Consider the following 111,575-nt stretch of genomic DNA (forward strand, 5'->3'; position numbering starts at 1 on the left):
CCACCAGCGAAGTCCAGTGCCAGACATCCATCACAATGACGGTGATCCAGGCGTCCAAGGGATCGTTGGTGTAGTTGTAGTCGATGCCCAAGGCGGCGAGGGTATGGCCCAGAAGGCCAATGTCGACGCGGCCAAAGATCTGCCAGATGGTGCCCACGACGTTGAAGGGGATCAGCAAGGGCAGGGCCATCAGGACCAAGCAAAGCGAGGACCAAAAGCCGCGCTTGGGCATGTTCAGCGCGATGAAAATGCCCAAGGGCACCTCGATCGCCAAGATGATGGCCGAGAAAATGGCCTGCCGGAACAGGCTGTCGTGCATCCGTTCGGAATGGATGGTGTCGTCGAACCAATCCAACCCCGCCCAGAAGAATTCGTTGTTTCCGAACGTGTCCTGCACGGAATAGTTCACCACGGTCATTAAGGGAATGACGGCGGAAAAGGCCACCACGATCAGGACAGGCAGCACCATGAACCAGGCGCGGTTGTTCTGGGTCTTGTCCATCAGACGGCCCCCCCTTGCGGTGCGATGCGCCAGTCATCGGCATAGACGTTGATTTTATTGGGCTGAAAGCTGGCCTTCGGATCGGCGGGGATCGTGGCGCCTTCGTCCAGAATGGCGTTCACCGGCTTGCCCGCGATGGAACCGCGCACGATGCGGTGACGGCCTACGTCCTCGACGCGGGTGACGGCATAGGGCAGGCCTTCCGCACCCAAGGTCACAAACTCAGGCCGGATGCCAATCTGGGTGCGGCCTTGGAGGACGGGGTAGGCCGCACCCAGAGGCACCGTGCCATCCGGCAGCACGGCGTGGGATCCGTCGATCTGGGCGTCCAGCAGGTTCATGCCGGGTGAGCCGATGAAATAGCCGACAAAGGTATGGGCCGGGGTTTCAAACAACTCCTCTGGCGTGCCCATCTGCACGACGCGGCCTTCGTGCATCACGACGACCTTATCGGCAAAGGTCAGCGCCTCGGTCTGATCATGGGTCACATAGATCATCGTATGGCCAAACTCGCGGTGCAGGGATTTAAGCTGCGTGCGGAGTTCCCATTTCATCTGCGGGTCGATGACGGTCAGCGGTTCGTCAAACAGGATGGCGTTCACATCCTGCCGGACCATGCCGCGGCCAAGGCTGATCTTTTGCTTGGCATCGGCAGTCAGGCCGCGCGCCTTGCGGTCCAGCACATCGGTCATGCCGATCATCTGGGCGATGGATTGGACGCGCTGGGAGATCACGCCCGCCTCCATCCCGCGATTGCGCAGGGGGAAGGCGAGGTTGTCGCGGACGGTCATCGTGTCATAGACGACGGGAAACTGGAAAACCTGCGCAATGTTGCGTTCGGCAGTGGGGGCATCGGTCACGTCGCGGTCGCCGAACAGAACGCGGCCATGGCTGGGGCGGACAAGGCCCGAGATGATGTTCAGAAGGGTGGTCTTGCCACAGCCCGAAGCGCCCAGCAGGGCATAGGCCCCGCCGTCCTGCCAGACGTGATCCATTTCCTTAAGGGCATAGTCACCCGGCCCCTTGGGCTGGGGCAGGTAGGAATGGGCGAGTTTGGAAAGCGTGATCTGCGCCATTCATGCGGCCCTTGCATAGGGGGCGGGGGCGGCCAGACGCCCCTCGGTGTCGAAAAGGTAGATATAGGCGGGGTCCAGATGGACGGTGACATCCATGCCGGGGGGCATGTCTTGCACACCATGAACAAGGCCGACCCAAGGCTCGCCCTGATGATCGAGATGCAGGAAGGACTCGGAACCCGTGATTTCGGTGACCTTGACCTTGCAGGCAAAGGGCAGGCCGGGGCCGTGCAGCGACAGGTGATTGGCGCGGAAGCCCGCCTGATAGCGGCCATTGGGCAGGCCTTCGGGGGCTTTGGTGCGGGTGCTGCCAAAGTCGATTTCGCCGCCGGACACTTGGCAGGGCAGGAAATTCATCGGCGGGTCGCTGAACACGCGGGCGGTCAGGGCATCCTGCGGCTGGCGGTAAACCTGCGGGGTGGGGCCGAATTGGGTGATGCGGCCCTGATGCAGGGTGGCGGTGTTGCCGCCCAGAAGCAGGGCCTCTTCGGGTTCGGTGGTGGCATAGACAAAGATCGCGCCCGAGGCCTCAAAGATTTTCGGGATTTCGACGCGGAGTTCCTCGCGCAGTTTGTAGTCGAGGTTGGCGAGGGGTTCATCCAGCAGAACCAGTTCTGCGCCCTTAACCAAGGCGCGGGCGAGGGCGCAACGCTGTTGCTGGCCGCCCGACAGTTCCAGCGGCTTTCGCGTCAGCATCGGCGTCAGTTTCAGCATTTCGGCCACGGCTTTGACGCGGCGGTCGATTTCGGCCTTTGATGCGCCTGCAATCCGCAGGGGGGAGGCGATGTTGTCGTAAACGCTCATCGCCGGGTAATTGATGAATTGCTGGTAGACCATCGCCACCTGACGGTCCTGCACGCGCTGGCCGGTGACATCCTGCCCGTTCCACAGCACACGGCCCGCGCTGGGCTTGTCCAATCCCGCCATCAGCCGCATCAGGCTGGTCTTGCCGGAAAGCGTTGGCCCCAGCAGGACGTTCATCGTGCCGCCTTGCAGCACAAGGTCGGTCGGGTGGATATGCACCCGCCCTTCGACCACGCGACCCACCCCTTGCAGTTCCAGCGTCATGCCTGCTCCCTCATGAACACTTCAATCGCGGCCACCTGATCCGCCGTCAGACGCAGCCCCAGCTTTGACCGGCGCCAGACCACATCGCCCGCCTTGCGCGCCCATTCCCGGCCCATCAGCCAGCGCAGTTCGCGTTCGGTCAGCGTTGCGCCAAAGTTGCGGCCCAGATCGCTGGCCGCTTTCGCGTCACCCAGAACCGCCCAAGCCTCGGTCCCATAGGCGCGGATCATACGCCCGGCCCAGTAATCTGTCAGGAAGGAATAATCAGCCTTCAGTTGCGCGATCTTGGCCTGCACCTGATCATGGCCAAAGTCACCGCCGGGCAGGGCGACCCGTGCTGTCCAAGCGGCTTTGGCCTGCGGAAAGAAGGGGGCCAGTTTCAGCAGGGCGTTTTCGGCCAGACGGCGATAGGTGGTGATCTTGCCGCCAAAGACGTTCAGAAGCGGCGCACCGTTCTGATCAAGGCTAAGGACATAATCCCGCGTCGCCGCCGTCGCCGATTTCGCGCCGTCGTTATACAGCGGGCGGACGCCGGAATAGGTCCAGACGATATCGGCCCGCGTGACGGGCTTGCGGAAATACTGGCTGGCAAAGTTGCAGAGGTATTCCTGTTCCTCGACCGTGCAGATCGCCTCGCCCGGTTGACCCTGATGGTCTTTGTCGGTGGTGCCGATCAGGGTGAAGTCTTGTTCATAGGGAATGGCAAAGATGATGCGGCCATCGGTGCCTTGGAAGAAATAGCATTTGTCGTGGTCATAAAGGCGTTTCGTCACGATATGGCTGCCGCGCACCAGGCGGATGCCTTCGGTCGAATTGATCTTGAGCGTGCCACGGATCACATCCTGCACCCAAGGGCCGCCCGCATTGACCAAGGCGCGGGCCTTGTGCGTGGCGGGGCCGTCCGGGCCTTGGACGGTCACTTCCCAATGGTCGGCATGGCGCTGGGCAGAGGTGACCTTGGTGCCGACCATCACCTTTGCGCCGCGCGCTCGGGCGTCACGGGCGTTCAAAACGACAAGGCGGCTGTCTTCGACCCAGCAGTCGGAATATTCAAAGGCCTTGTGGAATTTCGGGTTCAGAACAGCCCCCGCCGGATCGCGCGTCAGATCCAAAGTGCGCGTGGCGGGCAGGATCTGGCGGCCGCCGAGGCGGTCATACATAAACAGCCCCAGCCGGATCAGCCAGGCGGGACGGCGACCCTTCATCCAAGGCATAAAGCGCGACAACAGGCGGCTGGTGGGCGTGTCGCCTTCAAACCGCATGTCGGGGTGATAGGGCAGCACGAAACGCATGGGCCATGAAATATGCGGCATGGCGACCAAAAGCGTTTCGCGTTCTTTCAGCGCCTCGCCCACCAGACGGAATTCGAAATATTCCAGATAGCGGAGGCCGCCGTGGAACAGCTTGGTCGAGGCCGAGGAGGTCGCCTGCGCCAGATCACCCTGTTCGGCCAGAACGACCGAAAGACCCCGTCCCGCCGCATCGCGTGCGATGCCACAGCCGTTGATCCCCCCGCCGATCACAAACAGATCGACCATATCCTTGTCGGACTGGCTCACGTTTCTCTCCTCGCTCCCGGCCCCAGTTGCGCCAGCTTGGCCGCTTCTGTCAAAGACTATTTTCGTTTATGCGCGCTTTTTGTTGATAGCGAACATTCGCGCGCGCTGCGAGGGGCAATTATCCCTTTTGTTCAGAAAGGGATAATTGCCGAAAAGTAAGATCGTCGATCCGCAGCAAAGCGCGCTTTCGGAATAACCGCATGACCAAAGCCACGGCTTGTGGCATTTCTGAAGCGGCAGAGTGGGGGAATCACGTGGCGCTTAGTTTCCGGCAGACCGAAATTCTGGACATCGCCCGCACCGAGGGGCGTGTGGTGGTCGAGGCTTTGGCCGAACGTTTCGCGGTGACGGTGCAGACCATCCGGCGCGATCTGTCCGACCTTTCGGATGCGGGGCTTTTGGACCGGGTGCATGGCGGGGCGGTGATGCGGACGGGGGTCAGCAACATCGGCTATGAGGAACGCCGCCGGATGAACGATGGGGCCAAGGCCGCCATCGGGCGGCTGTGCGCGCAGGCGATCCCGGACAATTCCAGCATGATCCTGAACCTTGGGACAACGACCGAGGCTGTGGCGCGGGAATTGCTGAACCATCGAAACATCACGGTGATCACCAACAACATGAATGTGGCGAACATTCTGGTGGCGAATGAAAGCTGCGAGATTGTCGTGGCGGGGGGGGCTTTGCGGCGGTCGGATGGGGGGTTGGTGGGGGAATTGACCACCGAATTCATCGGGCAGTTCAAGGCGGATTATGCGGTGATCGGGACGTCGGCCTTGGATGCCGATGGGGATTTGCTGGATTACGATCTGGCCGAGGTGCGGGTGTCGCGGGCGATCATCCGGCAATCGCGGCAGTCTTTTTTGGTGAGCGATGCGTCAAAGCTGACGCGGTCTGCCCCAGCGCGGCTAGCCTCGCTGGGCGATCTGGACGCGATGTTCACCGACCAGCCCCTGCCGGAAGGGCTGGCGCAGAAATGCGCCGAATGGGGGACGGCCGTGCATGTGGCGGGGTAGGTGAGGGTTGATCGGAAGGGCCATAGGTTTGCGACTGTGCTACACGGCGACCAGCCGGGCCACGCCCTCCGCCCCCCGGGCGCGCGTGGCCCTCGGTGCCTTGCTTTCGTAAAGCGCAAGCGGGTCAAAGCACCCCCGCCACCACCTTTGCCAGAACCGTAACCGTCTGGGCATTCAGCCCGGCGATGTTCAAGCGGCTGTCACCGACCATATAAATGCCGTGGTCTTTGCGCAGGCGTTCGACCTGATCGGGCGTCAGGCCCAAGCGGCTGAACATGCCGCGATGGGCGGCGACAAAGCCAAAGCGGTCACTGCGGGTTTCGGTCTGTAAGGCCTGCGCCAGCGCCTGCCGCAGCGCCAGCATCCCGTGGCGAACCTGTTCCAGCTCTGCCTGCCAGTCGGCGCGCAGGGTGGCATCCTTCAGGATCATGGTGACCAGCCGCGCGCCGTGATCGGGCGGGAAGGAATAGTTCATGCGGTTCAGCCAAGCGAGGTTTTCCTGCACCCTTGCGCGATCGCCGCCCAAGGCCAGCAGAACGCCGGTCCTTTCGCGGTAAATGCCGAAATTCTTGGAGCAGGAGGCCGCGATCAGCAGTTCGGGCAGTTTGTCCGCCAGCAGGCGGGTGGCTGCGGCATCCTCGGCCAGCCCATCGCCAAAGCCCTGATAGGCCAGATCGACCAAGGCGACGGCGCGGCGCTGGGCCAGCACATCGGCGATGGCCTGCCATTCAACGGGGTTGGGGTTGGCCCCGGTGGGGTTGTGGCAGCAGCCATGCAGCAACACAACATCGCCCGCCGCCACGCGGCCCAGATCTTCCAGCAGGCCGCCCATATCCAGCCCGCCAGAATCCTCATCGAAATAGCGGTATTCGGCCATATCCATCCCCAGATAGCGCAGAATGGCGGTGTGGTTCGGCCAGGTGGGGGCGGGCAGCCAGACCTTGGCCCCCGGTGCCGCATGGCGGATCAGTTCGAACGCTTGCCGCAAGGCCCCGGTGCCGCCCGGTGTTGCGGCCCCCGCCGCCTGTGCGCCCGGCCCAAGGATCAGTTCGGCCATGGCCTGCACAAAGCCCGGATCGCCCGCCAAACCAGTATAGGTCTTGGTGGTTTCGGCCTGCCACAACTGCTGTTCGGCGGTTTTGACGGCGCGCATCACCGGGGTCAGGCCCTGCGCGTCCTTGTAGACGCCGACGCCAAGGTCGATCTTGTCCTTTCGCGGATCGTCGCGGAATTGCTGCATCAGGATCAGGATCTTGTCCTGCGGCTGGGCCTTTAAAGCGTCGAACATCGTCTATCCCTTTTCCACCGGAAGATCGTCATACATCCCCCATTCGGCCCATGAGCCGTCATAAAGCGCATTGTCCTTGTGCCCCAGCCGCGCCAAGGCCAGCGATAGCACCGCCGCCGTAACGCCCGACCCGCAGCTTGTGATCAGGGGCTTTTCCAGATCGACACCCGCGACGCTAAAGGCGGCGCGCAGCCCGCGTTCATCCAGCATTGTGCCATCCGGCCGCAGCACGCCGTTGAAGGGCAGGCTTTTCGCCCCCGGCATATGGCCCGAGCGCAGGCCCGCGCGGGGTTCGGGCACTTCCCCCCGGAAACGCGGGGCGGGGCGGGCATCGACGACCTGCGCCTGATCCAGTTTCAAAGCTTGGGCCACCTGCGTCACGTCCCGCACGAGGGCGGGCTGCGGCGCGGCATGGAAATGTCTTTCGCGGATCACGGGCGGCGCATCGGTCAAATCCCGCCCCTCGGCCCGCCATTTCGGCAGGCCGCCGTCCAGAACGGCCACATTGTCATGCCCCATCAGGCGAAAGGTCCACCAGACACGTGCCGCCGAAAACAGGCCAGCGCCGTCATAGACCACCACCTGCTGCCCATCGCCGATGCCCATCGCCCGCATCCGCGCGGCAAATTTTTCGGGCGGCGGGGCCATATGTGGCAGGGATGAGGTGGTGTCGGAAATTTCGTCGATGTCAAAGAACCGCGCGCCGGGGATATGGGCTGTGGCATATTCAGCACGGGCATCCCGGTTCATCGCGGGCAGATACCAACTTGCATCCAAAATCCGCAGATCGGGATCATCCAGCCGGGTGGCCAGCCAATCGGTGGACACCAGCACCTGCGGATCGTCATGAAACGTTTCGGCCATCGCTTCCCCCGGAGTTTGCCCCCTCGGGATAAGCCTGCCTTGGCCGCAGGGCAAGGGGCGCGCGGTGGGCCCGCGCGCCCGGATGGCTTCAGGCTTTCGCCATGGCTTTTTTCACCATGCCGGCCAACAGGGTCAGCACCAGACCACCGACGCCGCCCGCACCGGCCTGACCCAGCAGCGCGCCCATGTCCATGCCGCCGACCGCCTCGGCCGCACCGGCCACGGCATCCGCGCCGCCCAGCATTTCAATCAACTGGCCACCGCCCAAGCCCCCAATCGCGCCGATAACCGAATTGATGATCGGACCCATGCTCAGGTTCTTGGCTGCCACACCACCGACATTCCCCCCGACCAGACCGGCGATCAGGCTGATGATCATTTCCATATCTTCGTCCCTTCTGTTGGTTTTTGTCGTTGCTTTCTATCGGCCTGATAAAAGCCGATAAGGGGATTCTGCCCGAGAATTCCCCTTGCGCCAACAAAAATGACCGAAGCGGACCTTTTAGGCGGCCCTAGCCTTTTTCGCGCAACAGGCGAGCCTTCTGGCGATCCCAGTCGCGTTTGGCGCTGGTTTCGCGTTTGTCGGCCATTTTCTTGCCTTTGGCGACGCCGATCTTGACCTTTACGATGCCGCGATCGTTGAAATACATCTTCATCGGCACAAGGGTCATGCCTTCGCGCCCGACAGCGTTCCACAACCGGCTCATTTCCTTTTTGGAAACCAGCAGCTTGCGGCGGCGGCGTTCTTCATGGCCAAAGGTTTTCGCCTGAAGATAGGGCGCGATATAGCCGTTGATCAGCCAAAGCTCGCCGCCCTCCACGCTCGCATAGCTTTCGCCGATGTTCGACCCGCCCTGGCGCAGAGATTTCACCTCGGACCCATAAAGCATGATGCCAGCCTCCAGATCGCTTTCGATGAAATAATCGAAACGCGCCCGGCGGTTTTCGGCGATCAGTTTGGAATTGGGGTCGGAAAGTTTGGCCATGATCAGGGTCAGATAGGGGACGAAGCGCCCCAAGTCCAGTGTCACCGCCGGATTGTCAGGGCAAAGATGCCCGCGCCCACCACGATCACGCTCCCCAGAAGGGTCAGAAGGTCGGGCCTTTCGCCAAAGACCGCTGCGCCCAGAACCATCGCAAAGACCAGCCGCGTATAGCGGAAGGGCGTGACGGCCGATACATCGCCGGTGCGCATGGCGACGGTCAGGAAATTATAGGCCGCGACACCCACGCCGACAGCAGCGGCCAAATAGGCCAAGGCCGTGGCATCGGGCCAGATCGCGCCGCCCTTCCAGATCAGCATGCCGAATCCGGCGGGGACCATCATGGCAAAGCCGTAGATGCCGAGTTGGAAGTTCGACAGGATCTTGGGCGCGGCGCGGGTGGCCAGATCGCGGCCTGCAAAGCCGATCATGCCCAGAACGGCAAGGATCGACAGGGGGGTGAACCCTTCCAGACCGGGGCGCAGGATGATCAACACACCGATAAAGCCCAGAAGAACCGCAAGCCAGCGAGCGGGGGAAACCCTTTCGCCAAAGATCACCGCCGCCCCCGCGATCACCATCAGGGGGGCCGCTTGCAGAATGGCCGAGGTAGCGGAAAGCGAGGTGAGGGCGAGGGAGAGGGTAAAGAACAGCCGCCCCATCACCTCAAACACCGCCCTGACCAACAGGGGCCGGGTCAGGATGGCCGGGTGCAGGACGCGGTCGCCTTGGGCGCGGGCCAGCGCCGCAAAGACCAGCATCCCGGTGCCGCCGAACATCACCAGCACCTGCCCCACCGGAACGCCCCGCGCGGTGGCCCCTTTCAGGAGGCTGTCCTCGATGGCGAAACCGGCCATCGCCAAAACCATGAACAGCGCCCCGCGCAGGTTGGGGGTCATCGGTTGGCCAGGCGGCGGAGGGTGTTTCGAAGTTTGAGCTTGATCCGCGCCAGCAGCTTCGGCGGTTCATAGTGGTGGGGGACACCGGTTTCAATCAAGGCCGCGACAACGCTGGGCCGCGTTTCAGCACCATTCTGCCCCGGCTTGACCGGGGACCAGACATAGGTGTTCTGCACGTAAGGCCTGCGCCAGCGAGGCGTCGCGGTGCGAATGGTGATTGCCCCCTCTGCGAGGATCGGAGTTTTGGGAAACTGGCCTTCAACGGCGATCTGTTTGAGAATCCATTGCTTGGACACATGCGCGGGAAAGGCTTGGGTGGAGATAGGGCCAATCACCTGTGATCCGATCTTCAATTCCAGCGCGGTTCGCGCTGTGCCGGTGACCACGATCAAGCCCAGAAGTTTGCCTTTGCAGGTCAGACCGGGTGATTGCTGGATGGGGTGACCGATCAAATTAACAATCGAATTCTTGAAAGTCAGAGTTTCGCCAGCCGCAAAATCTGTTGCAAGCGTCAGCGTCGCCCCAGGCTGCGGGATCGAGGCTTGCAGCGCCTTTGGCCCGAGCGGTTCAAGACCCGACAGGGCTGCGACAATGTCCCGCGCGAAGGCGGCCATCAGTTTCGGGCCATTTCGCAGGTGGACCGGGTCGGCAAAGATCTTGTCAATCGATTGCCCGCCCCTGATCCGAGCGCGGATGATGGGTTCGTCGCTGACCGCTTTAATGCCCGCCGCCTGAAACAGGTTTTCCAAGGCGCGATAGTAAGGGCATGTCGGCGGGGTGGAATTGTGCCAGCTGCGCTGATGCAGGACCAATGGTAGAAAGAGCAGCCCGTGGTCGTGGCAAAGGCGGATCATCCATTTGACGTAGCGAACCAAGACCTGCCAGCTTTGGCCTGAACTGCAATGGTTCTGATCATTAAGCGCATATTCCCAGATCACGACGTCGCCGGGCCGGCACTGATCGATCTGACCCAAAAAGCGGAACAGGCCCATGAGGGTCGAGGCGGCACCGCAGGAAAGGTTGGTGATCGGCTGGTCAGGCCCCAAAGCATCGGCAAGGGCGTAAGTCCAGCCATTGCGGAGGATCGAATTCGACCCTCCGACAATGAAGATGCGACGGTTGAGGCCCGTCGGATGGGCATCCATGTCAGATCAGCCCAGCAAACTTCATTGCAGCCTTGATCTTGGCCTTGGTGCCTTCGGTCAATGTGACCAGCGGCAGGCGGACCTCTTCGGCGCAATGGCCCAGCAGCGAAAGACCGTATTTCGCGCCGACCAGACCCGGTTCGATAAAGATCGCCTCATGCAGGGGCATCAGCCGGTCCTGATATTCCAGCGCCTTGGCGTAATCGCCGGCCAGCGTGGCCGCCTGGAATTCGGCGCAAAGGCGCGGGGCGACGTTGGCTGTCACCGAAATGCATCCGACCCCACCATGGGCGTTGAAACCCAGCGCCGTCGCATCCTCACCCGACAGTTGGATGAAATCGGGTCCACAAGAGGCGCGCTGCATCGAGACGCGCTCGATCTTGCCCGTGGCATCCTTGACGCCGACGATCCGCGGCAGTTTCGCCAGTTGGCCCATGGTTTCGGGCGACATGTCGATCACTGAACGGCCGGGGATGTTGTAGATGATGATCGGCAGATTCGACGCCTCATGCAGGGCAGTGAAATGCGCGATCAGCCCGGCTTGCGTCGGCTTGTTGTAGTAGGGTGTCACGACCAGCGCCGCATCGGCCCCGACTTTTTCGGCATGGCGGATCAGGTCAATGCCTTCGGCGGTGTTGTTGGAACCCGCCCCGGCGATGACCGGCACGCGGCCGGCGGCGGCTTTCACCACTTCCTCGATGACCTGCCCATGTTCGGCATGCGACAGCGTCGGGCTTTCGCCAGTGGTGCCGACGGGGACGATCCCCGAGGAGCCTTCGGCGATATGCCAATCGACCAGCTTCTTCAGCGCGTCCAGATCCAGTGCGCCGTTCTTGAACGGCGTCACGAGGGCGGGAATGGACCCGGTAAACCCTTTGGTCATGACACGTCTCCTGTAAGCTGGGGCGAAAGCGCCCGATGAACAGGGCCTTCCTAATCAAGCGGCCCGGTTTTGCCAAGCGGGACAAGGGGGGATTCTGCTTGGCGGACAAGGGCTGTGGCCGTCTGTCCCGCAAGGGCAAAAACATTGGCGTCGCGCGTCATCAGGGCGCTGGCAAAGGCCCCTTCCATCAGCAAGGCGATGCCCTTGGCCAAACGGGCGGCGTCGGGCGTGCCCGCAAAGCATTCTGCCAGCCAATCCTCCACCCGCTTTTTATGGGCGCGGGCGGCTGTCATGGCTGGATGGCCGGGCATATTGGCCAGTTCGGCCACGGCCCGCTGAAAGCCGCAACCCTTCCAATCCTTGCGCCGTGCCGCGCGTTCCAGCTCGGCGAACAGACCCGCCACGCCGCCTTGGGTAAACCAGCGCTGGAACAGCGCCAGATTGGGGTTGTCGCGTTCGGCCAGATAGGCGGCGATCAGGTCATCCTTGCTGGCAAAATGGTAATAGAGCGTCCGCTTGGTCAGCCCCGCCCTTTCGGCGACGGCGTCCATGCTGACAGCGCGCAGCCCTTCGCCATAAAATAGCGTGGCGGCGGATTGGATGATCAGACTGCGGGTTTCGGTCATGGCATAATGTATACTGACCAGTGAGTATATTCAATCCCGCCTTTCAGGCAGATTTCCTATATGGAACCGAAAGGAAATGCGATGAAAGAACTGGTGTGCATCGACCGCGAAGAGGGACTGGCGATGCTGACGCTGAACCGACCCGAAAAGCTGAATGCGCTGGATTATGCGCTGATTGATCGGCTTTTGGCCTTGCTGGACCTGCTGGAAACCGATGCGGCAGTGCGGGCGATCATCCTGACCGGCGCGGGCGAGCGGGCCTTTTCGGCAGGGGGTGATATCTGGGAGTTTTCCGCCAGCGTGGGGCAGGGCCCTGAAGCGGCCTTGCGGGATTTTGTGGCGCGGGGGCAGCGGCTGACGGCGCGGATCGAATCCTATCGCAAGCCGATCATCGTGGCGGTGAACGGTCTGGCCTATGGCGGCGGCTGCGAGATCACCGAGGCGGCCCCACTGGCCGTGGCCAGCCGGACAGCGCGTTTTGCAAAACCGGAAATCCGGTTGGGAATGCCGCCGACCTTTGGCGGCACGCAGCGCCTGCCGCGTTTGGCGGGGCGCAAGCGGGCGATGGAACTGCTGCTGACGGGCGAAAGCTTTTCGGCGGAACGGGCCTTGGCGCTGGGGCTGGTGAACCATGTGGTGGAGCCCGTGCAGTTGCTGCCCGCCGCACGGCATCTGGCGCGGCAGATTCTGGCACATTCGCCGCTGGCGGTGGGGGCAGTCTTGGGGGCCGTGACGCGGGGGATCAACCTGAGCATCGCCGAGGGGTTGGCGGTTGAGGCTGGGGAATTCGCGCGGATGGTGCCGACGGATGATCTGCGCGAAGGGCTGGCCGCTTGGCGGGAACGGCGGGGGGCGCAGTATTCCGGGCTTTGGCCGGGGCAAGTTGCCCCGCTGAGCGAAGGCATATAGAAGCGGGCTGACAGCAAGATGAAAGGTCCGAACCATGGTGAAACCCGTTGTCCTGTGCATCCTTGATGGCTGGGGCTACCGTGAGGAAACATTCGCCAATGCGCCGGTTCTGGCCGATACGCCGAACTTTGACGGAATCTGGTCGACCTGCCCCCACGCCTTACTGACGACGCATGGCCCCGATGTGGGCCTGCCCAGCGGGCAGATGGGCAATTCCGAGGTGGGTCATACCAACATCGGCGCGGGGCGGGTGGTGGCGATGGATCTGGGGGCGATTGATCTGTCGATCGAAAACGGATCTTTCGCGCAGAACGAGGCTTTGCTGGATTTCATTGCCAAGTTGAAGGTGTCGGGCGGAACGGCGCATCTGATGGGCGTGGTGTCGGATGGGGGCGTTCATGGCCATATCACCCATGTTCTGGCCGCTTGCCGGGCAATCACGGCGGCGGGCGTGCCGGTGGCTTTGCACGCCATCACCGATGGGCGCGATGTGGCGCCTTCCTCGGCTGCGGGGTTCATGGCGCTGTTGCAGGCGGGGCTGGCGGATGGGGCGACCATCGCGACGGTGATCGGGCGCTATTGGGCGATGGACCGTGACAACCGTTGGGAACGGGTCTCCCGCGCCTATCAGGCGATGGTGGCGGGCCTTGGTGAAACCGCGCCGGATGCGGCGACCGCCGTGGCGCAGTCTTATGCCAAGGGCGAGACGGATGAATTCATCGCCCCTACGGTGATCGCGGGCTATACAGGGATCAAGGATGGCGACGGGCTGTTCTGCCTGAACTTCCGCGCCGACCGGGCGCGGGAAATTCTGTCGGCCTTGGCGCAGCCGGGGTTTGAGGAATTCCCGGCGGGGCAGCGCCCTGATTGGGCAGCGCTGTTGGGGATGGTGGAATATTCGACGGCGCATAGCACCTTTATGGCGACGGCCTTTCCCAAGCGGAACATCGTCAACTCTTTGGGTTCTTGGGTGGCGCAAAAGGGGCTGCGGCAATTCCGGCTGGCGGAGACCGAGAAATATCCGCATGTCACCTTTTTCCTGAACGGCGGCAAAGAAGCGCCCGAAGCGGGCGAAGACCGCTATATGGCCCCGTCGCCCAAAGTGGCGACCTATGATCTGCAACCGGAAATGTCGGCAGGCGAGGTGGCGGATCAATTGGTCAAAGCGATCCATGCGCGTTACGATCTGATCGTGGTGAACTTTGCCAATCCCGATATGGTGGGCCATACCGGCGATCTGGCGGCGGCGATGCAGGCCTGTGAGGCGGTGGATCAGGGACTGGGCCGCGCCTTGGCGGCGCTGCGGGCCGAAGGTGGGGCGATGATCGTGACGGCTGATCACGGCAATTGCGAGGTGATGGTCGATCCGGTGACGGGCGGGCCGCATACGGCGCATACGACGAATCCGGTTCCGGTCATTCTGGTGGGCGGGCCGGAGGGTGCGCGCTTGCGCGACGGGGGTCGTCTGGCTGATTTGGCGCCCAGCCTGCTGGCGCTGATGGGGTTGGACCAGCCCGCCGAAATGACCGGCGAAAGCCTGATCCTGTCGTGAAGCGCGCCTTCGCCCTTTTCCTCAGCCTTGTTTTGGCGGGCCAAGCCCCCGCGCAAGAGGCTGGGCTGGGCGCGGAACAGGCGGCGCAGGATTTGCAGGTGGCGATTGTGGCGCTTGAGGCCGCAGAAAGCGCGGGCGACCGCGTGGGGGCGCTGACCGCCACGATCCGCGCCTATGAGGAAGGGCTTTCCGCCCTGCGCGAAAGCCTGCGGCAGGTGCGCATCCGCGAAACGGCGCTGGCCGACCAATTGGCGCTGAAACGCACCCGCGTTTCGCAATTGATCGGCGTGCTGACCCAGATGGAGAATGACCCGACGCCGCTTTTGCTGCTGCATCCTTCCGGGCCCTTGGGCACGGTGCGGTCGGGGATGCTGGTGGCCGATGTGGCCCCAGCCGTGCAGGCCGAGGTGGAAACGCTGCGGTCGGAATTGGGCGAATTGCGCGATCTGCGGGCCTTGCAGGCGGCGGCGGGGGAAACCCTGATGCGCGGGTTGCAATCGGCACAGGCGGCGCGGACGGCTTTGTCGCAGGCGGTGTCGGACCGCACCGATCTGCCCCGCCGCTTTACCGACGATCCGGATGTGTTGCGCAATCTGCTGGAAAGCGCCGATACGCTGGATGCCTTTGCGGCGGGGCTGGCCCCGGCGGCGGATGATGGTGGGGCTGTGGCCAGCTTTGCCTCCGCCAAGGGCACGCTGCCGCTGCCCGCGCTGGGCCAGATCCTGCTGCGCGCCGAAGAGGCCGATGCCGCCGGTGTCCGCCGTCCCGGCCTGACGCTGGGGACGCGGCCCAAGGCGATTCTGACGCTGCCTTGGCCTGCGACAGTCCGCTATATCGGGCCGCTTCTGGACTACGGAAACGTGATCGTTCTTGAGCCGGGGGATGGCTATCTTCTGGTTCTGGCCGGAATGGAAACCGTCTACGGTGCCTTGGGTGAAGTCTTGCCTGCGGGCTCGCCTTTGGGCTTGATGGGCGGAGGAGAGCCGGCGGCGGCCGATCTGATGGCCGGTGTCAACGAAGGCAGTGGCGTTCAGCCGCTGGAACGGCTTTATATCGAATTGCGCCAAGGGGCCAAGCCGGTGGACCCCGCAGATTGGTTTGAACTGACGGCACCCCCATTGCGGCCCCGCCTGCGGAGCCAGACAGAGGATGAGTGAGGAATGAAGAAATTCGTGATGGCCGGTTTGGCCGGAACGGTCGCCGGTGTGCTGGCCACGACGCAAGTGGCCGGGCCGCTTTTGGCGCAAGAGACGGTGACGGCACGGAACACCACCGTCTATGAACAGCTGGATCTGTTTGGCGACATCTTTGAACGCATCCGCGCGCAATATGTCGAGGAAGTGGAGACCAAGGACTTGGTCGAGGCGGCGATCAACGGCATGCTGACCTCGCTGGACCCGCATTCCAGCTATCTGCCGCCCGAAGATTTTGAGGATATGCAGGTTGAGACGAAGGGCGAATTCGGTGGCCTTGGCATCGAGGTGACGCAGGAAGAGGGCTTTGTGAAAGTCGTCTCGCCGATGGATGAAACCCCGGCGGCCAAGGCGGGGATTCTGGCGGGCGATTACATCACCCATGTTGATGGTGAATCGGTGCTGGGCCTGCAACTGGATGAAGTTGTCGAAAAGATGCGGGGCGAGATTGGTTCCGAAATCATCGTGACCATCGTGCGCGAGGGCACGCCGGACCCGTTCGATGTGTCGATCATTCGCGACACGATCAAACTGACCGCCGTGCGCGGACGGACGGTGGGCAGCGCGGTGGTGTTGCGGATCACGACCTTCAACGACCAGACCTATTCGGGCGTCGAAGAGCAGTTCAAGAAGCGTGTCGAGGAAATTGGGGGCATGGACAAGGTCAGCGGCATCGTGCTTGACCTGCGCAACAACCCCGGTGGTCTTTTGACCCAAGCGATCATGGTGTCGGACGGTTTCCTGGACAAGGGTGAGATCGTTTCGACCCGGGGCCGCAACCCGCGGGACGGCGAACGCTATAACGCCACGCCGGGCGATCTGGCGGAAGGCAAGCCGGTGGTGGTGTTGATCAACGGCGGCTCGGCCTCGGCCTCGGAAATCGTGGCAGGGGCTTTGCAGGACCACGGTCGGGCCATCGTGGTGGGGACGCGGTCATTCGGCAAAGGCTCGGTTCAGACCGTCATTCCGCTGCGCGATGCGGGGGCGATGCGGCTGACAACAGCGCGCTATTATACGCCGTCGGGGCGTTCGATTCAGGCTTTGGGTGTGGCGCCGGATATTGTGGTGAAACAGCCAATTCCCGAACCCAAGGTGGAAGGCGAGGAGGCCAAGCCAGAATCGGCGGCGACGCGGGAACAGTTCGAAGGCGATCTGCGGGATGCCCTGTCGAACGATTCGATGACGGACGAGGAAAAGCGCCTTTTGGAAGAAGAACGCGCCAAGGCCGAACAATCGGCCGCGCTGCGGGAAGAGGATTATCAGCTGGCCTATGCGGTGGATATTCTGAAGGGTCTGTCGGCCATCAATGTGAATGAAGTGCCCGCCCCCTGATCGGGGCAGGCGGGGTGACCGGGCGGCCCGATGGGGCCGCCCTTTTTCGATGGAATGACGATGACCGATAAAGCCGCGAACTTGCCCTATCGCCCCTGCGTGGGGGTGATGTTGATCAACGCCGAGGGCCTGATCTTTGCCGGAAGGCGGATCGACGGCGCGCCCGAGGCTTGGCAAATGCCGCAGGGCGGGATTGATGAGGGCGAAAAGCCGGGTCAGGCGGCGCTGCGGGAATTGTGGGAAGAAACGGGCGTGACCGCCGATCTGGTCGAAAAGCTGGGCAAGGTGCATGGCTGGGTGAAATACGACCTGCCGCCGGAACTGCTGGGCAAGGTCTGGGGCGGCAAATATCGCGGGCAAAAGCAGAAATGGTTTCTGTATCGGTTCAACGGGCAGGATGATCAGATTCAGATTGCGACGGAACATCCTGAATTTGCCGAATGGAAATGGATCAGCGCCGACGAGATGCTGGCCGCCATCGTGCCGTTCAAGCGGGCGGTCTATGAGGAAGTGATCCGGTCGTTCAGGGCGTGGTTGGCGTAAATTGGGTCCGCTTCGATTCCTTTTGACAGGTTTCCAGTTTGTGGCATCCTTTTCGACATTCATTTGTAGAAAGGATTGTCATCATGGCCTTTGTCGAACTTGTGGGAACGGCGTTTTTTAACCCCGGCGAAGAAGACGGGGCGGAAGATGACGTTGTGTATGTGCCCTATCAGAACACGGTCTACAATTTTGCCATCTTCACCTATGCGGGGAATGATTGGATCGATTTGCGCGATGCCAACCCTAACGCTGTGAACACGCAGGTCTATTCCGGTCTCGGCAATGACACGGTCTATGGCTCGGCGACGATGGACCTTGTTTACGACAGCAAGGGGCGGGACCGCGTCTATCTGGGGGACAGCGATGACAGTCTGGACGCGGGGTTCGGCAACGACTTTTACGACGGTGGTGCGGGGCGTGATTTCATTTCCTTCTATATCTTGCACGACTCTGACCTTCCCAGCGGGACCAATATCACGGGTGTCAAATTCGACCTGCAAATCCGGACTGCCCAGAATCTTGGCCCGTTCGGAACCGATGTGATTGTCGGTTTCGAAGGTGCTGGCGGCGGCAACGGGCATGACACGCTTTCTGGGACCAGGGGCGACAATGTTCTTTCGGGCAACGAAGGCAACGATTTTTTGGTGGGACGTGGCGGGGACGACCAGCTCTTGGCGGGGGCCGGGCGCGATACACTGATCGGCGGGGTAGGCGGGGATGCGTTGAGCCTGACCGAAAGCATTCAATCCAGCGATATTGTTCGTTTTCTGTCGATGGGCGACAGCGGGGTCGGAATGCGCAATGGTGTGGTGGATCGAATCTACGGGTTTGCTGCGGGCGGTACGCCCTTGCATGACAAGATCGACTTGCGGGCGCTGGATGCGATTGCGGCGACCGCCAAGAACGATGCCTTTCTGTTCCGTGACACGGGGCCTTTCACCTCGGCCAAGGGCGAAATCCGCTATGAAGTTTCCAGTGCCGGGAACATCCTTGTTCACGTTGACACCGATGGCGATGCCGCCGCCGAGATGAATTTCTGGGTGATGGGTGTGACGGTGCTGACTTCGGCAGATTTTATGCTTTAGCCGTTCTCGCGCAGCACTGATCCCGCCAGATAGAGTGAGCCGCATATCAGCACGCGGGCGCCAGGGTTGCGGGCGGCGATGGCCTGCAAGGCATCCGCTACGCTGTCTGCCGTATCCGCCACAATCCCCGCCGCCAGCGCCGCTTCGCGGGTTGCTTCGGCGGGTAGGGTGTTCTTTTCGCCGGGGATCGACACCGCCGTCAGCCCCGCCAGATGGGGTGCCAAGGGCCGCATATAGCCGGTCACGTCCTTGGTGTTCAGCATCCCGCAAATCGCAAACGTCTCGCGTTTCGGCATCCGTGCCAAGGTTGCCGCAATCGCCTCGCCCCCGGCCGGATTGTGCCCGCCATCCAGCCACAGCTCGACCTGCGGCGCGGCATCCACCAAAGGCCCCTGCCGCAAACGCTGCATCCGTGCGGGCCAGAAGGCGCGGGTCACGGCCGCCTCGCAGGCCGTTTCGTCAAAGCCCAGATGCCGCAAAGCCATGATCGCGGCCCCGGCGTTCTGCACCTGATGCGGCCCCGGCAGGTTCGGCAAGGGCAGGTCCAGAAGCCCGTTTTCATCCTGAAACACCAGCCGCCCGCGATCCTCGGCCACTTGCCAGTGCTGCCCGTAAACCAGCAAGGGTGCCCCCAACCGTTCCGCCCGCGATTCAATCGCGGCCAAGCCTTCATCGCTTTGCGGCCCCACCACGCAGGGCACGCCCCGCTTGAGAATCCCCGCCTTTTCGCCAGCGATTTCCCGAACCGTCTCGCCCAGATACTGCTGATGGTCCAGACTGACGGGCGTGATGATCGTCAGCGCGGGCCGATCCACCACATTCGTCGCATCCAGCCGCCCGCCAAGGCCCACCTCCAGCAGCGTATAATCCGCCGGAACCCGCGAAAAGGCCAGAAAGGCCGCCGCTGTCGTGATTTCGAAAAAGGTGATCTCGTCCGGCCCATTCGCCGTCACGCATTCATCCAGCAGCGCTGTCAGCGCCGGTTCGCTGATCAGTTCCCCGGCCAGCCGGATCCGTTCATGGAACCGCGCCAGATGGGGTGAGGTATAGGCGTGAACCGATTTCCCCGCCGCCTCCATTCCCGCGCGGATCATCGCTTGGGTTGAACCTTTGCCATTCGTCCCCGCCACATGCACCACCGGCGGCAAGGCGCGTTCTGGATGGCCCAAAGCCGCCAGAATGCGGTGCATTCGGTCCAGCGTCAGGTCGATGATTTTCGGATGCAGGGTCATCATCCGTTCCAGAACGGCATCTGACCCTTGCTTTATGGCGTCGCTCATGGCGCGGGGGCAGCCTCCACCGGCGCGGGCAGGTCGCCCTTCACCGCAGGCGGCTGGCCCGTCAGCATCCGCACCAGCGTTGCCAATTCATCCTTCAGCGCCTTCCTATGCGTCACCCGGTCCAGCATCCCATGATCCAGCAGATATTCCGCCCGCTGGAACCCTTCGGGCAGCTTTTCGCGGATCGTCTGTTCAATCACCCGCGCCCCGGCAAAGCCGATCTGCGCGTTGGGTTCGGCAATCTGCACATCGCCCAGCATCGCATAGGACGCCGTAACCCCCCCCGTCGTCGGATGGGTCAAGACCACGATATAGGGCAGCCCCGCCTCACGCAGCATCTGGATGGCGACGGTTGTCCGCGGCATCTGCATCAGGCTTAGAATACCCTCTTGCATCCGCGCCCCACCGCTGGCGGTGAAAATCACAAAAGGACGTTTTGCCTTTAGCGCCCGTTCGGCCCCCGCCACAAAGGCGTTGCCGACATATTGGCCCATTGACCCTGCCATAAAGCTGAAATCCTGACAGGCGGCGACAATCGGCGTGCGCCAGATTTCCCCCTCGGCCACCAGCATCGCGTCTTTTTCGCCGCTGGATTTTTGCGCGGCTTTCAGACGGTCGGTGTATTTCTTCTGATCGCGGAAATGCAGCGGGTCGAGCGGTGGTTCCGGCACCTTGATCTCGGCGAAAATGCCCCCGTCGAACATCGCGGCAAAGCGGTCACGTGGGCTGATCGTCATATGGTGGTCGCAATGGGTGCAGACGTTCTGATTGTCGGCCAGTTCGCGGTGGAACAGCATGGTCCCGCATTCGGGGCATTTGGTCCAAAGGTTTTCCGGCACTTCCCGGCGCGAGAAGAGCGAGTTGATCTTGGGCCGGACGTAGTTGGAAATCCAGTTCATGCGGGCAGGGCCTTTGGTCTGTTACGCCACAGGGAAATAAGCCGGGACGGGCCGAATTGCAATCACGCAGGCGGGAAGAGCAGGGCGCCGATCGCCTCGACCACCAAGGCATGATCATCGTGCTGCGGCAAGCCGGATACGGTGACGGCCCCGATCATGCCGGTGCCTTGCACGCGGATGGGGAAACTGCCGCCCGATTCCGAATAGGTTTCACTGTCGCAACCATGCACGGCCAGATTGCCGCCCTTTTCGCGCATCCGGCTGCCGACAAGATAAGAGGCCTCATGAAACAGCAGGGTCGTGTTGCTTTTGCGCAAGGCCCATTTGTCGTTCAAGGGCTTTGCCCCCGGCAGGGCCGCATGAAACAGGGTGCGGTCAGGGGTGCGGATGGTGATGACGATGGGATGTGCGCGGGAAAGCCCCAGTTCCACCAGCTTTTGCCCCAGACGCAGGGCCACGGCCTCATCAAAGCCCGCGAAAACCAGCCGTTCCTCCTGTGCTTCCAGCGTCGCGATGTCCATGGTCTTTCCCCTGCGGTTTTCCCTGTCCTGCCCTTTGGCATGTTTCATGGCAACCGGAAACTTTCGGGCCGCGCCGTCCGTATCATCGGCATCACAAGTTCCGAGGATGCCATGCCCAAAGGCCCGCTTGTCCGCCGCCATAGCCTTGCGACACGGCTGACCCATTGGGGTTGGGCCATCAGCCTGTTCTTTCTGCTGCTGTCGGGCCTGCAAATCTTTAACGCCTTTCCCAGCCTGCACATCGGGCAGGAATCGGGTTTTGACTATGACAATGCCGTGTTCAGCATCGGGGCCGAACAGGTCCAGGGCGAATGGCGGGGTATCACGCGGGTCTTTGGCCAAAGCTTTGACACCACCGGCTATCTGGGCCTTTCGGGTGAAAGCATCCCCGGTCTGAAGCCCGGCGAATTTCGGGCCTTTCCGGCGGCTTTGACGGTCCCTTCCTATCAAAGCCTTGCCTTGGGCCGTTCGGTCCACTTCCTGTTCGCTTGGGGTCTGGTGATCAGTCTGGCGGCTTGGTTGATCTTCAGTGCCTTGAACGGCCATCTGCGCCATCTGTGGCCCAGCCTTAGCGACTTGCGCCGTCTGCCTGCCGATCTGTGGGACCACCTGCGCTTTCGCTTTCACCACAGCGTCAAATACGGCCCACTGCAAAAGCTGACCTATGCCTTGGTGCTGTTTGTGGCCTTGCCCGGCATGATCCTGACTGGCCTATGCCTCAGCCCCGGTTTCAACGCTGCGGCCCCTTGGCTTTTGGACCTGTTCGGTGGGCGGCAGACGGCGCGGACGCTGCATTTTCTGATCATGCTGGGCTTGGTCGTATTTTTCATCATCCATATCGCGATGATTCTGCTGGCGGGGCCGATCAATGAACTGCGGTCGATTGTGACGGGTTGGTATCGCACTGACGCCAAAGGGGAACATCATGAATGATCGCCGCAAATTCCTGCTGGGGGCGACGGCTTTTGCCCTTTCTGGCTGCGAAATTCTGGATGGGGCAGGCAAGCCCGACAGCTTGTTTCGCCCGGTCTTTGGGGCGTCCGAAGGGCTGACCCATCTGGCGCAACGCGGGCTGATCGGGGATGCTTTGGCCCCGGAATATACCGAGGCGGACATCCGGCAGGGGCAGCGCCCGAACGGTTCGACCAACCCCGAAACGGCGGAATATCTGGCGCTGCGGGACGGGGGTTTTCGCGACTATCGGCTGCGGGTGACGGGGCTGGTGGATCGCCCCCTGTCGCTGTCGCTGGCCGATCTGCGGCAGATGCCCGACCGGACGCAGATCACCCGGCATGACTGTGTCGAGGGCTGGTCCTGTATTGCGAAATGGCGCGGCACGCCCTTGGGGCTGGTGCTGGAACAGGCCATGCCGCGACTGGCGGCGCGCTATGCGGTGTTTCACTGCTTTGACGTGGCCGAGCGCAGCCTGTCGGGCGAAGTGGCCTATTACGAATCCATCGACCTGATGGACGCCTGGCATCCGCAAACCCTGCTGGCCTGGGAGATGAACAACAAGGCCTTGCCCATCGCCAACGGCGCGCCCCTGCGGCTGCGGCTGGAACGGCAGTTGGGTTACAAGATGGCGAAATACATCCACAGTATCGAATTGACCGACACGCTGGGGCTGCTGGGGCAGGGTCAGGGCAGCTATTGGGCCGACCGAGGCTATCAATGGTATGCGGGAATTTAGGCGCGGGCCTATACAAGCCGTGGGTTTTCCGTTATGCGGCGCAAATGGCCCCACAGATTCCGGGGGCGGGGCAGGGAGGCCCTGCCTGAGCGAAGCGATGGTGCCCGCCGATACTGGCATCATCCGGCGGAATGATCCGCCCTAGGGAAATCGCGAATGAGCTTCGACGCAATCGCCGCGCCGCTGGCTGCGGCTTTGGCCGCCAAAGGCTATGAGAAACTGACATCGGTGCAGACCGCCGTTCTGGAAGAAGGGCTGGTGGGGCGTGACCTGCTGGTTTCGGCCCAGACGGGTTCGGGCAAGACCGTGGCCTTCGGGCTGGCGATTGCGCCGGAAATTCTGGCGGGGCAGGACAAACTGCTGTTCGCGGATGTGCCCTTGGCGCTGATCATCGCGCCGACGCGGGAACTGGCGCAGCAGGTGGCGGCGGAATTGTCGTGGCTGTATGGCCCCGCCGGGGCGCAGATTGCGACCTGTGTGGGCGGGATGGACTATCGCACCGAAAAGCGGGCGCTGGAGCGGGGGGCGCATATCGTCGTGGGGACGCCGGGGCGTCTGCGGGACCATATCGAGCGGCGGTCGCTGGACTTGTCGGCCTTGCGGGCGGTGGCCTTGGACGAGGCGGATGAGATGCTGGACATGGGGTTCCAGGAAGATCTGGAATTCATCCTGTCGCAAGCGCCGGAAGAGCGGCGGACGCTGATGTTTTCGGCAACGGTGCCAAAGGATATCGAGGCTTTGGCGAAAACCTATCAGCGCAATGCGGTGCGGGTGCAGGCGCAGGGCGAGGCGCGGCAGCATGGGGATATCGAATACCGGGGCCTGTCGGTCGCGGTGCGCGACAAGGAACATGCGATTTTCAACACCTTGCGCTATTACGAGGCGCGGACCGCGATCGTGTTCGCAAAGACGCGGGCGGCGGTGAACCATCTGTTCGCGCGGATGACGAACCGGGGTTTCAAGGTTGTGGCGCTGTCGGGGGAATTGACGCAGGGCGAGCGGATGCACGCCTTGCAAGCGCTGCGCGACGGGCGGGCGCGGGTTTGTATTGCAACAGACGTGGCGGCGCGGGGGATCGATTTGCCGGGGCTGGATCTGGTGATCCATGCGGACCTGCCCTCGAACAGCGAAACCCTGCTGCACCGGTCGGGTCGGACGGGACGGGCGGGGCAAAAGGGTGTTTCGGCGCTGATCGTGACGCCCGCCGAATTCCGCAAGGCGCATCGGCTGTTGCAAGGGGCAAAGGTCGTCGCCGAATGGGGCAATCCGCCGAATGCGGATGATATCAGCGCTTTGGACGATGAACGGCTGTTGGCCGACCCGTCCTTTGCGGCGGATGTGAGCGAGCATCTGGCGATGGGCGCGCGGTTGATCGAACGCTTTGGTGCGGAACAGGTGGCCGGCGCCTTGGTCAAGATCTGGCGCGATGGGCGTTCAGCGCCCGAAGTGATCGACGAGATTGCGGCACCGGCCGCACCCAGCGCGCCGCGCGAACGGGCGGCCTTTGGGCCTTCGGTTTGGTTCCGCCTGTCGGTGGGCCATACGGGGCGGGCCGAGGCGCGGTGGCTGCTGCCGAAAATCTGCGATGCGGGTGGGATTACGAAGAACGAGATCGGTGCGATCCGCGTGCAGCAAGACGAAAGTTTTGTGCAGATCGCGGCGGCGGTCGCCGACAAGATCATCGACGGCACCGTGCTGGAAAATGGCGTGACATTGTCCCGCATGGCGGGCGAACCCTCGCTGGACCGGCCAGAGCGCAGCCCGCGGGCCGAACGTCCGGCCCCGCGTGCCCCGCGCAGCACCGCGCCGCGCGCGCCGCGCAGCGAAGCGCCGGATCATGCGCCGCGTGGTTCCGAATGGGCGGATCGCGCGCCGCGTCCCGATACGCGCCCGGAACGTGCGGAACGTCCGAAACCCGCCTATCAGCCGAAACCCTCGCGCTATGTCGAGGATGATGTCGCTCCGGCGCCGCGCGCTGAACGGCCCTCGGCCCCGCGTGGGGACAAACCGGCCTATGCCGAGCGGGCCGCCAAACCCTATGCCGAACGCGGCGAGCGTCCGGCGAAACCCTATACGCCGCGTGGCGACAAGCCCGCCTATGGCGACCGTGCCGAACGGCCGGCCAAGGCCCCCTACAAATCCACCGGTTTCCGTTCGCATGGCGGCCCGGCGGGCGAAGGGCGGGCGACCGGGTTCAAGTCGCACAAGGCCGAAGGCGGGTCGGCGCCTCGGGCCAGCTTTGGCGGTGATCGCGCCGAACGTTCGGAACGCCCGGCCAAGCCGCGCACCGAAGGGTTCAAATCGCATGGGGCCAAGGCTGACGGGGCCAAACCCTATGCTGGCAAACCGCGCGCCGGGGCCTCGACCTCGGAGGCCAAGCCTTTCCGCGCCAAATCGGCCGGCGCGGCTCCCGGCAAACCCGCCCGCGCCCCGCGCCCAGCGGCCAATGCCAGCGACACCTCGCGCCGCTTTACGCCGCCGAAAAAACCGAAGGGCTAGACCCTTTTGCGCGCCCTGCCAAGGGGCGCGCCACTTCCCACTGACGCCACGACAGGGGCCAAACGGCCCAAGGTCACAAATTCCTGCCTTTTCCCGCACCGCCTTCGTTGCTACCTAGGGCCAGCCGCCGGGAATCCGTTGACCGCGCCCGGCAATCATCCGATGCTGGGGCATCATATTAAAGCAGGAAGGTTTCGTTATGCAGAAATGGACATTGGCCGGTTCGACGGCTGTTCTGGCCCTGACGATGGGTCAAGCAGCCTTTGCGATTACCCCCGAAGAAGTCTGGCAGAAATGGGCGGATCAGGCGGAAAAGACCGGCCAGACCGTCACGGTCGGTTCTCAGGCGACCGAAGGCGATGCGTTGGTTGTCACGGGCGCTGTGTTTACCAGCACCCAGGAGGGTGCCGAAGCCACCATCACCATGCCCAAGGTCGTTCTGACGGATCTTGGTGATGAAACCGTCGAAGTGACCCTTCCCGAACCGGTCACGATCGAAATCAGCGGCGATGAGGCCGTCGTTGTCGAATTCGCTGCCCCCGCGATGACCTCGGTCGCCAGCGGCACGGTTGAAGAGACCAGCTTTGCCCTGAACATGCCCGAGGGCAAGATCACTGTCGTCAGCGTGGCCGGTGAAACCGCCGCCGATACCGGCAATGACATCACCTTTACCGTGACCAACGCAACGGGCAGCTATGTCGTGGCGGGTGACACCACCACCTCGGACATCAACGCCGAAAAGATGGCAATGAACGTCAAAGTCGCCGAACCGGGCGGCAGCGGCATGTTCAATATGACCGCCAACATGGCGGGTCTGGCGGGCAAGGGCACGATGACCATGGCTGCCGATGGCACCAGCATGGAAGACCTTCCGGCCGCACTGGCCGCCGGGATGGCGATGGACTTTGGCTATACCATCGGGGCCACCGATTTCGCCTTTGATTTTGCCGATGGTGCAGACACCGGCTCGGGCAAGGGCGTCATTGGCAGCGGCGATTTCGCGATCAAGATGGATGCCACCCAGATGGCCTATTCGGCAGGCTATAAGGGCGTCGATCTGTCGATGTCGGCCAGCACCATTCCCGTGCCCGAGGTCAAGCTGGGTCTGGCGGAACTCGCCTTTGGCGTCGTGATTCCGGTCGCCCCGGCCGAGGCTCCGCAAGATGCCTCGATGCTGGTGAAACTGGTCGATCTGACCATCTCGGACGATATCTGGGGCATGATCGACCCGGCGGCCAATCTGCCGCGCGACCCGATCACCGCCATTCTTGACTTGAAAGGCACGCTGACCGTCATGGCAAGCCTGCTGGATGAGGAAGCGATGGCCAGCGGCGCACCGCCCGCCCTGCCGAACTCGGTCGATCTGACCCAGTTGCAGCTGAAACTGCTGGGGGCCGAGCTGAATGGTTCGGGCAGCACCACCGTGGACATGATGCAGATGGGCCCGTCGGGCATGCCTGCGATGGAAGGTAAATTCAGCTTCAACGCGACGGGCGTGAACGCGCTGTTGGACAAAGTGGCGGCGATGGGCCTGATCCCCGAGGATCAGCTGATGGCCGCACGGATGATGATGGGCATGTTCGCCCAGCCGGGTGAAGGCGAGGATACCTTGGTGTCCGAAGTCGAATTCAAGGACGGCGGGCTGTTCGTGAACGGGATGCAGTTGCAATAATTCGCACTGCGGTTGATGAAGGGGCCGTCCGGGCGACCGGGCGGCCTTTGTTTTGAGAATTGGAGCGTAGGATGCGGCTGGCCCTTCTGACAATCACCACATGCCTTTCTGCGATGCCCGCCGTGGCCCAGATAACGGCGGCGGAATACTGGGCGCATTTGCAGGCGACGACCGGGGCGACCGGCCGGGCCGAGCCGCAGGCCAAGGGTCTGCGGGTTCAGGATGTGGTGGTTCAGGGTGGCGGAGTCCGGATCGAAGCGCCGGTTCTGCTGCTGACCGAAACCGCCAAGGGCCTTGAACTGCGCGGACCAGACGGGGCACTTGTCGAATTGGACGAATGGATGTTCGATGGCGCGTCCTATACCCGCGCCGCCTTTCGCGTGGACATGCCGGATCAGGTTTCCACCATCACGGGCGACGATGTGACGGCGCTGCGCTATGATTTCAGCACACCCAAAATGGTGATGGCCCTGACCGAACTGGCGGGCGCGCCGGTCGCGGGTGATAGTTTTGTGCTGTCCATCTCCAATGCGACAGGCCATTTCGCGCCTCAGGCGGGCACCGACGAATTTGCCGCCAATCTGGACCAGGTGGAGGTTGCCCAATCCGCCACGACCGGGCCTTCGACGCATAATTTCCGGCTGATGCTGTCCGATCTGGCCTTGGAAGCGCAATATAACATTCCTCAGGCAGCAATGCCCTCCGGGCAGACCGCCGCCGAGGCGATTGCGGCGGGTCTGGTGATGGATATGTCCTTCAGCGCGGCAGGGGGGCAGGCGAGTTTTGCCGAGGAAACACCCGTCGAAACGACCATCGCGACGGTGGGTCTGGGGGCTGTGGGTTTTGAACTGGGCATGGGCCCCAAGGGCTTTTCGCTGGACCAATCGGCCAAGGGTCTTTCCCTAGCCCTCGACCATCAGACCGAAGATCCCGAACAGGATCCAGTGATGATCGCGGTCGGTGGTGCGGATTATCAGGTGCAGATGGCTGCGCCCTTGGAGGCGCTGGATGAATTGGAACGGCAGGACGGTTCCTTCCCTCCCGGCGTGTCGATGGGCGTTGATCTGGCGCTGCGCGACCTGCTGCTGTCGGTCGGGCCGAAAGAAACACCGCTGGCCGATTTTGAAATCAAGACAAGCGGCGCGAAACTAGCCATCGACGATACGGCCTTGGATATGTCGGCCCAACTTGCAGGGGCCGCCTTCCAGGGGAATATGGGTGATCTGGGTGAGACAGTTGCCTTGCAAGCAGCCGAAGCCGGGTTTTCGCTGCTGTTTCCGGTCAATACGGTCGATGAACCGGCCCCTTTCCAAATCGGCTATAAAACCGTTGGCCTGACGCTTTCTGATCCGATCTGGGATCTTCTGGATGCGGCGAAACTCTTCCCCCGGGATCCGATCAACATCGACTTTGCGATGGACAACATCATCACCCTGCGTGCGCCTTTGGCCGAGCTGGACCGATATGACGTCGACAAGGGCGACATGCCCGTGGAGCTGAACGCCGTCAAACTGACGACGCTGCTGTTGTCGGGCCTTGGGGTCAAGGTCACCGGAACGGGGGCGGCCGACCTCGACTATTCCGAAGTGATGACTACCAGCGATATCCCCAAGGGCGATGGCAAGTTCAGCTTTGACCTTTTGGGCATCAACGGGCTGTTCGACAAGCTGGAACAGGGCGGCTTCCTTTCCAGTGACGAACTGATGGGCGCGCGGATGGGCCTGATGATGTTCGCCAAATCGGCGGGCGAGGGGGACCATATGACTTCAGAAGTCGAACTGCGCGAGGGGCGGGTCTATCTCAACGGGATGTTGATGCGCTAGGGGATGGCGATGGAAGGTATTTTCCGGGCCTTGCGGGCCGATATGGGCGGGCGGGTTGTGTCTGTGCTGCGCTTTGACCGGGCAGGGGGCCAAGTGCATCTGGTCTGGTCTTCGGATGAAAGCCTGCTGCCCTTTCCGGCGGTGATGCCGATGCCGGAAAACCGCTGGAGCCTGCAAGTGATGATCGAAGGCGATGCCTTCATGGCAAATGCGCCATGGGAATTTGATGGGCTGGTGCCCTTTGTCTCGATGGCCGCGGGGTCGGTCTTGAACCTGCCCTTGGGTGTCGATGGCGATATTGCCGGGGCGGTGACGGTCGAGGGGGACGAGGGGCATTTTGACGAGGTCCGCGTTTTCGCGCTTCAATCCTTGCTGGATGTTCACCGCGATGGGATGCTCGCGGCGCTGGGCTGACCTTGCCAGCCGGGGTCTTGGGGCTTAGGTCAGGGACAACAAAAAGGGGCCGATGATGACCGACCGTTTGCAAGACCTGACCCATGCTTTGCTCGATGCCGCGAAAATGGCGGGGGCCGATTCCGCCGATGCTTTGGCGGTGTCGGCCACGGCGCTGTCGATTGACATCCGGCGCGGCGCTTTGGAACAGGCGGAACGGTCCGAGGCGACAGATCTGGGCCTGCGGGTGATCATCGGCGGGCGTTCGGCCATTGTGTCGGCCTCGGACACCTCGGGTCGGACCATCGCCGAAATGGCGGAACGCGCGGTCGCAATGGCACAAGAAGCGCCGGTCGATCCCTATACCGGGCTGGCCGATGCGGGGCAGTTGGCCAAAGACTGGGATATTGCAACGCTGGATCTGTGCGACAACAGCGCCGAACCCGATGCGGCGGCATTGGAAGCGGATGCGCGGGCGGCTGAGGCGGCGGCGATGACCGGGGGCGCGGTGCAGGTCGAAGCCTCGGGGCATTATGCGCGGCAGGCGCTGCATATGGCGGCGACGAATGGCTTTGACGGCGGCTATGCCCGGACGTCGCGTTCTATCTCGGCGGTGGCTTTCGTGGGCACCGGCACGGGGATGGAGCGGGATTGGTCGGGCGAGACGCGGGTTTGTCAGGGCGATCTGCCGGGGGCCGACAGCATTGGGGCGCTGGCTATCGAACGGGCCAAGGCGCGGCTGGGCGCGCGGAAACCGGCGACGGGGGCTTATCCGGTGTTGTTCGATGAACGGGTGGCCAGCACGCTGATCGGGCATCTGCTGTCCGCCGCCAATGGCAGCGCCATTGCACGCGGTTCCAGCTGGCTGCTGGGCGCGCTGGGCCAGCAAGTTCTGCCCAAGGGGATGTCGGTGATCGAAGATCCGCGCCGAGTGCGGGTTGGGGCCAGCCGCCCCTTTGACGGTGAGGGGTTGGCCACGGCGCGGCGGGTGATCGTCGAGGATGGCATCCTGCAAGGCTGGACCTTGGACCTTGCGACGGGGCGCAAGCTGGGCATGGCCAGCACCGCCAATGCGGTGCGCGGCACCTCTTCGCCCCCCGCCCCCGCCACATCGAATATTGATCTTTCGCCGGGCAGCGCCACCCGCGCCGACTTGATCCGCGACATGGGCACGGGGTTGCTGATCACGTCGCTGATTGGCTCGACGGTCAACCCCAACACGGGCGACTATTCGCGTGGGGCCAGTGGTTTTTGGGTCGAGAACGGCGAGATTGCCTATCCGGTGAACGAATGCACCGTGGCGGGCAATCTAAAGGATTTCCTGTTGCGCCTCACCGCCGCCAATGATGCCCGTGCGCATCTGTCCACCCGCGTGCCCAGCCTGTTGGTTGAAGGGATGACCCTTGCCGGAAGCTGATCTTGCCCTGCTGCTGGAGGCCGCCGAACAGGCGGGGCGCATCGCCATGCGCTTTTGGCGGGCGGAACCGAAGTTCTGGGAAAAGCCGGGGCTGGGGCCCGTGTCTGAGGCCGATCTGGCGGTGAACGCCGCCCTGCGCGAAACCCTGCGCCGCGCGCGGCCCGACTATGGCTGGCTGTCCGAGGAAGATGCGGATGATCCGGCGCGGCTGGCCACCCGGCGGCAATTCGTGCTGGACCCGATTGACGGCACACGCGCCTTTCTGGCGGGAGAAGAGAACTTTGCCCATGCCTTGGCGGTGGTCGATGGCGGTCGGGTGATGGCCGGGGTCGTGCATATGCCCGCCAAAGCGCGGACCTATGCGGCGGATGCCCAGTCGGCGGCGACGGTGAATGGGCAGCCGATGCAACCCAGCGCGCAGGTTCAGGCTGACGGCGCGCGGTTGCTGACGACCGGGGCCGGTATGGCGCTGGAACACTGGCCGGGGGGGGTGCCAGATTTCAAGCGCAGCTTTCGTGCCAGTCTTGCCTATCGACTGTGCCTGATTGGGGAAGGGCGCTATGACGCGATGCTGACGTTTCGCCCGGCCTGGGAGTGGGACATTGCAGCGGCCAGCCTGATTGCCGAAAGGGCGGGGGCCAGTGTGAGCGATGCGAAAGGGGGCGCGCTGGTTTTTAACCGGCCCGATCCGCGCGCCGATGGTGTTGTTGTCAGCGCGACGCGGGCTTTGCAGTCCGAGATTGTTGCAAGGCATCTGGGTCGCGCCATGTGATCCCGGGGGCCAGGCACCCCCCGCCTGTGTTGGCTGGCAGCGGTTGATAAATATTTTATGGCGATGAACCGGATAGGTGGTGCGTGTTCCGGATCAGTTTTTTGTGCGGCGAGGTCTGGTTCTGGTCAAATCGGGCGGCTGTCGGATTGACGATGGAAATGGCACGGCGGCAGGGATCGGCCTGCGCCCGGCCTGATGAACCCGGTCTGGACTGCTGTCGGTTTCGTCGAGGCAGGGCCAGCCAGCGTCGCTTCGCCTGACGGTCTGGTTTTCAAGCCTTGATGCTGGGGGTTTCCTGCCGTGATGCTTCCCTTTAACCTTTCCAAATGACCGTCACGCTGCCCCTCTGGCTCTTCCTTCCTCTCGCCGCCTTCGCGGCCCTATCCCTTCTTCGCCTCGCCCTTGTCCCCTCTGTCCGCTGGTTCTTTCGCGCCCGCGCGGAACGCTTTCTGGCCAACCTCAACGCCCGCCTGAAACGCCCGATCCAGCCCCTGCGTCTGCTGGATCGCAACGACATGATCGTTCGCCTTGTCCATGACCCAAAGGTCATGCAGGTCGTCACCGACCATGCCGCCGAAAAGGGCATTCCCCTGCTGGTCGCGGTGGAAGAGGCCCGCGCTTACGCCCGCGAAATCGTCCCCGGCTTTTCCGCGCTGGTCTATTTCGGTTTCGCTGTCGGCCTTGCCCGCCGCCTCAGCCGCCTCTTCTATGACATCCACGCCGAACGCGTCGATCAGGCGCTGGAAGGCGTCGATCCCAAGGCCACCGTCGTTTTCGTGATGAACCACCGTTCCAATATGGACTATGTCCTTGTCACTTGGCTGGTCGCGGGCCAGTCCAGCCTGTCCTATGCCGTCGGCGAATGGGCACGGGTTTGGCCCTTGTCTTGGCTGTTCCGCGCGATGGGTGGCTATTTCATCCGGCGCGGCGGGCGCAACGCGCTTTATCGTCGGGTTCTCGCCCGCTATGTCCAGATCAGCGCGGCGGAAGGAGCCACGCAGGCGATGTTCCCCGAAGGCGGGCTTTCGCTGGATGGTCGAGTGGGCCGCGCCAAGCTGGGCCTGTTGAACTATCTGCTGGCGGGGCAGGCCGAAAACGGCGGCGATGTGGTCTTTATCCCCGTCGGCATCGCCTATGACCGCGTGCTGGAGGATCGGGTTCTGACCGGGGCCGCCGCAAAAGGGCAGGGCGACCGGCCCGCCGGGGATCGGCATTTCCGTATCCGCCCCTTGGCGATGCTGGGCTTTGCTCTGCGCAGCCTGTGGCAGGTGATCTGGCGCCGCTTTCCCGGCTTTGGTCGGGCCGGGGTGGCCTTTGGCCCCGCGCTGTCCTTGGCCGAATTCCGCATGCGGGTGGGCGATGATCCGCAGGCGCTGGCCGAGGCGCTGATGGAACGGATCGGCGCGGTGGTGCCGCTGTTGCCGGTGCCCTTGGTCGCTGCCGCCTTGGTGCAGGGCGCACAAACGCGACCGCAAATTTTGCAGGCTGTGCAAGACATTATGGCCGCGTTGCAAGCCCCGGATCCCGCGACCGAGGCTCTGGCGAACAAGGCCCTCCGCCGCCTGATCCTGCGCAAGATCGTGGTCGAAAAGGGTGACCGCCTGTCGGTGCCCGACACGAAAAAACCCCTGCTGCATTTCTATGCGGCAGGGGTCAGGCAGAGGCAGGAAACCTTGGGAAAGGTCAGGGGGTCAGAAAACGTCGACCAGATAAAGCAGGATGATGATGGGAATCGGAATGCCGATCAGCCAAGCGGCGATGCCTTTCATGGGAACCTCGTTCAAACTGTGAATGGCCCGCTGGGGCCGGTTGCAGAGTGAACGCGATAGGGCGAGGGTTGGTTCCCACGGGGTGGCCACGTTATGAGTTGATTATTGTCGTTCCAGAACCGTGCCATCTTCTACGGAGATCCGAAACCCAGAACCATTCCAAACCAAAGTCAAACTTTGAAGTGCGCGTCCTCGGGATCTTGCACCCCTCTCCGGCGCGCTGGTTTGCCAAGCGACAATCGTCTCGACGCGACAAGTCAGTTCATCGCAATTAATTGCTGTTGATCCGGGTTCGATCAAATACTCGCGCAACGGCCAACGTTCTGCAAAAGCGCGCTTATCTTCGATAACCGCAAAATTGGTCAATGACTTGCCGTAGTAATTCACCGTTAGAGCGTATTTTTCGGCGAGCGTATCAACTGCTTGTGCGTTCGGTAAAGACCAAAGGCGATTGAAATCTTGAACAAAAGCGGCTGCCAGATCTTTTTTACTCATGTCGGCGGTGGGCGTAGTAGGCTTTGCAACCCGCGATGATGAAGTGCCAATGATCCCCAATGTAGCAAGCTGCTCTGGAGTGTAGATGTGCATTTCTTCCGGCGGCGTACGAAGCATATCGACAATAACATCATCCGGAACGTTATAGTCCGAAAGAACATCCATCATGTCCGAGAGGGCCAGTTGACCGCTTTCCAAGTCGCCGCTGTCGCTGCTGATCTGATGAACACCCAACTCGCCGGATGACGCCCGCTCATTCCCCGCGAAAAACAGGAAGGCGCAAGCCGAGTAGCATCCAGTATCCGGGAGTATGGTAGTGTTCAGCTTGAGCCGGTCAATCTCGCGCGCGATGGTCAAGGCCGGTAAGACTGATCCACCGTCGCTAGCAAGAATGACCTCGGTTGCTCGTGGCATTTCCTCAAGCGCACGACTGAAATTGAGCGGCGTGCGGGCATCAATCGTCCCGACTATTGCGACGATCTCTGGTACTTCGGGATCGTAGATCACGGGGTCGTATTTGGTCACAAGTTCTGCCTGCACGGTCTGGGGCAACAGTATTGCCAGAAGCAATGCCAAGTTCCTGAACAAGAGCACCATGTCACCTCAAGCCAACTCCTTTCGTATGTTTGCCTACGCGGCCAGAGTTGTCAAAGCGTGAGCGTTTTAGAATAGTTCCAAATCTTGACTTCCCCCCGGCCAAGGCGCATATCCGAAGTCCCGAACCCGGAGCGCGCCCATGTTCATCCAGACCGAATCCACGCCGAACCCTGCGACCCTGAAATTCCTGCCGGGGCAGACCGTGCTGGAACTGGGCACGGCCGATTTTCCGAATTCGGAATCGGCGACGAAATCGCCCTTGGCGCAGCGCATCTTTAACACGGGTGCCGTCGCAGGCGTCTTCTTTGGCAATGATTTCGTGACCGTGACCAAGCACGACACGCTGGCTTGGGATCATATCAAGCCCGCGATCCTTGGCGCGATCATGGAACATTTCCAATCGGGCCAGCCGGTGATTTCGGGCGAAGGCCCGGCCCCCAGCGGCCACAAGGAATTCACGGGCGAGGATGCCGAGATCGTCACCCAGATTAAGGAATTGCTGGACACGCGGGTTCGCCCCGCCGTGGCGCAAGATGGCGGCGACATCACCTTTCATGGCTTTGACCGGGGCGTTGTTTACCTGCACATGCAGGGCGCTTGCGCGGGTTGCCCGTCCAGCACGCTGACGCTGAAGATGGGCATCGAAAACCTGCTGCGGCACTATATTCCCGAAGTGTTGGAAGTGCGGCCCGTCGCCGCCTGATCCTTGGTGATCCTCGCCTTTGACACTTCTGGCCCTTATTGCGCGGTGGCCCTGTTCTGGCCAGACATGGGCCGGATCGAAACCACAATAGAGCCGATGGAAAAGGGGCAGGCTGAACGGCTGATGCCGCTGATCCAAGACCTTTTGGCGCGCCACGATGTCACACTGCAAGACCTCACCGCCTTGGGCGTGGCCATCGGACCCGGCAATTTCACCGGTATCCGCATCGGCGTGGCTGCGGCGCGGGGCATGGCCCTTGGCCTGAACATTCCCGCCATTGGCGTCAGCGGTTTTGATGTTCTTCGCCATGATCAACCGCAGGCCACAGCCCTGATCACCGCCCCCCGGAACATGGCCTATGTCCAGAATTCCGACGCGGGCCCGGAACTGGTCGCCACTGATCCCGCTTTGACTGGCCTTTGGCTGCATGACTTGCCCCTTGCCGAACAGATCACCCGCATTGCCCAGATCGCGGCTATGCGTGGCCACCACCCGCAACCGCGCCCCGCGCCGCTGTATATCCGCCCCGCCGATGCCGCGCCGCCCGCCGATCCGCCGCCCGTGATCCTGCCGTGACGCCCGAAGCCTTGGCCCTGATCCACGCGCAATGTTTCACCCGCCCCCCGCCGTGGACGGCCAAGACCTTTGCCAGTTTTCTGACCGACCCCACCACCTTTCTGCTGACCGACGCCGATGCCTTTATTCTGGGCCGCGTCATTCTGGACGAAGCCGAGTTGCTGACCCTCGCCGTCGCCCCTCTGGCCCAAGGTCAAGGCAAGGGCCAGCGTCTTGTCGGCCAATTCCTGCAAACCGCCCGCCAAAAGGGGGCTGTCACCGCTTTTCTTGAGGTGGCCGAGGGTAATGCCCCCGCGAGGCAACTTTACGCCAAGGCCGGTTTCACCCAAACCGGGTGCCGCAAACGCTATTACGCCGGTGTCGAAGACGCGCTTTTGCTGTCGCGCCCGCTGTAAAAAGCAGCAGCATCAGCGAAAATCTGACCATCCAGTCCAATTTTGCGGCATGTGCCCCCGTCAAGCCCCTTGACCGGCCCAATGGTTCCCGCCCAAGGTCAGATCAATCCGGGGGGATGAGTCTGATCCAACCGGCCAAAATCAACAATCCGACCGGGAGAGTCCGATGACCCTGATGAAAACCCTGTTCTGCGCCAGCGCCGTGACCGCCCTGACCGCAGGCCTTGCCAGCGCCGAGCCTGCGATCATCTTCGATCTGGGCGGCAAGTTCGACAAATCCTTCAACGAAGCGGCCTTTAACGGCGCGTCGAAATGGGCCTCGGAAACCGGCGGCACGTTCAAGGAACTGGAAATGCAGTCCGAAGCGCAGCGCGAACAGGCCCTGCGTCGTCTGGCGGAATCGGGGGCCAACCCCGTTGTCATGACCGGCTTTGCCTTTGGCGACGTGCTGAACCAGGTTGCCCCCGACTTTCCGGACACCAAATTTGCGATCATCGACATGGTCGTCGATCAGCCGAACGTGAAATCGGTGGTCTTCAACGAACATGAAGGGTCGTATCTGGTCGGCATGATGGCGGGCCTTGCCTCGAAAACCGGCACGGTCGGCTTCATTGGCGGGATGGACATTCCGCTGATCCGCAAATTCGGCTGCGGCTATGCGCAAGGCGTGAAAGCGGTGAACCCGGATGCAACCATTGTGCTGAACATGACCGGCACGACGCCTGCGGCTTGGAATGACCCGGTGAAGGGTGCGGAACTGACCAAGGGCCAGAAAGCCCAAGGCGCAGACGTGATTTATGCGGCAGCCGGTGGCACGGGCGTTGGCGTCCTGCAAGCGGCGGCAGACGAAGGCATCCTGTCGATCGGCGTGGACAGCAACCAGAACTACATGCATCCGGGCAAGGTTCTGACCTCGATGCTGAAACGCGTGGACAATGCGGTCTATGAGGCCTTCAAGGAAGGCACCGATCTGAAGCCGGGCATCAATGTGATGGGTCTGGCGAACGACGGCGTGGGCTATGCGCTGGACGAAAACAACGCGCCGCTGGTGACCGATGAGATGAAAGCCACGGTCGATGCCGCCGCCGAGAAAATCAAGTCGGGCGAAATCGCGGTGCATGACTATATGGCCGACAACACCTGCCCTGCCGCGACCTTCTGATGGCGCAAGGCGTGGAAATGACGGGGCGGCCGGCAACGGCCGCCCCCTTTGCGATTGAACTGAAAGGCATTTCCAAGGCCTTTGGTCCGGTTCAGGCGAACAAGGACATCAACATCGCGGTGCCCAAGGGCACGATCCATGGGATCATCGGCGAAAACGGGGCCGGAAAATCGACGCTGATGTCGATCCTCTATGGTTTCTACAGGGCTGACGCGGGCGAGATTTTTATTGGGGGGCGTTTGACGCCCATCCCCGACAGCCAAAGCGCGATCCGGGCCGGGATCGGCATGGTTTTCCAGCATTTCAAGCTGGTGCAGAACTTTACCGTTCTGGAAAACGTCGTGCTGGGCGCGGAAGAGGGGGCTTTGCTGAACACCTCGCTGGCCAAGGCGCGGGCGGAACTGCAACGGCTTAGCCGTGACTATGAACTCGACGTGAATCCGGATGCCTTGATCGAAGATCTGTCGGTCGGCCACCAGCAACGGGTGGAAATCCTCAAAGCCCTGTATCGGCAGGCGGATATTCTGATTCTGGACGAACCCACCGGGGTTCTGACCCCGGACGAGGCCGACCACCTGTTCCGCATCCTGAAAGGCCTGCGCGATCAGGGGAAAACGGTGATCCTGATCACGCACAAACTGCGCGAGATCATGGAGGCGACGGACAACGTGTCGGTCATGCGGCGCGGCACGATGGTGGGCACGGTGAAGACGGCAGAGACAAGCCCCGAGGCCTTGGCCGAACTGATGGTGGGCCGCAAGGTTCTGTTGGAAGTCGAAAAGAAACCGGCGACGCCGGGCGCTGTCGTGCTGGATGTGCAGAACCTGCGGGTGGTCGATGAACATAAGGTAGAACGCCTGAAGGGCGTTTCCCTGCAAATCCGCGCCGGGGAAATTCTGGGCATCGCGGGCGTGGCGGGCAATGGCCAGTCGGAATTGCTGGCCGCGTTGGGCGGCATCACCAAGGCGACGGGTGCCGTTACTCTGAAAGGTGAGGCCCTGCCCCTGACCGGCAAAGGCGCGAATGGCCGCGCGCGGCGCGAGGCCGGGATCGGCCATATCCCCGAAGACCGGCAGGCGCTGGGCCTGATCATGGATTTCGCCGCTTGGGAAAACATGGCCTTTGGCTATCACCACCGCCCGCAATATGGCGCGGGCGCAGTGTTGATGGACAATGCCGCCGTGCGGGCCGAAACTGACAAGCAAATGGCGGCCTATGACGTGCGCCCGCCGATTGCCAGCTTGGCCGCGAAAAGTTTCAGCGGCGGCAACCAGCAAAAGATCGTCGTGGCGCGGGAAATCGAAAGCGGGCCGGACCTGCTGCTGATCGGCCAGCCGACGCGCGGTGTAGACATCGGGGCGATTGAATTCATCCACAAGCAGATCGTGGCACTGCGCGATGCGGGCAAGGCGATCCTGCTGGTCTCGGTGGAACTGGACGAAATCATGAGCCTGTCCGACCGCATTCTGGTGATGTTCGACGGCCAAGTGATGGGCGAACGCGACCCTGAGATCACCAACGAACGGGAACTGGGGTTGCTCATGGCGGGGATGACGGGATGATCGGCGTCGCAACCCCCACCCCCATCCCCTCCCCACGGGGAGGGGGCGCATCTTATCGGCCAACCTCATCGCTTGAAACATCGGTTCATCGCGCCCCCCTCCTCCCCGTGGGGAGGGATGGGGTGGGGGGCCTTTTGCAATTTTTCGGAAGGGCCGTCTGATGGACAAGCTTCCCCGCTGGGCCGATGTCGCCCTTGTGCCCTTTGTCAGCCTGCTGCTGGCCGCCATCGTCGCCGCCATCGTTCTGCTGGTCATCGGCCAAAGCCCGACCGAGGCGTTCAAAGTCATGGTCGAGGGGGCTTTGCTGTCCTCTTATGGCTGGGGCTATACGCTTTATTACACCACCAGCTTTATCTTTACCGGGCTGGCCGTGACCGTTGCCTTCCACGCCAGCATGTTCAACATTGGCGGCGAGGGGCAGGCGCAACTGGGCGGCTTGGGAGTCGCCTTGGTCTGTCTGGCCCTGCCTTGGCCGCATTGGTCGGTCGCCCTGCTGGCGGCTGCCTTGGGCGGGGCGGCTTTTGGCGCGGCTTGGGCCGCCATCCCGGCCTATCTGCAAGCGAAACGCGGCAGCCATATCGTGATTACCACAATCATGTTCAACTACATCGCCGCCTCGTTGCTGGTTTACATGCTGGTCGATGTGCTGCGTCCGGCAGGCCAGATGGATCCGGCCACGGCGCGTTTCCCCGAAGGCACCAACCTACCGACGCTGAACCATATCCCCGGCCTGAACCTGCTGTTCCCCAAGGATGTGCCCGCCAACGTCACCCTTTTCGTCGCCCTCGCCGCGGCTTGGGCCGTCTGGATGCTGCTGTGGCGCACTCGGCTGGGTTATGAAATCCGCGCCTTTGGCAAATCGGAACCGGCGGCGCGCTATGCCGGGATCAACCCGACCAAGATCATCATGGTCTCGATGCTGATCTCTGGCGGACTGGCGGGGATGATGGCGATCAACAACGTGATGGGCGAAAGCGAACGTCTGGTGCAGAACGCCGCCGAAGGGGCCGGTTTCATTGGCATCGCGGTGGCGCTGATGGGCCGCAACCATCCGGTCGGTGTGCTGCTGGCGGCGCTGTTGTTTGGCTTTCTGTATCAAGGCGGGGCGGAGCTTGGTCTGTGGACCTCGATTCCCATTGAAATGCGGATCGTCGTGCAGGGTCTGGTGATCCTTTTCACCGGCGCTTTGGATATGATGGTGCGGATGATCCTGACTCGTGTCTTCGCCCTGTTCCGGGGCCGACCGGCAGCACAGGGGGCGGTGTGATGGATTATGCAACCCTGATCCAGATCCTCGATTCCACCCTGCGGCTGGCCACACCTTTGCTTCTGGCCTGCCTTGCCGGGCTTTATTCCGAACGCGCCGGGATTTTCGACATCGGTCTGGAAGGCAAGATGCTGATGGCCGCCATGGCGTCGGGTGCCGTCGCCGCCGTCACGGGTTCGGCGTGGGCGGGGCTTGGCGCGGGAATCCTTGCGTCCTTGCTGCTGGGTGCCGTGCATGGTCTGGCCTCGATCACCTTTCGCGGCAATCAGTTGATTTCCGGTGTGGCGCTGAACTTTGTGGCCTCGGGCGTCACGGTTCTGGTCGCGCAAAGTCTGTTCGGACAGGGCGGGCGCACCCCTCCGCTGTCGGGCGATGCTCGTTTCAACCCCATCACCCTACCTTTCGCCGAGGCGGTCAAGGACGTGCCCCTGATCGGACCGTTCTATTTTGAGGTTTTGTCGGGCCATTCGATCCTTGTTTATGCGGCTTTGGCCTTGGTGCCGCTGACATGGTGGGTTCTGTTCCGCACAAGGTTCGGCCTTCGCCTGCGGGCGGTGGGGGAAAACCCGGCGGCGGTCGATACGGCGGGCGTTTCCGTCAAAGGCCTGCGTTGGGCCGCTGTGGCGATCACCGGGGTTCTGTGCGGCATCGCCGGGGCCTATATGGCGACGGCGCTGCAAGCAGGCTTTGGCAAGGAAATGACGGCCGGACGGGGTTATATCGCCTTGGCCGCGCTGATCTTTGCCAAATGGCGGCCGGTGGCGGCGCTTTGGGCCTGTCTGTTGTTTGGCTTTTTTCAGGCCTTGGCGACGCGCACCGATGTTGTCGAAGGTCTGGTCGGCATGAAGGTGCCCGTGCCCTTCCTTGATGCTTTGCCCTATATCCTGACGGTCGTCGTACTGGCCGGATTCATCGGCAAGGCCATCCCGCCAAGGGCGGGCGGCGAACCCTACGTCAAGGAGCGCTAGAGCCTAGCCAATTCCAACAGGGGCCGTCGCCGCAAGCGACGGCCCCTGTTGCATTTTGTTCATCCGATTTTGCGGCGCCCGTCACCCTGGCTTTACATGCCCTCCCTACCGCTGCCCCATCGGCGGGGCAGGCCCCGCCTTCGCATGTTTTGAAGGAGTCCCCCATGTCCCTGCCCATCCTCGGCGCTGCCCTGACGCTGGCTGATCTGCCCGCCCATGCCGACTGGCTGCGCGAAGCACCCCGCGATCTGGAGCTGCAAGATTTTGTCGAGGCCGATGTGCTGGACAACGACTGGCACCCCTTGGTGCAGCGCGCCAAACAGGCGCTGGATGGGCACAAGGGGCGCTTGGGCATCCATGGTCCTTTCTGGGGTTGGACCATTGCCAGCTATGACCCCGCCGTGCGCGCTGTGGTGCGGCGGCGGCTGGATCAGGGTTTGGATGTCTGTCAGGCCTTGGGCGGCACCCATATGGTGATCCATTCGCCGTTTTCGACCTGGGGCTATAATCACAAGGGCCTTTACCCAGCCGACACCGACCGTTTTCTTTCGGCTGTGCGTGACACACTCTCGGCGGCGCAGGATCGCGCCGATGCGATGGGGGTGACCTTGGTCATGGAAAACATTGAAGACCGCGACCCGATGGACCGTTTTCATTTGTGCGAAGCGCTGGGTTGGAAGGCTCTGGCCCTCTCGGTCGATACCGGTCATGCCCATTATGCTCACGGCTTTACCGGCGCGCCGCCCGTCGATTTCTACATCCGCGCGGCGGGCGAACGGCTTGGCCATGTCCATCTGCAAGACGCCGATGGCTATGCCGACCGCCACTGGCAGATTGGCCATGGCACGATCCTGTGGCCTTCGGTGTTTGCCGCGCTGGCCAAGATTGAAGCCCAGCCCAGGTTGATTTTGGAATTGAAGGATAAAGCTGGGGTCATTCCTTCCGCCCGCTACCTGCAAGCTTTGGGGTTGGCAGAATGAAATTCATCGTCCTCTCGGATCTGCACCTTTCCGCCCCCGGCGTTCCGGTGAACGGTCTGGATACCGGCGAACGCTTGGCGGCGGCAGTGGCCTGTATAAACCGTGATCACGCCAATGCCGATTTCGTGCTGATCGCGGGTGATCTGGCCGACCGGGCCGAACCCGCCGCTTATCACGCCCTGCGCGATTTGTTGGAACCCCTGACGATGCCGGTGCATCTGACCTTGGGCAACCACGACCACCGCGACAACTTTCTGTCGGTCTGGGGCATGGCTCTGGATCACCCCCAAGGTCGGATTTCGCAGGCCATCGATCACGACGGCTATCGTATCCTCCTGCTGGACAGCTCGGAACCCGGTCTGGTTGGTGGCAGGCTTTGCGAGGGCCGTTGGCAATGGTTGGAGGATCGGCTGGGCGAGGCGGGTGACAGGCCGGTGATCGTCGTGCTGCATCACCATGCGGCACCGCTGTCTTTGCCCGTCGATGACATTGTGCTGGAAGACGGCACTCGCTTTGCCGAGACGCTGAACCGACATCCCGATGTGCGGCTGGTGCTGTCGGGCCATGTCCATTTGCCCAGCGCCGGAACCTGGCGTGGCCTGCCGGTCGTCACCATGGCGGGTAGCCATTATTCGGTCAGCCCCCATGTTCCTGGTGTGCCCGGTGACCAGCGCCAGTTGGAGGGGCCGGCCCAGATGGCGGTGGTTCTGGCTGATGCGGATGGCGTCATGGTCCATTTTCACGACTATCTGGACCGCCATCTGATCTTGGCCCCCGGTCTTTTTGCCCACGGCTGACCGGGCGCAACGAAATGAAGATCTGCCGCGCAGGGTCCACCTTGCGCGGATAGTGTATATTTATCAGTAATTTGAGAAATATTGCGTCACAAAATCTTGCCCTTTCCGTCGCCAAAATGAAACGGCTTTCCCCCATTCCCCTGCCCAAGCCGCCCCTGCCGCGCGGCTGAACCCAAGGGAGATCGGGACAATGATGAACAAGCTTGCAACGGCGGCCTGCGCGCTGATGGCGCTGACGGGTGCCGCCCATGCCGACAAGATCAAGTTCGAATACTGGTATGGCCTGACCGGCGATCTGGGCAATGTCGTGCTGGAAACCTGCAACCGTTTCAACGCCTCGCAAGACCAGTATGAGGCGGTCTGTGTGGGGCACGACGGCTATGAAAAGGCCGTGCAGAACACCATCGCCGCCTTCCGTGCAGGCAAGCACCCGGTTCTGCTGCAATCCTTTGACGCAGGCACCGCCGATCTGATGCTGTCGGGCCAATTCTACCCGGTGCACCAGATGATGAAAGATTTCGACATCACCATCGACTGGGCCAATTACTTCCCCGGCATCGCGAACTATTATTCGTCCTCGACCGGCGATTTCATTTCGATGCCGTTCAATTCGTCCACCCCGGTTTTCTATTACAACAAAGCCCATTTCGCCAAAGCGGGGATCACCGATGCACCGCAGACTTGGGAGCAGATGGAAGCCGCCTTCAAGGCGCTGAAGGCCAGCGGTCAGGAATGCAGCTGGGCCTATTCGCCCGATTCCTGGATCGACATGGAACAATTCTCCATGGCGCATAACATCCCCGTCGCCTCGAACAACAACGGCTATGACGGGCTGGACACGGAACTGCTGTTCAACACCACGCAGCACCTGAAGCATATGGAAAACATCCAGAAATGGATGGACGACGGCTATGTCCAGCTGCGCACCCAAGCCTCGGGCAAGATCGCCCGCGACAGCTTTGTGGAAGGCGAATGCTCGGTCTTCTTCTCGTCCATCGCCGACCACAACACGGTGCATAAGGTCGCGCCGGAAGGTCTGGAATGGGATGTGTCGATGATCCCGGTGTATGAGGGTTTTGAACGTCACAACACCGTGGTCGGCGGCGCATCGCTGTGGGTCTTGGCGGGCAAGTCCGACGACGAATATAAGGCTGCGGCTGCCTATCTGGCTTTTCTCGCCACGCCTGAATCGGAAGAGTTCTTTGTGTCGAACACGGGCTATATCCCGGTGACGAAGGGCGGCTATCAGGCGCTGCTGGACAAGGGTTTTTACGAAGCCGAACCCTATAAGAACCGCGACATCGCGTTGAAATCGCTGACCTTCACCGAGCCGGGCCCCTTGACCCGTGGCATCCGTCTGGGTGGCTTCATCCAGATTCGCGCCGAATGGAAGGCCGAGGTTGAAGCCGCCCTCGCGGGGCAGAAGACCATGAAAGAGGCGCTGGATACGGCCGCGGCCCGCGGCAACGAACAACTGTCGCGTTTTGCCCAGACCTACGCTGGCAAGTCCTTCCCGTAAGGCGAAGCCTCGGGCGCGGCAGACCGCTGCCGCGCCCAACCCCTGCCAAAGGAACGCCCATGCGCCGCGCCCATTTCAAATTCAGCTGGATCGCCGCCGTGCTGCTGGCTCCGCAGCTGCTGATCATCTTTGTCTTCTTCTACTGGCCCTCTGCGCAGGCGATGTATTGGGCCTTTACGCTGGAACAGCCTTGGGGCGGCGGCAACACCTGGGTTGGCTTTGACAATTTCCGCAAAGTGCTGACCGATCCCTACTATTGGGCCTCGGTCAAGGTTTCGATGATCTACGCCTTTGCCACCACCGCGCTGTCGATGGCGATGGCCCTGACGCTGGCGATGTTCGTTGACCGCCAATTGGCGGGCTACCGCGCCTATCGCGTCACGATGATCCTGCCCTATGCCGTCGCCGCCCCCGCCGTGGGTCTGGCCTTTCGCTTTGTCTTCAATCCACAAGCTGGCGTCTTTTCCTTTCTGAACACGCTGTCCCCCGGCATCTGGGATCCCGGTCAATCGGGCTGGCAGGCGGTTCTGACCATCATTCTCGCGGGCGCCTGGAAACATGTGGCCTATAGCTTCATCTTCTTTCTTGCGGCCCTGCAATCTATCCCCCGTTCCCTGACCGAGGCGTCGGCGATGGACGGTGCCCGCCCCCTGCGCCGGATGGTCGATCTGCAACTGCCGCTGCTGACGCCCACCCTATTTTTTCTGGTGATTATCAACCTGACCGACAGCTTCACCGACAGTTTCGGCATCGTCGATACCCTCACCGGCGGCGGTCCGTTCCGTGCGACGGATCTGATGGTCTACAAGATCTATGCCGATGGCTTCCGTGGCTTTGACTATTCGGGCGCTGCTGCCCAATCCATTGTGCTCATGGCCCTCGTCATGGCCCTGACCTTCGTGCAGTTCCGCTATGTGGAACGCCGCGTGCATTACAGCTGAGGCTCCTATGATCGAACGCACCCCTTGGCTCAACCTTGCCACCCATCTGATCCTGATCCTTGGGTTGGTCATGATCCTGCTGCCCATCTGGCTGACCTTTGTCGCCGCCAGCCATGACCTGCAAACCGTGAACACGGCCCCCGTCGAGTTCTGGCCCGGCCCCTATCTGCTGGACAACCTCCGCACCGCTTGGGTCGAATCCGATTTTGGGCCAAAGTTTGTGAACAGCCTGATCGTTGCGACCGGGGTTGTCATCGGCAAGATCACCTTGGCCTGCATCACCGCCTTTGCGCTGGTATTCTTTAACTTTCGTGGCCGGATGCTGATCTTCTGGATGATCTTCATCACCCTTATGCTGCCCTTGGAAATCCGCATTGTCCCGACCTATGCCGTCGCCGCCAATGCGCTGTCGCCGTTTCAGACCCTGTTGGATGTCACCGGCATCACCTGGGCGGTTCAGACCCTTTCTGGCCTACAGATCGCCTTGGAATGGAACCTGCTCAACTCCTACACCGGCCTTATCCTGCCTTTGGTCGCCACGGCCACCGGCACGTTTCTGTATCGCCAATTCTTCCTGACTGTCCCGGATGAACTGGTCGAAGCCGCGCGGATGGATGGCGCAGGCCCCCTGCGCTTTCTTTGGGACACGCTGATCCCCTTGTCGAAAACCAACATCGCCGCCTTGGCGACGATCATGTTCGTCTATGCCTGGAACCAGTACCTTTGGCCGTTGCTGGTCGTCACCGACCGCGCCGCTTATGGAGTTGTCGTCGTCCAGCTGTCCGATCTGGTGCCCGACAACCTGACCACAGGCGGCGGCACGCCGAACTGGCACATCGCGATGGCGGCGACCCTGATGGTCATGCTGCCACCCATCGCCATCGTCATCTTCATGCAGCGCTGGTTCGTGCGCGGCCTGATCAACACCGACAAATAGGGGGCTAACATGGCCGAAATCGACATCCGCCGCGTGGGCAAGACCTATGGCAAGACCGTCATCATGCAGGGTGTCGATCTGACCATCCGCTCGGGCGAGTTTCTGGTGATCCTGGGCCCTTCGGGCTGCGGCAAGTCCAGCCTGCTGCGTATGATCGCCGGGCTGGAAGAGATCTCTAGCGGCGAAATCACGATTGCGGGGCAAGCGGTGAATCACCTCGAACCGAGGGAACGTGGCTGCGCGATGGTCTTTCAGAACTATGCGCTTTATCCCCATATGACCGTGGCTGAAAACATCGGCTATGCGCTGAAGGTGGCAGGTGTTGCCAAGGCCCAGCGATTGGCGCGTGTCACGGATGTCGCGCAGTCGGTGGGCCTGTCAGAGTTTCTGGATCGTCGCCCCGGCCAACTCTCCGGCGGCCAGCGGCAACGGGTCGCGATGGCCCGCGCCATCATTCGCGAACCCAAGGTCTTTTTGTTCGATGAGCCGCTGTCGAATCTCGACGCCAAGCTGCGCGTTCAAATGCGCCATGAAATCCGCCGCATTCACAACCGCATCGGCGCAACCTCGGTTTTTGTGACCCATGATCAGCACGAAGGCATGACTTTGGCCGACCGTCTGGTGGTGATGAACAAGGGCACTATCGAGCAGATCGGCACGCCGGAAGACATTTATGAACGCCCCGCGTCCACCTATGTGGCCGGTTTCATCGGCAGCCCGGCCATGAACCTTTTGCCGGGGCGCTTGTCGGACGACCGACGCGCCGTTGTTCTGGAAAGCGGCCCGCGCATTGACTTGCCGGGCCCTGCGACAGGCCTGAACCCCGGGGCCTTGGTCCAGATGGGGTTCCGCCCGGAAAAGGCCAGCTTGACCGCGCCGGGCCGTGGCACGATCGAGGCCCGCTTTGATTTTGTCGAAGAACTGGGTGCTGGCCGCGTCTATCACCTGCGGATCGAAGATATCCCGGTCAGCCTGCATTCCGAGGCCAAGATGAAACTGGCCGAAGGGGCCAGCATTGGCCTCGATCTGGGGCATCAGAATCTGCATCTTTTTGACGGCCAGACCGGGCGGAGAGTGCCGCTTTCCGTCGAAATGCCGCAGCTTGCGCCCACCGCCTGACCGTCACGCAAGTTTCATATCCCAGCATCCCCCCTGTCACAGAATGCCCCTAGACCGCAGGGCGTCAACAAACAGGTGCTGCCCGTGCTGCAAGTTCAGAACGTGACCCGGATCTTTGGTGAAAAAGCCGCCGTCGACCGGATCAGTTTCGCCATCGACCGCCCGGCCTTTGTGGGCATCATCGGGCGTTCTGGCGCGGGCAAGTCCACCTTTCTGCGCATGATGAACCGCCTGACCGATGCCTCTTCGGGCGAAATCCTTGTCGAAGGCCGCAATGTTCTGGCGTTGCGCGGCGCACAGGCCCGCGCTTGGCAAAGCCAATGCGCGATGATCTTTCAGCAGTTCAATCTTGTGCCTCGGATGGATGTCGCCTCGAACGTGCTGCACGGCATTCTGAACCGCCGTTCGACGGCGCAGACTCTGTTCAACCTTTGGCCCCGTGCCGACATCCTCCGCGCGCTCGACATTCTGGAACGCCTTGGCATCGCCGAACAGGCCCCGAAACGGGCCGAGGCTTTGTCGGGCGGCCAACAACAGCGCGTCGCCATTGCCCGCGCCCTGATGCAAGACCCCAAGATCATTCTGGCCGATGAACCCATCGCCAGCCTTGACCCCATGAATGCCCAGATCGTCATGGACACGCTGAAACGTATCAATTTCGAAGACGGGCGGATGGTCATTGCCAACCTCCATACCCTCGACACCGCCCGCCGCTACTGCGACCGGGTGATCGGTATGCGCGACGGCCGTATTGTCTTTGACGGCACGCCCGACCAGCTTTCCACGGGCGTCGCCCGTGACATCTATGGCGCGGATGAAACCTTTAACGAGGCCGCCACCTCGACCGCGATCCCGACGGACCATCAGGCCGACGACGCCTATGCCGAAACCCTTCTGCACTGAAATCCCACGGGGTCCGCTTTGGGCCCCTTTCTTTTGGAGTGACCATGAAAAAGCTGCTTCTGACGCTGGCTGCCACCACCGCCCTGACGGGCGCTGTTCAGGCGCAAGAGATCAAGGAATTCAACATCGGCATTCTGGGCGGTGAAAACGCCCAAGACCGTCTGAATTCCAACGAATGCTTCCGCGCCAAGATGGAAGAGGCGCTGGGCGTTCCGGTAAAAATCTTCACCCCCGCTGACTATGACGGCGTTGTGCAAGGCCTGCTGGGCGGCACGCTGGACTATGCTTGGCTGGGCGCTTCGGCCTATGCCAAAGTCTATCTGACCGACCCGGAAGCGGTCGAGGTCAAGCTGACCAAGCAGAACGTTGATGGTTCGACCGGCTATTACTCCATCGGTTTCGCGCGCAAGGATGCAGGCATCACCAGCATGGACGATGCCAAGGGCAAGTCCTTTGCCTTTGCCGATCCGAACTCTACCTCGGGCTACCTGGTCCCCGGCGCAGAGCTGGCGGCCAAATACGGCACGCTTGAGAATTACTTCAGCGAAGTGAAGATGTCGGGCGGCCATGAGCAAACCATCGTCGGTGTGGCGAACGGCGACTTCGACGCAGGCGTGTCCTGGGCCGATGGTCTGGGCAACTGGGAAGACGGCTACAATTCCGGCGCTTTCCGCAAGGCCTCCGATGCCGGTCTGGTCGATATGAACGACATCGTCGAAATCTGGCGCTCTGCCCTGATCCCCGAAGGCCCGATGGTCGTGCGCAAGGCCCTGCCGCAGGACGTGAAGGACAAGGTGACCGCTGTGACCGCTGACCTGTGGGAAACCGATGCGGAATGCGCCTACAACGTGGCAGCAGGCGAGGCGAAAGACTTCGTTCCGGTGGAACACTCCGCCTATGATGGCGTGCTGGCCGCGCGCAAAATGCAAGAAGGCATGTAAGCTTTCATGACGTGCAGCCGGGCTTCCCTTGGGAGGTCCGGCTTTTTCTTGCAAAGGGTTCCCCATGGTCGACATCGCCTTTGGTCCGGAAAAGGGCCAACGCCCCGATTTGGGCGACACCCGCGCCGCCTATCTGGAAATGGTCCGCCGCAAGCGGATGTATGGTGGCATCCTGTTGGCTGTCTTTGTGGCCATGATGGCCTCGGGCTTTATCCTCGCCCAAGAACGCAACGCGGGCGATTTCTGGTCGGGCCTGCCGATGCTGGGGGCCTTTCCCTCCGAAGTTCTGTCCGAGGCTTGGGCCAACCGCGCCAACCTGCCGGGGCTTTTCGTTGAATTCTTCCCCTCGCTTGTCGAAACGCTGAACATCGCCGCCGTCGCCACTCTGCTGGGCGCGCTGATGGCCGTGATGCTGGCCCTGCTCGCCACACGCGGTCTGGCCCGCTGGCCCCGCGCCATTCCCCTGTTTCGTCGTATGATGGACGCCAGCCGCGCCATTCCTGAAATCGTCGTGGCCTTGGTCCTGATCTATATTCTTGGCGGTGGCCCCGTCCCCGCTGTCATTGCCATCGCGCTGCACACGGGCGGGGCGTTGGGCAAGCTTTTCTCAGAAGTCGCTGAAAACGCCGATCTGAAACCTGTTGAGGGTCTGACTTCCGTCGGCGCGACATGGGGCCAGCGCATGTGGCTGGGGGTGATCCCTCAAGTCGCCCCAAACTGGCTGTCCTATGCCCTTCTGCGGTTCGAGGTGAACGTCCGTGCCAGCGCCATTCTGGGCTTTGTCGGCGAAGGCGGCATTGGCCATGACCTGAAACTGGCGATGCAATGGGGGCAGGGGCGTTATGATCAGGTCGTCGCCATCTTCCTATTGCTGTTCCTGACCATCGTCCTGATCGACCGCCTGTCTGACCGCGTGCGTCTGCGACTGGTGAAAGGAATATGACCATGACCGCCAGTCTTTCCCAAACCGTCATCCGCCAGATGGACCGCCGCAAGATGCTGTCCTTTGCGCTGCCGGGCGTGATCCTGATCTATCTGATCTATGCCGCCTTCAGCTTTGATCTGGCCGGCCTTGCCGCCCGCGCCCGCATGGACAATGCCGCCATCCTGCTGGGTGATTTCTGGTCGCACAAGACCCATGTCACCCGCGACAACCGTTCCGGCGACCTCACCATCGCCATCGAAGGCGAGTCCAAAGGTCGCTACCCCACGGGCACTCGCCCCGATTGGGTGACGGTGGACGGGGCCGTGACCCGCATTGATCTGGGTAACGGTCATTTGGTGACCTATGACGACGCCGGGGCCCGCTATGTCATTCCCGGCTATGGCACCGTCGATATCCGCCCCGAAGGTGGCCAACTTGCCCTTGTCGCCCCCCAACCCTTGCCCGACTGGATCAACGCGTCTGAGAACAAGGTTTCCGTCACCACCGACGCAGGCCGCTTCAACTATTCCCGCTCCAAAGTCGAAACCTTCAAATACAAACCGGGGTGGGAATTGTTCTTCTTTACCCTCGACAGCCCCTATTATGGCCACGGCCCCATCGCGTTGCTTTTCGGCGAACGCCTTGACCCCGAACGTTCCAACATCACCGGCATGGCGCAGGATTTCTGGACCAATCGCATGTGGCGGCATGGCGATGTTGTCTGGGCCTTGTTCGAAACCGTTCTCATGGCCTTTCTTGGCACAATGGCCGGGGCCATGCTGGCGCTGCCCTTGGGCTTCATGGCCGCCTCCAACATGATGCCCTTCCGTGCCGTCCGCTTTGCCTTTCGCCGCTTGTTCGATTTCATCCGCGGCGTCGATGGCCTGATCTGGACCATCATCCTGTCCCGCGCCTTTGGCCCCGGCCCGATGACGGGGGCCTTGGCCATGTTCATCACTGATACCGGCACTTTCGGCAAACTCTTTTCCGAAGCCTTGGAAAACATCGACGACAAACAGGTCGAAGGCATCCGTTCGACCGGGGCATCCAGCCTGCAACGTGCCCGCTTTGGCGTGATCCCGCAGGTTACGCCCGTCCTGCTCTCGCAAGTCCTGTATATGCTGGAAAGCAACACCCGCTCTGCCACCGTGATCGGGGCCATCGTTGGTGGCGGCATCGGGCTTTTGCTGACCCAGGCCATCCAGACCCAAAAGGATTGGGAGGAGGTCGCCTATTACATCACCCTCATCGTCCTTATGGTCATGGCGATGGACAGCCTGTCGGGCTGGCTGCGCCGCAAGCTGATCAAGGGGGAATGATGAAACTTTCCCCAGACAAGCCGCTGATTCAGGACGGGGCTATCGTCGTCAACTCCACTTTCGGTGCCTATTGCGAAGTGGGGCAAGGCGCGCGTGTTCTGAACAGCGATTTCCGCGACTATGCCTATTGCGACCGCTTGGCCGACATCGCCAATGCCACCATTGGCAAATTCGCCAACATCGCCGCAATGACCCGCATCGGCCCCACCGATCACCCGATGGACCAGCCCTCGCTGCACCATTTCCTTTATCGATCCTCCTATTACTGGGACGACGCCCCCGACGATCAGGCCTTCTTTGAACGTCGCGCTGCCCGCCGCACCCTCATCGGCCCCGACACTTGGTTGGGCCATGCCGCTATCGTCAAACCCGATGTGGTGATTGGACCGGGGGCTGTCGTTGCCTCGGGTGCCGTCGTCACCAAGGATGTCGCCCCCTATATGATCGTTGCGGGCATTCCAGCCCAACCGCTGCGCAGCCGCTTTACCGCCCCCATCGCCGAACGTCTGCTGGCCTTGGCTTGGTGGGATTGGAGCCATCAGGCGCTGCGCGCAGCGCTGGATGACTTCCGCGCCATGAAGGTCGAGGGCTTCTTGGAAAAATACGGCGGCTGAACCCCTGCCGCTTTCCGACCCGTCGGGGTTGCAGCAATGACCCAGACAGGGCAAGTTGCCCGAAACGGGGGGTGCGGCAAGGTGCGGCAAGGCTTGATGAATTTCGGGGCGCGGGTGGCGGCGATGGCTATCGTCGTCTTTGCCCGTGCCGTGACGGCCGCACAGGCCCGCTGGCAGGGGTGTGGGCCCGAGGCCGTGCAGCGCGTATATTTTGCGAACCACACCAGCAATGGCGATTTCGTCCTGCTCTGGTCTGTGTTGCCGGGGGCGCTCAAACAGCAGACGCGGCCGGTGGCGGCTTTGGATTACTGGCTGTCGACGCCGATCAGGGCCTTTCTGGGGCGGCAGGTGTTCAACGCCGTGCTGATTGACCGTCGGCCTGAAGAACGCAAGGAAGATCCGGTTGCGCAAATGGCGCAGGCTCTGGACGATGGATCGTCCTTGATCTTGTTCCCCGAGGGCGGGCGCAACACAACAGAAGCACCGCTTTTGCCCTTTAAGACCGGGCTTTATCATTTGGCAAAGACGCGCCCCACGGTCGATCTGGTGCCGGTCTGGATCGCGAACCTGAACCGGGTGATGCCCAAGGGTGAGGTGGTGCCGGTGCCGCTGATCTGTACGGTGACATTCGGGGCACCGATGCATCTGGGGGTGGACGAGGAGAAGGCCGCTTTTCTTGAACGGGCCTCGCAGGCCTTGGCGGCGCTGGCCCCGGCCAATGCGCGGGGGGCGGTGTGATGGGGGCGAATGGCGATCTGATCTGGCTGCTGGGCGGGCTGTTCGGTGTGCTGCTAGCGGCTTCGGCGGTGGGTGAGGGGCTGCGGCGGGCCAAGGGGCGCAATAATCCTGTGGTGGAGAACCTGATCGACCGGGTGAATGCCTGGTGGGTGATGGTGGTGGTGATGGGGGGGGCGCTGATCTTTGGGCGGACGGGGGTGGTGGTGCTGTTCGGGCTGTGCAGTTTTGCGGCGTTGCGGGAGTTTGTGACGCTGACGGATACGCGGCGGGCGGATCATTGGGCGTTGATGGCGGCGTTCTTTGTGGTGCTGCCGGTGCAATATGTGTTGGTGTGGCATGACTGGGTGGGGATGTATTCGGTGCTGATCCCGGTCTACGCGTTCCTGATGCTGCCGATCCTGACGGCATTGCGGGGGGAGACGGACCGCTTTCTGGCGCGGGTGGCGGAATTGCAATGGGCGCTGATGATCTGCGTTTTCTGCGTAAGCCATGTGGCGGCTTTGTTGTCGCTGGATATTCCGGGGTTTGAGGGGCGAAATGTGCTGCTGATCGCTTTCCTCGTGGTGGTGGTGCAGGGGTCGGATGTGGCGCAGTATGTCTGGGGGAAGCTGCTGGGGAAGACCAAGATCGCGCCGAAGCTGTCGCCGTCGAAAACGGTGGAGGGTTTTGTGGGCGGGGCCCTGACCGCCGTTTTGATTGGGGCGGCTTTGTCTTGGCTGACACCGTTCACGCCTTTGCAGGCGGGTGGGATGGCGTTGGTGATCGTGCTGATGGGCTTTTTCGGGGGGCTTGTGATGTCGGCGATCAAGCGGGACCGGGGGGTGAAGGACTGGGGGCATCTTATTGCGGGGCATGGGGGATTCATTGACAGGCTTGACAGCGTGATCTTTTCTGCGCCGATCTTCTTTCATCTGACGCGCTGGTACTGGAGCCTGACATGAGCGACGAGAACACCGAAGACCGCATCCGGCAGGCGATGGTCGAAGCAGAACTGCCCGAGGCCGAGGAAGCCGGTGCCGCCAAACCGGGGCGGCGTCCGATCAGCCTGCGGAATGCAGGCTTTGCGCAGAAGATGGCGGCTGATCTGGTGGGGCGGGGTGTTCGGCCCAATCTGATTTCGATGGCGTCGATGGGGGCGGCTTTGGTGGCCTTTATCCTGTTCTGGTGGGCGGGGAATGTGCTGCATCCGTTCTTGCGGGGGATCCTGTTGCTGCTGGCGGCGGTGGCCGTGCAGGGGCGGCTTTTGTGCAATCTGCTGGACGGGATGGTGGCCGTCGAAGGCGGTTTGGCGGAAAAGGACGGGGCCTTTTGGAACGAGTTCCCGGACCGGGTGGCGGATATTCTGATCCTGGGCGGGCTTGGGATTGCCGCTTGGCATCCGGGCCTTGGCTTTTTCGCCGCCGCTTTGGCCGTGACCGCCGCATATACGCGCGAGTTGGCGCGGGCGAATGGCGGCGCGGCGGATTATGGTGGGCCGATGGCAAAACAGCACCGGATGGCGGCGGTGACGGGCATTGCGGTGATCGCGGCCTTTTGGCCGATGTTCGGCAATGCCTATTGGTTCATGCAGATGGGTCTGTGGGCCGTGGCTTTGGGCACGGTGGCGACCATCGGGCTGCGCGCGAAACGGCATGTCGATTGGCTGAAGGCGCGGGGTTAAAGTCCGTTCCAGTCCAGAACGGTCACCCTTTCTTGCCGTGCGGCATGGCATAGCGCCTTGTCGGCGCTGAGCAGGCCTGCCGCTTCACGCTTGGCAAGTTCCAGATACAAGGCGTCATAGGCTGTCAGTCGATATCGACCCGCATGGTCCATCAAGATTGTCGAGTTTGGGTTTGTATCCAACGCGACGCCCAAGGCATCGGCGCTTGCCAAGACCCTGGCCGCCATATCCGGAGAAATTCGGTTTCGCCGGATGGCCATCAGAAGCAGGTTCCGCAATTCGACCCAAAGCAGCCAAGGTGCGATCAGTTGATCGCCACGCTCACGCAATCGGACAAGATCGACGCCGATTTCGTCAGGCATAAGCCAAGCGGCCACAGCAGAGGCATCAACGACCAGTTTCAACGACGGCCCTCATTCTTGAAGGCAATGATTTCTTCCAAGCTAAGGCCGCCGCCGTCTTCTTCGGCAATGTCGCGGCGCAGTTGGATCACCTGCGCCCGCAACGCCTCAAGTGCTTTTGTCTGAGGCTCGGCAGGCACCAGCCGCGCCACGGGTTTGCCCCGGCGGGTGATCAGCACCTCTTCGCCCGCCTCGACTGCGGCCAGCAGTTCGGAGAGGTGGGTTTTCGCCTCGAATGCCCCGACTTCGCGCATGGCTGCCTCCAACTGGTTTACAAACTAGTTTATTCGGAAAGCCCGTTTCGGGCAAGCTTTCCTGCGGCCCTTAGGGGATCACCTCGAACCGGTCCACATCCACCATGCCGTGATCGGTGATCTTAAGATGCGGAATCACCGGCAGGGCCAGAAAGGCCAGTTGCAGGAAGGGTTCTTCCAGCACCACGCCCAAAGAGGTGGCGGCGGCGCGCAGGGCGACCAGTTTGTCGCGCACCTGTTCAAAGGATAAAAGGCTCATCAAGCCCGCTACGGGCAGGGCCAATTCGGCCAGCACGCGGCCGCCCTGCACCACGACGAAACCGCCTTCGATTTCGCCTAAGCGGTTTGCCGCCAAGGCCATGTCGGCATAATCGGCCCCCACCACGGCGAGGTTGTGATGGTCATGGCAGACGGTGGAGGCTATCGCCCCCGCCTGCATGCCGAAGCCTTTGACAAAGCCCGTGGCGATGTTGCCGTTCACGCCATGCCGTTCCACCACGGCAATGCGCATAAGGTCGCGGGAAAGGTCTGGCCGCTTGTCACCATCCTGCGGTGCGATGTCGAATTTCAGATGTTCGGTGATGATCTTGCCCGGCAGGATGCCGATGACCGGGGTTTCGGCCCGGTTCCCGGCGCAGCGGAAATGGCGGGGTTCGACCTTTGGTGCTTTGACCGAATGGCGGGCGACGGGTTCGGTGGTGGCACGGGCGGCAAAGGCGGCGTCATCCGCGATCACGCCGCCTGCCAGAACCAAGGACGCGTGGCAGTCTTCCAGCGTGTCGATCACGGCGATGTCGGCGCGTTTTCCGGGCGCGATCAGGCCACGGTCTTTCAGCCCAAACGCCTCGGCCGCGGAAAGGCTGGCGGCGCGGTAGACGGCCAAGGGCGGGCAGCCCAAGGCGATGGCGGTTCGGATCATGTAGTCGAGATGGCCGTGTTCGCCGATGTCCAAGGGGTTCCGGTCGTCGGTGCAAAGGCAAAGATAGGGGGAATGGCGTTCGGTCAGGATCGGGGCCAAGGCGTGCAGATCTTTGGAAACGGAGCCTTCGCGGATGAGAACACGCATGCCTTTGCGCAGCTTTTCCAGCGCCTCTTCGGCGCTGGTTGCCTCATGCTCCGTGCGGATTCCGGCGCTGATATAGCCGTTCAGGTCCATCCCGCGCAGCAGGGGGGCGTGGCCGTCGATGTGGCGGCCCTTGAAGGCTTGCAGCTTTTCCATGCAGCCGGGGTCCTTCATCAAGACGCCGGGGTAATTCATGAATTCGGCAAGGCCAATGACAGCGGGATGGTCGGCCAAGGGCATCAGATCGGCGGCGGAAAGGCGGGCGCCGGGGGTTTCCATATGGGTGGAGGGAACACAGGAGGAAAGTTGAACCTTGAGACTGAGGACCAGCTGGGCGGCGCTGTCGAGGAAGTAGCGGATCCCCGGAATGCCACAGACATTGGCGATTTCATGCGGGTCGCAGATGGCGGTGGTGACGCCGCGCGGGGTGACGCAGCGGTCAAATTCATGCGGGGTGACAAGGCTGCTTTCGACATGCAGATGCGTGTCGATAAAGCCGGGGACGAGGATCTTGCCGGTGACGTCGATTTCGCGTTTGCCGTGGTAGGTGCCGAAGGTGCCGACGATGGTGTCGCCGCAGATGGCGACGTCTGAGGGGACAAGGTCGCCAGTGATCAGGTCAAAAATGCGGCCACCTTTCAGCACGATATCGGCGGGTTCAAGGCCGCGCCCCTGATCGATTGCCTGTGCGAGATCTGCCATGACCGCCCCCTTTGCTTTGCCCTAGCAAAGCAGGCGTTGGGGCGGACGTCCAGCCCTTGCATCCCCCGGCCATGCGTGGTTCGTTAAGGCCATGTCCGACATATCGCCTGAACCCGCCCTCATCGGCCAGCGCCCCCTGCGGGGCATCACGCTTAAGGTCATCTCTGTCCTGTTCTTTATCGCCATGGCAGCGCTGATCAAGGCGACGCGCGATCATGTGCCGGCGGGTGAGGCGGTGTTCTTTCGGTCGTTCTTTGCCATTCCGGTGATCATCGTCTGGCTGTTGTGGCGGCGGGAGTTGCGGCATGGGCTGCGGACGGACAATCCGATGGGCCATGTCTGGCGGGGGCTGGTGGGGACCACCTCGATGGGCCTGGGCTTTGCTGCGCTGGGCTATCTGCCTTTGCCCGAGGTGACGGCGATTGGTTATGCGGCCCCGCTGCTGACGGTTATTTTCGCAGCGATGTTCTTGGGCGAACAGGTACGGGCGTTTCGGATCGGGGCGGTGGTGCTGGGGTTGGTGGGGGTGCTGATCGTGCTGTCGCCACGGCTGACGGTGCTGCAATCGGGGGCGGCGGATACGGCGGCGGCTTTTGGGGTGTCGCTGGTGCTGGGGTCGGCGGTGTTCGCGGCCTTGGCGCAGGTATTCGTGCGGCGCTTGGTGCTGGGCGAGGATACGGCGACGATCGTGTTCTATTTCTCGCTGACGGCGACGCTTTTGTCGCTGGTGACGGTGCCCTTTGGCTGGGTCTGGCCAACGCCAAGCGAAGCCCTGATGCTGATCTGTGCGGGGCTTTTGGGCGGGGTGGGGCAGATCCTGCTGACGTCAAGCTATCGGGAGGCGGATGCGTCCTTGGTGGCTCCGTTTGAATATGTGTCGATGATCTTTGCGCTGGGGATCGGCTGGACGGTGTTTGACGAGGTGCCGACGATGACGATGCTGGGTGGGGCCAGCTTGGTCATTCTGGCGGGGATCCTGATCATCTGGCGCGAGCGGAAGCTGGGGATCGAGCGGGCCAAGCAGCGGAAGGCGATGACGCCTTAAGGGGCTATGCCTTGCGGGCGGCCAGTCGCCTTAGGAAATCGGCCAGTTCTTTGTGCGGTTCGGCCAAGTGCTCGGCGAGTTTTGCGGCGATGGGCCCATCGGTGCGATCGGTGGGAAGCGCTGCCTGGATGTCGTCCCAAGCCTCGCCCTCTATCCAAAGTTCCAGCGCTTCGCTGACATGCGGGGCAGAGCGTGGGGCAAGCCAACCCAAGCAAAGATAGGCCGCCGTTCGCGCATCGCTGTGCGGCGTGGCTGTCAGGCATTGATCCCCAATGGCCATGGCCTGCGTGTTTAGCCATGCGGCAAGTTCGCGCAACTTTGGCCTATCGGCTGCGGTCAGTCGCTGGTCGTCGGGGATCCACGGGTGCTGATGGTCGGCGATGGCGCTTGACAGGCCGGGGAAATCGGCCGTGCCCGAGGCGTCGGCCTTGGGCCTTTGTCCGAAAGCGCAGTGAAGCGTGTGCGACAGGAAAAGCAGGGCTTCGGTCTCTGGCGGGTTCTGCGCCGAAAGCATCTGGTAAAGCCAAGGCAATGCCGCATAGGTGACGGGGTATAGATCGCCTTGGTGATGCAGCTTTTCCCAGAAAAGCGCTGCTGCGCGGGTTTGATCCCACTCCTGCGCGAAGGCTGCCAGATCAACAGTCACATCCTGCACGCCATTTGGGCCATAGAGCCGCGCCCAGATCGCGTCATTGAGCGGAATGAGCACTTAGCCCTTCCGCTGCGTGACGCGGTTCACATGGCCCATTTTGCGGCCGGTTTTCGCCTCGGCTTTGCCGTAGAGGTGCAGGGCGGTGCCTGTTTCGCGCGCCAGCGCGGGGACGCGGTCCATGTCGGCACCGATCAGGTTTTCCATCACCACATCGGAATGGCGCGACCCGTCGCCCAGCGGCCAGCCTGCGACGGCGCGGATGTGTTGTTCGAATTGGTCCACCGCGCAGCCGTTTTGCGTCCAATGGCCGGAGTTGTGGACGCGAGGGGCGATTTCGTTGACCAGCAGGCCCTGGGGCGTGACGAAGAGTTCGACGCCCATGACGCCGACATAATCCAGCGCGTTCAGGATGCGGGCGGCGACCAGCACGGCATCCGACCGCAGGCTGGGTGACAGGCGGGCGGGAATGGTGGTGGTGTGCAGGATGCCGGAACGGTGGACGTTTTCGCCGGGATCATAGGCGGCGACGGAACCATCGAGGCCGCGTGCGGCGATCACTGAAACCTCACGCTCGAAATTCACGAAACCTTCCAGCACCGAGGCCGCGCCTTGCATGGAGGCCAGCGCCTCGGGTGCGTCTTGCGGAGACATGATCCGGGCCTGGCCCTTGCCGTCATAGCCAAGGCGGGTGGTTTTCAGGATGGCGGGGGTGCCGACCTTTGCCATCGCGGCGGCCAGATCGTCCATTGTCTGCACGGTGGCATAGGGGGCGCAGGTGAGGCCCAAGCCGGTCAGAAAGTCTTTTTCGGCGATGCGGTCCTGGCTGATGGCCAGCGCGCGGCGGTTGGGGCGGACGGGGCGCAGGCTTTCCAAAAGGTCGAGCGCCGAGGTGGGGATGTTTTCAAATTCATAGGTGATGACATCGACGCTTTCGGCGAAGGCGCGCAGGGCGGCGCTGTCGTCATAAGAGGCGGTCGTTGTTTTCCACGCGACATGGCTGGCAGGGCAATCGGCCCCCGGTTCAAAGATATGCGTCTTGAGCCCAAGGCGAGAGGCGGCAATCGCCAGCATCCGGCCCAGTTGCCCACCGCCCAGAATGCCGATCACAGCGCCGGTTTGCAGTATGTCATTCATCCTTTGGCTCCTCCGGGATCGAGGCGGAGAGGGCCGCGCGCCAAGCGTCCAGACGTTCCCCCAAGGCGGCATCCGACACCGCCAGAATCCCTGCCGCCATCAGCCCCGCATTGGCCGCCCCGGCAGCGCCAATCGCCATGGTGGCGACCGGAAAACCTTTCGGCATTTGCAGAATGGAATAAAGGCTGTCGACCCCCGACAGGGCTTTGGTCTGTACCGGCACGCCGATGACGGGAACACGGGTTTTCGAGGCCATCATGCCGGGCAGATGGGCAGCCCCGCCTGCGCCTGCGATGATCACCTTTAGCCCGCGCGCGACGGCCGTTTTGCCATAGTCCCAAAGCCGATCCGGGGTGCGGTGGGCCGAGACGATCTTGGTCTCATAGGAAACACCCAGTTCATCCAGAATGACCGCTGCCTCGCGCATCGTCGCCCAATCGGACTGCGAGCCCATGATGATTCCGACCTCTGGCATAGTGTCCCCACTGCTTTTGCCGCGCGACTATACCGGCAAGGGGGGTATGGGCAAGGGTGGGTTGCCCTTTTGCCTATGGCCTGCCAGTTTCGGGCCATGATCGCGATGTTGTTGACCCTGACACTTGGCCTGATTGCTGCGTTGCATCTGCTGTGGGGCTTTGGCTTTTGGTTTCCCATTCGGGATGAGGCGCGTTTGGCGCGAACGGTTGTGGGGGCAAAGGGGATTGTGGAGATGCCGGGGGCGGTGCCTTGCGCTTTGGTGGTGGTGGCGCTGCTTTTTGGGATCAGTGTGATCCATTGGCCGGATGTTACGGCGCGGGGTTGGTTGCTGCGGGCGGCGGCGGGGGTGTTTTTGCTGCGGGGGCTGGCGAGTTATGCGCCGGTCTGGCGGCGGTTGGTGCCGGAACAGCCCTTTGCGCGGCTGGATCGGGCGTTTTATGGGCCGTTGGGTCTGGCGATTGGGGTGGGGTTGTTGGAGGTTTAGCTTAGAACCACGCCGATCCCATGTCCCGCCCGGCGACCAGCCGGGCCGTGCCCGCCGCCCCCCGGGCGGGCACGATTGCGACCTTGGCTGCAAGCGTGAAGTCGTTCGGGATTGCGCCATAAATCAAGGAGACGATCCGTTTCGGTGCCCACCCGCGGCGGGCCCGGCCCTTCCCGCGTTGAACGACCGTTGACGGCCGCTAAATCCTGATAAACCGAAACGCCGCCGAGGCGGCCCAACCGGCCAAGCCCGCAATCAGCAGGGCGAGCAGGCCGTAAAGCAGCGGCTGTTCGTGGGCCATGCGGGTGAAGAACTGTTCCAGCCCCGCTTTGCGCACGCGGATGCCGCGTTCCAGCATGTCGACGACGCGGCCCTCGCGCGTCAGGAAAATGCGCACGCGGTAGTCGCCTTCGGTCAGGTTCGATGGCAGGGCAATGTCGGTGCGGAACAGGGTGCCTTCGGTCAGCCGCACCGAGCCTTGGCTGTCGAGATAGCTGCCGCGCGCCGCCCGCAGACGGATCAGCGCCTCGACAAACAGGTCGGACCCTTCGGCCTCATCCGTGGTGCCGACGGCGCGGATGGCGCGGGGGATGCTGATCTTGTGGCGCAGGTCTTCGGTTTCAGAGAGGATCTCCTCCAACCGCCCGGTGGTGGCGATGGCGTAAAAGATCGGGGCGCGGTCCACCACCACTTCGGCGTCGTTGATCCAGATGCCCCAGACCCAATCCTTGCGGCGGACCGTCATTTCGGCGGGTGGGCCTTCGACGGTGACGATCACCTCAAGCGCCCCCTCGGGTGCCGGGGTTTCGCGTTTGACCGCGCCATAGATCAGGATTTCAGAGCCGACAAAATCGGTGGTGATGGAAACATTGGCCTGCGAGAGGCCTGCGACGATGGTTTCGTCGGCCTGACAGGGCAGGGCGATGAGGCACAGGAGGGCGAGCCAGCGGCGCATCACAAAAGCCCCGTGACGGAAAGGGAATACATCTCATCCGGGCGGAGCAGCAGGTCAAAGGCGATCTTGATGGCGACGGCCAGCACCAGAAGCGCCAGCAGAATGCGCAGCTGATCGGCACGGAGGCGCAGGCCAACACGGGAACCAATTTGCGCGCCGATGACGCCGCCCAAGATCAGGAGGAGGGCCAGCAGCAGGTCAACCGACTGGCTGGTGATGGCATGCATGACGGTGGAGAAACCGGCGACAAAGATGATCTGAAAGAGCGAGGTGCCGACGACAACACGGGTGGGAACGCCCAACAGATAGATCATGGCGGGGACCATGATGAAACCGCCGCCGACGCCCATGATGGCCGACAGAAAGCCGACCAAGGCCCCGACGGCCAAGGGGGGGACGATGCTGATGTAAAGGCCAGAGGCGCGGAACTTCATCTTGAAGGGCAGGCCGTGGGCCCAGGTGTGGATATGCGCGCGGCGGGGGGGCTGACCGGCGCGGGTGCGCCACATCGCCCGCAGGCTTTCCTGCAACATCAAGGCCCCGACAAGGCCTAGGAAAAGGACGTAGGAAAGCTGGACGAAAAGGTCGATCTGGCCGGCTGCGCTGAGGACGCTGAAGACCCAGATGCCCGCGCCGGAACCCAGCAGGCCGCCGACCAACAAAACGCTGCCCATCTGGAAATCGACCGCCTTGCGGCGAAGCTGGGCGAGGACGCCAGAAATGGAAGAAGCGACGACCTGATTGGCCCCGGTGGCGACGGCGACGGCGGGGGAGATGCCCATGAAGAAGAGCAGGGGAGTGATGAGAAAGCCGCCGCCGACGCCGAAAAGGCCGGACAAAAAGCCGACGATGCCGCCGATGCCGAAAAGCAGGAAGGCATTCACCGAAATTTCGGCAATGGGAAGGTAGATCTGCATCGACAGGCGGCCTTATGGCGGGCGCGTTTTTTGCAGGCTGCGCCCGATCCGAAATCTTGTCAAACCCCTGAGGCGACGGATGCGGACTAATTCGCGACCGTTCCCCATTTGCCGCAGTGCAGCGGGTTTAGGCGACGCGCTGGCCCCGGACCCAGGTGCCGCGCAGGGCGGAGGCTTGACCGATGCGGGTGACGCGGATGACATCGGCGCGTGCGCCAAGGGTCAGATGGCCCCGGTCGGTCAGGCCTGTGGCCGCGGCGGGCGCGGCGGTGACGGTGGAAATGCCGCGCGCCACATCGCCCCAAAGATCGCCCAAGAACAGCGCCGCGGTCAGCAGGGCGGCGGGGACGTAATCGGACGACACAATATCCAGCAGATCCATTTCCGCCAGATCCTTGGCCGCGACATTGCCGGAATGGCTGCCGCCCCGAATGAGGTTGGGGGCCCCCATCATGACTTTGATGCCATGGGTGTGGCAGGCACGCGCCGCCTCAACCGTCGTGGGGAATTCGGCGAAATGGGCCCCATGGGCGGCGCTGACGGCGACCTGTTCGGCAGTGGTGTCGTCATGGCTTGCCAGCACCGCGCCAAAGCGGCGGGTTTCGGCGACGGCGGTGGCCTCGTGCAGGTCGCCGACACGGGCGCGCATGGCCTGCTGGGAGGCGATATGGTCGAGAAAGCCTCGGTCGTTCAGACCGTGTTTGCCGCAGATGTAATCCTTGAGTTTCGACACGTCGCGGAACTGGCGCTGGCCGGGGGTGTGGTCCATGAGCGAGACGATGCCGATATGGTCCTTGTCGCCGAATTTGGCCAGTTCAGCGACAAGGGTTTCGGAACAGATTTCGGCGCGCAGATGCAGGAAATGGCTGATGCGGAGCGCATCTTTCGCGCGCAGGTCCAGAATTTCATGGGCCAGAGCACGGGCATATTCGCCATAGTTGGTGGTGCTGTTGACAACGGAACCAACGCGCAGGGCATCAAAAACGGTGGTGATGCCCACGCTGGAGAGTTCAGCATCATGGGCGATGATGGCGGCCTGATGTGGCCAATCGACGCCGGGGCGGGGCTGGATGTGGCGTTCGAGATTGTCGGTGTGGAGTTCGATGAGGCCGGGCATGACCAGATCACCCTGGCAATCCACGGCTCCCGCTGGGATGGCGGTTCCGTCCAGAATCTCGGCGATGCGGCCATCGCGGAGGACGAGGGCGCCCTGGCGGACCTCATGTGGCAAGACAAGGGTGGCATTGGCGAGGATGGTGTCGGTCATGATCAGAAGTCCTGTCTTGCGGTCCGGTGCGGGAAGGGGTCGATTAGCGGGCAAGCGTCACATCGGTGTGACAGTTTGTCGGTAGGCCCCGCCCCATGGAACAGATGAAACGTTATGCCGTCTATTATGCGCCCCGTGCGGGGGCTTTCGCCGATCAGGCCGCCGCTTGGCTGGGCTATGATGTGGCGACGGGCCGGGCTGTAGATCAGCCGGATGTGGGTGGTTTGGATGTGGCAAGCATCACCCAAGCGCCGCGCAAATACGGCTTTCACGGCACGATCCGCGCGCCATTTCGGGCTGTTGTCGGGCAGGAGGCGGTCGAGGATGCGGTGGCCGGTCTGGCGCGGCGTTTGGCCCCTTGCGTCTGCGAAGGCCTGGCCTTGGAAAACCTGCATGGGTTTTTGGCGCTGACGCCGGTGGGGGATGTCAGGGGTTTGCGCGCCTTGGCGGAGGAGGTGGTCATGGCCACCAATCCTTTGCGCGCGGCCCTGAATGCGGCGGAACTGGCCAAGCGTCGCCCGGAAAGCCTGACGCCGCGGCAGCGGGAATTGCTTGCGGAATGGGGCTATCCCTATGTGTTCGAGGAATTCCAGTTCCACCTGACCCTGACGGATCAGTTGCAGAACCCGGTGCAGGTTGCGCCGCTTGTGGCGGCGCATTTCGCCCCGGTTTTGCCCCTGCCCTTTGTGATCGAAGACCTGTGCCTGTTTGGCGAGGATGCGGTGGGCAAATTCCATCTGCTGCACCGCTATGCCCTGACCGGCTGAAGCGCGGCCAACAGCCGCGCGACGCCCCGTTCCAAGGGGCCGTCGTTGATCACCATATCGGCCTTGATCCCCGGCGGCAGGTCAAACCCCGCCCGTTCCAGCCTTGCGCGAATGTCGGCCGCAGTTTCGCGCCCACGTTCCGCCAACCGGGCCGCCAGCACGCTGACGGGGGCGGTGATCAGCACCACGCGCAGGCCGGGCAGGCGTTCCATCGCCAGCGCCAAACCGGCGCGGGAGCCGTTGAACAAAACTGTGCCGCCGCCGGAAAGCTGGGCCTTGGGGATGCCGTAATGCAGGCCATGCGCCCGCCAGTTCAGCGCGAAATCGCCCGCTTGGCGGCGGAGTTCAAATTCAGCCTCCGAACAGCCCTCATGCGGTTCACCGCCGGCGGTGTCGGGCCGGGTGATGACGCGGCGCACCAGCCGCAGGTCGGGCCGTTGCGCCAAGGCCCCCGCGATCAGCGTGTCCTTTCCAGCACCTGAGGGTCCGACAATGGCAAAGATCATGCGGCCAACCCCGGTGTGAAGCCTGTGACATCGACCAGCCTATCACAAACCTGGGCGCGGGCACCTTCGTCGTGAAAGATGCCAAGGATGGTCGCGCCACGGGCTTTCGCCTCGTCGATCAGCGCCAGAACCACCGCGCGGTTGGTGGCGTCAAGGCTGGCGGTGGGTTCATCCAGCAAGAGGGCGGGATAGGGATGGGCAAAGCCGCGGGCGATGTTGACGCGCTGTTGTTCGCCGCCGGAAAAGGTAGTGGGCGACAGGGACCAAAGCCGTTCGGGGATGTTGAGGCGGGTGAGCAGATCGGCGGCCCTTGCGCGGGCTGTGTCGGGGGGCGTGCCCAAGGCGAGCAGCGGTTCGGCCACGACATCAAGGGTGGGCACGCGGGGGACGACGCGAAGGAATTGGCTGACATAGCCAAGGGTTTCGCGGCGCAGGGTGATGATCTGGCGCGGGGTGCCTTGGGCCACATCCAGATGGCCGACAAGGATCTGGCCGCCGTTGGCAAGGTAGTTGCCATAGACCATGCGCATGAGGGTGGATTTTCCCGCGCCGGATTGGCCGGTGAGGCCGACACATTCGCCGGGGGCGACGGTGAGTCCGGCCCCCGCCATGACGGGCAGGACAGTGCCGCCCTGATTGTGCAGGGTGAAGGCTTTGGAGAGGTTGTCGATGTGGATCATGGCGCTAGACCTGCAACACGGATGACACGAGAAGCTGGGTGTAGCCATGCTGCGGATCGTCCAGCACTTGATCCGTCAGGCCCTGTTCGACGACAAAGCCACCCTTCATCACCATCAGCCGATGGGCCAGCAGGCGGACCACGGCCAGATCATGCGTGACGATGATCACCGAAAGGCCAAGGTCACGGACCAGCCCGCGCAGCAGGTCAAGCAGGCGGGCCTGCACCGAGACATCTAAACCGCCGGTGGGTTCATCCATGAAGACAAGGCGCGGGCCGGTCACCAGATTGCGGGCGATTTGCAGGCGTTGCTGCATGCCGCCGGAAAAGGCGCGGGGGCGGTCGTCGATGCGGTCGCCCGCGATTTCGACGCGGCCCAGCCAATCCAGCGCCTGGGCGCGAATGTCGCCATAATGGCGCGCGCCGACGGCCATGAGACGTTCACCGACATTGCCGCCCGCCGAAACCCCCATGCGCAGGCCGTCGCGGGGATTCTGGTGGACAAAGGCCCAGTCGGTGCGGGCAAGTTTGCGGCGCTCGGCCTCGGCCATGGACAGGGTGTTGCGGCCGTCATAGGTGATCTGGCCCCGGTCGGGGGTCAGATGCCCGGCGAGGCAGGACAGGAGGGTGGATTTGCCGGAACCGCTTTCGCCGACGATGCCCAGAACCTCACCCGGATATAAGTCAAAGGACACATCGGCGCAGCCGATGCGGGGGCCATAGGATTTTGTCAGGTTTTCGACACGGAACAGTGGGGTGTCGGGTTTGCTGAAGGCGTTCATGCGGCGGTCCCTTGTTGACGTTCGGCGCAGAAATCAGTGTCAGAGCAGACAAAGATCCGCCCGCCCTGATCATCGGTGATCACCTCATCCAGATAGCTGTGGATAGAGCCGCAGATGTTGCAGCCGTGATCGGCTTTGGTGGCGGTAAAGGGGTGGTCGTCGAAATCGAGCGAGACCACATCGGTATAGGGCGGCAGGGCATAGATGCGCTGTTCGCGACCTGCGCCAAACAGTTGGATGGCGGCGTTGCCACCGAGTTTCGGGTTGTCGAATTTGGGGATGGGGGATGGGTCCATCACATAGCGGCCCTCGACCCTCACCGGATAGGCATAGGAGGTGGCGATCTGGCCGTGGCGGGCGATGTCTTCGTAAAGCTTGACGTGCATCAGGCCGTATTCTTCCAGCTCATGCATCTTGCGGGTCTCGGTCTCACGCGGTTCGATAAAGCGGAGGGGTTCGGGGATGGGGACTTGATAGACGAGGATCTGGCCTTGGGTCAGGGCGGTTTCGGGGATGCGGTGGCGGGTTTGGATGAGGGTGGCCTCAGCGGTCTTTTCGGTGATGGCGACGCCTGCAGTGCGCTGAAAGAACTTGCGGATGGAGACGGCGTTGGTGGTGTCGTCGGAACCCTGGTCGATGACCTTGAGCCGGTCCTCTGGGGTCAGGCAGGCGGCGGTGACCTGCACACCGCCGGTGCCCCAGCCATAGGGCATGGGCATTTCGCGACTGGCAAAGGGCACCTGATAGCCGGGGATGGCGAGGGCCTTGAGGATGGCGCGTCGGATCATGCGCTTGGTTTGTTCATCGAGATAGGCGAAGTTGTAGGCTTGATCGGTCATGGTCGGATTTCCTCGGCCAGCCGGGCGAGGCAGCCGGGCAGGATGTCTTGGTTGGAAAAGCGGATGGTGCGGAAGTCGAGGGCGCGCAGATGGGCATCGCGGTGGTGGTCGGTTGTTGGGCTGTGGTGGCTGCCGTCGGCTTCGAGGATGAGGCGGTGGGCCGGGATGAGCAAGGCGGCGATATAGGGGCCGATGGGGGCTTGGCGGCGCACGGAAAGGCCCATGAAGCGATGGGCGCGCAGGTGATACCAGAGCAGGCGTTCGGCATCGGTCATGTTCTGGCGCAGTTCTCGCGCACGTGCTTTGTATAGCTCGCTTTGCTGCATCGGCCCCCTCACCCTGCCCCTCTCCCCCGAGGGGAGAGGGGAATGCGCCCGGTGGGGATCGTGGCGCAGAACTGGTAAGCGCGGGGTTAATGCTGGCCGCCGTTCGTCCGGTGCAACGCCATCCCCTCTCCCCCCGGGGGAGAGGGCTAGGGTGAGGGGGGAAGGTGCCACGATCATTCCGCCGCCTCGGCTATCGCCTCAGACCGCAGGCGACGGATGAGTTCCAACTCGGCCTGAAAATCCACGTAATGCGGCAGTTTGATGTGTTCCAGAAAGCCCGTCGCCTGCACATTGTCGCAATGGCTCAGCACGAATTCCTGATCCTGCGCCGGAGCGCCGATGAAATCCTCGCCCAGTTCCGCCCAACGCAGGGCGCGGTCGACCAGACTGACGGAAATCGCCTTGCGTTCGGACTGGCCCAGCACAAGGCCATAGCCGCGGGTGAATTGCGGGGGTTCGGTTTTTGAGCCGGTGAATTGGTTCACCGTTTCGCATTCAGTCAGTTCGATTTCACCAATCTCGACCGCAAAACCCAGTTCGGGGATGTTGACCGACACGCCGACCCGACCAATGCGCAATTCGCCGACGAAGGCATGGGTGCGGCCATAGCCGCGCTGGGTGGAATAGGCGAGGGACAGGACGAACCCTTCGTCCCCGCGCGTCAGCGCCTGTTGGCGCAGGGCGCGGTTGGCGGGGAGTTCCAAGGGTTCGCGGGTCAGATCGGGGGGCATTTCATCGGTCTGGGGTTCGGGTTGGATCAGCCCGCCCTGCGCCAAAAGCCCCGTCACATGCGGCACAGCCTCGCCACTGGCGGGGGCGGTGGGGGCGGTTGGCAGCTCGCCTTCGGCCATCAGTTTGAAGTCGAGCAGGCGGTGGGTGTAATCAAAAGTCGGCCCCAGGATTTGCCCCCCGGGCAGGTCTTTGAAGGTGGCGCTGATGCGACGATCCACCGCCATTTTGGCGGTTTCTACGGGGTTTGAGGCGGCAAAGCGCGGCAGGGTGGTGCGGTAGGCGCGGATCAGAAACACTGCCTCGATCAGATCGCCGCGCGATTGCTTGATCGCCAGCGCGGCGAGGTCGGGGTCGTAAAGTGAGCCTTCGGCCATGACCCGGTTCACCGACAGTTTCAACTGTTCGCGGATTTGCGGGACGGAGAGTTCGGCCACGGAAGGGTCGCCCCGGCGTTCCTCGGCGAGCCAAGCATGGGCGTTGTCGATGGCCTTTTCACCACCTTTGACGGCGACATACATCAGTTGTCCTCCACGCGGCTGGTGCGGGGCAAGGCGGCGAGCTGGTCACCGCTGGTCAGAATGAAATCCAGACCCAAGGGAAAAAGGGCGGCATTGGCGCGGAAGGCGGCGGTTTCGGGCAGGGACAGATGGGCGTGATGCTGGATGCCGGGTCCGGTGAGGCGGGGGCCTTGGTTTGAGAGGCTTTCCATCTCGACGATCAGGGTGGCGGAGCGGTCGGGATAGTCGGGCAGGCCTTGAGGGAAGCGGTCTATGGGTTGAAGGCTGCGCCAATCACCCAAGGCAAAGGCGGCCTTTTCTGCTGTGACCAGGGGCGCGCCGATGTGAAAGGCGATCCAGTCGCGCAGTTCTGCTGTGTCAGTCGCGCCTGCCAGATGCAGGGGGGTGGTGGTGTCGCAAAGCGTCAGCAGCGTGATGCCTGCGGCGGCGGAAATTCTGGGCGGGTTGGCCCCCGTGACGGTCAGGATCATGCCGGGACGGGCCATCGCTTCCGTCACGGCGCGGAAGGCATGCGCGGCATCGCGGGCGGGATCGGCGAAGCCGCCGGTGAGGGCGATGTTCATCAGTCTTCTCCTCGGACCATGGTGAAGAAATCGACCTTTGTTGCGGCGGCCTTGGTGGCGCGGGCGGTTTTCGCTAGGCCTGCCTCGGCGGCGAGAACATCCAGAACCTGCAACTGTGCATCGGCCGCGCCGCTTTGCAAAAGCGCGTCCAGCACGGCGGCGCGCTGGGCATGGGATTTGTCCCGGCCCTGCACCCAAGCATGGCCCACTTGGCCATCCGCCAGCACCACGCTGCACCGCGTCACGGTCATTTCGCCCAGATTGAAGGGCGCGCCCGTGCCACCGATGCGGCCCTGCACCATCACAGCACCGCATTCGGGGGCGCGCAGCACATCATGCGGTGGAAGGTTCGGGAACAGTTCGGCCAGCCTTGCGGCGGGCGCTTTGGCCAGCAGGGACATCCACCCTTTGCGTGCCAGATCGGGCTGTTCGGTCATTCTGTCCTCGACAACTTGCGGAGTTGTCTAAACCCCTATACAACTAGACAAGTGATAGGCTGAATCCGCGCGGGGCTCAACCTTTATCGCGTGAAACTTTGGTGACAGAGGCGTGCATGAGCCGTTCCCCGCTTTGGCGTTCGATTGCCGACAGTCTGCGTGGCGAGATTCTGGAGGGGCTTTATCCCCCCACAGCCAAACTCCCGACCGAGGCGGAACTGGCCAACCGTTTTGGCGTAAACCGGCACACCATCCGCCGTGCCCTTGCGGATCTGGCCGGAACTGGTCTGGTTCATGCCCGGCGCGGCGCTGGTGTCTTCATCACCGCCAAACCCGCCGAATATGCTATCGGCCGCCGGGTTCGATTTCACCAGAACCTCGCCGCTCAAGGCCGATTGCCCTCGCGCCGTTTCACCCGCATGGAAACTCGCCCGGCCAAGGATAAAGAGGCCAAGGCCCTTGGGCTGGGTCAAGGGGCCGCCGTTCATGTCGTCGAAGGTGTCTCGCTGGCCGACGGTGTGCCCTTGGCCTCGTTCCGATCCGTGTTTCCCGCCGATCACTTGCCGGGTCTTTTGGCCCATCTGCAAATGACAGGGTCGATTACGGCAGCTCTTGGGGCTGAAGGTGTCGCTGACTACACGCGCGCGGAAACCCGCGTCACAGCAAAATTGGCCGACGCCCTTTTGGCCAACGCTTTGCAACTGGTCCAAGGCGCGCCCATTTTGCGGACGGTGGCGATAAACATCGGCAGCGATGGTCGCACAGTGGAATATGGCACGACTTGGTTCGCCGGAGATCGCATCAGTTTGATGGTCACTGAGCCCTTGCTGTCGGCCGGAACTTGGGTGAAATGAATGCAGAGCCTTGGTCTGTCACCAAGGTGCCCACGCCACTGCATTGGTTCCAAGCGCTTTCGCTACCCGCCGCCCGGGCATAGTCCAATGTCCGCTTCCGACGATTGCTTGGTGGCGTCGTTGCCTTGTGCGGAGGGCAGAAAAGAAACGCAAGCTTCAGCCTCTTCAGCAGCCAACGCAACAACCAATTTATCAAGACAAGTTTTTCAACAACATGGACAGACCTCTGCCCCAAAGGGACATCTAACTGTCCTTTTTCAGGTTTTGTTTGGTGGAGCCAGGGAGGATCGAACTCCCGACCTCTTGAATGCCATTCAAGCGCTCTCCCATCTGAGCTATGACCCCACCGGGCCGTTGGGCGGCGATCTTTTGTCGCCCTTGGGTGTGCGTGTCTCTAGTCAAAGCCTAGGGGGCGTGCAAGCGGAAAAAGCACATTTCCCCCCGGCTTTTTTTGGATGGGCCAATGGCCCATCCACGGCAATCAGACGTCTTCGCCGTCGGCCGGCACGTCGGCCAAATCGTCCAGCGAAACGTTGTCGTCCGCGTCGTCTTCCAGCAACTCATCGTCCAGATCGGCGTCGTCGCCGGCCGTGGCTTCCAGCAGATCATCATCGGTGTCCAGATCGTCCACCAGAACATCATCCCGTTCCGGAACGGTGCGCGAGATAACGGCAGCGGCCAGCTTGCGGCGGGCACTTTCAATATCGACGATCTCGCCCGTATAGGGGCTGACGACAGGCGTGCGGTTCAGGTCGTAAAAGCGCTTGCCGGTCGTCGGGCAGATACGCTTGGTTCCCCATTCAGGATTGGGCATGTCGAATCCCCGTGATTTCGGTAACAGGCGCGCCCCTTGCCATAGGCTGGGGGCACTGTCAAAGGCCTTCTTGTGGCCGGGGGGCAGATGGCTATGCTGGCGACAGTTTTCAAGGGGGAAAGATGCCCGCACTGCCCGGCCTGCCCGATGTGGATGTGACCCTGCGCCGGACGGCTCGCGCGCGGCGTTTCTCGCTGCGGGTTGGGCAAGCCGATGGTCGGGTGACGCTGACCATGCCGCTGCGGGCGCGGGAAAGCGACGCCTTGGGCTTTCTGCGCGCGCAAGAGGATTGGCTGCGGCGGGCCCTGTCACGGGTCGCCACGGGCCAGATCGTCACGCTGGGAGCTGTCTTGCCCTATCAGGGACAGCGCCTGACACTTGCCACCGGCCCCGGCCGTTCCGTGCGGATCGACGGGGACCTGCTTTTGGTGCCCGGCGATGCCGCACGCGTTGGGGCGCGTGTGCGGGCCTGGGCCATGGTTCAGGCCAGGGATCGGCTGGCCGAGGCTTCGGATCGCTATGCGGCCATGCTGGGGCGCGGCTACACCAGCCTTGCGCTGCGCGACACCCGCTCGCGTTGGGGGTCCTGCACCATCGACGGACGGCTGATGTATTCTTGGCGGCTGATTCTCGCGCCCGCCGAAGTGCTGGACTATGTCGCAGCGCATGAGGTCGCGCATCTGGACCAGATGAACCATTCCCCGGCCTTCTGGGCGGTGGTGGATCGCCTTTACCCGGGATGGGAAGCCCCAAGACGCTGGCTCAAGACGCATGGCTCCGGCCTGCATGCCTGGCAGTTCACCATATGAACGCGCCTCGCCCTTCTGATCAGGCGGCGGCCCACGAACGGCTGTATCGTACTCTGCGGACGCAGGTGATGCACGGCGAATTGGCCCCCGGTCAGGCCCTGACCTTGCGGGGCTTGGGCAAGCAATATGGCGTGTCGATGACCCCCGTGCGCGAGGCCGTGCGGCGATTGGTGGCCGAGGGGGCGCTGACCATGTCCTCCTCGGGGCGGGTCAGCACGCCGGCGTTGACGCCGGATCGAATTGAGGAACTCGCCTCGATCCGCGCGCTGCTGGAACCAGAACTCGCCAGCCGCGCCCTGCCACGGGCGCATTTCGCGCTGATCGACCGGCTGGCGGCCATCAATACGGCCAATGCCGAGGCGGTGGCCAAGGGCGATGCGGTGGCCTATGTCCGCACCAATCTTGAATTTCACCGCACGCTTTATCTACGCGCCCAGTCGCCCGCGATGCTGGCGATTCTGGAGACAGTCTGGCTTCAATTGGGGCCAACGATGCGGGCCTTATATGCGCGTCTGCGTCGGAACGAGCCGCCCCAGCACCATCGTCTGATCTTGGCCGCTCTGCGCGCTGGGGATGAGGCGGGGCTGCGGCTCGCGGTGCGGACCGATGTGACGCAGGGCTTGCGGCATCTGGCCAGTTGACTTGCATCAAGGCAAAGCGTGCACGGCGCGTGCAACCTTCCCGGTACGAAAGGGGAGGGTGGGGCGATGGAGGAACGGATCAGAAACTTCCTGCGGCATCGGCGCGAAGAGCGGCAGGCCGTTGTCGATCTTGGGCAGGCCATGGCAAAGGAAGGTCTGAGCCGCGGTCTGTTGAAAGCATTGGTCTGCGCATCACCGGATGTTCCTGACCGCCTTGCGGCGATGGCGCGGGCCGAGGGGATCAGCATGTCGCGCCTGCGGCAAGATGCGTCCGATTATGCGGCAAGGCTGGCGGCGTGTGCCGGCTGTCCGATGGGGCCGGCCTGCGCGCTGGCCTTGTCACGGAAACAGGTTCCGGCGCTGTCCTTACGGCAGGCCTGCCCGAACGCCCGACGCTGGCCCACCTGACCCTTCCGTTTCGCCGCGTTTCCGCCTAGCCTTGCGGTCAAATTCAGCGAGGGAACAGAGCCATGACCTTTCACATCGGGGCAAAACCGGGCGATATTGCCGAAACCGTGCTGCTGCCGGGCGACCCCTACCGGGCCCGCTGGGCGGCGCAGAAGTATCTGGAAAACCCGGTGCTGGTGAACGAGGTGCGCGGGATGCTGGGCTTTACCGGCACCTACAAGGGCAACCGCGTCACGATTCACGGGTCCGGCATGGGCATGCCCTCGCTGTCGATCTACGCCAATGAACTGATCAAAGATTACGGCGCGCAGACCTTGATCCGCATCGGTTCGGCCGGGGCCATGCAGGAAAACGTCAAGGTGCGGGATGTGGTGCTGGCCCAGGCGGCGTCGACGGCGGGGTCGCCGTCGCGGCTGATCTTGCGGGAAATGAACTATGCGCCGGTCGCTGACTTCGGGTTGCTATCGGCGGCGCATCGGGTGGCTTTGGCACGGGAAGTGCCGGTGCATGTCGGCGGGATTTATTCGTCAGATGTCTTCTATGACGAACGCCCCGACCTGAACAAGGAACTGACCCGCCACGGCACCCTCTGCGTCGAAATGGAAGCGGCAGAGCTTTACACGCTGGCCGCGCGCTATGGCCGTCGGGCGCTGGCGATCCTGACGATCAGCGACCATCTGATCACGGGCGAGGCCCTGCCCGCCGACCAGCGCGAGACGAGTTTTGGCGCAATGGTGGAAATCGCGCTGGAAGCGGCGTTTGCCTGAAACAGCAACCGTATCAAGGAGGCATCGAGCCTCCTTGATACGGCGGGGGCTATCCGCCCCCACGGGCCTACGGCCCTCCCCTGAGGATATTTTTGAAGAGCAGATTTGAAGGCCAAAAGGCGAAGGCTTTGCCCCTGATGCGGGCTTGACCAGACCGATTCGTGGGGGTCTATTGCCTGCCCCCAAGGAAAAGGATGGATCTTATGCAGCAACGACAACTGGGCGCGGATGGCCCGATGGTTTCGGCGATCGGCTTGGGCTGTTTGTCCTTTGGCGGAATTTTCGGGGCGACGGACAGCAACGCAAGTCTTCGGGCGATGGATCAGGCCTGGGATCAGGGGATTACCCTTTTTGACACGGCGAATGTCTACGGCATGGGCATTTCCGAAAGCGTCATTGGCGAATGGATGCGCACGCGCGGCCATCGCCCTGTTCTGGCGACGAAAGCGGCTTTCGTGAACGGGCCGCCGCGGCGGGTGGACAATTCGGCGGCGCATTTGCGGGCGGAATTGGAAGGATCCTTGCGGCGTCTGGGGGTGGATCATGTCGATCTGTTCTATGCCCATCGCCGTGACCCGGCCTGCCCACCCGAGGAACTGGCCGAGACCATGGCGGCCCTGATCCGCGAGGGGAAAATTGGCGGCTATGGCCTGTCGGAAATTTCGCCCGGCACTCTGCGTCGCGCCCATACGGTGCATCCCGTCCGCGCGGTGCAGAACGAATATTCGCTTTGGACCCGGCAGCCGGAACTGGGGCTGATCGCGGCCTGCGCGGAACTGGGCGTGGCCTTCGTGCCGTTTTCACCCTTGGCGCGGGGGGCCTTGGGACGCGACGCCTTTGATGTGGCGGTTTTGGAACCCGGTGACTTCCGCCTGTCCATTCCGCGCTTTCAGGGCCGGGATTGGGCGCTGAACCAGCAGCGGCTGGACGGCTTCCGCACCTTGGCAGCGGCGCGGGGCGTTTCGGTTCCGGCGCTGGCCTTGGCTTGGGTGTTGGCACAGGGGGATCATTTGATTCCCATACCGGGCACGCGCATCGCAGCACATGTTGCAGATTGGGATGGGGCGGATCGGCTGAACCTGACAGGGGAAGATCGCGCCGAGATCGAGCGTTTGCTGCCAAGGGGCTGGGCGCATGGCGACCGTTACAGCGACGATCAGGCGCGGACCGTGGAACGCTATTCCTGACCCGTCAGCCGGTCGGCCACGCGCCGCGCCGCATGGCCCTTTTCAAGGGGCCTTGCGGACCACAGGCGCAATGGGGGCTTCACCGGCAGGCGCAAGGCAAAAGGCGCAACAAGTCGTCCGCTTTCCAGATGCGGAGCGACGAGGGGGTGGTGGCCGATCAGAACGCCCGCGCCGTTCAGCGCCTCTTCCAGTGCCAGCGCATAAAGCGAAAAGATCGGGCCGCGTGGGGTGATCCTTGTGTTTGCGGCGGCCAGCCAGCGGGGCCAGTCCTGATCCCAAGCGGAATCCGTCAGGCAAGGAACATGCGCCAGATCATCGGGGCTTTGCAGGCGCGGGGCCAGCGACGGGGCGCAGACGGGATAGATCACATCGGAGGCAATCACCTGCCCCGGCCCGTCGCTGAAGAACAGGCACAGGTCATGCGGGCTGCGCTTCAGGTTCGGCGGGGCCTCCATCGCGGTGATGGAAATGGCAATGTCGGGGGCAAGGCTGCGCAGAGCGGGCAGGCGGGGCGAGAGCCAAAGCTGGGCGATGGCAGGCAGGGTCGCGATATGGACGGCGCGCGGGGCGGCGCTGGACCACAGGGCGCGGGTGGCCAGACCCAAAGCGTCGAAAGCGGCGGTAAAGGCGGCCAAGGTTTCGGCCCCCAGCGCCGTCAGTTCAACGCCGCGCGGTTGGCGGGTGAAAAGGGGGGCGCCCAAGTCCGCCTCAAGCCCCTTGATCAGCGCAGTCACGGCCCCCGGCGTCACGCCGAGTTCGCTGGCGGCGGCGGCAAAACTGCCCAAGCGCCCGGCGGATTCAAAAGCACGCAGGGCACGCAAAGGCGGCAGTTTTGGGATGGGGGGTGAGACGGGCATTTGACCCTCAGAATTTCTGACCCTAATTTTTCGCAAAACTGATTTGTGCGCAAGAGGGCCGAGCACCATGCTGATCCAAACCGGAAAGGACAAACCATGCCGCATCTTGCCCCCCGCCTTTGGGTAACCGCCCCCGTCGAAGCCTATGTTCAGCGTCTGGCCCAAGGGCCGCTGACAGCGGAGCGGGTGGAGGCGCTGATCCGCGCGAACAGCGACATCCACGACCACGCCTGTTTCAACCTGAACCCGGCGACGAATGTGATGAATCCCCGAGCCGAGGCGGCGCTATCGGGGGGATTGGGCAGCCGTCCATCCTTGGGCTATCCGGGTGATAAATATGAAATGGGGCTGGAGGCGATCGAAGAGATCGAGGTGATTTGCGCCGAACTGGCGGCACAGGTGTTCAACGCGAAATTCGCCGAGGTGCGGGTGGCGTCCGGGGCTTTGGCAAATCTTTATGGGTTTATGGCGCTTGCGAAGCCCGGCGATGCGATCATCGCGCCGCCGGGCACCGTGGGCGGGCATGTGACGCACCACAAGGCGGGCTGTGCGGGGCTGTATGGCCTGATCACGCATGACGCGCCGATTGATGCCGATGGCTATACTTTTGACATTCCGGCGCTGCGGGCCTTGGCGCAGAAAGTCCGGCCCAAGATCATCACAGTGGGGGGCAGTTTGAACCTGTTCCCGCATCCGGTGGCCGAGGTGCGCGCGATTGCCGATGAGGTGGGGGCGATGGTGCTGTTCGATGCCGCCCATCAATGCGGGATGATCGCGGGCGGGGCTTGGCCGAACCCCTTGGAACAGGGGGCGCATCTGATGACGATGAGCACCTATAAATCCTTGGGCGGCCCGGCGGGCGGCTTGATCGTGACGAATGACGCGGACATTGCCGAACGCTTGGATGCGATTGCCTTTCCGGGGCTGACGGCGAATTTTGATGCCGGGCGGGTGGCGGGTTTGGCGATTGCGCTGATGGATTGGGTGGCTTTTGGGCCGGATTATGCCAAGGCGATGGTCGATCTGGCGCAGGCCTTGGCGCGGGAATTGACGGCTTTGGGCCTGCCAGTGTTTGGGGCCGACAAGGGCGGCACGCGGAGCCATCAGTTTGCGATTGAGGCGGCAGGCTTTGGCGGGGGGCAGGCGGCGTCGAAAACTTTGCGCAAGGCCGGGTTTCTGGCCTGCGGCATTGGTCTGCCGATTGCGCCTGTTCCGGGGGATCTGAACGGGCTGCGGATCGGCACGCCGGAATTGGTGCGGCGGGGGGTGACGCCGGCGGATGCCCCGGCCTTGGCGGCGCTGATGGCGGAAGGGCTGCGGTCGAATGCGCCCGAAGGGGTGGCGGCGCGGACGCGGGCCTTGCGGGAAACCTTCCAAGGGATGCATTATGTGCTGAGCTAGGAGGGCCTATGGGGCGCGAGGCCGAGGGGCATTGCCAGTGGAACGGCCATGATGGCGTGACCCGCGCCATCCTTGAGCGGGAAGCCTTGATCCTGCGGGGAGAGGTCAAGGGGCGGATCGCCCGCGAGGCCTTATTGGGTTGGGGGCGTGACGGCGGGATGCTTTCGCTGCAAACGACGTTGGGGCCTGTGACCTTGGCGTTGGGGGAAAAAGAGGCCGAGGCCTGGGTGAGGGCCTTGGACAAGCCTTTGCCATCGTTGGCGGAAAGGCTGGGGCTTGGTCCCGGCTGTGCGGTTTTGGGCGTGGGGCTGCCCGATGCGGTGGTCTTGCCCGAACCGACGGTGCCTTTGGATCAGGCGCGGCTTTTGCTGGCCCCTTTGCAAGGTGCCGATGATCTGGCGCGGTTGCTGGGTGTGTTACCGGGTTTGACGGTGCCCGTCTGGTGCCTGCATCGCAAGGGCAAGGGGGCTGATCCTTCCGATGCGACCATCCGTGTGGCGATGCGGGGGGCTGGGTGGATGGATACCAAGGTGAGCGCGGTGGACGATATCTGGACAGCCAGCCGCTATAACCCGCCGAAAGCCTGACCCCCGTTGCCAGTCGCGATACCTTGGGTCACTATCGGGGCACAGGGGAGAATATTATGCGCAAGTTCCTTGTCGTGCTGGACGACACCCGCGAATGCCTGAATGCCATGCGCTTTGCCGCGATGCGGGCGGCCCATACCGGCGGGGGGGTTCAGATCCTGTCGATCATCCCGCCCGACGAATTTCGAACCTGGATCGGGATTGCCGATCTGATGCGGGCCGAGGCGCGGGAGCGGATTGAGGCGCATTTCGAGGTTTTTGCGAAATGGATGCGGGACAAGCAGGGGGTCAACCCCGAGCTGGTGGTGCGGGAAGGCGATCCGTTGGCCGAAATTCTGGCTCAGGTGCGGGATGATTCCGACATCGGCGTTCTGGTGCTGGGTGCAGGGTCGGACAAGTCGGGCCCCGGCCCGCTGGTGACGCAACTGTCGCGCAGTGCAGGAACGCTGCCGATTCCGTTGACCATTGTGCCGGGGGATATGAGCAAGGAGCGGCTGGAGGCGATTACCTGATCGATCTAGACGGGCTTTTTCGCCTCGGTTGCGGCTTTCATACGGGCCAGCAGTTCTTGTTTCGAAAGGCGGCCGCCGGGGGGCTTGGCCTTGCCGGAGGGTTTGCCCTCTTGGTGGCGGGTGGGATTTTTGGCGGTCTTGGGGCCGCCCGATTTGCTGTAGTCCATGGTGAACCCTTCCGTATGTCTTTCGGGCCTCATGCGCCATTTGGCGGGCTGGGGCAAGGCGGCGTGATGGACGGGCGTTTGATGCGGGGTGGGGGGTGGACCAAGCCACCCCCGTGCCAATCAGCGCGTGAACTTCTTATGCTTGACCCGTTTCGGTTCGATCGAATCCGGGCCCAGGCGGCGGACCTTGTCTTCTTCATAGGCCTCAAAGTTGCCCTCGAACCATTCGACATGGGCGTCGCCTTCGAAGGCGAGAATATGGGTGCAAAGCCGGTCGAGGAAGAAGCGGTCGTGGCTGATGATGATGGCGCAGCCGGCGAATTCTTCGATGGCGGCTTCCAGGGCTTGCAAGGTTTCGACGTCGAGATCGTTGGTCGGTTCGTCAAGCAAGAGGACGTTGCCGCCCGAGCGCAGAAGTTTCGCCATATGCACGCGGTTGCGTTCACCGCCGGACAGGAGGCCCACCTTTTTCTGTTGATCGCCGCCCTTGAAGTTGAAGGCCCCGCAATAGGCGCGGGAGTTCATTTCAAAGTCGCCTAAGTGGATCACCTCCAACCCTTCGGAGATTTCTTCCCAGACGGTCTTGTTCGGATCCAGTGCGTCGCGCGATTGGTCGACATAGGAAAGCTGCACGGTATCGCCCAGGACAATCGTGCCCTCATCTGGCTTTTCCTGCCCGGTGATCATGCGGAACAGGGTTGATTTCCCTGCACCGTTCGGCCCGATGACGCCGACAATGCCGCCCGGCGGGATGGTGAAGGACAGGTCTTCGATCAAGAGCTTGTCGCCCATATGCTTTTTCAGCCCCGTCACCTCGATCACCTTGCCGCCCAGCCGTTCGCCGTTCGGGATGATGATCTGCGCCGTTGTCGCGCGTTCGCGCACCGTCTGGCCGGCCATTTCGTTGTATTTGGCGATCCGGGCCTTGGATTTCGCCTGACGGGCCTTGGCCCCGGCGCGGATCCATTCCAGTTCCTTTTCCAGAACCTTTTGCTTGGCCTTGTCCTCACGCGCCTCTTGCATGATGCGTTTGGCTTTTTGGTCGAGCCAAGAGGAATAGTTGCCCTCGTAGGGGATGCCCCGGCCGCGCTCCAGTTCCAGAATCCAGCTGGTGATTTCATCCAGGAAATAGCGGTCGTGGGTCACGATCAGGATCGTGCCTTCATAGTCGATCAGGTGCTGTTGCAGCCAGGCGATGGATTCAGCGTCCAAGTGGTTGGTCGGTTCGTCCAAAAGCAGCATGTCGGGCTTTTCCAGCAGCAGCTTGCACAAAGCCACGCGGCGGCGTTCGCCGCCCGACAGGTTTTCCACATTGGCATCATCGGGCGGGCAGCGCAGGGCCTCGAGCGCGATGTCGATCTGGCTGTCGAGGTCCCAAAGGTTCTCGGCATCAATCTGGTCTTGCAGGGCGGCCATTTCTTCGGCGGTTTCGTCCGAATAGTTCATGGCGAGTTCGTTATAGCGGTCGAGTTTCGCCTGTTTCGCGGCGACGCCCAGCTTGACATTGCCGCGCACGTCGAGCGCAGGATCCAGGTTCGGCTCCTGCGGCAGATAGCCGACGGTGGCGCCTTTGGCGGCCCAAGCCTCACCCTGAAAGTCTTTGTCGATTCCGGCCATGATGCGCATCAGGGTGGATTTCCCCGAGCCGTTGACACCAACCACGCCGATCTTGACGCCGGGAAGGAAGTTCAACTTGATGTTTTCAAAGCATTTCTTGCCACCGGGATAGGTTTTGGAAACGCCGTCCATGTGATAGACGTATTGATAGCTGGCCATCGGGGCACTCCGGGGGAGGGAATTTTGGCTTCAGATAGGGGAAATGGGGGGCGGGGGCAATCGTTCAAGTGCTGCGGCCAAGGCCTCACGCAGTTTGGCCCCGCGATGAGGGTTGGCCTGTTCGGCCCAAGTGATGCGGCCTGACAACTGCGCCAGAAAGGCCGGGTCTTGGCGGCGGGGATCGTCCGGGCAGGTCAGGTGATGGATGGTGGCCTTGAGGCGGTCATACTGATCGCGGGGCAGGTTCAGGTGCCGATTGACGGTCAGGCCCGTGACCGTCTGGCGCTGATGGGCGGGCATGATGCGGGTCTTTGAGAGGTTCAGTCGAAAGCCGGTTTCGGTGATGATGTGGGGCAGGGCATCGAGAAGGACGGGGGCGATGCGGCGGTCGCCGGAAAAGGTCAGATCATCGGCATAGCGGGTGTATTGGGCGTTCACGCTCCGGGCGAGGCCGGCGAGGCGGAGATCAAGGAACCAAGCGGCCAGATTGGCCAGCGCGGGGGATGTGGGGGCACCCTGGGGCAAGTGGCGTGCGGCGAAGAGTTCGGCCCCGGCGAGATGGGGTGTCTTGTGAACCTCGGTCGGGGTGATGGCGGTGGTCAGGCCCGCCAAGGGGCGGGCGATGGTGGCAGGATAGCCCATGGTGCGAAACAGGCCATAGACGCGGGCGATGGTGATGCTGGCAAAGAAATGGCGGAGGTCAAAGCGGAGGACGATCTGTTCGCCCGCATGGGCGCGTGCGGCGGTGAGGACAGAATGGCCGGGGCGAAAGCCATGGGCGGCGGGGTGGGGTGGGACGTGGTTCAAAAGGCCGGTCAGGATGCGGCGCTGGAGGCGTTTCAGGAAAGGTCTTGGCTCTTCGATCAGGCGGAGGGTGCCATCGGATTTGGGGATCAGATGTTGGCGGTAATGGCTACCAAATTCCGGGTGGGAGCGGGCGGAAAGGCCACGAAGGTCGGCAAAGCGGGTCAGTTGATCCTCGGTCAGGCCAAGCCAGAAGGCGAGGTCGGGGATCGTTTCCATGACGGGGATCGCGGGGATATGCAATGCCGGGTTTGGCCGGAAATGGGGTGGGTTCAGGTCAGGGCTTGGCGGGCGGGTTTGTTGCCGCGCAAGGGTGGCGAGCCGGGCGGCGGTGGTGGTTTGGCCAAGGGCCTTGGCTATCTGCTGGGCGTCGGGGGCGGTTGTGCCGGGAAAGTCTTTGATCAGGCGGTTCGCCAGCCGGTTGGCTTGTCGGTTCAAGGGGGGCGGAAGATAGGATCGGAGGCAGGCCGCCAGAAGGGGCTGGTCCCAAGGCTGATTGGCCAGCCGATGGGCCAAGGGCAGCAAGACGTGCAAGGAGAGCATCGGCGCGGGTTCAACCTTTCCTGTCCTGCGTGGAAAGCTCTGGGTAAGGCCCAGGGAGTTCCACGCGTCGAATGTTCCAACTGGGATCGTCTGGCCGGGGAAGCCCCGGCCCTGTGGATCGCTCCACCCCTTGAACCCGCGCCTTGGTTCAACCTTAGGGGGCGATCTGGGCCAAGGGAAGGGGTCAGGTTTTCCTGACTTATGAACGTCGTTCATTTTTTGCGAGAAGGGGGCATCGGAACAGGGAGAGACAAAATGTTCAGCAACACTTCGTTCGGCTTTGGGGAATGGTTCGTGGCTTTGGTTCTGGGGTTTGGCTTTCTGGCTAGCGCGGGGCTGGTCTGATGCGGGGGGCCTTGCTGCTGGCGCTGATGGTGGCGGGGCCAGTTGCGGTTCCGGCTGCGGCGCGGAATTATGAAGTGCTGGGGAACCTTGAGGCGACGGTGAACCCCGGCTGCATTGCGGCGGCGGGGGCCGATGCGGGGCTGTCGCCGCCGGATCTGGGGCTGGGTGTTCTGGCCTGTGCAAAGGCGGGGCAGATGGAGCGGGCGCTGGATCTGTATATCTTGATGCAGCTGCGGGCGGAATTCGACAAGAAGCGGGTGGTGGACAAGACCGCTTGGCAGGCGGAGGATGTGCTTTCCTCCTCCGTGGCGCAGTCGATGGGGACGAAACGGCGCAAGGCGTTGGAGGCGGAGTTCGAGGCCTTTGGCGGGGATGGGTCGGCCCGGCACAAGGCCTTTTGTGCGGGGCAGAAAAAGGCGGGGGCCCCGAGCCATTCGCCGCGATGGATGGTTGCACATGGGATGGGGGCTGTCATAGGTGACAAGGGGCAGGGCGACGGGACGCGGGCAGGGTTCAAACCCAACTCGGCGTGGTCGCGGCTGTTGAAGGACTATCTGCATTGCGGGGGGTGACCCGCCGCGCGGGATCAGGTGATGCGTCAGGGCTTTCCCCCGGCATGTCGGGGCATGGTGATCGGGCTTTTGGGCGGATCGTTCGATCCGGCCCATGAGGGGCATGTGCTGATCACGACCGAGGCGCTGAAGCGGATGGGGCTGGATCAGGTCTGGTGGCTGGTGACGCCGGGCAATCCTTTGAAGGCGCGGCAACCGGCCCCCTTGGCGGAACGGATTGCGTTCGGGAAAAAAGTGATGCGGCATCCGAAGGTGCGGGTGACGGGGTTGGAGGCGGCTTTGGGGACGCGGTTTACGGCCGCGACGATAGCGCGGTTGCAGGCGATCTATCCGGGGGTGCGGTTTGTCTGGCTGATGGGGGCGGACAATCTGGTGCAGCTCCACCGTTGGGACCGCTGGCAAGAGATTTTGCGGCGGGTGCCGGTGGGCATTCTGGCGCGGCCCGGTTGGGGCACGCGGGCGCGGCTGTCGAAAGCGGCGCAGGTTTTCCGGGGGGCACGGGTGGGGCGGGGCGAGCATCTGGCACATGCTGTGGCCCCGGCCTGGGTTTTCGTGAACTTGCCGATGAACGACGCCTCGTCCAGCGCGATCCGGGCGCGGGGGGAATGGGGCTTGAAAGGCACGGCCAAGCCGGGCATCGACAAGGCATGAGCGAGTCGTTTCACTGGACAAGGCGCGGGGCGCTGGGGCTTTTGCTGGCCGGTTTGGGGCAGGCGGCCCTGGCCGAGGCTCCGCCGAATTCTTTCCCGCCACGGCGCAGGGGCGACGGGGGGCGGGAGCGGACGCCGCCGCCGGGCGATGCGTCAGGGCTGATTGCGAAGGCCGATCTGGGGGGGACGGTCAGCTATCTGGTGGTGGATACAGCGACGGGGATGGTGTTGGAGGGTGGCGGCACGGAAACGGCGCTGCCGCCAGCGAGCACGGCGAAGGCCGCGACAGCCTTTTACGCGCTGGAACGGCTGGGGCCGGATTTCCGCTTTGTGACGAAGGTTCTGGCGACGGGGCCTTTGGCGAATGGCATCGTGCAGGGCGATCTGGTGCTGCTGGGTGGGGGCGATCCGACGCTGCAAACCGATCAGCTGGGCGATCTGGTGGCGCGGTTGGGGACGCTGGGCCTGCGGGGGGTGACGGGGCGGTTCCTGTTTGACGACAGCACCTTGCCAAGGCTGGAGCGGATTGACGGGGGGCAGCCGGATCAGGTGGGCTATAACCCGGCGCTTTCGGGACTGAACCTGAACTTCAACCGGGTTTACTTTGAATGGAAGCGGGAAGGCGATGGCTATCGCGTGACGATGGATGGTCGCGGCGAACGTTTCATGCCGCAGGTCAGTCTGGCGCGGATGCAGGTGGCGCAGCGGGAGGCGCCACTGTTCACCTATGACCGTTCGGGCGCGGTGGAGGATTGGACCGTCGCCAGTGCCGCCTTGGGAAAGGGGGGCAGCCGCTGGCTGCCGGTGCGGCAGCCGGGGCTTTACGCGGCAGAGGTCTTCCGCGAATTGGCGGCAGCGCAGGGGATTCGGTTGCCCGCGCCCGAGGCGGGGCTGGCCCCTGCGGATGGAAAAGAGCTGGACCGGGTGGAAAGCGAAGCGCTGCCCGAATTGCTGCGCGACATGCTGCGGTTTTCGACCAATCTGACGGCGGAAGTGGTGGGGCTGCGGGCGAGCGGGGCCGCCGGGCTGGCAGGTTCGGCGCAGGCTATGAATGATTGGCTGAAGATGTATGCCGGCGTGGATCTGGCGCTGGTGGATCATTCTGGCCTTGGCGGGGCCAGCCGTGTGACGGTGGGCGCGATGGTGGCGCTGATGCAAAAGGCGCGGGGGGCAGATGGGGCCGCCAAGCTGTTGCCCGGCATTCTGCGTGATTTCGGGATGCGGGACGCCAAGGGCAAGGCGATCAAGGGGCATCCGGTGCGGGTGCCCTCGAAAACCGGGACGCTGAATTTCGTGTCGGGGCTGGTGGGCTATGTCGAGCCGCCTTCGGGTCGGGTGCTGAGTTTTGCGATTTATGCCGCGGATACCGAACGGCGGGACGCTTTGGCGCTGGAAGACCGCGAAGCCCCCCCGGGTGGGGCCGCTTGGGTGAAACGGGCGCGGCTGCTGGAGGCAAGGTTGGTGGAACGTTGGGTGGGAGTTTATGGCTAGTGCGCTTGAATTGTCCGGTATTTTACCGTACATTTCGGACGTGGAGGCTGTGATGACCCAAACCAAGACCCGTTCCGAACGGATCGAAGCCCGGACGACAGCCGATACGCTGGCGATTGTGCGACGTGCGGCTGAAATTCAGGGGCGTTCGATCAGCGAATTCGTGATGTCGGCTGCCGAAGAGGCCGCGCGGAAAGCGGTTGAGGACGATAGGCTGATCCGTTTGACCGAGGCTGAGCAGGCGCGATTTGTCGAAGCTTTGCTGAACCCCAAGGCCCCGGCCCCGGCGATGCAGCGCGCGTTTGAGCATCGCCGCCGGTTGACGGGCGGGCTTTGACGGCCCCGCGCTTTCGAATTCTGCCCCTTGACGGGCGGGATCGGTCTGGATTCGATTGCGCCAGTCCAGCTTTGAACCGGTATTTTCAGACTCAGGTCACCCAAGACATGCGCCGCCGCTTGGCGGCCTGCACGATTGCAGTTGATGCGGTGACGGACAGCATTGCCGGATTTTACACGCTGTCGGCCGCAGACATCTTGCTGACAGACCTGCCCGCCGCGTTGGTCAAACGCTTGCCAAGATACCCAAACCTGCCTGCGGCCCGTTTAGGACGGCTGGCGGTGGATCGTCGGTTCAAGGGGCAGAAACTGGGATCGGCGTTGTTGGCCGATGCCGTCTTGCGGGCGGCAGAGAGTGAGGTGGCGGTGTTTGCGATGGTGGTCGAGGCGAAGGATGCCCAGGCTGAAGCCTTTTACCTTCACCACGGGTTTGAAGCTTATGGGTCAATGCCGGGGCGGTTGATGGCCCCGCTGGCCGGTCTGTTGCCCAGCAGCTGATTCACATCCTGACATGCCGCACGCGGCTGCCCCATTCGATGGCGGCGGCGTGGAGGCGGTCGATGGCGAGTTCTTCGCGCACTTCCTCGAGCATCCGCAGTTCCATGTCGCGCAAGGAAGGCTCGGCGCTGGCCACGTCGCAGGCAAGGGCATAGGCGGTTTCGTAGAATTTTTCCGGCAGGGCGTTGCGGATCAGGCCGAAGAGGGCGGCGAGGCCATCCTCCTCCTCGAACAGATCAAAGACGGTCTGGGCGATGCGGCGCAGGCGGTCGGCGTCATAGTCGTGAAACACCGGCAAATGGTTCACGATCCGCTGGATGGCGACCAGTTCCGAGGTGCGAATTTGTTCGTCCGAGGCGGAAACCGCAATCATCACGGCAACCAGCGCATCCTGCGGCGACATCGGGGGGGCAGTTTCGACCACGTTCATCCTCGTCTTTCTGTTCCTTTCAGAATATTGACGCGAGGGCCGCCCTTCAATAGGACGGGCCGCTTTTTCCTGTTTGCTAAGGATAGACCCATGAACGCCCTGCGTGATGCCGCGATGAAATCGAAAGCCTGGCCCTTTGAAGAGGCCCGCGCCCTGTTGAAACGGGCCGAGGCGGCAGCGGCGAAAAAGGGCTATGTGCTGTTTGAAACCGGCTATGGGCCGTCGGGTCTGCCGCATATCGGCACCTTTGGGGAAGTGGCCCGCACCACAATGATCCGCCGGGCGTTTGAGGTGATCAGCGACATTCCGACGCGGCTGATCTGTTTTTCCGACGATCTGGACGGGATGCGGAAGGTGCCGGACAATGTGCCGAATGGCGACATGCTGCGGGAAAACCTGCAACGGCCGCTGACATCTGTCCCCGATCCCTTCGGTGAATTTGACAGCTTTGGCGCGCATAACAATGCGATGCTGCGGCGGTTTCTGGACACGTTCGGCTTTCAGTACGATTTCATCAGCGCGACGGAATTCTATCGTTCCGGTCAGTTTGACGACACTTTGCGTCTGGCCTGCGAACGCTATGACGGGATCATGAACATCATGCTGGCGTCGCTGCGGGAAGAGCGGCAGCAAACCTATTCCTGTTTCCTGCCGATCCATCCCGAAACAGGGCGGGTGCTTTATGTGCCGATCAAACATGTGGATGCTAAAGCGGCGACGGTGACCTTTGACGATGAGGATGGCCGGGAGTGGGTTCTGCCGGTGACGGGTGGAAACGTGAAGCTGCAATGGAAGCCTGACTTTGGGGCGCGCTGGGCGGCCTTGGGGGTGGACTTTGAAATGTATGGCAAGGACCATTCGACGAACACGCCGATCTATGACGGGATTTGCGAGGTTCTGGGGGGGCAGAAGCCGAACCATTTCAGCTATGAGCTGTTCCTGGACGAGAATGGGCAAAAGATTTCCAAGTCAAAGGGCAATGGCCTGACGATTGACGAATGGCTGACCTATGCGGCGACGGAAAGCCTGTCGTATTTCATGTATCAAAAGCCGAAGACGGCGAAACGGATGCATTTCGATGTGATCCCGAAGGCGGTGGATGAGTATCACCAGCAACTGCGCGCTTTTGCCGGGCAGGATGCCGAGGGGCAGGTCAACAACCCGGTGTGGCACATCCATGGGGGGCAGCCGCCGGAAAGCAAAATGGTGGTGCCGTTTTCGATGCTGCTGAATCTGGCCTCGGTGGCTGGGGCGAAGGATGCCAAGGGGCTGTGGGGGTTCATCAAGCGTTATGCGCCGGATGGGTCCCCTGAGGCGAACCCTGATCTGGATGCTGCGGCGGGCTTTGCGGTGCGCTATTTCGCCGACAAGATCGCGCCGACGCGGACTTTCCGGCTGCCCAGCGACAAGGAACGGGCGGCGCTGGAGGATCTGGTGGCGCGGCTGCGGGTGTGGGATGGCGGGCTGGACGCCGAAGCGTTGCAGACGATGGTCTTTGCGGTGGGCACGGAACACGGGTTCGAGCCGCTGCGCGACTGGTTCACGGCGCTGTATGAGGTGCTGTTGGGGGCGTCGCAGGGGCCGCGCTTTGGCGGTTTCATCGCGCTTTATGGTGTCGAGGAAACCATCGCGCTGATCGAACGGGCGCTGAGGGGCGAATTGGCGGGCTGAGGCCCGGCTATTTTGAAACCAATCGGCGCGTGGATCCGTATCCCTGTCATATGGGACAGGAGGGGACCATGCGCCGTATTCTTCTGATGACATGTTTGCTGGTGGGGATGGCCGGGTCGGTCTTGGCGCAGGACGCCGCCGAAGTGCCGATCCAGAAGGTGATCCGCGACCAGATCAGCGCCTTGCAGGCGGATGATTTTGGGCAGGCCTTCACCTATGCCTCGCCGATGATCAAAGGCATTTTCGGCACGCCTGAGAATTTCGGGAAAATGGTGCGCGAAGGCTATCCGATGGTCTGGCGACCTTCATCGGTGCAGATGCTGGAGTTGCGCGAAGTGGCGGGTGGGCTGTGGCAGCGGGTTCTGGTGACCGATGCGCAGGGGCGGGGGCATGTGCTGGAGTATCAGATGGTGGAAACGCCGGAGGGCTGGCAGATCAACGCCGTGCAGCTTTTGCCGGCGCCGGGCACGGGGGCCTGAGGGCTGTTGCAAGCGCCAGCGCGCGGCCGCATGGGGCGGTGTTAACAGCCCCTGACTAGATCATTCGCCTATGGGGGCCGGGCAACCGGCAGAACGCGGTAGGCGAGGGTCAAGCAAGATGAACATGGCAGTGACGGACGGTTTGGTGCTGATGCCCCCGCCCTTTTCGGCGGGGCTGGCGCAATGGTCGCGCGAGGATGGGACGCCTTCGTCGGCCAGCTATGCGGGCCAGCCGAATGCGGCTTTGGTGCCCGCCGATCAGGATTTCGGTGGTTGTCTGGAATTGCAAAAGAACGAAAACGTCCAGCGCCTGCGGTTTAAGGGGCAGACGCCGCTGGAGCCGGGGCTTTATCTGCGGGTCTCGACGCGGATCAAGGCGATTTCGGGAAACCTGCCGTCGGTCCGCATTGCGGGCTATGCGGCGCGGTCGAACGGCACCAATGTGGCCAGCGTGCCGGCCCATGCGACGGCGGTGGATCTGACAACCTATGGCGAGGTGCTGGAAATCAGCGCCATCGTGGGTTCGGGCAACCGCCCGGGCAATGATCTGGTCTGGGGCATGGAACCGACCTATGGCTATTTCGGGCTGGATTTGACGGGGCCGAATGGTGGTGTTGTCAGGATTGATGATTTCCGCATTGAGGATGTGACCGAGGTCTTTCACCGCAAGTTGCTGGATGTGGTCGATGTCCGCGACTATGGCGCGCTGGGCGATGGGGTGACGGATGATTCCGCCGCTTTTGCCGCCGCTGATGCGGCCGCCGATGGGCGTGTCGTTCTGGTTTCGGCCGGACAGTACCATCTTGCTGCCAATGTCACGATCAACAGCGCGGCGCGTTTCGAAGGCACGGTCACGATGCCTGCTGGCAATCGGCTGGTGCTGACCCGGAACTATGATCTGGACAGCTATGCCGCCGCCTTTGGTTCGGATGCCGAGGGGTTTCGGCGCGGATTGCAGGCTTTGTTTTATTTCACCGACCATGTGACCTTTGACCTTAAAGGACGCCGTGTCGATCTTTCGGGGCCGGTGGATGTGGCGGCGATCACGGGGCTGGATTCCTTTGCACAGCGGCGGTTGGTGTCGAATGGGCAATTGAACGCGGTCAGCAACGCGGCTTGGGCCAATACGCAGGTGACCTCGGTTGCGAGTTATGCGCCGGGCAATGCGCGGCAGCTGACGGGTGTGGCGAATGTCGCCAACATTCCCGTGGGCGCGCGGGTCAGCGGCACGGGCGTCGGGCGTGAGGTCTATGTGACCGGGCGCAATATCGGGGCGGGAACGCTGTCGCTGAGTGCGGCGCTGTGGGGCGGTGGGGGGACGCGGACCTATACCTTTACCCGCTATAAATACCTGCTGGATTTCAGCGGGTTTGAGGCGCTGAGCCGGTTTGAGATCACGGATATGGACATCAACTGCAACGGGTTTTGCAGTGCGGTGATGCTGGCGCGGGACGGGCTGACCTTTCGCGTGGCCGATACGGTGATCAGCCGCCCCAAGGATCGGGGGATCACCTCGATCGGCGAAGGCTGTCAGGGCCTGTTCGTGGACCGTTGCCAGTTCTTGTCGGATGAACAGGCCCTTCCGTCGCAGGACCGCACGACGATTTGCCTGAACACCAATGCGAATGACGTGAAGCTGCGTGACAACCGGGTGGTGCGGTTTGCGCATTTCGCGATTGTCGGCGGCACGGGCAATATGCTGATCGGGAACCATTTCTTCCAAGGCGATGATATGGCCAGCGGGGTGCGTATGGCGGGGGTGGTGTTCACCGAAACCAGCCCCAAGTCGCTGATGACGGGCAATTACATCGACAACTGCACGATCGAATGGTCGAACGAACATGACCCTGACCCCGAGTTCAGCAATGAATTCTCGTTCGGTTCGCTGACGATCAACGCGAATATCTTTATGGTCAGCAATGTGTCGCCTTCGTTCCGCTTTCTGGTGGTGCGGCCGCGGGGGCCGGATCATTTCATCAACGGCTTGACCGTGATGGGCAACACGTTCCGCACGGTGAATGGCAGCATTGACCGGATCGAAAAGGTGGATGATTCCACGGCGGGGCTGGATTTCGGGCGGATGCGGAATGTGGTGTTCGAGGGGAACACGTTCAACGGCATTTCCGACCTGACGATGAACCCAGTGACGATTTCGCATGAACAGAATACCGCGGCGCAGGCTTGGACGGTGAACGGGGCCAGCTATCTGCCCTTTGGCGGCTGGGCGCGGAATGTGACAACCATCGTGGCCGAGGGGGAGATCACGACGGCGGGCAATGCGGGGCGGTCGGACATGCCCTATGTGCTGGTGGAGCAGGGGGCGAACAAGGACAGGGTGCAGTTGCGCTGGCCGAGTGACCTGAAGGGGCGGGTGCTGGTGACGCTGCGGATGGACAATCCGACTTAGCGAGGGGCGTGAGGGGGAAGGGGCGGTCCAATGGGCCGCCCTTTTTACAGATCGGCCGACGTCAGCCGCCAAGCACGGCCGAAGCCGCCGTTCAGCAAGGCGCTTTCGGGGATCAGATGCACCAGATCGAAATCGGCAAAGTCGATGTAAAGCGCCGCCTTGGGCTGGTGGGCCAGATAGGCGGCGCGGGTGGCGGCGTCCTTTGGCAGAAAGCGGGCGGTCACGTCGATCATCAGCCGGGGATGGGCCAAGGGGTCGCCCTTGCCCGGTTCGCCCAGCATCAGCGCCGCCTTGGGGTTGGCGCGCAAAGCGCCGTGATGGGCGGCCAGTCCGGACATGAGCGTCAGGAACCCCGGCGCAGAGGGGGCGAGGGCGACAAGGCTGATCCCCGGATAATCGCTTGCGCCAAAGGTGGCCAAAGACCCGTGCCGTGCGGCGGCGATCAACTGCCGCGCCAATTGGCGGGCGGTGTCATCGGCCAAGGCCACGGGATCGGGGTGTTTCTCTTGCATTGACTTGGCCTTTCGCGGGGCGCAGCATCCGGGGAAAGCCGAGGGTATGCAGGCATCATGGTGGACACAAGCCATCCGGGTGGGGCAGAGCGGATCCCGCTTTTTGCGCCGAAACTGATCACCATTTTCCGCGAAGGCTATCGCCTGACCGACCTGCGCGCAGATGCCTTGGCGGGTCTGACGGTCGCCATTGTGGCGCTGCCTTTGTCGATGGCGATTGCCATTGCCAGTGGCGTTGGGCCGGAGCGGGGGCTGATCACAGCGATTGTGGGCGGTTTTCTGGTGTCGGTGTTTGGCGGTAGCCGGTTTCAGATTGGCGGGCCTGCTGGGGCCTTTATCGTGCTGGTGTCGGCCTGTGTGGCGAGCATCGGGCTGCCGGGCCTGATCGTGGCGACCTTTTTGTCGGGTTTTATTCTGGCCACGGCGGGGCTGCTACGGCTGGGCGGCTATGTGCGGTTCCTTCCCTATCCCGTGACCTTGGCCTTTACCGCCGGAATTGCGCTGATCATCCTCGCCTCACAAGTCAAAGATCTGCTGGGGCTGACGTTGGGCCACGAACCCGCAGCCCTTTTGCCCAAGCTGCAAGCCCTGTGGGTGGCGCGTGAGACGATCAACCCGGCGGCCTTGGCCTTGGCCGGGCTGACCATCGCGTTGATCCTGATTTTGCGACGCTTGCGTCCGCGCTGGCCGGGTCTTTTGATGGCCATTGCTGTGGCGGCTTTTGTGGCCTGGGGGTTGGGATTGCCCGTCGAAACCATTGGCTCACGTTTTGGCGCGCTGCCGCGTATGTTGCCCGCCCCGGTGCTGCCTGACCTTACGCTGTTTGGCGAGGCTCTGCCTTGGGCTGCCAGCTTTGCCCTGCTGGGGGCGATTGAATCGCTTTTGTCGGCGGTTGTGGCCGATGGTATGTCGGGCCGCCTGCACCGCCCGGATACCGAGCTGATCGGCCAAGGTATAGCCAACATTGGGGCCGCCTTGTTCGGTGGATTCTGCGTGACGGGTACGATTGCGCGCACAGCGACGAATGTGCGGGCCGGCAGTAGAGGCCCGGTTTCGGGGATGCTGCATGCGCTGTTCTTGCTGGCCTTTCTGCTGATTGCAGCCCCCTTGGCGGCCTATATCCCCCTGGCGGCGCTGGCCGGGCTTTTGGCGGTGATTGCCTGGTCGATGGCGGAAAAGGCCGAGATCTGGGCGCTGATCCGGGCGTCGCGGGCCGATGCGGTGGTGATTGTCGTGACCTTTCTGCTGGTCGTTTTCCGTGACCTGACCGAGGGGATCGTCGCGGGCTTTGCCTTGGGCGGGTTGGTTTTTATCCGCCGCATGGCGGGAACCGCGCAGATTTTGACCGAACATCCCGAGGATGCGGTGGACGAGCAGACCCTGGTGGTGCGGCTGCAAGGACCGTGGTTCTTTGGCGCGGCGGCGCTGACCGGCGCGGCGCTGGACCGGATTGCCGATCATCCGCGCCGGATCGTGCTGGATTTCGCCGCCGTGCCGCTGATCGATTCCAGCGGGGCGCGAACGGTGGAACGGTTGGCGCAAAGGGTGCATCGGATGGGGGGGGAACTGGCCCTGACGGCGACAAGGCCCGAGGTGCGCCGCCTTTTGGCCGCGCAGGGGCTGGCGGAACCCAAGGTGCGATTCTTTCCCGACATCGCCAGCGCCCGCAAACGTTAGCGGCAACAGCACAATTCCCGTGAATTTTTCGTGACAGGCGCGTTTGATGAAAGCGCCCCTATGTGCTGCAACTTTTCAAAAATTGACAGAATGCACATAGAATATGTCAATCAATTTACAAAAAAATCGTTGTTTGATCGCTGGTTGCGGGGGTATTGACGAAAGAAAGAAGACAGATTTGCATTTTCGGCCCAAGGGCGCTGTGCAGATCGGCCAGACCCATCGGGTCACGCAGGGGGGACGTTTGACGATCATGACGGCTATCTATACGGCATCGCAGGATTTTTCGGCTTCGGCCCATGTGGACGCGGCCGGTTATGATCGGCTTTATGCCGAATCGGTGAAGGATCCTGAAAGCTTTTGGGCGCGTGAGGCGCAGCGAATCGATTGGATCAGACCCTTTACCAAGGTGAAGGACACGAGTTTTGCGCCCGGCAACGTCAGCATCAAATGGTTTGAAGATGGCACGCTGAACCTGTCGGCCAATTGCATCGACCGGCACATGATCAAACGGGCGAACCAGACGGCCATCATCTGGGAACCGGATGATCCGAAGACGCCGGCCAAGCACATCACCTATACCGAGCTTTTGGAACAGACCTGCCGTCTGGCCAATGTGCTGAAAGCCCATGGGGTGGAGCGCGGCGACCGGGTGGTTCTGTATATGCCGATGATCCCCGAGGCGGCCTATGCGATGCTGGCCTGCGCGCGGATCGGGGCGATCCATTCGGTGGTCTTTGGGGGGTTCAGCCCGGATGCCTTGGCGAACCGGATCAATGACAGCGAGGCCAAGGTTGTCATCACTGCTGATTTCGGCCCTCGGGGCGGGAAAAAGACGCCGCTGAAGGCGAATACCGATGCAGCCTTGTTACATTGCGATGATCGGGTGAAATGCCTTGTCGTGAAACATACCGGCGACCAGACCTCTTGGGTTGACGGCCGCGATGTGGACTTGAAGGCCGAAATGGCCGCAGCGAAACCCTATTGCCCCTATGTCGAAATGGGGGCGGAGGATCCGCTGTTCATCCTGTATACCAGCGGTTCGACCGGCAAGCCCAAGGGCGTTCTGCACACGACCGGCGGCTATCTGGTCTATGCTGCGATGACGCACCAGATCACCTTTGACTATCACGACGGCGATGTCTTCTGGTGCACGGCCGATGTGGGCTGGGTGACGGGCCACAGCTATATCGTCTATGGTCCCTTGGCCAATGGCGCGACCACGGTGATGTTCGAAGGCGTGCCGACCTATCCCGACGCCGGCCGCTTCTGGGAGGTCATTGCCAAGCATAAGGTGACTCAGTTCTACACCGCACCGACCGCGATCCGCAGCCTGATGGGCTTGGGGGCCGAATGGGTGGAAAAGCACGATCTTTCCAGCCTGAAATTGCTGGGCTCGGTGGGTGAGCCGATCAACCCCGAGGCTTGGAACTGGTATCACACCCATGTCGGCAAGGGTGCTGTGCCGGTGGTCGATACCTTCTGGCAGACCGAAACCGGGGGGCACATCATCACGCCCTTGCCGGGGGCCATTCCGCAGAAGCCGGGTTCGGCAACGAAACCCTTCTTTGGCGTGAAATGCGTGGTGCTGGACGCCGCGACCGGGCAGGTGCAAGAGGCGACCGAGACGGAAGGCGTGCTATGCATCACCGACAGTTGGCCGGGGCAGATGCGCACGCTTTGGGGCGATCATCAGCGGTTTGAAGAGGCCTATTTCAGCCAATACAAGGGCATGTATTTCACGGGCGATGGCTGCCGCCGTGACGCTGACGGTTACTACTGGATCACGGGCCGTGTCGATGACGTGCTGAACGTCAGTGGCCACCGCATGGGCACGGCTGAGATTGAAAGCGCGCTGGTGGCCCATGCCGATGTCGCCGAGGCGGCGGTGGTGGGTTTCCCGCACGACATCAAGGGGCAGGGCATCTATGCCTATGTCACGCTGATGAAGGGGATCGAGCCCAGCGACGATCTGCGGAAAGACCTGATCAAATGGGTCCGCACAGAGATCGGCCCGATTGCCAGCCCTGATCTGATCCAATGGGCCCCCGGCCTGCCGAAAACGCGGTCGGGCAAGATCATGCGGCGCATCCTGCGCAAGATTGCAGAGAACGACTTTGGCGCGTTGGGGGATACCTCGACGCTCGCCGATCCGGCGGTGGTCGATGACCTTATCGCCAACCGGATGAACCGGGGGTAACGCCCGGCATCCGACACGAACCGTCGCCGTCCTGCGGTGGCGGAACAGGGGAGACCGGGGAAAATCCCGGCAGTATGGAGGAGAAGGCCTATGGCCATGACAGATCTTAGCGACCCGAACGCCCGGTCGCGCCCCATGACCGGGGAAGAGCGCAAGGTGATCCTTGCGTCGTCCGCCGGGACCATTTTCGAATGGTATGACTTCTATCTTTACGGCTCACTCGCCGCCATCATCGGGGCGCAGTTCTTTACGCCCTTCCCGGAATCGACGCGCAACGTGTTCGCCCTGCTGGCCTTTGCCGCCGGGTTTATCGTGCGTCCGTTCGGCGCGCTGGTCTTTGGTATGTTGGGCGACATCGTCGGCCGGAAATATACCTTCCTGATGACGATCCTGATCATGGGTCTGTCGACGTTCTTCGTGGGTCTGCTGCCCAGCTATTTCAGTTGGGGCGTTGCGGCACCGGTCATCCTGATCATCCTGCGCATGTTGCAAGGGCTGGCCTTGGGTGGGGAATATGGTGGTGCTGCGGTTTATGTGGCGGAACATGCCCCGCAAAACCGGCGTGGCTATTACACCAGCTTTATCCAGACCACGGCCACGCTGGGCCTGTTGCTGTCGCTGATCGTGATCCTGATGGTTCAGGGTTATGTCAACGGCAACTATCCTGACCAGCCGGTTCTGGATGCGGCCGGGGCCGCTGTCATGAACGCCGATGGCACCCCTTCGATGCAGAAAGCCTTTAACGCCTGGGGCTGGCGGATTCCGTTCCTCGGGTCGATCTTCCTGCTGCTGATCTCGCTTTACATCCGTCTGACGATGAACGAATCCCCCGCCTTCAAAAAGATGAAGGAAGAGGGTGCGGCATCCAAGGCACCGCTGCGCGAGGCTTTCGGCAACTGGAAGAACGGCAAGATCGCCCTGATCGCGCTGCTGGGTCTGACCGCTGGGCAAGCCGTGGTCTGGTATTCGGGACAGTTCTACGCCCTGTTCTTCATCCAGAACATCGTCAAGGTTGACAGCTTCTCGGCCAACGTCTTTGTGGCTTGGTCGCTGATCCTGGGCACCGGCGGCTTTATCTTCTTTGGTTCGCTGTCGGACAAGATTGGCCGTAAGCCGATCATTCTGGCAGGCTGCCTGATTGCGGCGCTGACTTACTTCCCGGTCTTCTCGTTCCTGACGCAGACCGCGAACCCGGCGCTGCATGCCGCGCAGTCCAAAGAAGTTATCGTGACCGTCAACCCGGCCGACTGCTCGTTCCAGTTCAACCCGACGGGCACCGTGAAATTCACCAACTCTTGCGACATTGCCAAAGCACAATTGTCGCGGGCTTCGGTGAACTACACGACGGTCGAAGATGCGGCCGCCACCAACGCAACCGTCAAGATCGGCGACACCGTTCTGACCTCTTATGATGCGGCTGTGCTGACGGGCGACGAACTGGCGGCAGCCAAGAAAACCTTCGACACCGGTCTGGCCGACGCGCTGAAGGCGGCAGGCTATACCGATACCACGACGGTGGCCAAGGCCGAGCACTTCTTTGACATCTTCACCGGCCAGAAGATCACCATCGTGCTGACACTGACCTATCTGATCATCCTTGTGACGATGGTTTACGGGCCGATCGCCGCAATGTTGGTTGAACTTTATCCGACCCGGATCCGTTATTCGGGCCTGTCGCTGCCTTACCATATCGGCAACGGCTGGTTCGGGGGTCTGCTGCCGGCGACCGCTTTCGCCATCAGCGCCCAGACGGGGAACATCTATTCGGGTCTGTGGTATGCCATCGTGGTGGCCCTGATGACGGTGGTCATCGGTGCGATCTTTGTGCCCGGCGGAACCCACAAGAAGAACATCTTCGCCGACGACAAATAAGGCGCGGCGAAGACACGGTCCCTTCGGCGGGCCGGGTTTCACCCCGGCCTGTCCACCTGACTGGCCCCGTCGCAGGATGGGGCCATTTTTTATTCGGGCTTTTGGCTTAGCCAAAGTCGCATCAGCGCGACCTCGGGGGTTTCCCGCCCCCCATTTTCGATCCCTGCCTGCCAGATGGCGGCCCCGGCCGCATAGGCCGCCGGGACCAACCCGCCGCTTTCGCATTGGCTGACCGCGCGAAGGTGGCAACCCCTTCGCACGGCCGCCGCCAGAACCGCGTGAAGGGCTGGATCGTGCATCATGGTTCCCGCGCCAAACACCCGCAAAACCGCGCCGTCCAATTCCTGCAAGGCCGCCCGCACAAAGCCCACGGGCAGGCCCGGCGTCAGCGTCAGCACCGCCAGCCGCCGATAAGGGTCAAAGCGGCGGGCCTTGGGGGCAAAGCCATCCTGCGGGACCGAGCGGAAGGAATCCGCCGCCTGCGAATCCGATTTCACCAGCCCCGCCCCCGGCAGAACCTTGCCCGCAAAGGCCAGCCAGACCCCCGGCTTGCCCTGCGCCGCCTGCAACGCCAAGGCCAGATTGCCCTCGGAATCGCCGCCTTGCCCCAGGGGTTTCATCGACCCACACAAGACCACCGGAAACGCCAAATCCCCTAGGGCCTGCGACAAGGCCGCGCCTGTCAGCGCCATCGTGTCGGTGCCATGCACCACGATCACGCCATCGCCCCGGAAGCCCTCGATCAAATCCAGCATCCGGTTCCAGTCGCGCGGGCCGATGTCGGCGCTATCCACAAGGGGATCGAAGACTTCCATCCGTGGCGCAACACCCAGATCGCGCAGGGCCGCCTCGACCAGCCCCTTGCCCGGCTGCAAACCATTTGGCCCTGCCACCATGCCGATTGTCCCGCCGGTGTGGATCACCAGAATATCCGCCATCATCGCCCCCGGAATGCCCTTTTGCGCGGCATATCAGATACAGAAACCCGCAAGAATCCCCGAATTTGCAGCCCGCGACCAAGGAAGGACTTTTTCCACAGGCCGATCTGCCGCTATAGTTGCCGTAAAGAACAAGAATGACGGGCAGTTTTACATGTTGAACGCTGACTTGCGGGACCGGCTTTTGGCCGAGCCTGATGTGATTCTGGAAGACCGCGATCTGATGCGGGCGCTGATCGAGGCGAATGGCCGCCTGATGGGCGACAATGTCGTCGATCTGCGCGGCATCGCGATGGACAAGCTGGAAGAGCGTCTGGCGCGGCTGGAGGATACGCATCGGACGGTTATCGCCTCGGCCTATGAAAATCTGGCGGGGACGAACCAATTGCATCGGGCGGTGATCCAACTGTTGGATCAGACCGATTTCGAAGGGTTTCTGGCCGTGCTGAACGGGCCTTTTGCGGTGCAATTGCGGGTGCAATCGGTGCGGTTGATTCTGGAAACTGCACAAGAGGCGGATGAACCGGCCTTGCGGCAGGTGGATGATGTGGTGCGCGTGGCAGAAAAAGGCTTTGTCGAAAGCTATTTGACGGGAGGGCGTCCGGTGGTGGCGAAACCCGTAACCCTGCGTCGCACGACGGCGAAAAATGCGGAACCGGTCTTTGGCCGGGCGGCGCGCGAAATCCGGTCCGAGGCGCTGATGGCGCTGGACCTTGGCCCCGGACGTCTGCCGGGCCTGCTGGCCTTGGGCGCGTCGGACCCTTTGCAGTTCAAACCGGCGCAGGGGACGGAATTGCTGTCCTTCCTGGCGGGGGTGTTCGAACGCCTGATGCGGCGCTGGCTGGCATGACTCTGGCGCTTTCCCCTGCCGCCCGCGACGCGTTGGAAGGCTGGTGCAGCCATCTGCGCGGTGTTTCGGGCGCGGCGGAAAAGACCATCATCGCCTATCGCGCGGATGTTCTGGGCTGGTTGTCGTTTCTAGGGGAGCATCGCGGCGAAGGGCTGGGTGTGCCCGCGCTGATCAGCGTGCCGCTGTCCGACCTGCGCGCCTGGATGGCGCATGAACGGGGCAGGGGCCTTTCAGCGCGGTCGCTTTCGCGGGCCTTGTCGGCCGTCAAGCAGTTCACCGGCTGGCTGACCGACCGGCATGGCGGTGATGCCACCGCCGTCTTGCAGGCCCGGGCGCCCAAATTTCAGCGCAAACTGCCGCGTCCGTTGGAAACCGACGATGCGGCAACCGTGCTGGACCGGGTCGCCGAACAGCCGCGTGAGGAATGGGTGGCCGCCCGCGATCAGGCGGTGGTGACGTTGCTTTACGCCTGCGGCCTGCGGATTTCCGAGGCGCTGGGTCTGACCGGGCGTGACCATCCCTTGCCCGCTGTGCTGCGGATCAAGGGTAAGGGAGGCAAGACGCGCCTTGTGCCCGTCCTGCCGATGGCGGCCGAGGCGGTGGCGCGCTATGTGCAGCTATGCCCCTTTGACCTTGATGCAGAGGGGCCGTTGTTCCGGGGCGCGCGGGGTGGGCCCTTGAACCCGCGTCTGATTGCGCTGGCGATGGAGAAAGCCCGCGCCACTATGGGCTTGCCTGCAACCGCGACCCCCCATGCCCTGCGCCATTCCTTTGCAACGCATCTGCTGGCGGCGGGCGGGGATTTGCGCAGCATTCAAGAGTTGTTAGGTCATGCCTCGCTTTCGACCACGCAGGCCTATACCGCCGTCGATGCAGGCCGCTTGTTAGAGGTCTATGATCGCGCGCATCCGCGCGCCGCAGGTCAGGATTCTTGACGGTGCTGGCCTGCTTTGACGATTGCGCGGTGGCGAATTTTCGGCGATGACAGAGACATGACACCACGTCTTCAAGCCCTTGCCGTTCATCTGTTCACCGCGACCGGTGCTGTTCTGGCCATGTTTGCCATGCTGGCCGCGGTGGATCAGAAATGGGATGTGATGTTCCTGTGGCTGGTGGTGGCGCTTTTCGTCGATGGAATCGATGGGCCGCTGGCCCGCCGCTATGATGTGAAAAAGAACTGGCCGACCTATGATGGGGTTCTGCTGGATCTGATCGTCGACTTTCTGACCTATGTCTTCATTCCCGCCTATGCCCTGTTCCGATCCGGCCTTTTGCCCGGCTGGACGGGGTGGCTGGCGATCATCGTGATCACCTATGGTTCCGTGATCTATTTCGTCGACACGCGGATGAAGACGAAGGACTATTCCTTTGCCGGGTTCCCGGCTTGCTGGAACATGGTGGTGCTGGTGATGTTCGCCCTGCATCCGCCGCAATGGGTGATCCTGCTGGTGGTCATTCTGCTGAGCCTGACCATGTTCACGAACCTTAAATTCATCCACCCCACCCGCACACCACGGTGGTATGAGTTGAACTTGGGCATGACCATCGCCTGGGTCTGTTTTGCGACCTGGGCCGCCTGGATGGATTTTTCGGTCGGTTCCTTCACCAATCTGGGGCTGATCGTCACCTCGGTCTATCTGGCCTTGGCAGGGATCGTGCAGGAAATGCTGCCGGAACGGCCCGCGCGGATTCGCTAGACTCGCATCAGAATGACGCCTGTGACGATCAAGCCCGCCGCGATGGCCTTGTCTCGGGTCATGCGTTCGCCAAAGATCAGCCATCCGATCAGGACGGCAAAGAGGATCGAGGTTTCGCGCAAGGCGGCGACCAAGGCCAGGGGGGCGACGGTCATGGCCCAGACCGAGACCGCATAGGCCCCGTAACTGGCCCCGGAGGCAAAGGTGCCCAAGGCCCAAGAACGGCCATCGCGGGGCAGGGTTTTGAGGCCCTTCCACGCGAGGATGCCGCTGGAAAAGATCAAGCCATCGGCCACGAAAACCCATGCGATATAAGTGACGGCATCGCCCGACACCCGCGCGCCCAAGCCGTCGATCAGGGTATAGGTGGCGGTGGCGGCGGCGGAACCGAGAGCCCAGGGCAGCAGGCGGCGGTCTTCGTCGCCGTGAAAGACGCCGCGGGCCATCAATAGGATGCCTGCGCCAAGGACGGCGACGGCGAGGTAACCTTTCAGGCCGACGACATCGTCAAGGAAAATCGCGCCGATCACGGCCACCACCATGGGGGCGGCCCCGCGGGCGATGGGGTAGACGCGGCTAAGGTCGCCGCGGTCGTAGGCGGTGATCAGAAAGAATTTATAGGCGAAATGGGTGCAGCCTGCCGCGATGACCCAGGGAATCGCCGCCGGGTTCATCGGGCCGCTGACGGCGACCACGGCCAGACCGATGGGGATTTCGGTGAGGGACAGGATCAGCATCCCGCCCAGACGAGAGGCCCCGGTTTTGATCAGGGCGTTCCAGAGGGCGTGAAGGAAGGCCGCGCCGAGGACGGCGAGAAGGACGCCGAGGGTCAAATCAAGAGCCCCCCGGCGCCTTCGTGGCGCAGAAGGGCGACCTTGGTTTCCACCCCACCGGGGGCGGAGAAACCGCCCAGTCCGGTGGCCCCGAGAATGCGGTGGCAGGGGACGAGGATGGGCAGGGGGTTGGCCCCGCAGCCTTGGCCGACGGCTTGGGCCGTCACCCCCAGATCGCGGGCGAGGTCGCCGTAGGTTCGGGTTTCCCCGAAAGGAATGGCCAGCATCGCGGCGCGCATTTTTCCGGCGAAACCGGGGGCGGGGGCGAGGGGGAGGTCGAAGGACTTCCGGTGGCCCGCAAAGTAGGCGGCGAGTTGGGTGATCGCCTCGGCCAGGACCGGGGAAGGATCACCCCCACCGGGGCCCCAGAAGAGGGCGGTGATTTGGCCGGCCTCTTCGGTCAGGGTCAGGGGTCCGAAAGGGCTGGGGGCGGTGGCGCGGTGCATGGGGGGATATTGGTGGGGAATCTGGGGCGGGGCAAGAGGGGGTTTTCACGCGTGAAATGGGGGGTAGTGGGTTGAAAGTGTTGGAATAAAGGGAATTTGGATGATGTGGTTAACGGTTCTGCCGCGTGGGGGATGGGTAGATTGCCCATCCTATGTTTGTGGGTTGCGGGAGGATGATGGGCAGATTGCCCATCCTACTTGTGCGGGGTGGGGGAAAGATGGGCAGATTGCCCATCCTACGCGATGGTAGGATGGGCCATTGGCCCATCAACCCAATACGCCATCACACCGCGCGCAAACCCCCGCGTGTTTATGCGTCCCAACATCCGGCAACACCTTCCAGCAGCGTTCGCATTTTGTGCCGGGGGCCATCTGGAACAGCACGGCCACCTCCGGCACATCGCCCAGGCTGAAGGCCCCTTCCGGGGCGATGGCGTCCGACACCAAAATATCGCTGGTGATGCACAGATCGGCAAAGGCGACGCTGCCCAGCAGCGATTTCATCGCCGGGGTCACATGCACGGCGGGGGCGGCTTCCAAAGACGAACCGATGATCTTGGCCGTCCGCTGGACCTCCAAAGCCCCGGTCACGACACGCCGCACGGCGCGGATGTCGTCCCATTTCGCGGCCAGCCCCGCATCCAGCCATTCCGCTGGCGTTTCCGGCATGTCCACCAGATGCACCGAGGACTCCTCGCCCGGATAGCGTTCCAGCCAGACTTCCTCCATCGTGAAGACCAGAATGGGCGCAAGCCATGTGGTCAGGCGGTGGAACAGGATGTCGAGCACCGTGCGCGCCGAACGCCGCGTGTGGCTTTCCGGGCCGTCGCAATAGAACGCATCGCGGCGGATGTCGAAATAGAGCGCGGAAAGGTCGGTCGAGGCAAAGGTGAACAGCTTTTGGAACACGCCTTGGAAGTCATACTGCGCATAGCCTTCGCGCACCTGCTGATCCAGTTCGGCCAGACGGTGCAGCACCCAGCGTTCCAGTTCCGGCATGTCCTTGACGGCCACCTTTTCGGCATCCGTAAAGCCCGAAAGGTTGCCCAGCAGGAAGCGCAGGGTGTTGCGCAGGCGGCGGTAGCTGTCGGCCGTCCCTTTCAGGATTTCCTTACCGATGCGCAAGTCCACCGTGTAGTCGGCCTGCGCCACCCAAAGGCGCAGAATGTCGGCACCGTATTCGTCGATCACCTGTTGCGGGGCCACCGTGTTGCCCAGCGACTTGGACATTTTCATGCCCTTTTCATCCAGCGTGAAGCCGTGGGTCAGCACGCCGCGATAGGGGGCGCGGCCCTTGGTGCCGCAGGCTTGCAGCATCGAGGAATGGAACCATCCGCGATGCTGATCGGTGCCCTCAAGATACAGATCGGCCAGACCGTCCGACGAACCATCGGCGCGGTCGCGCAGAACGAAGGCATGGGTGGAGCCGGAATCGAACCAGACATCCAGCACGTCAAAGACCTGTTCATATTGCGATGGGTCCACAAGGCCCGTCAGGATGCGGTCTTTGAAACCTTGCACAAACCAGACATCGGCGGATTCTTTTTCAAAGGCGTCGATGATGCGGGCGTTCACTTGCGGGTTGCGCAAAAGGAAATCAGGGTCTGTGGGTTTCGCGCCCTTTTTGACAAAACAGGTGAGGGGAACGCCCCAAGCGCGCTGGCGGGACAGCACCCAATCGGGGCGGGCCTCGATCATGGAATGCAGGCGGTTGCGGCCTGTGGCGGGGGTCCAAGTGACAAGTTGGTTGATGGAATTCAAGGCGCGCTGGCGGATGGTTTCGCCATAGGTGGTCATGCCGTCGTTCAAGGGTTTGTCGATGGCGACGAACCATTGGGGGGTGTTGCGATAGATGACGGGGGCCTTGGAGCGCCAAGAATGGGGGTAGGAATGTTTCAGCTTGCCCTTGGCGAAAAGCGCGCCGGTATAGGCCAGTTGCTTGATGACCGAAACGTTGGCGGGGCCTTCCTTACCATCAGGCAGGATGATGTGCTGCCCGCCGAAAAGCGGCAGGTCGGCGCGGTAAGAGCCGTCGGGTTCGACGTTGTAGGTGAGCGCTTCCGCCAATGCGCTGGCATGATCAATGTTCCGAAGGATAGCCCATTTTGCTGTCTCCTTAACGAACAGATCATAGTCGTCGGCACCATGAGAAGGCGCGGTGTGAACAAAACCTGTGCCAGTATCTTCGGTAACAAAATCGGCCGCCAGCACGGGGATCATATAGTTATCAAAGTCCCAGTATCCTTCCGCGCCCTCGCGCCCAGAAAACGGGTGAGCAAGGACTAGCTCAGACAACTGAGCCGACGAAATCTTATCCAAACGCTCCCATTTAACGACGTCACCCTTTTCAAGAGTCGTTTCTGCAAGCGCGTCGGCCAAAATCAGGATGTCACCCGATTTTGTGGATGAGTTCTGATTGGCTTCTGTAACCTTGTAAACACCATAGGAAATGGTTGGGTTGAATGCGACGCCCCGATTGGATGGAATGGTCCAAGGGGTCGTCGTCCAGATGATAATGCTGGCGTCAAACAATTCCTCAATGTCCACAGACTTGGGCACATCAACGGGATTGACACCTTCAACCTTAAACCGCACCCAAACCTGATGGCTGGTGTGGTCGTGGTATTCCACCTCGGCCTCGGCCAGTGCGGTTTTCTCGACCGGCGACCACATGACGGGTTTCGAGCCCTGATAAAGCGAGCCGTTCATCAGGAACTTCATGAACTCTTCGGCGATGACCGCTTCGGCGTGGTAGTCCATCGTCAGGTAGGGGCGGTCCCATGCGCCGGTGACGCCCAGGCGTTTGAATTCATCGCGCTGGACGTCGATCCAGCCTTCGGCGAATTTTCGGCATTCCTGGCGGAAGGCGACGGTATCGACGTTGTCTTTGTTCAGGCCCTTGGCGCGGTATTGCTCCTCGATCTTCCATTCGATGGGCAGGCCGTGGCAATCCCAGCCGGGGATATAGCGGGCATCCTTGCCCATCATCTGCTGGGAACGGACGACCATATCCTTGAGTATCTTGTTCAGGGCATGGCCGATGTGAAGATGGCCGTTGGCATAGGGGGGGCCGTCGTGAAGGGTAAAGGGTGTACGGCCCGGTTTCTGGCGAAGGCGGTCATAGACGCCAAGGCGCTGCCAGCGGGCGAGCCAGTCGGGTTCGCGCTGGGGAAGGCCTGCGCGCATGGGGAATTGGGTTTCGGGCAGAAAGACGGTGTTGGAATAGTCAGGCGTATCGGCGCACATCGGGGCGGTCCTTAGGGGAAGGGCAGGGGAAACGGCAAAATCCCGGCAGCGGACCCCAAAGGGATCAACGCGCCGGGCTGGTAATTCGCCGAATGCGGTTCTGGCCGGTCTGCATGGGGCGGGTTATAGGCGGGCTGGGCAGTGAGGGCAAGGCGATGAAGATGGCGATTGTGGGGGCGGGGGTTGGGGGTCTGGCCTTGGCGGGGTTGCTGGCGGGGCGGGATGTGACCTTGGTGGAACGGTTTGCGGCGGCGCGGCCCTTGGGGTCGGGGCTGGTGGTGCAGCCGGTGGGTCTGGCGGTGCTGGATCGGCTGGGGGCGGGCGATGCGGCGCGTTCGCTGGGGGCGGTGGTGCGGCGGATGGAGGGGCGGACGGTCGGGGGCCGGGTGGTGCTGGACGTGGCCTATCGGCGGGGGGCTGCGGGGCTGGCGATGCACCGGGCGAGCCTGTTTCAGGTGCTGTGGGACAGGGTGGGGGCGGCGGGTGTGCCGGTGGTGACGGGGTGTGAGGTGGTTGGGTCGGTGGTGGACAACGGGCGGTGGTTGCTGCTGGGGAATGGGGAAAGGCTGGGGCCGTTTGATCTGGTGGTGGATGCGAGCGGGGCGGGGTCGAAGCTGTCGCCGTTGAAAGCGCGGGCCTTGGGCTATGGGGCGGTCTGGGGGCATGTGGTCTGGCCTGAGGGGGCGGAGTTGCCGGAGGATGAATTGCGGCAGTGCTATCGGGGGGCCAGCCGGATGGCGGGGATCATGCCAGCGGGGTGCCTGCCCGATGATCCAAGGCCAAGGGCGGCGGTGTTCTGGTCGATGAACTTGGCGGAACTGGGGGCATGGGCGGGGCGCGATCTGGAGGGGTGGAAGGCGGAGGTGCGGGAGCATTGGCCTGCGATGGGGCCGTTTCTGGAGGGGATTACGGCGGTGGGGCAGATGACGGCGGCGCGGTATAGCCATGGGAACCTGTGGCGGCCCTATGAACCGGCGCTGGCGTTTATCGGCGACGCGGCGCATCGGGCGAGCCCGCAACTGGGGCAGGGGGCGAATATGGCTTTGCTGGATGCCTATGCTTTGGCCATCGCTTTGCGGGGGGATGATCCGTTGCGGCAATATGCAAGGCTGCGGCGGTGGCATGTGCGGGCCTATCAGGCGCTTTCATGGGCCTTTACCCCGCAATATCAATCGGACAGCCGTATTCTGCCGCCGATCCGCGACCATCTGCTGGCCCCCATTTCCCGCGCCTTGGGGGTTCGGGGGATCCTGTCAAACCTCGTCTCGGGGGAGATCCTGCCGCCCCTCGCCTCCACCGCCTTTCCCTGACCTCTCTGCCGCCCAGCGGTTCAGCAGGGCGAGGCCGACCAAGGACAGACCCAGCCCAAGGAAGGCCGCGACGCGGGTCAGGCCAGTCAGGCCCGAGGCATCGAGCAGAAAGACCTTGGCGATGGTCAGGCCGATCACGCCCATCGCCACCTTGCGATAGGCGGCACTGCCCCGGCGGATCGACAGCCATAGAAGCCCCGCGCCAAGGGCCATGAGCCAGAGGGTGTAGGAATAAAGCTCGGCCTGTTCGACGAAAGGCAGGGGGATATAGGGCCCGTGCCAGAAGCGGCGGATTTCCAGAAGCGACCAATGCGCCATCAGGAACAGGCCGAACCAGCGCAGGACAAAGGCCAGACGGCGGGGCATCCAACCCGGCCGTGACAAGAGGAACAGCGCAAGACCGGGCAAGCCATAGGCCACGATCAGGGTGTTGAACAGCGGCCAGCGGCCAACCCATTCGCCCCAGACCAGCGGGTTGGCCAGCGTCACCGCCAGCAACAACCCCGCCAAACCGATGAGGCCCGCCACCCAGCCAAGCAGGCGGCGCACCACGGCCATGGGGCCGGGCAGGGTGGCGCGGCGGAACTGGACGGCCATGATGACGATCCAAGGCAGGGAAAGCAGGGTCAGGCCCCAGTGGATGCCCTCATCCGGCAGGGCCAGACTGTCGAGCCAGCGAAAGATCAGCACATCGGCCAGAATGGCGGTGCTGGCGGCCAGAAAGGTTTCCAGCATCAGCCGGGGCGCGGGACGGTCCATCGCGGCGATCAGGTAAAGCGCGGCCCCTGCGCCTGCCAAAGCGCCACCCCAAGCCAAAAGCAGTTGGGCCAAGGGCGCGTCATAGGCCCAGAACAGGCCGGGATCAAAGGTCAGCCGCAGACCCAGAACGACCACCCCCGCCTGCACCAGCCAGCCGAGTTCGGGCAGGCGGAAGCGGCGGTCGATTGCTGCGGTGGCGGCCAGAAGGGCGGCCAAGGCCAGCGTCAGGGCGGTTTCGCTGAACAGCACGGCAGCGGCGTAGGCGATCAGGACAAGGGCCGCGACCGCCGCCCAAGCCATGCGGCGGCGGGGTTCAGCGTCAGAGGCCGCATCGCTGGCCTGTAGCGTGTGGAAGGCGGCAAAGCCCAGTAGGATGCCCGCCCAAAGCGGTTGGCCCAGCAGGGTGTCGGGCCACCAATGCTGGCCGATCAGGGCCAGAGCCAAGGGCGGCAAAAGGCTGGACAGGGCGGAATGCGACAGGGCGCCCTTGCGCCGTCCGGTGATCCAAAGGCCAAGGGCGATCAGGGCTGTGCCGATAAAGGGCAAGGCATAGGTCAGGGGCAGCGCAACCGCGCCGTCTTGGGCGCGGGCGTCCAGCACGGGCCAAAGGGCGGCGTGCAGGCCAAGGGAATTGTCGGGGGAAATGCCCAGCCTTGCGACAAAGGCCAAGGCGAAGGGCAAAGCGAGTTCCACAAGACCGGGGGCGCGGTAGGTCCAAAGCGCAAAGACCGGGACGGCAAGGGCGAGCAGGGTAAAGAGGGCCATGTCGGTGCCCGCATCGGGGGCCGGCAGGGCGGCGAGGGTCAGGGCGGTGACGATCCCCATGCCCAAGGCCAGCAGCACCGGGAAGGGCGGGTTCTTGCGGCTTTGCCCGCTTGCAACAAGGCCGGGGCCTTGGGTGCGAAGGAGGATTCCGCGTTCGGGGATGGCGGCGGCAAGGGCGGTCAGGGTGATCAGCAAGAGGGCCAGCCCGGTGCCGCCCGCGCCTGCGGTTTGCAGGGCCAGCCCCGCCACGGTGGCGAGGGCAAGGGCCAGAACGGACATCCAGGCCCAGCGGCGAAGGCTGTCAACGGCAAGGCCCGTGGCGGCGATCAGGGCGAAATAGGCGTAAAGCGGGTCGGAATTGTCAGCACTGCCGCCGACAAGGAAGGGGGCGGCGGTGGCCCCGATCAGGCCTGCCGCGCCCAAGAGCGGCGTATGCCGCCAGCCGAGGATAAGGGCCAAGACGGCGGTGGCGGTCAGGCCCGCAAATGTGGGGAGAGGACCGATGAGGCCGTAAAGATGGCGGGCCGCGAGGATGGCGGCAAACAGCGAGACGATGCCCGCGGCGGAAAGGGTGGAGGGGATGGAATGCCAAAGCCCGGCATGGTCGCCATGCCGCAGGCGCAGGCGTTCGCCGGTGAAGACAAGGCCAAGGCCAAAGGCCAAGGCAGCCAAGACGCGGACTGGCGGGGGCAAGAGGCCGCGTTCGACGCCATATTGGACGAAGAAGACCCCGGCCAAGGCAAGCGAGGCGGCGGCGATGGCGAGGATCCAGTTGTCACGCAGCCAAAGGGTGAAGCGGTCGGCGAGTGTCGGGCCTTTGGGGGGGGGCAGTTGCTGGGCCGGAGGCCCCCCTCCCCATCCCTCCCCCACAGGGGGGGGAGGGGGCGACGATGAATCGCTGTCATGTGGGATGGCGGGCTTGGGTGGGGCGTCTCCTCCCCCCTCGTGGGGGAGGATGGGAGGGGGGGCTTGCACGGGGAGGGGTGGTTCGGCCTTTTCCGCAGGGCTGGTTGCGGGGCGGTTCAGACCGTCCAAGCGGGCTTCAATCCGTTTCAGACGGCGATGCTGGAAAAAGACGGTGATGGCCAAACCCAAGACCAGCAGCCAAAGCAATTCCATCGCCTATCCCCCTGTTTGCCCCATTTGCGCCGAAGGGGCCTTGGTTGCCAAGTCAGGAATTCCGAACCTCTTCCCGGTTCCAAAGCCCGGTGAGGGCGCGGCTGACCAGATTGGTGACCTTGGGTTTGGGCAGGGCGACAAAGGGCATGGGGCGGCACAGTTCCATCGCGGCGACGCCGACGCGGGCGGTGAGGGCGCCGTTGATGACACCCTCGCCAAAGCGGCGGGAGAGGCGCGAGAGGACACCACCACCGGCGAAAGAGCCGATCATGTCATCGCCGATGGCGACGGCCCCGGTGGCAATCAGATGGGCAAAGACGCGGCGCAGAAGGCCGAGGCTGCCCAGCGATCCGGAGCGGCCACCGTAGATTTCGGCCAGACGGCGGATCATGCGGAGATTGGCCCAAAGGGCGGCAGCGACATCGGCGAGGGCCAGGGGGACAAGGGCGGTGACAATGGCGACCTGACGGGCGGCGGCCTCAATTTCTCGGCGGGCGGCCTGGTCGAGGGGGGCCATGAGTTCGGTTTCGGTGAGGGACAGCAGGGCGTCATGGTCGAAAATCTCAGGGCGACGTTCGGTGAGGCGGGCGCGGGGCCAGTCAAGATCAGGGCGGTGGGTGTAGAGACCAAGGATGGCGTCGGTGGCGGCGCGGGCCTTGGGCAGATCATGGGCCGCCTCGACCGCTTGGCGCAGATGGCCAAGGCGGGACAGGCGGAAGAAGGCGAGGGTCTCACGCGCGGCAAGGAGAAGGGTGACGAGGAGGGCCGCGCCGACAAGGGCAAAGGCGATCCAGCCCAGAAGGCTGTCGCGCTGAAGAAGGGCGGTGACGAAATCCCAGGCGGCGACGGAGAGGACAAAGGTGGCGAGGGTGGAAAAGGTCCAGAGGGCGAGGCGGGACAGGGTGGAGCGGCGGCGGGCGGCGGTGGCCATGGCCAGTTGCTGCATGGCGCGGCCCTGAAGGGGGCCCTCGGGGATGGGGTCGGCGGCGGCGGGGTCGGCCTCACCCTCCCAGTCGATGAGGAGGGGGCGTTTGGGGTCAGTCATGGGCGGCGTCCTTGGGGCGGGACCAGACGAGGCAAAGGTCGGGCAGGTTTTCCTCATTCAACGCGCCATCGGTTTCGCGGGCGGTGGTGAAACCGTGGCGGAGATAGAAGCGCTGGGCGGCAAGATTGGCCTGAAAGCACCAGCAGGTGAGATGGGGTTCGCGCTGTTGGGCGTCTTGGAGGAGAAGGGCGCCGAGGCCCATGTTGCGGGCCGGGGGGGCGACGTAAAGCGCGCCGATCAGGCCGCGATCCATGGCGAGGAAGGCAAGGGGTTTGGTGTCTTCGGCGACGCGGACGGTTTGGGTGTGGATGAGGTTGCGCAGGAAAACGCGGTCTTCGTCGGGGGTGTGGAGCTTGGGCATCCAAGGGGTTTCATCGAGCCAAGCACGCAGGATGGCGGCCAAGGCCGGGGCGTCGTCGGGGCGGGCGTCGCGGAGGGTGGGGGTCACAGGCGATCCCCCAGCAGGAATTCGGCGGCGCGGTCCATGCGGATATGGGGCAGGCCTTCGCCGGGTTTGCGGCTGATGCGGGCGGGGGCGAAGTGCATGAGGGCGTATTCGGCATCCAGCCAAGCCTCGGCCCCTTGGCGGGCGGAGGCCATGAGGCGGGCGGGGTCTTCGGGCAGGTCGCCTGCGAACATCGCGACCTGACGACCATCTGAAAGGAGGCGACCGCGGACCATGTCGAGGGTGAGGCCGTCTCGGGTCACGGTTTCCTCAACCGTGGTGCGCAGGGCGGAGAGGGCGAGGGCCTCGACCCGTGCCCCGCGAAACGCCGCACGCTGTTCGGCGTCTTGGACCATGGCGCGCAACACGGCTTGCAGGCGGGGGTGCTGGGTGTGGTGGAGATGGTCGGCTTTGGTGGCGGCGAAGAGAATTTTTTCGACGCGCCTGCCATTCCAAAGGCGGTCGAGAAAGCCATTGCGCCCGGGGCGGAAGGCATCCAGCACATCGGCCATCGTGCGGCGCAGGTCTTCCAGCGCTTGCGGCCCGCGGTGCACGGCCTCCAACACGTCCACCAGCACAATCTGGCGGTCGATGCGGGAAAAATGCGTTTGAAAGAAGGGGCGGATAACGCGGGAAACATAGGCGTCATAGCGCCGCTGCATTTCGCGCCAAAGGCTGCCGCGCGGGGTTTGGCCGGGCAGGGGCAGGGGGGCGAAGGTCAACACCGGGGAGCCCGCCAGATCGCCGGGCAGAAGAAAGCGCCCCGGTGTGCAGTCGGAACGGCCTGCCGCGCGCGCCGCGTGCAGATAGGCGGTGAAGCGGTCGGCCAGCAGTTTGGCGCGGTCTTCGGCATGGGGCAAAGCGCCATCCTCGGCCCGCGCGGTTGCCAGAAAGTCCGCGCCTTCGGGGCGTTTCGCCAGCCGGGTCAGCACCTCATCCGACCACTGGGCATAGGTTTGATCCAGCAGGCCAAGGTCGA

Annotated in this window: 112 protein-coding genes and 1 tRNA gene (2 of these 113 running past the window's edge); 64 read left to right on the top strand and 49 right to left on the bottom strand. The window is 62.8% G+C overall.

Features of this window, described 5'->3' with window-relative positions; all coding sequences use genetic code 11:
• The 4 genes in view from IE095_RS07400 to glpD are tightly spaced (each overlapping or abutting the next) and all read right to left on the bottom strand, a layout consistent with a single transcriptional unit that may run on beyond the window.
• On the bottom strand, positions 1-502 hold the 5' portion of the coding sequence (locus tag IE095_RS07400; RefSeq protein ID WP_189410998.1) for a carbohydrate ABC transporter permease. The gene continues 374 nt to the left of window position 1, outside the view; the window shows 502 of its 876 coding nt (coding positions 1-502); it begins with the start codon at positions 500-502; the stop codon falls past the left edge of the window.
• Complete coding sequence (locus tag IE095_RS07405) at positions 502-1,578, bottom strand: ABC transporter ATP-binding protein (protein ID WP_189410999.1); 1,077 nt, start codon at positions 1,576-1,578, stop codon at positions 502-504. Before IE095_RS07405 ends, IE095_RS07400 begins: the two co-directional genes overlap by 1 nt.
• A complete protein-coding gene (locus IE095_RS07410; RefSeq protein WP_189411000.1) occupies positions 1,579-2,646 on the bottom strand; it encodes an ABC transporter ATP-binding protein in 1,068 nt (355 codons plus the stop codon).
• The gene (glpD, locus tag IE095_RS07415) at positions 2,643-4,184 is read right to left on the bottom strand and encodes a glycerol-3-phosphate dehydrogenase (protein ID WP_189411243.1); all 1,542 of its coding nucleotides are present in this window, start codon (positions 4,182-4,184) and stop codon (positions 2,643-2,645) included. The genes IE095_RS07410 and glpD overlap by 4 nt, the downstream gene beginning before the upstream one ends.
• A gap of 275 nt (positions 4,185-4,459) precedes the next feature.
• Between glpD and IE095_RS07420 the strand changes: the two genes are divergently transcribed.
• Positions 4,460-5,221, top strand: a complete 762-nt coding sequence (locus IE095_RS07420; RefSeq protein ID WP_189411244.1) for a DeoR/GlpR family DNA-binding transcription regulator — start codon at positions 4,460-4,462, stop codon at positions 5,219-5,221.
• 124 nt (positions 5,222-5,345) lie between these two features.
• Here the strand turns inward: IE095_RS07420 and IE095_RS07425 are convergent, their stop codons facing one another.
• The 8 genes from IE095_RS07425 to IE095_RS07460 form a co-directional block, all read right to left on the bottom strand.
• Positions 5,346-6,509 (bottom strand): amino acid aminotransferase, encoded by a 1,164-nt coding sequence (locus tag IE095_RS07425; RefSeq protein ID WP_189411001.1) that lies wholly within the window; start codon positions 6,507-6,509, stop codon positions 5,346-5,348.
• A gap of 3 nt (positions 6,510-6,512) precedes the next feature.
• Positions 6,513-7,373, bottom strand: a complete 861-nt coding sequence (sseA, locus tag IE095_RS07430) for a 3-mercaptopyruvate sulfurtransferase (protein WP_189411002.1) — start codon at positions 7,371-7,373, stop codon at positions 6,513-6,515.
• Positions 7,374-7,461: 88 nt separating this feature from the next.
• Complete coding sequence (locus IE095_RS07435; RefSeq protein ID WP_189411003.1) at positions 7,462-7,758, bottom strand: hypothetical protein; 297 nt, start codon at positions 7,756-7,758, stop codon at positions 7,462-7,464.
• 127 nt (positions 7,759-7,885) lie between these two features.
• On the bottom strand, positions 7,886-8,359 hold the full coding sequence (gene smpB, locus IE095_RS07440) for an SsrA-binding protein SmpB (RefSeq protein WP_189411245.1): 474 nt from the start codon (positions 8,357-8,359) through the stop codon (positions 7,886-7,888).
• Between the two features lie 41 nt (positions 8,360-8,400).
• On the bottom strand, positions 8,401-9,255 hold the full coding sequence (locus tag IE095_RS07445; protein WP_189411004.1) for a DMT family transporter: 855 nt from the start codon (positions 9,253-9,255) through the stop codon (positions 8,401-8,403).
• Positions 9,252-10,400 (bottom strand): SGNH/GDSL hydrolase family protein, encoded by a 1,149-nt coding sequence (locus IE095_RS07450; protein ID WP_189411005.1) that lies wholly within the window; start codon positions 10,398-10,400, stop codon positions 9,252-9,254. The genes IE095_RS07445 and IE095_RS07450 overlap by 4 nt, the downstream gene beginning before the upstream one ends.
• A 1-nt stretch (position 10,401) precedes the next feature.
• On the bottom strand, positions 10,402-11,283 hold the full coding sequence (gene dapA, locus IE095_RS07455; RefSeq protein ID WP_189411006.1) for a 4-hydroxy-tetrahydrodipicolinate synthase: 882 nt from the start codon (positions 11,281-11,283) through the stop codon (positions 10,402-10,404).
• 50 nt (positions 11,284-11,333) lie between these two features.
• Positions 11,334-11,909, bottom strand: a complete 576-nt coding sequence (locus IE095_RS07460; RefSeq protein WP_189411007.1) for a TetR/AcrR family transcriptional regulator — start codon at positions 11,907-11,909, stop codon at positions 11,334-11,336.
• An 81-nt stretch (positions 11,910-11,990) separates the two neighbouring features.
• On the opposite strand from IE095_RS07460, the gene IE095_RS07465 reads away from it, so the two are divergent.
• From IE095_RS07465 to IE095_RS07490, 6 genes are all read left to right on the top strand, one after another.
• Positions 11,991-12,818 carry a crotonase/enoyl-CoA hydratase family protein gene (locus IE095_RS07465; RefSeq protein WP_189411008.1) on the top strand — a complete coding sequence of 276 codons (828 nt, stop codon included), beginning with the start codon at positions 11,991-11,993 and terminating at the stop codon, positions 12,816-12,818.
• 34 nt (positions 12,819-12,852) lie between these two features.
• Positions 12,853-14,370: a 2,3-bisphosphoglycerate-independent phosphoglycerate mutase gene (gene gpmI / locus IE095_RS07470; protein ID WP_189411009.1), complete on the top strand. Its 1,518-nt coding sequence runs from the start codon at positions 12,853-12,855 to the stop codon at positions 14,368-14,370.
• Positions 14,367-15,527 carry a murein hydrolase activator EnvC family protein gene (locus tag IE095_RS07475; RefSeq protein WP_189411010.1) on the top strand — a complete coding sequence of 387 codons (1,161 nt, stop codon included), beginning with the start codon at positions 14,367-14,369 and terminating at the stop codon, positions 15,525-15,527. The genes gpmI and IE095_RS07475 overlap by 4 nt, the downstream gene beginning before the upstream one ends.
• A gap of 3 nt (positions 15,528-15,530) precedes the next feature.
• A complete protein-coding gene (locus IE095_RS07480) occupies positions 15,531-16,895 on the top strand; it encodes a S41 family peptidase (RefSeq protein WP_189411011.1) in 1,365 nt (454 codons plus the stop codon).
• Between the two features lie 54 nt (positions 16,896-16,949).
• Positions 16,950-17,438: an RNA pyrophosphohydrolase gene (locus IE095_RS07485; protein WP_373295403.1), complete on the top strand. Its 489-nt coding sequence runs from the start codon at positions 16,950-16,952 to the stop codon at positions 17,436-17,438.
• Between the two features lie 83 nt (positions 17,439-17,521).
• On the top strand, positions 17,522-18,523 hold the full coding sequence (locus IE095_RS07490; RefSeq protein WP_189411013.1) for a calcium-binding protein: 1,002 nt from the start codon (positions 17,522-17,524) through the stop codon (positions 18,521-18,523).
• On the opposite strand, the gene IE095_RS07495 is transcribed toward IE095_RS07490, so the two are convergent.
• The 3 genes from IE095_RS07495 to IE095_RS07505 all read right to left on the bottom strand — a co-directional run bounded on the left by IE095_RS07495 (position 18,520) and on the right by IE095_RS07505 (position 21,223).
• Positions 18,520-19,803: a bifunctional folylpolyglutamate synthase/dihydrofolate synthase gene (locus IE095_RS07495; RefSeq protein ID WP_229804613.1), complete on the bottom strand. Its 1,284-nt coding sequence runs from the start codon at positions 19,801-19,803 to the stop codon at positions 18,520-18,522. The two genes, IE095_RS07490 and IE095_RS07495, sit on opposite strands and share 4 nt — an antisense overlap.
• A complete protein-coding gene (accD, locus tag IE095_RS07500) occupies positions 19,800-20,702 on the bottom strand; it encodes an acetyl-CoA carboxylase, carboxyltransferase subunit beta (protein WP_189411014.1) in 903 nt (300 codons plus the stop codon). Before accD ends, IE095_RS07495 begins: the two co-directional genes overlap by 4 nt.
• 62 nt (positions 20,703-20,764) lie before the next feature.
• A complete protein-coding gene (locus IE095_RS07505) occupies positions 20,765-21,223 on the bottom strand; it encodes a heme-degrading domain-containing protein (RefSeq protein WP_189411015.1) in 459 nt (152 codons plus the stop codon).
• Between the two features lie 39 nt (positions 21,224-21,262).
• Between IE095_RS07505 and IE095_RS07510 the strand changes: the two genes are divergently transcribed.
• The 9 genes from IE095_RS07510 (at position 21,263) to IE095_RS07550 (ending at position 33,309) form a co-directional block, all read left to right on the top strand.
• Positions 21,263-22,156, top strand: coding sequence for a cytochrome b/b6 domain-containing protein (locus IE095_RS07510; RefSeq protein ID WP_229804614.1), 894 nt, complete (start codon positions 21,263-21,265; stop codon positions 22,154-22,156).
• Positions 22,149-22,913 (top strand): molybdopterin-dependent oxidoreductase, encoded by a 765-nt coding sequence (locus IE095_RS07515; RefSeq protein WP_189411016.1) that lies wholly within the window; start codon positions 22,149-22,151, stop codon positions 22,911-22,913. Before IE095_RS07510 ends, IE095_RS07515 begins: the two co-directional genes overlap by 8 nt.
• Positions 22,914-23,069: 156 nt before the next feature.
• The gene (locus tag IE095_RS07520) at positions 23,070-25,412 is read left to right on the top strand and encodes a DEAD/DEAH box helicase (protein ID WP_189411017.1); all 2,343 of its coding nucleotides are present in this window, start codon (positions 23,070-23,072) and stop codon (positions 25,410-25,412) included.
• Positions 25,413-25,611: 199 nt separating this feature from the next.
• Positions 25,612-27,084, top strand: a complete 1,473-nt coding sequence (locus IE095_RS07525) for a DUF2125 domain-containing protein (protein WP_189411018.1) — start codon at positions 25,612-25,614, stop codon at positions 27,082-27,084.
• 113 nt (positions 27,085-27,197) lie between these two features.
• Entirely contained in the window at positions 27,198-28,907 is a 1,710-nt protein-coding gene (locus tag IE095_RS07530) for a hypothetical protein (RefSeq protein WP_229804615.1), read from the top strand.
• A 9-nt stretch (positions 28,908-28,916) separates the two neighbouring features.
• Entirely contained in the window at positions 28,917-29,321 is a 405-nt protein-coding gene (locus IE095_RS07535) for a hypothetical protein (protein WP_189411020.1), read from the top strand.
• A gap of 55 nt (positions 29,322-29,376) precedes the next feature.
• Positions 29,377-30,717, top strand: a complete 1,341-nt coding sequence (locus IE095_RS07540) for a TldD/PmbA family protein (protein WP_189411021.1) — start codon at positions 29,377-29,379, stop codon at positions 30,715-30,717.
• Positions 30,704-31,489, top strand: coding sequence for a 3'(2'),5'-bisphosphate nucleotidase CysQ (locus IE095_RS07545; RefSeq protein ID WP_189411022.1), 786 nt, complete (start codon positions 30,704-30,706; stop codon positions 31,487-31,489). Before IE095_RS07540 ends, IE095_RS07545 begins: the two co-directional genes overlap by 14 nt.
• 326 nt (positions 31,490-31,815) lie before the next feature.
• Positions 31,816-33,309: a 1-acyl-sn-glycerol-3-phosphate acyltransferase gene (locus tag IE095_RS07550; protein ID WP_194570775.1), complete on the top strand. Its 1,494-nt coding sequence runs from the start codon at positions 31,816-31,818 to the stop codon at positions 33,307-33,309.
• Between the two features lie 51 nt (positions 33,310-33,360).
• Here IE095_RS07550 and IE095_RS07555 read toward each other — a convergent pair whose 3' ends face one another.
• The gene (locus tag IE095_RS07555; protein WP_189411023.1) at positions 33,361-34,329 is read right to left on the bottom strand and encodes a COG3904 family protein; all 969 of its coding nucleotides are present in this window, start codon (positions 34,327-34,329) and stop codon (positions 33,361-33,363) included.
• A 160-nt stretch (positions 34,330-34,489) separates the two neighbouring features.
• On the opposite strand from IE095_RS07555, the gene IE095_RS07560 reads away from it, so the two are divergent.
• The 21 genes from IE095_RS07560 to IE095_RS07660 all read left to right on the top strand — a co-directional run bounded on the left by IE095_RS07560 (position 34,490) and on the right by IE095_RS07660 (position 54,376).
• Positions 34,490-35,053, top strand: a complete 564-nt coding sequence (locus IE095_RS07560) for a NifU family protein (protein ID WP_189411024.1) — start codon at positions 34,490-34,492, stop codon at positions 35,051-35,053.
• Between the two features lie 45 nt (positions 35,054-35,098).
• Positions 35,099-35,629: a tRNA (adenosine(37)-N6)-threonylcarbamoyltransferase complex dimerization subunit type 1 TsaB gene (gene tsaB, locus IE095_RS07565; RefSeq protein WP_229804617.1), complete on the top strand. Its 531-nt coding sequence runs from the start codon at positions 35,099-35,101 to the stop codon at positions 35,627-35,629.
• Positions 35,626-36,024 carry a ribosomal protein S18-alanine N-acetyltransferase gene (gene rimI, locus IE095_RS07570; RefSeq protein WP_189411026.1) on the top strand — a complete coding sequence of 133 codons (399 nt, stop codon included), beginning with the start codon at positions 35,626-35,628 and terminating at the stop codon, positions 36,022-36,024. Before tsaB ends, rimI begins: the two co-directional genes overlap by 4 nt.
• Before the next feature lie 166 nt (positions 36,025-36,190).
• Positions 36,191-37,186, top strand: a complete 996-nt coding sequence (locus tag IE095_RS07575; protein ID WP_189411027.1) for a BMP family lipoprotein — start codon at positions 36,191-36,193, stop codon at positions 37,184-37,186.
• Positions 37,186-38,748: an ABC transporter ATP-binding protein gene (locus IE095_RS07580; RefSeq protein ID WP_189411028.1), complete on the top strand. Its 1,563-nt coding sequence runs from the start codon at positions 37,186-37,188 to the stop codon at positions 38,746-38,748. Before IE095_RS07575 ends, IE095_RS07580 begins: the two co-directional genes overlap by 1 nt.
• A 160-nt stretch (positions 38,749-38,908) precedes the next feature.
• The gene (locus IE095_RS07585; RefSeq protein ID WP_189411029.1) at positions 38,909-40,015 is read left to right on the top strand and encodes an ABC transporter permease; all 1,107 of its coding nucleotides are present in this window, start codon (positions 38,909-38,911) and stop codon (positions 40,013-40,015) included.
• Positions 40,015-40,983 carry an ABC transporter permease gene (locus IE095_RS07590; protein ID WP_189411030.1) on the top strand — a complete coding sequence of 323 codons (969 nt, stop codon included), beginning with the start codon at positions 40,015-40,017 and terminating at the stop codon, positions 40,981-40,983. The genes IE095_RS07585 and IE095_RS07590 overlap by 1 nt, the downstream gene beginning before the upstream one ends.
• Positions 40,984-41,147: 164 nt before the next feature.
• On the top strand, positions 41,148-41,963 hold the full coding sequence (locus IE095_RS07595; RefSeq protein ID WP_189411031.1) for a sugar phosphate isomerase/epimerase family protein: 816 nt from the start codon (positions 41,148-41,150) through the stop codon (positions 41,961-41,963).
• Positions 41,960-42,760: a phosphodiesterase gene (locus tag IE095_RS07600; RefSeq protein ID WP_189411032.1), complete on the top strand. Its 801-nt coding sequence runs from the start codon at positions 41,960-41,962 to the stop codon at positions 42,758-42,760. The genes IE095_RS07595 and IE095_RS07600 overlap by 4 nt, the downstream gene beginning before the upstream one ends.
• Before the next feature lie 193 nt (positions 42,761-42,953).
• Positions 42,954-44,279: an extracellular solute-binding protein gene (locus tag IE095_RS07605; RefSeq protein ID WP_189411033.1), complete on the top strand. Its 1,326-nt coding sequence runs from the start codon at positions 42,954-42,956 to the stop codon at positions 44,277-44,279.
• Positions 44,280-44,338: 59 nt separating this feature from the next.
• On the top strand, positions 44,339-45,220 hold the full coding sequence (locus IE095_RS07610; RefSeq protein WP_189411034.1) for an ABC transporter permease subunit: 882 nt from the start codon (positions 44,339-44,341) through the stop codon (positions 45,218-45,220).
• 7 nt (positions 45,221-45,227) lie between these two features.
• The gene (locus IE095_RS07615) at positions 45,228-46,157 is read left to right on the top strand and encodes an ABC transporter permease subunit (protein ID WP_189411035.1); all 930 of its coding nucleotides are present in this window, start codon (positions 45,228-45,230) and stop codon (positions 46,155-46,157) included.
• Positions 46,158-46,166: 9 nt separating this feature from the next.
• Entirely contained in the window at positions 46,167-47,276 is a 1,110-nt protein-coding gene (locus tag IE095_RS07620; RefSeq protein ID WP_189411036.1) for an ABC transporter ATP-binding protein, read from the top strand.
• Between the two features lie 84 nt (positions 47,277-47,360).
• Positions 47,361-48,179: a phosphonate ABC transporter ATP-binding protein gene (gene phnC, locus IE095_RS07625; RefSeq protein ID WP_189411037.1), complete on the top strand. Its 819-nt coding sequence runs from the start codon at positions 47,361-47,363 to the stop codon at positions 48,177-48,179.
• A gap of 44 nt (positions 48,180-48,223) precedes the next feature.
• Complete coding sequence (gene phnD / locus IE095_RS07630; protein ID WP_189411038.1) at positions 48,224-49,120, top strand: phosphonate ABC transporter substrate-binding protein; 897 nt, start codon at positions 48,224-48,226, stop codon at positions 49,118-49,120.
• Positions 49,121-49,184: 64 nt separating this feature from the next.
• Positions 49,185-50,063, top strand: coding sequence for a phosphonate ABC transporter, permease protein PhnE (phnE, locus tag IE095_RS07635; protein ID WP_189411039.1), 879 nt, complete (start codon positions 49,185-49,187; stop codon positions 50,061-50,063).
• Positions 50,060-51,364: a phosphonate ABC transporter, permease protein PhnE gene (gene phnE, locus IE095_RS07640; RefSeq protein WP_189411040.1), complete on the top strand. Its 1,305-nt coding sequence runs from the start codon at positions 50,060-50,062 to the stop codon at positions 51,362-51,364. Before phnE (IE095_RS07635) ends, phnE (IE095_RS07640) begins: the two co-directional genes overlap by 4 nt.
• A complete protein-coding gene (locus tag IE095_RS07645) occupies positions 51,361-51,978 on the top strand; it encodes an LbetaH domain-containing protein (protein WP_189411041.1) in 618 nt (205 codons plus the stop codon). Before phnE (IE095_RS07640) ends, IE095_RS07645 begins: the two co-directional genes overlap by 4 nt.
• A 96-nt stretch (positions 51,979-52,074) precedes the next feature.
• Positions 52,075-52,716, top strand: a complete 642-nt coding sequence (locus IE095_RS07650) for a lysophospholipid acyltransferase family protein (RefSeq protein WP_189411248.1) — start codon at positions 52,075-52,077, stop codon at positions 52,714-52,716.
• Positions 52,716-53,657 (top strand): phosphatidate cytidylyltransferase, encoded by a 942-nt coding sequence (locus tag IE095_RS07655; RefSeq protein WP_229804619.1) that lies wholly within the window; start codon positions 52,716-52,718, stop codon positions 53,655-53,657. Before IE095_RS07650 ends, IE095_RS07655 begins: the two co-directional genes overlap by 1 nt.
• Complete coding sequence (locus tag IE095_RS07660; RefSeq protein WP_229804620.1) at positions 53,654-54,376, top strand: CDP-alcohol phosphatidyltransferase family protein; 723 nt, start codon at positions 53,654-53,656, stop codon at positions 54,374-54,376. Before IE095_RS07655 ends, IE095_RS07660 begins: the two co-directional genes overlap by 4 nt.
• Here IE095_RS07660 and IE095_RS07665 read toward each other — a convergent pair.
• From IE095_RS07665 to ade, 3 genes are all read right to left on the bottom strand, one after another.
• Positions 54,373-54,780 carry a type II toxin-antitoxin system VapC family toxin gene (locus tag IE095_RS07665; protein WP_189411043.1) on the bottom strand — a complete coding sequence of 136 codons (408 nt, stop codon included), beginning with the start codon at positions 54,778-54,780 and terminating at the stop codon, positions 54,373-54,375. The genes IE095_RS07660 and IE095_RS07665 overlap by 4 nt on opposite strands.
• Positions 54,777-55,031, bottom strand: coding sequence for a type II toxin-antitoxin system Phd/YefM family antitoxin (locus IE095_RS07670; protein WP_189411044.1), 255 nt, complete (start codon positions 55,029-55,031; stop codon positions 54,777-54,779). Before IE095_RS07670 ends, IE095_RS07665 begins: the two co-directional genes overlap by 4 nt.
• 70 nt (positions 55,032-55,101) lie before the next feature.
• Entirely contained in the window at positions 55,102-56,796 is a 1,695-nt protein-coding gene (ade, locus tag IE095_RS07675; protein ID WP_189411045.1) for an adenine deaminase, read from the bottom strand.
• 91 nt (positions 56,797-56,887) lie between these two features.
• Between ade and IE095_RS07680 the strand changes: the two genes are divergently transcribed.
• Complete coding sequence (locus IE095_RS07680; protein WP_189411046.1) at positions 56,888-57,841, top strand: DMT family transporter; 954 nt, start codon at positions 56,888-56,890, stop codon at positions 57,839-57,841.
• 4 nt (positions 57,842-57,845) lie between these two features.
• Here the strand turns inward: IE095_RS07680 and IE095_RS07685 are convergent, their stop codons facing one another.
• From IE095_RS07685 to purE, 3 genes are read right to left on the bottom strand one after another with little or no spacing between them, the layout of a single operon-like run.
• The gene (locus IE095_RS07685; protein ID WP_189411047.1) at positions 57,846-58,550 is read right to left on the bottom strand and encodes a hypothetical protein; all 705 of its coding nucleotides are present in this window, start codon (positions 58,548-58,550) and stop codon (positions 57,846-57,848) included.
• Positions 58,551-59,627, bottom strand: a complete 1,077-nt coding sequence (locus IE095_RS07690; protein WP_189411048.1) for a 5-(carboxyamino)imidazole ribonucleotide synthase — start codon at positions 59,625-59,627, stop codon at positions 58,551-58,553.
• On the bottom strand, positions 59,620-60,102 hold the full coding sequence (purE, locus tag IE095_RS07695) for a 5-(carboxyamino)imidazole ribonucleotide mutase (RefSeq protein WP_189411049.1): 483 nt from the start codon (positions 60,100-60,102) through the stop codon (positions 59,620-59,622). The genes IE095_RS07690 and purE overlap by 8 nt, the downstream gene beginning before the upstream one ends.
• A 96-nt stretch (positions 60,103-60,198) precedes the next feature.
• On the opposite strand from purE, the gene IE095_RS07700 reads away from it, so the two are divergent.
• Entirely contained in the window at positions 60,199-60,588 is a 390-nt protein-coding gene (locus IE095_RS07700) for a DUF3995 domain-containing protein (protein ID WP_229804622.1), read from the top strand.
• A 199-nt stretch (positions 60,589-60,787) separates the two neighbouring features.
• On the opposite strand, the gene IE095_RS07705 is transcribed toward IE095_RS07700, so the two are convergent.
• The 3 genes from IE095_RS07705 to IE095_RS07715 all read right to left on the bottom strand — a co-directional run bounded on the left by IE095_RS07705 (position 60,788) and on the right by IE095_RS07715 (position 63,727).
• Entirely contained in the window at positions 60,788-61,543 is a 756-nt protein-coding gene (locus IE095_RS07705) for a TIGR02186 family protein (RefSeq protein WP_189411050.1), read from the bottom strand.
• Positions 61,543-62,460: a sulfite exporter TauE/SafE family protein gene (locus tag IE095_RS07710; protein WP_189411051.1), complete on the bottom strand. Its 918-nt coding sequence runs from the start codon at positions 62,458-62,460 to the stop codon at positions 61,543-61,545. Before IE095_RS07710 ends, IE095_RS07705 begins: the two co-directional genes overlap by 1 nt.
• Positions 62,461-62,587: 127 nt before the next feature.
• Complete coding sequence (locus IE095_RS07715) at positions 62,588-63,727, bottom strand: alpha-D-ribose 1-methylphosphonate 5-triphosphate diphosphatase (RefSeq protein ID WP_189411052.1); 1,140 nt, start codon at positions 63,725-63,727, stop codon at positions 62,588-62,590.
• Positions 63,728-63,822: 95 nt separating this feature from the next.
• Here IE095_RS07715 and IE095_RS07720 point away from each other — a divergent pair, with 95 nt between their 5' ends.
• Positions 63,823-64,494: a DUF1045 domain-containing protein gene (locus tag IE095_RS07720; protein WP_189411053.1), complete on the top strand. Its 672-nt coding sequence runs from the start codon at positions 63,823-63,825 to the stop codon at positions 64,492-64,494.
• Here IE095_RS07720 and phnN read toward each other — a convergent pair.
• The 8 genes from phnN to phnG are packed head-to-tail and all read right to left on the bottom strand — an operon-like array spanning position 64,476 to position 69,876.
• Positions 64,476-65,000 carry a phosphonate metabolism protein/1,5-bisphosphokinase (PRPP-forming) PhnN gene (gene phnN, locus IE095_RS07725; RefSeq protein ID WP_189411054.1) on the bottom strand — a complete coding sequence of 175 codons (525 nt, stop codon included), beginning with the start codon at positions 64,998-65,000 and terminating at the stop codon, positions 64,476-64,478. The genes IE095_RS07720 and phnN overlap by 19 nt on opposite strands.
• Positions 64,997-65,680 (bottom strand): phosphonate C-P lyase system protein PhnL, encoded by a 684-nt coding sequence (phnL, locus tag IE095_RS07730; protein WP_189411055.1) that lies wholly within the window; start codon positions 65,678-65,680, stop codon positions 64,997-64,999. The genes phnN and phnL overlap by 4 nt, the downstream gene beginning before the upstream one ends.
• A gap of 4 nt (positions 65,681-65,684) precedes the next feature.
• Positions 65,685-66,461 carry a phosphonate C-P lyase system protein PhnK gene (gene phnK, locus IE095_RS07735; RefSeq protein WP_189411056.1) on the bottom strand — a complete coding sequence of 259 codons (777 nt, stop codon included), beginning with the start codon at positions 66,459-66,461 and terminating at the stop codon, positions 65,685-65,687.
• Positions 66,458-67,300, bottom strand: a complete 843-nt coding sequence (locus IE095_RS07740) for an alpha-D-ribose 1-methylphosphonate 5-phosphate C-P-lyase PhnJ (RefSeq protein WP_189411057.1) — start codon at positions 67,298-67,300, stop codon at positions 66,458-66,460. Before IE095_RS07740 ends, phnK begins: the two co-directional genes overlap by 4 nt.
• Positions 67,297-67,803, bottom strand: a complete 507-nt coding sequence (locus tag IE095_RS07745) for an endonuclease domain-containing protein (protein ID WP_308428880.1) — start codon at positions 67,801-67,803, stop codon at positions 67,297-67,299. Before IE095_RS07745 ends, IE095_RS07740 begins: the two co-directional genes overlap by 4 nt.
• The gene (locus IE095_RS07750) at positions 67,800-68,876 is read right to left on the bottom strand and encodes a carbon-phosphorus lyase complex subunit (protein WP_189411059.1); all 1,077 of its coding nucleotides are present in this window, start codon (positions 68,874-68,876) and stop codon (positions 67,800-67,802) included. Before IE095_RS07750 ends, IE095_RS07745 begins: the two co-directional genes overlap by 4 nt.
• Positions 68,876-69,439 carry a phosphonate C-P lyase system protein PhnH gene (gene phnH / locus IE095_RS07755; RefSeq protein WP_189411060.1) on the bottom strand — a complete coding sequence of 188 codons (564 nt, stop codon included), beginning with the start codon at positions 69,437-69,439 and terminating at the stop codon, positions 68,876-68,878. Before phnH ends, IE095_RS07750 begins: the two co-directional genes overlap by 1 nt.
• Positions 69,439-69,876 carry a phosphonate C-P lyase system protein PhnG gene (gene phnG / locus IE095_RS07760; RefSeq protein ID WP_189411061.1) on the bottom strand — a complete coding sequence of 146 codons (438 nt, stop codon included), beginning with the start codon at positions 69,874-69,876 and terminating at the stop codon, positions 69,439-69,441. The genes phnH and phnG overlap by 1 nt, the downstream gene beginning before the upstream one ends.
• Before the next feature lie 116 nt (positions 69,877-69,992).
• Here phnG and phnF point away from each other — a divergent pair, with 116 nt between their 5' ends.
• On the top strand, positions 69,993-70,730 hold the full coding sequence (gene phnF / locus IE095_RS07765) for a phosphonate metabolism transcriptional regulator PhnF (protein ID WP_189411062.1): 738 nt from the start codon (positions 69,993-69,995) through the stop codon (positions 70,728-70,730).
• A gap of 269 nt (positions 70,731-70,999) precedes the next feature.
• Here the strand turns inward: phnF and IE095_RS07770 are convergent.
• A tRNA-Ala gene (locus IE095_RS07770) sits at positions 71,000-71,075 on the bottom strand.
• Between the two features lie 136 nt (positions 71,076-71,211).
• Positions 71,212-71,544 (bottom strand): TIGR02300 family protein, encoded by a 333-nt coding sequence (locus tag IE095_RS07775; RefSeq protein WP_189411063.1) that lies wholly within the window; start codon positions 71,542-71,544, stop codon positions 71,212-71,214.
• 122 nt (positions 71,545-71,666) lie between these two features.
• Here IE095_RS07775 and IE095_RS07780 point away from each other — a divergent pair, with 122 nt between their 5' ends.
• From IE095_RS07780 to IE095_RS07800, 5 genes are all read left to right on the top strand, one after another.
• Positions 71,667-72,353, top strand: a complete 687-nt coding sequence (locus IE095_RS07780) for a M48 family metallopeptidase (protein ID WP_189411064.1) — start codon at positions 71,667-71,669, stop codon at positions 72,351-72,353.
• Positions 72,350-72,994, top strand: coding sequence for a GntR family transcriptional regulator (locus IE095_RS07785; protein WP_189411065.1), 645 nt, complete (start codon positions 72,350-72,352; stop codon positions 72,992-72,994). The genes IE095_RS07780 and IE095_RS07785 overlap by 4 nt, the downstream gene beginning before the upstream one ends.
• Before the next feature lie 66 nt (positions 72,995-73,060).
• Positions 73,061-73,402 (top strand): hypothetical protein, encoded by a 342-nt coding sequence (locus IE095_RS07790; protein ID WP_189411066.1) that lies wholly within the window; start codon positions 73,061-73,063, stop codon positions 73,400-73,402.
• A gap of 62 nt (positions 73,403-73,464) precedes the next feature.
• A complete protein-coding gene (gene deoD / locus IE095_RS07795; protein ID WP_189411067.1) occupies positions 73,465-74,169 on the top strand; it encodes a purine-nucleoside phosphorylase in 705 nt (234 codons plus the stop codon).
• 203 nt (positions 74,170-74,372) lie between these two features.
• Entirely contained in the window at positions 74,373-75,356 is a 984-nt protein-coding gene (locus IE095_RS07800; RefSeq protein WP_189411068.1) for an aldo/keto reductase, read from the top strand.
• Here IE095_RS07800 and IE095_RS07805 read toward each other — a convergent pair.
• Positions 75,347-76,213: a LysR family transcriptional regulator gene (locus IE095_RS07805; RefSeq protein WP_189411069.1), complete on the bottom strand. Its 867-nt coding sequence runs from the start codon at positions 76,211-76,213 to the stop codon at positions 75,347-75,349. The genes IE095_RS07800 and IE095_RS07805 overlap by 10 nt on opposite strands.
• A 96-nt stretch (positions 76,214-76,309) precedes the next feature.
• Between IE095_RS07805 and glyA the strand changes: the two genes are divergently transcribed.
• Genes glyA through IE095_RS07820 form a run of 3 tightly spaced genes read left to right on the top strand, consistent with a single transcriptional unit; the run spans position 76,310 to position 78,713 of the window.
• Positions 76,310-77,614 carry a serine hydroxymethyltransferase gene (gene glyA, locus IE095_RS07810; RefSeq protein ID WP_189411070.1) on the top strand — a complete coding sequence of 435 codons (1,305 nt, stop codon included), beginning with the start codon at positions 76,310-76,312 and terminating at the stop codon, positions 77,612-77,614.
• Positions 77,615-77,622: 8 nt separating this feature from the next.
• Positions 77,623-78,201, top strand: a complete 579-nt coding sequence (locus IE095_RS07815) for a hypothetical protein (protein WP_189411071.1) — start codon at positions 77,623-77,625, stop codon at positions 78,199-78,201.
• A 56-nt stretch (positions 78,202-78,257) separates the two neighbouring features.
• The gene (locus tag IE095_RS07820) at positions 78,258-78,713 is read left to right on the top strand and encodes a universal stress protein (RefSeq protein WP_189411072.1); all 456 of its coding nucleotides are present in this window, start codon (positions 78,258-78,260) and stop codon (positions 78,711-78,713) included.
• Positions 78,714-78,718: 5 nt separating this feature from the next.
• Here IE095_RS07820 and IE095_RS07825 read toward each other — a convergent pair whose 3' ends face one another.
• The 3 genes from IE095_RS07825 to IE095_RS07835 form a co-directional block, all read right to left on the bottom strand.
• The gene (locus IE095_RS07825; protein WP_189411073.1) at positions 78,719-78,880 is read right to left on the bottom strand and encodes a hypothetical protein; all 162 of its coding nucleotides are present in this window, start codon (positions 78,878-78,880) and stop codon (positions 78,719-78,721) included.
• A gap of 120 nt (positions 78,881-79,000) precedes the next feature.
• Positions 79,001-80,656, bottom strand: a complete 1,656-nt coding sequence (gene ettA / locus IE095_RS07830; protein WP_189411074.1) for an energy-dependent translational throttle protein EttA — start codon at positions 80,654-80,656, stop codon at positions 79,001-79,003.
• Positions 80,657-80,686: 30 nt separating this feature from the next.
• A complete protein-coding gene (locus tag IE095_RS07835; protein ID WP_189411075.1) occupies positions 80,687-82,003 on the bottom strand; it encodes a reverse transcriptase family protein in 1,317 nt (438 codons plus the stop codon).
• 344 nt (positions 82,004-82,347) lie between these two features.
• On the opposite strand from IE095_RS07835, the gene IE095_RS07840 reads away from it, so the two are divergent.
• The 5 genes from IE095_RS07840 (at position 82,348) to IE095_RS07860 (ending at position 85,895) form a co-directional block, all read left to right on the top strand.
• A complete protein-coding gene (locus IE095_RS07840; RefSeq protein ID WP_189411076.1) occupies positions 82,348-82,920 on the top strand; it encodes a hypothetical protein in 573 nt (190 codons plus the stop codon).
• A 21-nt stretch (positions 82,921-82,941) separates the two neighbouring features.
• Positions 82,942-83,571 (top strand): nicotinate-nucleotide adenylyltransferase, encoded by a 630-nt coding sequence (locus IE095_RS07845; RefSeq protein ID WP_189411077.1) that lies wholly within the window; start codon positions 82,942-82,944, stop codon positions 83,569-83,571.
• Positions 83,568-85,061 carry a D-alanyl-D-alanine carboxypeptidase/D-alanyl-D-alanine endopeptidase gene (gene dacB, locus IE095_RS07850; RefSeq protein ID WP_189411078.1) on the top strand — a complete coding sequence of 498 codons (1,494 nt, stop codon included), beginning with the start codon at positions 83,568-83,570 and terminating at the stop codon, positions 85,059-85,061. The genes IE095_RS07845 and dacB overlap by 4 nt, the downstream gene beginning before the upstream one ends.
• A 52-nt stretch (positions 85,062-85,113) precedes the next feature.
• Entirely contained in the window at positions 85,114-85,398 is a 285-nt protein-coding gene (locus IE095_RS07855) for a type II toxin-antitoxin system TacA family antitoxin (protein WP_189411079.1), read from the top strand.
• A 71-nt stretch (positions 85,399-85,469) separates the two neighbouring features.
• Positions 85,470-85,895 carry a GNAT family N-acetyltransferase gene (locus IE095_RS07860; protein WP_229804626.1) on the top strand — a complete coding sequence of 142 codons (426 nt, stop codon included), beginning with the start codon at positions 85,470-85,472 and terminating at the stop codon, positions 85,893-85,895.
• 1 nt (position 85,896) lies between these two features.
• Here the strand turns inward: IE095_RS07860 and IE095_RS07865 are convergent, their stop codons facing one another.
• Complete coding sequence (locus IE095_RS07865) at positions 85,897-86,325, bottom strand: tellurite resistance TerB family protein (RefSeq protein WP_189411081.1); 429 nt, start codon at positions 86,323-86,325, stop codon at positions 85,897-85,899.
• Between the two features lie 90 nt (positions 86,326-86,415).
• Here IE095_RS07865 and IE095_RS07870 point away from each other — a divergent pair, with 90 nt between their 5' ends.
• The 3 genes from IE095_RS07870 (at position 86,416) to IE095_RS07880 (ending at position 90,882) form a co-directional block, all read left to right on the top strand.
• A complete protein-coding gene (locus IE095_RS07870) occupies positions 86,416-87,996 on the top strand; it encodes a lysine--tRNA ligase (protein ID WP_189411082.1) in 1,581 nt (526 codons plus the stop codon).
• A gap of 68 nt (positions 87,997-88,064) precedes the next feature.
• Positions 88,065-88,475, top strand: coding sequence for a DUF4864 domain-containing protein (locus tag IE095_RS07875; protein WP_189411083.1), 411 nt, complete (start codon positions 88,065-88,067; stop codon positions 88,473-88,475).
• Positions 88,476-88,593: 118 nt separating this feature from the next.
• Positions 88,594-90,882 (top strand): glycosyl hydrolase family 28-related protein, encoded by a 2,289-nt coding sequence (locus IE095_RS07880; protein ID WP_189411084.1) that lies wholly within the window; start codon positions 88,594-88,596, stop codon positions 90,880-90,882.
• Positions 90,883-90,926: 44 nt separating this feature from the next.
• On the opposite strand, the gene IE095_RS07885 is transcribed toward IE095_RS07880, so the two are convergent.
• A complete protein-coding gene (locus IE095_RS07885; RefSeq protein WP_189411085.1) occupies positions 90,927-91,394 on the bottom strand; it encodes a HugZ family pyridoxamine 5'-phosphate oxidase in 468 nt (155 codons plus the stop codon).
• 57 nt (positions 91,395-91,451) lie between these two features.
• On the opposite strand from IE095_RS07885, the gene IE095_RS07890 reads away from it, so the two are divergent.
• The 3 genes from IE095_RS07890 to IE095_RS07900 all read left to right on the top strand — a co-directional run bounded on the left by IE095_RS07890 (position 91,452) and on the right by IE095_RS07900 (position 97,143).
• Complete coding sequence (locus IE095_RS07890) at positions 91,452-93,071, top strand: SulP family inorganic anion transporter (protein WP_189411086.1); 1,620 nt, start codon at positions 91,452-91,454, stop codon at positions 93,069-93,071.
• A gap of 253 nt (positions 93,072-93,324) precedes the next feature.
• On the top strand, positions 93,325-95,271 hold the full coding sequence (gene acs, locus IE095_RS07895; RefSeq protein WP_189411087.1) for an acetate--CoA ligase: 1,947 nt from the start codon (positions 93,325-93,327) through the stop codon (positions 95,269-95,271).
• A gap of 96 nt (positions 95,272-95,367) precedes the next feature.
• The gene (locus IE095_RS07900; protein ID WP_229804627.1) at positions 95,368-97,143 is read left to right on the top strand and encodes an MFS transporter; all 1,776 of its coding nucleotides are present in this window, start codon (positions 95,368-95,370) and stop codon (positions 97,141-97,143) included.
• An 89-nt stretch (positions 97,144-97,232) separates the two neighbouring features.
• Here IE095_RS07900 and IE095_RS07905 read toward each other — a convergent pair whose 3' ends face one another.
• The gene (locus IE095_RS07905) at positions 97,233-98,081 is read right to left on the bottom strand and encodes an asparaginase domain-containing protein (protein WP_229804628.1); all 849 of its coding nucleotides are present in this window, start codon (positions 98,079-98,081) and stop codon (positions 97,233-97,235) included.
• 154 nt (positions 98,082-98,235) lie between these two features.
• Between IE095_RS07905 and IE095_RS07910 the strand changes: the two genes are divergently transcribed.
• From IE095_RS07910 to IE095_RS07920, 3 genes are read left to right on the top strand one after another with little or no spacing between them, the layout of a single operon-like run.
• The gene (locus tag IE095_RS07910) at positions 98,236-98,931 is read left to right on the top strand and encodes a DUF484 family protein (protein WP_189411089.1); all 696 of its coding nucleotides are present in this window, start codon (positions 98,236-98,238) and stop codon (positions 98,929-98,931) included.
• Complete coding sequence (locus tag IE095_RS07915; protein ID WP_189411090.1) at positions 98,928-99,866, top strand: tyrosine recombinase XerC; 939 nt, start codon at positions 98,928-98,930, stop codon at positions 99,864-99,866. Before IE095_RS07910 ends, IE095_RS07915 begins: the two co-directional genes overlap by 4 nt.
• 57 nt (positions 99,867-99,923) lie before the next feature.
• Positions 99,924-100,628 (top strand): CDP-alcohol phosphatidyltransferase family protein, encoded by a 705-nt coding sequence (locus IE095_RS07920; RefSeq protein WP_189411091.1) that lies wholly within the window; start codon positions 99,924-99,926, stop codon positions 100,626-100,628.
• Here the strand turns inward: IE095_RS07920 and IE095_RS07925 are convergent.
• The 3 genes from IE095_RS07925 to ileS form a co-directional block, all read right to left on the bottom strand.
• Positions 100,625-101,461, bottom strand: a complete 837-nt coding sequence (locus IE095_RS07925) for an EamA family transporter (RefSeq protein WP_189411092.1) — start codon at positions 101,459-101,461, stop codon at positions 100,625-100,627. The two genes, IE095_RS07920 and IE095_RS07925, sit on opposite strands and share 4 nt — an antisense overlap.
• On the bottom strand, positions 101,458-101,907 hold the full coding sequence (locus IE095_RS07930) for a methylated-DNA--[protein]-cysteine S-methyltransferase (RefSeq protein WP_189411093.1): 450 nt from the start codon (positions 101,905-101,907) through the stop codon (positions 101,458-101,460). The genes IE095_RS07925 and IE095_RS07930 overlap by 4 nt, the downstream gene beginning before the upstream one ends.
• 267 nt (positions 101,908-102,174) lie before the next feature.
• Entirely contained in the window at positions 102,175-105,153 is a 2,979-nt protein-coding gene (ileS, locus tag IE095_RS07935; RefSeq protein ID WP_189411094.1) for an isoleucine--tRNA ligase, read from the bottom strand.
• Positions 105,154-105,266: 113 nt separating this feature from the next.
• Between ileS and IE095_RS07940 the strand changes: the two genes are divergently transcribed.
• Positions 105,267-106,463 carry an FAD-dependent oxidoreductase gene (locus IE095_RS07940; protein WP_229804631.1) on the top strand — a complete coding sequence of 399 codons (1,197 nt, stop codon included), beginning with the start codon at positions 105,267-105,269 and terminating at the stop codon, positions 106,461-106,463.
• On the opposite strand, the gene IE095_RS07945 is transcribed toward IE095_RS07940, so the two are convergent.
• The 4 genes in view from IE095_RS07945 to IE095_RS07960 are tightly spaced (at most 52 nt apart) and all read right to left on the bottom strand, a layout consistent with a single transcriptional unit that may run on beyond the window.
• The gene (locus IE095_RS07945; RefSeq protein WP_189411095.1) at positions 106,407-109,106 is read right to left on the bottom strand and encodes a DUF2339 domain-containing protein; all 2,700 of its coding nucleotides are present in this window, start codon (positions 109,104-109,106) and stop codon (positions 106,407-106,409) included. The genes IE095_RS07940 and IE095_RS07945 overlap by 57 nt on opposite strands.
• Positions 109,107-109,158: 52 nt before the next feature.
• Positions 109,159-110,151: a YcjF family protein gene (locus IE095_RS07950; protein ID WP_189411096.1), complete on the bottom strand. Its 993-nt coding sequence runs from the start codon at positions 110,149-110,151 to the stop codon at positions 109,159-109,161.
• A complete protein-coding gene (locus IE095_RS07955) occupies positions 110,144-110,599 on the bottom strand; it encodes a GNAT family N-acetyltransferase (protein ID WP_189411097.1) in 456 nt (151 codons plus the stop codon). The genes IE095_RS07950 and IE095_RS07955 overlap by 8 nt, the downstream gene beginning before the upstream one ends.
• A protein-coding gene (locus IE095_RS07960; protein ID WP_189411098.1) for a YcjX family GTP-binding protein crosses the window boundary here: on the bottom strand, positions 110,596-111,575 show its 3' portion. 421 nt of this gene lie beyond the right edge of the window; the window shows 980 of its 1,401 coding nt (coding positions 422-1,401); the start codon falls outside the window, past its right edge; its stop codon occupies positions 110,596-110,598. The genes IE095_RS07955 and IE095_RS07960 overlap by 4 nt, the downstream gene beginning before the upstream one ends.

Source organism: Neogemmobacter tilapiae, assembly GCF_014652215.1.
GTDB lineage: Bacteria > Pseudomonadota > Alphaproteobacteria > Rhodobacterales > Rhodobacteraceae > Neogemmobacter > Neogemmobacter tilapiae.

Coding starts and splice junctions, on each gene's coding strand:
- IE095_RS07405 (WP_189410999.1), bottom strand. CDS start 1,578: ATGGCGCAGATCACGCTTTCCAAACTCGCCCATTCCTACCTGCCCCAG.
- IE095_RS07410 (WP_189411000.1), bottom strand. CDS start 2,646: ATGACGCTGGAACTGCAAGGGGTGGGTCGCGTGGTCGAAGGGCGGGTG.
- glpD (WP_189411243.1), bottom strand. CDS start 4,184: ATGGTCGATCTGTTTGTGATCGGCGGGGGGATCAACGGCTGTGGCATC.
- IE095_RS07425 (WP_189411001.1), bottom strand. CDS start 6,509: ATGTTCGACGCTTTAAAGGCCCAGCCGCAGGACAAGATCCTGATCCTG.
- sseA (WP_189411002.1), bottom strand. CDS start 7,373: ATGGCCGAAACGTTTCATGACGATCCGCAGGTGCTGGTGTCCACCGAT.
- IE095_RS07435 (WP_189411003.1), bottom strand. CDS start 7,758: ATGGAAATGATCATCAGCCTGATCGCCGGTCTGGTCGGGGGGAATGTC.
- smpB (WP_189411245.1), bottom strand. CDS start 8,359: ATGGCCAAACTTTCCGACCCCAATTCCAAACTGATCGCCGAAAACCGC.
- IE095_RS07445 (WP_189411004.1), bottom strand. CDS start 9,255: ATGACCCCCAACCTGCGCGGGGCGCTGTTCATGGTTTTGGCGATGGCC.
- IE095_RS07450 (WP_189411005.1), bottom strand. CDS start 10,400: ATGGATGCCCATCCGACGGGCCTCAACCGTCGCATCTTCATTGTCGGA.
- dapA (WP_189411006.1), bottom strand. CDS start 11,283: ATGACCAAAGGGTTTACCGGGTCCATTCCCGCCCTCGTGACGCCGTTC.
- IE095_RS07460 (WP_189411007.1), bottom strand. CDS start 11,909: ATGACCGAAACCCGCAGTCTGATCATCCAATCCGCCGCCACGCTATTT.
- IE095_RS07465 (WP_189411008.1), top strand. CDS start 11,991: ATGAAAGAACTGGTGTGCATCGACCGCGAAGAGGGACTGGCGATGCTG.
- gpmI (WP_189411009.1), top strand. CDS start 12,853: ATGGTGAAACCCGTTGTCCTGTGCATCCTTGATGGCTGGGGCTACCGT.
- IE095_RS07480 (WP_189411011.1), top strand. CDS start 15,531: ATGAAGAAATTCGTGATGGCCGGTTTGGCCGGAACGGTCGCCGGTGTG.
- IE095_RS07485 (WP_373295403.1), top strand. CDS start 16,950: ATGACGATGACCGATAAAGCCGCGAACTTGCCCTATCGCCCCTGCGTG.
- IE095_RS07490 (WP_189411013.1), top strand. CDS start 17,522: ATGGCCTTTGTCGAACTTGTGGGAACGGCGTTTTTTAACCCCGGCGAA.
- IE095_RS07495 (WP_229804613.1), bottom strand. CDS start 19,803: ATGAGCGACGCCATAAAGCAAGGGTCAGATGCCGTTCTGGAACGGATG.
- accD (WP_189411014.1), bottom strand. CDS start 20,702: ATGAACTGGATTTCCAACTACGTCCGGCCCAAGATCAACTCGCTCTTC.
- IE095_RS07505 (WP_189411015.1), bottom strand. CDS start 21,223: ATGGACATCGCGACGCTGGAAGCACAGGAGGAACGGCTGGTTTTCGCG.
- IE095_RS07510 (WP_229804614.1), top strand. CDS start 21,263: ATGTTTCATGGCAACCGGAAACTTTCGGGCCGCGCCGTCCGTATCATC.
- IE095_RS07515 (WP_189411016.1), top strand. CDS start 22,149: ATGAATGATCGCCGCAAATTCCTGCTGGGGGCGACGGCTTTTGCCCTT.
- IE095_RS07520 (WP_189411017.1), top strand. CDS start 23,070: ATGAGCTTCGACGCAATCGCCGCGCCGCTGGCTGCGGCTTTGGCCGCC.
- IE095_RS07525 (WP_189411018.1), top strand. CDS start 25,612: ATGCAGAAATGGACATTGGCCGGTTCGACGGCTGTTCTGGCCCTGACG.
- IE095_RS07530 (WP_229804615.1), top strand. CDS start 27,198: ATGCCCGCCGTGGCCCAGATAACGGCGGCGGAATACTGGGCGCATTTG.
- IE095_RS07535 (WP_189411020.1), top strand. CDS start 28,917: ATGGAAGGTATTTTCCGGGCCTTGCGGGCCGATATGGGCGGGCGGGTT.
- IE095_RS07540 (WP_189411021.1), top strand. CDS start 29,377: ATGACCGACCGTTTGCAAGACCTGACCCATGCTTTGCTCGATGCCGCG.
- IE095_RS07550 (WP_194570775.1), top strand. CDS start 31,816: ATGACCGTCACGCTGCCCCTCTGGCTCTTCCTTCCTCTCGCCGCCTTC.
- IE095_RS07560 (WP_189411024.1), top strand. CDS start 34,490: ATGTTCATCCAGACCGAATCCACGCCGAACCCTGCGACCCTGAAATTC.
- IE095_RS07575 (WP_189411027.1), top strand. CDS start 36,191: ATGACCCTGATGAAAACCCTGTTCTGCGCCAGCGCCGTGACCGCCCTG.
- IE095_RS07580 (WP_189411028.1), top strand. CDS start 37,186: ATGGCGCAAGGCGTGGAAATGACGGGGCGGCCGGCAACGGCCGCCCCC.
- IE095_RS07585 (WP_189411029.1), top strand. CDS start 38,909: ATGGACAAGCTTCCCCGCTGGGCCGATGTCGCCCTTGTGCCCTTTGTC.
- IE095_RS07590 (WP_189411030.1), top strand. CDS start 40,015: ATGGATTATGCAACCCTGATCCAGATCCTCGATTCCACCCTGCGGCTG.
- IE095_RS07595 (WP_189411031.1), top strand. CDS start 41,148: ATGTCCCTGCCCATCCTCGGCGCTGCCCTGACGCTGGCTGATCTGCCC.
- IE095_RS07600 (WP_189411032.1), top strand. CDS start 41,960: ATGAAATTCATCGTCCTCTCGGATCTGCACCTTTCCGCCCCCGGCGTT.
- IE095_RS07605 (WP_189411033.1), top strand. CDS start 42,954: ATGAACAAGCTTGCAACGGCGGCCTGCGCGCTGATGGCGCTGACGGGT.
- IE095_RS07610 (WP_189411034.1), top strand. CDS start 44,339: ATGCGCCGCGCCCATTTCAAATTCAGCTGGATCGCCGCCGTGCTGCTG.
- IE095_RS07615 (WP_189411035.1), top strand. CDS start 45,228: ATGATCGAACGCACCCCTTGGCTCAACCTTGCCACCCATCTGATCCTG.
- IE095_RS07620 (WP_189411036.1), top strand. CDS start 46,167: ATGGCCGAAATCGACATCCGCCGCGTGGGCAAGACCTATGGCAAGACC.
- phnD (WP_189411038.1), top strand. CDS start 48,224: ATGAAAAAGCTGCTTCTGACGCTGGCTGCCACCACCGCCCTGACGGGC.
- phnE (WP_189411039.1), top strand. CDS start 49,185: ATGGTCGACATCGCCTTTGGTCCGGAAAAGGGCCAACGCCCCGATTTG.
- phnE (WP_189411040.1), top strand. CDS start 50,060: ATGACCATGACCGCCAGTCTTTCCCAAACCGTCATCCGCCAGATGGAC.
- IE095_RS07645 (WP_189411041.1), top strand. CDS start 51,361: ATGATGAAACTTTCCCCAGACAAGCCGCTGATTCAGGACGGGGCTATC.
- IE095_RS07650 (WP_189411248.1), top strand. CDS start 52,075: ATGAATTTCGGGGCGCGGGTGGCGGCGATGGCTATCGTCGTCTTTGCC.
- IE095_RS07655 (WP_229804619.1), top strand. CDS start 52,716: ATGGGGGCGAATGGCGATCTGATCTGGCTGCTGGGCGGGCTGTTCGGT.
- IE095_RS07660 (WP_229804620.1), top strand. CDS start 53,654: ATGAGCGACGAGAACACCGAAGACCGCATCCGGCAGGCGATGGTCGAA.
- IE095_RS07670 (WP_189411044.1), bottom strand. CDS start 55,031: ATGCGCGAAGTCGGGGCATTCGAGGCGAAAACCCACCTCTCCGAACTG.
- ade (WP_189411045.1), bottom strand. CDS start 56,796: ATGGCAGATCTCGCACAGGCAATCGATCAGGGGCGCGGCCTTGAACCC.
- IE095_RS07680 (WP_189411046.1), top strand. CDS start 56,888: ATGTCCGACATATCGCCTGAACCCGCCCTCATCGGCCAGCGCCCCCTG.
- IE095_RS07690 (WP_189411048.1), bottom strand. CDS start 59,627: ATGAATGACATACTGCAAACCGGCGCTGTGATCGGCATTCTGGGCGGT.
- purE (WP_189411049.1), bottom strand. CDS start 60,102: ATGCCAGAGGTCGGAATCATCATGGGCTCGCAGTCCGATTGGGCGACG.
- IE095_RS07700 (WP_229804622.1), top strand. CDS start 60,199: ATGATCGCGATGTTGTTGACCCTGACACTTGGCCTGATTGCTGCGTTG.
- IE095_RS07705 (WP_189411050.1), bottom strand. CDS start 61,543: ATGCGCCGCTGGCTCGCCCTCCTGTGCCTCATCGCCCTGCCCTGTCAG.
- IE095_RS07710 (WP_189411051.1), bottom strand. CDS start 62,460: ATGCAGATCTACCTTCCCATTGCCGAAATTTCGGTGAATGCCTTCCTG.
- IE095_RS07715 (WP_189411052.1), bottom strand. CDS start 63,727: ATGACCGACACCATCCTCGCCAATGCCACCCTTGTCTTGCCACATGAG.
- IE095_RS07720 (WP_189411053.1), top strand. CDS start 63,823: ATGGAACAGATGAAACGTTATGCCGTCTATTATGCGCCCCGTGCGGGG.
- phnN (WP_189411054.1), bottom strand. CDS start 65,000: ATGATCTTTGCCATTGTCGGACCCTCAGGTGCTGGAAAGGACACGCTG.
- phnL (WP_189411055.1), bottom strand. CDS start 65,680: ATGATCCACATCGACAACCTCTCCAAAGCCTTCACCCTGCACAATCAG.
- phnK (WP_189411056.1), bottom strand. CDS start 66,461: ATGAACGCCTTCAGCAAACCCGACACCCCACTGTTCCGTGTCGAAAAC.
- IE095_RS07740 (WP_189411057.1), bottom strand. CDS start 67,300: ATGACCGATCAAGCCTACAACTTCGCCTATCTCGATGAACAAACCAAG.
- IE095_RS07745 (WP_308428880.1), bottom strand. CDS start 67,803: ATGATCGTGGCACCTTCCCCCCTCACCCTAGCCCTCTCCCCCGGGGGG.
- IE095_RS07750 (WP_189411059.1), bottom strand. CDS start 68,876: ATGTATGTCGCCGTCAAAGGTGGTGAAAAGGCCATCGACAACGCCCAT.
- phnH (WP_189411060.1), bottom strand. CDS start 69,439: ATGAACATCGCCCTCACCGGCGGCTTCGCCGATCCCGCCCGCGATGCC.
- phnG (WP_189411061.1), bottom strand. CDS start 69,876: ATGACCGAACAGCCCGATCTGGCACGCAAAGGGTGGATGTCCCTGCTG.
- phnF (WP_189411062.1), top strand. CDS start 69,993: ATGAGCCGTTCCCCGCTTTGGCGTTCGATTGCCGACAGTCTGCGTGGC.
- IE095_RS07775 (WP_189411063.1), bottom strand. CDS start 71,544: ATGCCCAATCCTGAATGGGGAACCAAGCGTATCTGCCCGACGACCGGC.
- IE095_RS07780 (WP_189411064.1), top strand. CDS start 71,667: ATGCCCGCACTGCCCGGCCTGCCCGATGTGGATGTGACCCTGCGCCGG.
- IE095_RS07785 (WP_189411065.1), top strand. CDS start 72,350: ATGAACGCGCCTCGCCCTTCTGATCAGGCGGCGGCCCACGAACGGCTG.
- IE095_RS07790 (WP_189411066.1), top strand. CDS start 73,061: ATGGAGGAACGGATCAGAAACTTCCTGCGGCATCGGCGCGAAGAGCGG.
- deoD (WP_189411067.1), top strand. CDS start 73,465: ATGACCTTTCACATCGGGGCAAAACCGGGCGATATTGCCGAAACCGTG.
- IE095_RS07800 (WP_189411068.1), top strand. CDS start 74,373: ATGCAGCAACGACAACTGGGCGCGGATGGCCCGATGGTTTCGGCGATC.
- IE095_RS07805 (WP_189411069.1), bottom strand. CDS start 76,213: ATGCCCGTCTCACCCCCCATCCCAAAACTGCCGCCTTTGCGTGCCCTG.
- glyA (WP_189411070.1), top strand. CDS start 76,310: ATGCCGCATCTTGCCCCCCGCCTTTGGGTAACCGCCCCCGTCGAAGCC.
- IE095_RS07815 (WP_189411071.1), top strand. CDS start 77,623: ATGGGGCGCGAGGCCGAGGGGCATTGCCAGTGGAACGGCCATGATGGC.
- IE095_RS07820 (WP_189411072.1), top strand. CDS start 78,258: ATGCGCAAGTTCCTTGTCGTGCTGGACGACACCCGCGAATGCCTGAAT.
- IE095_RS07825 (WP_189411073.1), bottom strand. CDS start 78,880: ATGGACTACAGCAAATCGGGCGGCCCCAAGACCGCCAAAAATCCCACC.
- ettA (WP_189411074.1), bottom strand. CDS start 80,656: ATGGCCAGCTATCAATACGTCTATCACATGGACGGCGTTTCCAAAACC.
- IE095_RS07835 (WP_189411075.1), bottom strand. CDS start 82,003: ATGCTCTCCTTGCACGTCTTGCTGCCCTTGGCCCATCGGCTGGCCAAT.
- IE095_RS07840 (WP_189411076.1), top strand. CDS start 82,348: ATGCGGGGGGCCTTGCTGCTGGCGCTGATGGTGGCGGGGCCAGTTGCG.
- IE095_RS07845 (WP_189411077.1), top strand. CDS start 82,942: ATGCGTCAGGGCTTTCCCCCGGCATGTCGGGGCATGGTGATCGGGCTT.
- dacB (WP_189411078.1), top strand. CDS start 83,568: ATGAGCGAGTCGTTTCACTGGACAAGGCGCGGGGCGCTGGGGCTTTTG.
- IE095_RS07855 (WP_189411079.1), top strand. CDS start 85,114: ATGACCCAAACCAAGACCCGTTCCGAACGGATCGAAGCCCGGACGACA.
- IE095_RS07865 (WP_189411081.1), bottom strand. CDS start 86,325: ATGAACGTGGTCGAAACTGCCCCCCCGATGTCGCCGCAGGATGCGCTG.
- IE095_RS07870 (WP_189411082.1), top strand. CDS start 86,416: ATGAACGCCCTGCGTGATGCCGCGATGAAATCGAAAGCCTGGCCCTTT.
- IE095_RS07875 (WP_189411083.1), top strand. CDS start 88,065: ATGCGCCGTATTCTTCTGATGACATGTTTGCTGGTGGGGATGGCCGGG.
- IE095_RS07880 (WP_189411084.1), top strand. CDS start 88,594: ATGAACATGGCAGTGACGGACGGTTTGGTGCTGATGCCCCCGCCCTTT.
- IE095_RS07885 (WP_189411085.1), bottom strand. CDS start 91,394: ATGCAAGAGAAACACCCCGATCCCGTGGCCTTGGCCGATGACACCGCC.
- IE095_RS07890 (WP_189411086.1), top strand. CDS start 91,452: ATGGTGGACACAAGCCATCCGGGTGGGGCAGAGCGGATCCCGCTTTTT.
- acs (WP_189411087.1), top strand. CDS start 93,325: ATGACGGCTATCTATACGGCATCGCAGGATTTTTCGGCTTCGGCCCAT.
- IE095_RS07900 (WP_229804627.1), top strand. CDS start 95,368: ATGACAGATCTTAGCGACCCGAACGCCCGGTCGCGCCCCATGACCGGG.
- IE095_RS07905 (WP_229804628.1), bottom strand. CDS start 98,081: ATGGCGGATATTCTGGTGATCCACACCGGCGGGACAATCGGCATGGTG.
- IE095_RS07910 (WP_189411089.1), top strand. CDS start 98,236: ATGTTGAACGCTGACTTGCGGGACCGGCTTTTGGCCGAGCCTGATGTG.
- IE095_RS07915 (WP_189411090.1), top strand. CDS start 98,928: ATGACTCTGGCGCTTTCCCCTGCCGCCCGCGACGCGTTGGAAGGCTGG.
- IE095_RS07920 (WP_189411091.1), top strand. CDS start 99,924: ATGACACCACGTCTTCAAGCCCTTGCCGTTCATCTGTTCACCGCGACC.
- IE095_RS07930 (WP_189411093.1), bottom strand. CDS start 101,907: ATGCACCGCGCCACCGCCCCCAGCCCTTTCGGACCCCTGACCCTGACC.
- ileS (WP_189411094.1), bottom strand. CDS start 105,153: ATGTGCGCCGATACGCCTGACTATTCCAACACCGTCTTTCTGCCCGAA.
- IE095_RS07940 (WP_229804631.1), top strand. CDS start 105,267: ATGGGGCGGGTTATAGGCGGGCTGGGCAGTGAGGGCAAGGCGATGAAG.
- IE095_RS07945 (WP_189411095.1), bottom strand. CDS start 109,106: ATGGAATTGCTTTGGCTGCTGGTCTTGGGTTTGGCCATCACCGTCTTT.
- IE095_RS07950 (WP_189411096.1), bottom strand. CDS start 110,151: ATGACTGACCCCAAACGCCCCCTCCTCATCGACTGGGAGGGTGAGGCC.